Origin of the sequence: Streptomyces sp. WAC 06738, assembly GCF_003945505.1 — a bacterium.
In the GTDB taxonomy this organism is placed as follows: Bacteria; Actinomycetota; Actinomycetes; order Streptomycetales; family Streptomycetaceae; genus Streptomyces.
In genome coordinates this window covers 6,717,086-6,832,428 of sequence record NZ_CP029618.1, presented here as the reverse complement: position 1 = coordinate 6,832,428, position 115,343 = coordinate 6,717,086, and the positions used below count along the sequence as shown (strand labels likewise).

General features: G+C 73.0%; 93 protein-coding genes and 4 pseudogenes (2 of these 97 running past the window's edge). 49 read left to right on the top strand and 48 right to left on the bottom strand.

Annotated features, from left to right (window positions below; translation table 11 throughout):
- Positions 1-816, bottom strand: partial view of a Gfo/Idh/MocA family oxidoreductase gene (locus DMB38_RS29835; RefSeq protein WP_125937744.1) — the 5' portion only. The gene continues 276 nt to the left of window position 1, outside the view; the window shows 816 of its 1,092 coding nt (coding positions 1-816); the start codon lies at positions 814-816; its stop codon lies beyond the left edge, outside the window.
- Positions 817-893: 77 nt separating this feature from the next.
- The gene (locus DMB38_RS29830) at positions 894-1,865 is read right to left on the bottom strand and encodes an aldo/keto reductase (RefSeq protein ID WP_125937743.1); all 972 of its coding nucleotides are present in this window, start codon (positions 1,863-1,865) and stop codon (positions 894-896) included.
- A 110-nt stretch (positions 1,866-1,975) separates the two neighbouring features.
- On the opposite strand from DMB38_RS29830, the gene DMB38_RS29825 reads away from it, so the two are divergent.
- From DMB38_RS29825 to DMB38_RS29810, 4 genes and pseudogenes are all read left to right on the top strand, one after another.
- Complete coding sequence (locus tag DMB38_RS29825) at positions 1,976-2,665, top strand: MarR family winged helix-turn-helix transcriptional regulator (protein WP_125937742.1); 690 nt, start codon at positions 1,976-1,978, stop codon at positions 2,663-2,665.
- Positions 2,605-3,440 (top strand): annotated as a pseudogene (locus DMB38_RS29820) (IS5 family transposase); the annotation flags it as partial. The gene DMB38_RS29825 and the pseudogene DMB38_RS29820, both read left to right, overlap by 61 nt.
- Positions 3,441-3,778: 338 nt before the next feature.
- Positions 3,779-5,125 carry a helix-turn-helix domain-containing protein gene (locus DMB38_RS29815; protein WP_240662541.1) on the top strand — a complete coding sequence of 449 codons (1,347 nt, stop codon included), beginning with the start codon at positions 3,779-3,781 and terminating at the stop codon, positions 5,123-5,125.
- Between the two features lie 54 nt (positions 5,126-5,179).
- A complete protein-coding gene (locus DMB38_RS29810; protein ID WP_125937741.1) occupies positions 5,180-6,211 on the top strand; it encodes a peptidylglycine alpha-amidating monooxygenase in 1,032 nt (343 codons plus the stop codon).
- 16 nt (positions 6,212-6,227) lie between these two features.
- Here DMB38_RS29810 and DMB38_RS29805 read toward each other — a convergent pair whose 3' ends face one another.
- The 6 genes from DMB38_RS29805 to DMB38_RS29780 form a co-directional block, all read right to left on the bottom strand.
- Complete coding sequence (locus tag DMB38_RS29805; protein WP_125937740.1) at positions 6,228-6,614, bottom strand: hypothetical protein; 387 nt, start codon at positions 6,612-6,614, stop codon at positions 6,228-6,230.
- A gap of 115 nt (positions 6,615-6,729) precedes the next feature.
- A complete protein-coding gene (locus DMB38_RS29800; RefSeq protein WP_125937739.1) occupies positions 6,730-7,485 on the bottom strand; it encodes a sirohydrochlorin chelatase in 756 nt (251 codons plus the stop codon).
- A 52-nt stretch (positions 7,486-7,537) separates the two neighbouring features.
- Positions 7,538-8,251 (bottom strand): phosphoadenylyl-sulfate reductase, encoded by a 714-nt coding sequence (locus DMB38_RS29795; RefSeq protein WP_125937738.1) that lies wholly within the window; start codon positions 8,249-8,251, stop codon positions 7,538-7,540.
- Positions 8,248-8,430 carry a hypothetical protein gene (locus DMB38_RS37255; protein WP_125937737.1) on the bottom strand — a complete coding sequence of 61 codons (183 nt, stop codon included), beginning with the start codon at positions 8,428-8,430 and terminating at the stop codon, positions 8,248-8,250. The genes DMB38_RS29795 and DMB38_RS37255 overlap by 4 nt, the downstream gene beginning before the upstream one ends.
- Positions 8,427-10,121 carry a nitrite/sulfite reductase gene (locus tag DMB38_RS29785; protein ID WP_125937736.1) on the bottom strand — a complete coding sequence of 565 codons (1,695 nt, stop codon included), beginning with the start codon at positions 10,119-10,121 and terminating at the stop codon, positions 8,427-8,429. The genes DMB38_RS37255 and DMB38_RS29785 overlap by 4 nt, the downstream gene beginning before the upstream one ends.
- A 345-nt stretch (positions 10,122-10,466) precedes the next feature.
- Positions 10,467-11,027 carry a GNAT family N-acetyltransferase gene (locus DMB38_RS29780; RefSeq protein WP_125937735.1) on the bottom strand — a complete coding sequence of 187 codons (561 nt, stop codon included), beginning with the start codon at positions 11,025-11,027 and terminating at the stop codon, positions 10,467-10,469.
- Positions 11,028-11,355: 328 nt separating this feature from the next.
- On the opposite strand from DMB38_RS29780, the gene DMB38_RS29775 reads away from it, so the two are divergent.
- The 10 genes from DMB38_RS29775 (at position 11,356) to DMB38_RS29730 (ending at position 22,183) form a co-directional block, all read left to right on the top strand.
- The gene (locus DMB38_RS29775) at positions 11,356-12,237 is read left to right on the top strand and encodes an ABC transporter permease (RefSeq protein ID WP_047018695.1); all 882 of its coding nucleotides are present in this window, start codon (positions 11,356-11,358) and stop codon (positions 12,235-12,237) included.
- A gap of 79 nt (positions 12,238-12,316) precedes the next feature.
- Positions 12,317-13,333: an ABC transporter substrate-binding protein gene (locus DMB38_RS29770; protein WP_125937734.1), complete on the top strand. Its 1,017-nt coding sequence runs from the start codon at positions 12,317-12,319 to the stop codon at positions 13,331-13,333.
- 3 nt (positions 13,334-13,336) lie between these two features.
- Complete coding sequence (locus DMB38_RS29765; RefSeq protein WP_047018693.1) at positions 13,337-14,146, top strand: ABC transporter ATP-binding protein; 810 nt, start codon at positions 13,337-13,339, stop codon at positions 14,144-14,146.
- Between the two features lie 365 nt (positions 14,147-14,511).
- On the top strand, positions 14,512-15,024 hold the full coding sequence (locus DMB38_RS29760) for a cysteine dioxygenase family protein (RefSeq protein ID WP_125937733.1): 513 nt from the start codon (positions 14,512-14,514) through the stop codon (positions 15,022-15,024).
- Entirely contained in the window at positions 15,024-15,416 is a 393-nt protein-coding gene (locus DMB38_RS29755) for a rhodanese-like domain-containing protein (protein ID WP_125937732.1), read from the top strand. Before DMB38_RS29760 ends, DMB38_RS29755 begins: the two co-directional genes overlap by 1 nt.
- Before the next feature lie 184 nt (positions 15,417-15,600).
- Positions 15,601-16,719, top strand: coding sequence for an ABC transporter substrate-binding protein (locus tag DMB38_RS29750; RefSeq protein ID WP_125937731.1), 1,119 nt, complete (start codon positions 15,601-15,603; stop codon positions 16,717-16,719).
- A 33-nt stretch (positions 16,720-16,752) separates the two neighbouring features.
- The gene (locus DMB38_RS29745) at positions 16,753-17,556 is read left to right on the top strand and encodes an ABC transporter ATP-binding protein (RefSeq protein WP_125937730.1); all 804 of its coding nucleotides are present in this window, start codon (positions 16,753-16,755) and stop codon (positions 17,554-17,556) included.
- Positions 17,543-18,475, top strand: coding sequence for an ABC transporter permease (locus DMB38_RS29740; protein WP_125937729.1), 933 nt, complete (start codon positions 17,543-17,545; stop codon positions 18,473-18,475). Before DMB38_RS29745 ends, DMB38_RS29740 begins: the two co-directional genes overlap by 14 nt.
- A gap of 247 nt (positions 18,476-18,722) precedes the next feature.
- Positions 18,723-21,017: an MMPL family transporter gene (locus DMB38_RS29735; RefSeq protein ID WP_125937728.1), complete on the top strand. Its 2,295-nt coding sequence runs from the start codon at positions 18,723-18,725 to the stop codon at positions 21,015-21,017.
- Entirely contained in the window at positions 21,014-22,183 is a 1,170-nt protein-coding gene (locus DMB38_RS29730) for an alpha-hydroxy-acid oxidizing protein (protein WP_125937727.1), read from the top strand. Before DMB38_RS29735 ends, DMB38_RS29730 begins: the two co-directional genes overlap by 4 nt.
- On the opposite strand, the gene DMB38_RS29725 is transcribed toward DMB38_RS29730, so the two are convergent.
- Positions 22,110-23,033 (bottom strand): bile acid:sodium symporter family protein, encoded by a 924-nt coding sequence (locus tag DMB38_RS29725; protein WP_240662540.1) that lies wholly within the window; start codon positions 23,031-23,033, stop codon positions 22,110-22,112. The two genes, DMB38_RS29730 and DMB38_RS29725, sit on opposite strands and share 74 nt — an antisense overlap.
- A 97-nt stretch (positions 23,034-23,130) precedes the next feature.
- On the opposite strand from DMB38_RS29725, the gene DMB38_RS29720 reads away from it, so the two are divergent.
- Positions 23,131-23,751 carry a LysE family translocator gene (locus DMB38_RS29720; RefSeq protein ID WP_125937726.1) on the top strand — a complete coding sequence of 207 codons (621 nt, stop codon included), beginning with the start codon at positions 23,131-23,133 and terminating at the stop codon, positions 23,749-23,751.
- A 121-nt stretch (positions 23,752-23,872) separates the two neighbouring features.
- Positions 23,873-25,333: a VCBS repeat-containing protein gene (locus tag DMB38_RS29715; RefSeq protein WP_125937725.1), complete on the top strand. Its 1,461-nt coding sequence runs from the start codon at positions 23,873-23,875 to the stop codon at positions 25,331-25,333.
- 13 nt (positions 25,334-25,346) lie between these two features.
- Here the strand turns inward: DMB38_RS29715 and DMB38_RS29710 are convergent, their stop codons facing one another.
- Positions 25,347-25,829, bottom strand: a complete 483-nt coding sequence (locus tag DMB38_RS29710; protein WP_125937724.1) for an NUDIX domain-containing protein — start codon at positions 25,827-25,829, stop codon at positions 25,347-25,349.
- 147 nt (positions 25,830-25,976) lie between these two features.
- On the opposite strand from DMB38_RS29710, the gene DMB38_RS29705 reads away from it, so the two are divergent.
- Positions 25,977-26,513, top strand: coding sequence for a DUF1707 and FHA domain-containing protein (locus DMB38_RS29705; RefSeq protein ID WP_047018684.1), 537 nt, complete (start codon positions 25,977-25,979; stop codon positions 26,511-26,513).
- 123 nt (positions 26,514-26,636) lie between these two features.
- Here DMB38_RS29705 and DMB38_RS29700 read toward each other — a convergent pair whose 3' ends face one another.
- Positions 26,637-28,193, bottom strand: coding sequence for a penicillin-binding transpeptidase domain-containing protein (locus DMB38_RS29700; RefSeq protein ID WP_240662538.1), 1,557 nt, complete (start codon positions 28,191-28,193; stop codon positions 26,637-26,639).
- Between the two features lie 201 nt (positions 28,194-28,394).
- Between DMB38_RS29700 and DMB38_RS29695 the strand changes: the two genes are divergently transcribed.
- On the top strand, positions 28,395-30,290 hold the full coding sequence (locus tag DMB38_RS29695; protein WP_047018682.1) for an ABC transporter ATP-binding protein: 1,896 nt from the start codon (positions 28,395-28,397) through the stop codon (positions 30,288-30,290).
- 111 nt (positions 30,291-30,401) lie between these two features.
- On the opposite strand, the gene DMB38_RS29690 is transcribed toward DMB38_RS29695, so the two are convergent.
- Both DMB38_RS29690 and DMB38_RS29685 read right to left on the bottom strand, forming a co-directional pair.
- On the bottom strand, positions 30,402-31,667 hold the full coding sequence (locus DMB38_RS29690; protein WP_125937722.1) for an MFS transporter: 1,266 nt from the start codon (positions 31,665-31,667) through the stop codon (positions 30,402-30,404).
- 69 nt (positions 31,668-31,736) lie between these two features.
- On the bottom strand, positions 31,737-32,498 hold the full coding sequence (locus DMB38_RS29685) for a nucleotidyltransferase domain-containing protein (protein WP_125937721.1): 762 nt from the start codon (positions 32,496-32,498) through the stop codon (positions 31,737-31,739).
- A 450-nt stretch (positions 32,499-32,948) separates the two neighbouring features.
- On the opposite strand from DMB38_RS29685, the gene erm reads away from it, so the two are divergent.
- Positions 32,949-33,848 carry an ErmE/ErmH/ErmO/ErmR family 23S rRNA (adenine(2058)-N(6))-methyltransferase gene (gene erm / locus DMB38_RS29680; RefSeq protein WP_125937720.1) on the top strand — a complete coding sequence of 300 codons (900 nt, stop codon included), beginning with the start codon at positions 32,949-32,951 and terminating at the stop codon, positions 33,846-33,848.
- Between the two features lie 205 nt (positions 33,849-34,053).
- On the opposite strand, the gene DMB38_RS29675 is transcribed toward erm, so the two are convergent.
- The 3 genes from DMB38_RS29675 to DMB38_RS29665 all read right to left on the bottom strand — a co-directional run bounded on the left by DMB38_RS29675 (position 34,054) and on the right by DMB38_RS29665 (position 37,042).
- Positions 34,054-34,803: an exonuclease domain-containing protein gene (locus tag DMB38_RS29675; protein ID WP_125937719.1), complete on the bottom strand. Its 750-nt coding sequence runs from the start codon at positions 34,801-34,803 to the stop codon at positions 34,054-34,056.
- A 157-nt stretch (positions 34,804-34,960) separates the two neighbouring features.
- On the bottom strand, positions 34,961-36,262 hold the full coding sequence (locus DMB38_RS29670) for an SAV2148 family HEPN domain-containing protein (RefSeq protein WP_240662772.1): 1,302 nt from the start codon (positions 36,260-36,262) through the stop codon (positions 34,961-34,963).
- A gap of 189 nt (positions 36,263-36,451) precedes the next feature.
- A complete protein-coding gene (locus DMB38_RS29665; protein WP_125937718.1) occupies positions 36,452-37,042 on the bottom strand; it encodes a 3'-5' exonuclease in 591 nt (196 codons plus the stop codon).
- Positions 37,043-37,258: 216 nt separating this feature from the next.
- Between DMB38_RS29665 and DMB38_RS29660 the strand changes: the two genes are divergently transcribed.
- From DMB38_RS29660 to DMB38_RS29650, 3 genes are all read left to right on the top strand, one after another.
- Positions 37,259-38,020, top strand: coding sequence for a trypsin-like serine protease (locus tag DMB38_RS29660; RefSeq protein ID WP_240662537.1), 762 nt, complete (start codon positions 37,259-37,261; stop codon positions 38,018-38,020).
- Between the two features lie 286 nt (positions 38,021-38,306).
- Positions 38,307-38,531, top strand: a complete 225-nt coding sequence (locus tag DMB38_RS29655) for a DUF397 domain-containing protein (protein WP_125937717.1) — start codon at positions 38,307-38,309, stop codon at positions 38,529-38,531.
- A 31-nt stretch (positions 38,532-38,562) separates the two neighbouring features.
- A complete protein-coding gene (locus DMB38_RS29650; protein ID WP_240662536.1) occupies positions 38,563-39,537 on the top strand; it encodes an aminoglycoside phosphotransferase family protein in 975 nt (324 codons plus the stop codon).
- Between the two features lie 105 nt (positions 39,538-39,642).
- On the opposite strand, the gene prcB is transcribed toward DMB38_RS29650, so the two are convergent.
- A complete protein-coding gene (prcB, locus tag DMB38_RS29645) occupies positions 39,643-40,512 on the bottom strand; it encodes a proteasome subunit beta (RefSeq protein ID WP_164716224.1) in 870 nt (289 codons plus the stop codon).
- A 242-nt stretch (positions 40,513-40,754) separates the two neighbouring features.
- Between prcB and DMB38_RS29640 the strand changes: the two genes are divergently transcribed.
- The 5 genes and pseudogenes from DMB38_RS29640 to DMB38_RS29620 all read left to right on the top strand — a co-directional run bounded on the left by DMB38_RS29640 (position 40,755) and on the right by DMB38_RS29620 (position 48,371).
- Complete coding sequence (locus tag DMB38_RS29640) at positions 40,755-42,068, top strand: hypothetical protein (RefSeq protein WP_240662535.1); 1,314 nt, start codon at positions 40,755-40,757, stop codon at positions 42,066-42,068.
- A pseudogene (locus DMB38_RS29635) lies at positions 42,065-44,136 on the top strand (polysaccharide pyruvyl transferase family protein). Before DMB38_RS29640 ends, DMB38_RS29635 begins: the two are co-directional and overlap by 4 nt.
- A gap of 192 nt (positions 44,137-44,328) precedes the next feature.
- Positions 44,329-44,784 (top strand): GNAT family N-acetyltransferase, encoded by a 456-nt coding sequence (locus tag DMB38_RS29630; RefSeq protein WP_125939365.1) that lies wholly within the window; start codon positions 44,329-44,331, stop codon positions 44,782-44,784.
- 84 nt (positions 44,785-44,868) lie between these two features.
- Positions 44,869-46,095, top strand: coding sequence for a globin domain-containing protein (locus tag DMB38_RS29625; protein WP_346429526.1), 1,227 nt, complete (start codon positions 44,869-44,871; stop codon positions 46,093-46,095).
- A gap of 1,730 nt (positions 46,096-47,825) precedes the next feature.
- Positions 47,826-48,371, top strand: a complete 546-nt coding sequence (locus tag DMB38_RS29620; protein ID WP_240662533.1) for a DUF5709 domain-containing protein — start codon at positions 47,826-47,828, stop codon at positions 48,369-48,371.
- A gap of 34 nt (positions 48,372-48,405) precedes the next feature.
- Here DMB38_RS29620 and DMB38_RS29615 read toward each other — a convergent pair whose 3' ends face one another.
- Positions 48,406-49,182 (bottom strand): DeoR/GlpR family DNA-binding transcription regulator, encoded by a 777-nt coding sequence (locus DMB38_RS29615; RefSeq protein WP_125939363.1) that lies wholly within the window; start codon positions 49,180-49,182, stop codon positions 48,406-48,408.
- Between the two features lie 440 nt (positions 49,183-49,622).
- Between DMB38_RS29615 and DMB38_RS29610 the strand changes: the two genes are divergently transcribed.
- The 8 genes from DMB38_RS29610 (at position 49,623) to DMB38_RS29575 (ending at position 58,891) form a co-directional block, all read left to right on the top strand.
- Positions 49,623-50,699 carry a sugar ABC transporter substrate-binding protein gene (locus DMB38_RS29610; RefSeq protein ID WP_125937715.1) on the top strand — a complete coding sequence of 359 codons (1,077 nt, stop codon included), beginning with the start codon at positions 49,623-49,625 and terminating at the stop codon, positions 50,697-50,699.
- Positions 50,700-50,810: 111 nt separating this feature from the next.
- Positions 50,811-51,656 carry an ATP-binding cassette domain-containing protein gene (locus DMB38_RS29605; RefSeq protein WP_125937714.1) on the top strand — a complete coding sequence of 282 codons (846 nt, stop codon included), beginning with the start codon at positions 50,811-50,813 and terminating at the stop codon, positions 51,654-51,656.
- The gene (locus DMB38_RS29600) at positions 51,653-52,903 is read left to right on the top strand and encodes a sugar ABC transporter permease (protein WP_125937713.1); all 1,251 of its coding nucleotides are present in this window, start codon (positions 51,653-51,655) and stop codon (positions 52,901-52,903) included. Before DMB38_RS29605 ends, DMB38_RS29600 begins: the two co-directional genes overlap by 4 nt.
- Before the next feature lie 4 nt (positions 52,904-52,907).
- Complete coding sequence (locus DMB38_RS29595) at positions 52,908-54,449, top strand: FGGY-family carbohydrate kinase (protein WP_125937712.1); 1,542 nt, start codon at positions 52,908-52,910, stop codon at positions 54,447-54,449.
- On the top strand, positions 54,446-55,990 hold the full coding sequence (locus tag DMB38_RS29590; RefSeq protein WP_125937711.1) for an FGGY family carbohydrate kinase: 1,545 nt from the start codon (positions 54,446-54,448) through the stop codon (positions 55,988-55,990). Before DMB38_RS29595 ends, DMB38_RS29590 begins: the two co-directional genes overlap by 4 nt.
- Complete coding sequence (locus DMB38_RS29585) at positions 55,987-56,655, top strand: histidine phosphatase family protein (protein WP_125937710.1); 669 nt, start codon at positions 55,987-55,989, stop codon at positions 56,653-56,655. The genes DMB38_RS29590 and DMB38_RS29585 overlap by 4 nt, the downstream gene beginning before the upstream one ends.
- On the top strand, positions 56,652-57,680 hold the full coding sequence (locus DMB38_RS29580) for a 2-hydroxyacid dehydrogenase (protein WP_125937709.1): 1,029 nt from the start codon (positions 56,652-56,654) through the stop codon (positions 57,678-57,680). The genes DMB38_RS29585 and DMB38_RS29580 overlap by 4 nt, the downstream gene beginning before the upstream one ends.
- A 20-nt stretch (positions 57,681-57,700) precedes the next feature.
- Positions 57,701-58,891, top strand: a complete 1,191-nt coding sequence (locus tag DMB38_RS29575; RefSeq protein WP_125937708.1) for a hypothetical protein — start codon at positions 57,701-57,703, stop codon at positions 58,889-58,891.
- 66 nt (positions 58,892-58,957) lie between these two features.
- On the opposite strand, the gene msrB is transcribed toward DMB38_RS29575, so the two are convergent.
- The 4 genes from msrB to DMB38_RS29555 form a co-directional block, all read right to left on the bottom strand.
- Complete coding sequence (gene msrB / locus DMB38_RS29570) at positions 58,958-59,377, bottom strand: peptide-methionine (R)-S-oxide reductase MsrB (RefSeq protein ID WP_125937707.1); 420 nt, start codon at positions 59,375-59,377, stop codon at positions 58,958-58,960.
- Position 59,378: 1 nt separating this feature from the next.
- A complete protein-coding gene (gene murC / locus DMB38_RS29565) occupies positions 59,379-60,788 on the bottom strand; it encodes a UDP-N-acetylmuramate--L-alanine ligase (RefSeq protein WP_125937706.1) in 1,410 nt (469 codons plus the stop codon).
- A gap of 116 nt (positions 60,789-60,904) precedes the next feature.
- Positions 60,905-61,372 carry an indole-3-glycerol phosphate synthase gene (locus DMB38_RS29560; RefSeq protein ID WP_125937705.1) on the bottom strand — a complete coding sequence of 156 codons (468 nt, stop codon included), beginning with the start codon at positions 61,370-61,372 and terminating at the stop codon, positions 60,905-60,907.
- A gap of 106 nt (positions 61,373-61,478) precedes the next feature.
- Positions 61,479-62,246, bottom strand: a complete 768-nt coding sequence (locus tag DMB38_RS29555) for a pyrimidine reductase family protein (RefSeq protein WP_125937704.1) — start codon at positions 62,244-62,246, stop codon at positions 61,479-61,481.
- Positions 62,247-62,311: 65 nt separating this feature from the next.
- Between DMB38_RS29555 and zapE the strand changes: the two genes are divergently transcribed.
- The 3 genes from zapE to DMB38_RS29540 all read left to right on the top strand — a co-directional run bounded on the left by zapE (position 62,312) and on the right by DMB38_RS29540 (position 66,064).
- Complete coding sequence (gene zapE / locus DMB38_RS29550) at positions 62,312-63,466, top strand: cell division protein ZapE (protein ID WP_125937703.1); 1,155 nt, start codon at positions 62,312-62,314, stop codon at positions 63,464-63,466.
- Between the two features lie 103 nt (positions 63,467-63,569).
- Positions 63,570-64,931, top strand: coding sequence for an alkaline phosphatase PhoX (locus DMB38_RS29545; RefSeq protein ID WP_164716138.1), 1,362 nt, complete (start codon positions 63,570-63,572; stop codon positions 64,929-64,931).
- A 179-nt stretch (positions 64,932-65,110) separates the two neighbouring features.
- Positions 65,111-66,064 carry a polysaccharide deacetylase family protein gene (locus DMB38_RS29540; protein ID WP_125937702.1) on the top strand — a complete coding sequence of 318 codons (954 nt, stop codon included), beginning with the start codon at positions 65,111-65,113 and terminating at the stop codon, positions 66,062-66,064.
- 55 nt (positions 66,065-66,119) lie between these two features.
- Here DMB38_RS29540 and DMB38_RS29535 read toward each other — a convergent pair whose 3' ends face one another.
- Positions 66,120-66,797: an AIM24 family protein gene (locus tag DMB38_RS29535; protein WP_125937701.1), complete on the bottom strand. Its 678-nt coding sequence runs from the start codon at positions 66,795-66,797 to the stop codon at positions 66,120-66,122.
- Positions 66,798-66,863: 66 nt separating this feature from the next.
- On the opposite strand from DMB38_RS29535, the gene DMB38_RS29530 reads away from it, so the two are divergent.
- The gene (locus tag DMB38_RS29530; RefSeq protein ID WP_125937700.1) at positions 66,864-67,616 is read left to right on the top strand and encodes a peptidyl-tRNA hydrolase; all 753 of its coding nucleotides are present in this window, start codon (positions 66,864-66,866) and stop codon (positions 67,614-67,616) included.
- A gap of 192 nt (positions 67,617-67,808) precedes the next feature.
- Here DMB38_RS29530 and DMB38_RS29525 read toward each other — a convergent pair whose 3' ends face one another.
- Positions 67,809-69,215, bottom strand: a complete 1,407-nt coding sequence (locus DMB38_RS29525; RefSeq protein WP_125937699.1) for an FAD-dependent oxidoreductase — start codon at positions 69,213-69,215, stop codon at positions 67,809-67,811.
- A gap of 41 nt (positions 69,216-69,256) precedes the next feature.
- The gene (locus DMB38_RS29520; RefSeq protein WP_125937698.1) at positions 69,257-70,225 is read right to left on the bottom strand and encodes a DUF4349 domain-containing protein; all 969 of its coding nucleotides are present in this window, start codon (positions 70,223-70,225) and stop codon (positions 69,257-69,259) included.
- A gap of 266 nt (positions 70,226-70,491) precedes the next feature.
- On the opposite strand from DMB38_RS29520, the gene hemG reads away from it, so the two are divergent.
- Positions 70,492-71,949, top strand: a complete 1,458-nt coding sequence (gene hemG / locus DMB38_RS29515; RefSeq protein ID WP_125937697.1) for a protoporphyrinogen oxidase — start codon at positions 70,492-70,494, stop codon at positions 71,947-71,949.
- A 40-nt stretch (positions 71,950-71,989) separates the two neighbouring features.
- Positions 71,990-72,691, top strand: a pseudogene (hemQ, locus tag DMB38_RS29510) (hydrogen peroxide-dependent heme synthase); the annotation flags it as partial.
- 36 nt (positions 72,692-72,727) lie between these two features.
- Here hemQ and DMB38_RS29505 read toward each other — a convergent pair.
- From DMB38_RS29505 to hemE, 3 genes are all read right to left on the bottom strand, one after another.
- The gene (locus DMB38_RS29505; protein WP_240662531.1) at positions 72,728-74,353 is read right to left on the bottom strand and encodes an alpha/beta hydrolase; all 1,626 of its coding nucleotides are present in this window, start codon (positions 74,351-74,353) and stop codon (positions 72,728-72,730) included.
- A gap of 177 nt (positions 74,354-74,530) precedes the next feature.
- Positions 74,531-75,265, bottom strand: coding sequence for a TIGR04222 domain-containing membrane protein (locus DMB38_RS29500; protein WP_125937696.1), 735 nt, complete (start codon positions 75,263-75,265; stop codon positions 74,531-74,533).
- A 136-nt stretch (positions 75,266-75,401) separates the two neighbouring features.
- A complete protein-coding gene (hemE, locus tag DMB38_RS29495) occupies positions 75,402-76,409 on the bottom strand; it encodes a uroporphyrinogen decarboxylase (RefSeq protein WP_240662770.1) in 1,008 nt (335 codons plus the stop codon).
- Positions 76,410-76,600: 191 nt separating this feature from the next.
- Here hemE and DMB38_RS29490 point away from each other — a divergent pair, with 191 nt between their 5' ends.
- The 6 genes from DMB38_RS29490 to DMB38_RS29465 all read left to right on the top strand — a co-directional run bounded on the left by DMB38_RS29490 (position 76,601) and on the right by DMB38_RS29465 (position 84,018).
- Positions 76,601-77,296, top strand: coding sequence for a DUF3000 domain-containing protein (locus DMB38_RS29490; protein ID WP_125937694.1), 696 nt, complete (start codon positions 76,601-76,603; stop codon positions 77,294-77,296).
- Between the two features lie 270 nt (positions 77,297-77,566).
- Positions 77,567-78,259 carry a response regulator transcription factor gene (locus tag DMB38_RS29485; RefSeq protein WP_026276315.1) on the top strand — a complete coding sequence of 231 codons (693 nt, stop codon included), beginning with the start codon at positions 77,567-77,569 and terminating at the stop codon, positions 78,257-78,259.
- Positions 78,260-78,364: 105 nt separating this feature from the next.
- The gene (locus tag DMB38_RS29480) at positions 78,365-79,624 is read left to right on the top strand and encodes a ribonuclease D (protein ID WP_206337764.1); all 1,260 of its coding nucleotides are present in this window, start codon (positions 78,365-78,367) and stop codon (positions 79,622-79,624) included.
- A 572-nt stretch (positions 79,625-80,196) separates the two neighbouring features.
- Positions 80,197-81,417 carry an acetyl-CoA C-acyltransferase gene (locus DMB38_RS29475; protein WP_125937693.1) on the top strand — a complete coding sequence of 407 codons (1,221 nt, stop codon included), beginning with the start codon at positions 80,197-80,199 and terminating at the stop codon, positions 81,415-81,417.
- Positions 81,414-83,546, top strand: a complete 2,133-nt coding sequence (locus DMB38_RS29470) for a 3-hydroxyacyl-CoA dehydrogenase NAD-binding domain-containing protein (RefSeq protein ID WP_125937692.1) — start codon at positions 81,414-81,416, stop codon at positions 83,544-83,546. Before DMB38_RS29475 ends, DMB38_RS29470 begins: the two co-directional genes overlap by 4 nt.
- 79 nt (positions 83,547-83,625) lie before the next feature.
- Complete coding sequence (locus tag DMB38_RS29465; RefSeq protein ID WP_125937691.1) at positions 83,626-84,018, top strand: NTP pyrophosphohydrolase; 393 nt, start codon at positions 83,626-83,628, stop codon at positions 84,016-84,018.
- A 119-nt stretch (positions 84,019-84,137) separates the two neighbouring features.
- Here the strand turns inward: DMB38_RS29465 and dxs are convergent, their stop codons facing one another.
- The 13 genes from dxs to DMB38_RS37250 all read right to left on the bottom strand — a co-directional run bounded on the left by dxs (position 84,138) and on the right by DMB38_RS37250 (position 102,842).
- A complete protein-coding gene (gene dxs, locus DMB38_RS29460) occupies positions 84,138-86,105 on the bottom strand; it encodes a 1-deoxy-D-xylulose-5-phosphate synthase (RefSeq protein WP_125937690.1) in 1,968 nt (655 codons plus the stop codon).
- 218 nt (positions 86,106-86,323) lie between these two features.
- Positions 86,324-87,658, bottom strand: coding sequence for a sugar ABC transporter permease (locus DMB38_RS29455; protein ID WP_125937689.1), 1,335 nt, complete (start codon positions 87,656-87,658; stop codon positions 86,324-86,326).
- The gene (locus tag DMB38_RS29450) at positions 87,655-88,446 is read right to left on the bottom strand and encodes an ATP-binding cassette domain-containing protein (RefSeq protein WP_047018641.1); all 792 of its coding nucleotides are present in this window, start codon (positions 88,444-88,446) and stop codon (positions 87,655-87,657) included. Before DMB38_RS29450 ends, DMB38_RS29455 begins: the two co-directional genes overlap by 4 nt.
- 121 nt (positions 88,447-88,567) lie before the next feature.
- Positions 88,568-89,677: a sugar ABC transporter substrate-binding protein gene (locus tag DMB38_RS29445; RefSeq protein ID WP_125937688.1), complete on the bottom strand. Its 1,110-nt coding sequence runs from the start codon at positions 89,675-89,677 to the stop codon at positions 88,568-88,570.
- A 130-nt stretch (positions 89,678-89,807) separates the two neighbouring features.
- On the bottom strand, positions 89,808-91,013 hold the full coding sequence (locus DMB38_RS29440) for an ROK family transcriptional regulator (protein ID WP_125939359.1): 1,206 nt from the start codon (positions 91,011-91,013) through the stop codon (positions 89,808-89,810).
- Positions 91,014-91,231: 218 nt separating this feature from the next.
- Positions 91,232-92,170, bottom strand: a complete 939-nt coding sequence (locus DMB38_RS29435) for a carbohydrate ABC transporter permease (RefSeq protein WP_125937687.1) — start codon at positions 92,168-92,170, stop codon at positions 91,232-91,234.
- Positions 92,171-92,192: 22 nt separating this feature from the next.
- Positions 92,193-93,188, bottom strand: coding sequence for a sugar ABC transporter permease (locus DMB38_RS29430; RefSeq protein ID WP_125939358.1), 996 nt, complete (start codon positions 93,186-93,188; stop codon positions 92,193-92,195).
- A gap of 64 nt (positions 93,189-93,252) precedes the next feature.
- Positions 93,253-94,671 carry an N-acetylglucosamine/diacetylchitobiose ABC transporter substrate-binding protein gene (gene ngcE / locus DMB38_RS29425; RefSeq protein ID WP_125937686.1) on the bottom strand — a complete coding sequence of 473 codons (1,419 nt, stop codon included), beginning with the start codon at positions 94,669-94,671 and terminating at the stop codon, positions 93,253-93,255.
- Positions 94,672-94,994: 323 nt separating this feature from the next.
- Complete coding sequence (locus DMB38_RS29420) at positions 94,995-95,954, bottom strand: hypothetical protein (protein ID WP_240662530.1); 960 nt, start codon at positions 95,952-95,954, stop codon at positions 94,995-94,997.
- Positions 95,942-96,589: a hypothetical protein gene (locus DMB38_RS29415; protein ID WP_125937685.1), complete on the bottom strand. Its 648-nt coding sequence runs from the start codon at positions 96,587-96,589 to the stop codon at positions 95,942-95,944. Before DMB38_RS29415 ends, DMB38_RS29420 begins: the two co-directional genes overlap by 13 nt.
- A gap of 216 nt (positions 96,590-96,805) precedes the next feature.
- Positions 96,806-97,195 (bottom strand): hypothetical protein, encoded by a 390-nt coding sequence (locus tag DMB38_RS29410; RefSeq protein ID WP_125937684.1) that lies wholly within the window; start codon positions 97,193-97,195, stop codon positions 96,806-96,808.
- Positions 97,192-101,616 (bottom strand): RHS repeat-associated core domain-containing protein, encoded by a 4,425-nt coding sequence (locus DMB38_RS29405; RefSeq protein ID WP_240662529.1) that lies wholly within the window; start codon positions 101,614-101,616, stop codon positions 97,192-97,194. Before DMB38_RS29405 ends, DMB38_RS29410 begins: the two co-directional genes overlap by 4 nt.
- Complete coding sequence (locus tag DMB38_RS37250; protein ID WP_164716137.1) at positions 101,499-102,842, bottom strand: histidine phosphatase family protein; 1,344 nt, start codon at positions 102,840-102,842, stop codon at positions 101,499-101,501. Before DMB38_RS37250 ends, DMB38_RS29405 begins: the two co-directional genes overlap by 118 nt.
- Before the next feature lie 971 nt (positions 102,843-103,813).
- On the opposite strand from DMB38_RS37250, the gene DMB38_RS29395 reads away from it, so the two are divergent.
- A complete protein-coding gene (locus DMB38_RS29395; protein WP_125937681.1) occupies positions 103,814-105,382 on the top strand; it encodes a DUF6851 domain-containing protein in 1,569 nt (522 codons plus the stop codon).
- A gap of 22 nt (positions 105,383-105,404) precedes the next feature.
- Positions 105,405-105,509, top strand: a pseudogene (locus DMB38_RS29390) (IS5/IS1182 family transposase); the annotation flags it as partial.
- Positions 105,510-105,668: 159 nt separating this feature from the next.
- On the opposite strand, the gene acnA reads toward DMB38_RS29390, so the two are convergent.
- The 7 genes from acnA to DMB38_RS29355 form a co-directional block, all read right to left on the bottom strand.
- Positions 105,669-108,383, bottom strand: a complete 2,715-nt coding sequence (acnA, locus tag DMB38_RS29385; protein ID WP_125939356.1) for an aconitate hydratase AcnA — start codon at positions 108,381-108,383, stop codon at positions 105,669-105,671.
- A 219-nt stretch (positions 108,384-108,602) separates the two neighbouring features.
- Complete coding sequence (locus DMB38_RS29380; protein ID WP_125937680.1) at positions 108,603-109,427, bottom strand: SAM-dependent methyltransferase; 825 nt, start codon at positions 109,425-109,427, stop codon at positions 108,603-108,605.
- A 74-nt stretch (positions 109,428-109,501) separates the two neighbouring features.
- Positions 109,502-111,118 carry a hypothetical protein gene (locus DMB38_RS29375; RefSeq protein ID WP_240662528.1) on the bottom strand — a complete coding sequence of 539 codons (1,617 nt, stop codon included), beginning with the start codon at positions 111,116-111,118 and terminating at the stop codon, positions 109,502-109,504.
- Positions 111,105-113,165, bottom strand: a complete 2,061-nt coding sequence (locus DMB38_RS29370) for an ATP-binding protein (protein ID WP_240662527.1) — start codon at positions 113,163-113,165, stop codon at positions 111,105-111,107. The genes DMB38_RS29375 and DMB38_RS29370 overlap by 14 nt, the downstream gene beginning before the upstream one ends.
- A gap of 36 nt (positions 113,166-113,201) precedes the next feature.
- Positions 113,202-114,095 (bottom strand): hypothetical protein, encoded by an 894-nt coding sequence (locus DMB38_RS29365; protein WP_125937679.1) that lies wholly within the window; start codon positions 114,093-114,095, stop codon positions 113,202-113,204.
- 164 nt (positions 114,096-114,259) lie between these two features.
- Positions 114,260-114,658, bottom strand: a complete 399-nt coding sequence (locus tag DMB38_RS29360) for a RidA family protein (RefSeq protein WP_047018631.1) — start codon at positions 114,656-114,658, stop codon at positions 114,260-114,262.
- A gap of 94 nt (positions 114,659-114,752) precedes the next feature.
- A protein-coding gene (locus tag DMB38_RS29355; protein WP_125937678.1) for an acyl-CoA dehydrogenase family protein crosses the window boundary here: on the bottom strand, positions 114,753-115,343 show its end. It continues 594 nt past the right edge of the window; only the last 591 of its 1,185 coding nucleotides appear in the window; its start codon lies beyond the right edge, outside the window; its stop codon occupies positions 114,753-114,755.

The window sequence follows — 115,343 nt, the reverse complement described above, 5'->3', positions numbered from 1 at the left end:
CAGCTTCAGCCAGCCCTCCGATCCGCGTACCTCCAGACTGAAGTGGGCGTCGGAGGCGGGCACGCCCGCCAGGATCTGCACCCCGACCGGCGCCCCCGAGGAGGTCTTGGCGATGGCGTCGAGGTGATCCGGGACCTCGCGGACAGATATCGCGCCGGTGTCGACCAACTTCACCTGGGGCCAAAGGAGTTCGGTGCGGGCGTCGATCTCGGTGATGTCGCCGAGAACGGCCTCGACCACATCCAGGACGTGGCCCGCGGCAATGGTGAGGAAACCGGCTCCGGACGCTGCCTTGTCGAAGTACTCGTATGCGCTCACCGACTCCGGGCCGTTGCCAAAGGTCGTCGCGGCGACTCGCGCCGAGAGCAGCCGCCCGAGCCGGCCCTGAGCGATGATCTCCGCCGCGCGGCGTACCGAGGGGTTGAGCCGGCCCTGCAGGCCGATCGCGGTGTGCAGTGAGCCGGCCGCGTCAGCCATCTCTTCCGTCTGCGCGACGGTCGTGCCCAGCGGCGACTCCGCGTACACGGCCTTGTTCGCCGCGAGGGCCGCCAGGACGAGCTCGCGGTGAGCCGGGACCTTCACCGCAACGGTGACGACGTCGATCGAAGGGTCACCGATGAGCGCGTAGGGGTCCGCGAACCAACGCTCGGCGCCGAACGCCTCGGCAGCGCCGCGCGCGCTCTCCTCGTGCCGCGTCGCCACACCGGCCAGGTGGAAGTCGGGCTGTGCCGCCAGCGCGGGTATGTGCGATGCGCCCGCCCAGCTCGCCTTCGTGTCCGCGCCGATGATGCCGACCCGAATGAAAGTGCTTGACATGATGTGGTGTTCCATTTCTTTCGCTGAAGCAAGACGTGGTGTGGTGCGCGGGGCGAATCGGCGCGTTCGCGCTTCTCTCACTGGTCGACGGCGGCCATGTCGGGCTCGGCATGGCGTTCGCCGGACGCCGGTGTGAGGTTGTTCAGACGGGCGATCTGGCCCGGGGTGAGTCGGATGCCGTCGGCGGCGCTGTTCTCCTTGAGGCGGTCGATGCGTTTCGTCCCCGGAATGGGCGCGATGCCGTCCCCTTGCGCGAGCAGCCAGGCCAGAGCGACCTGCGCGGGCGTGGCCCCGACCTCGTCGGCGACCTCGCGTACCTGGTCGACGATGCGCAGGTTGCGCGTGAGGTTGTCGCCGGTGAACCGGGGATTGGAGCGACGCCAGTCGGCGGCGTCCAAGCCGTCCAGGGTGCGGATGTCACCGGTGAGAAAGCCGTGTCCCAGCGGTGCATAGGGAACCAGTCCGATGCCGAGCTCACGCAGCGTAGGCAGCACCTCGGCCTCCGGGTCCCGCGTCCAGAGCGAGTACTCGCTCTGGACAGCGGCCACGGGATGAACCGCATGGGCCCGGCGGACGGTCGCCGCTGCCGCCTCCGACAGTCCGATGTGGAGGACCTTGCCCGCCTCCACCAGCTCGCTCAGCGCCCCCATCGTCTCCTCGATGGGAGTGTTGGGGTCGACCCGGTGCTGGTAGTAGAGGTCGATGCGGTCGGTTCCGAGCCGTCGCAGTGAGCCGTCGACAGCCGTGTGAATGCTGGCGGGGGTGCTGTCCGGGCCCGGCCGGCCGGTGTGGGAGACGAGGCCGAACTTGGTGGCGAGAACGACTTCGTCCCGGCGGCCTTTGATCGCGCGGCCCACCAGTTCCTCGTTGACGTAGGGCCCGTACACCTCGGCGGTGTCCAGATGGGTGACACCGAGGTCGACGGCGCGATGAATGGTGCGGATCGACTCGGCTCCGTCCCGGCCGGCGCCGGTGTAGTACGCCGACATCCCCATGACACCCAGGCCGATGCGCGGGACATCGAGCCTGCCGAGCGACGTGGACTGCATCTGTTGTCCATTCCGTGTGGGGCGGGCCTCAGCACCGCAGAGTGAACTTGATGCGTCAAGTTCTACTCCTTCGAACTTGACGCGTCAATAAGTGGGTCTAGGATGTCCTCATGGCGAGCACGGCAGATGACACGAACGGCCGGCGCCGTCGGCGTCCACGGAACGGGCCGACATCCGAGGCGACGGCTCGCGCCGACGAAGGCTCCGGCTCGGGGGCGTCCACCGGTCCGGTTGCCGAGACGCGATGGCTGAACGGCGACGAGCTGGCGGCGTGGCTGGCCAACTCCGCGATCATGATCAGCCTGCCGGCCGCGCTGGATGCGCGCATGCAGCGCGAGGCTCAGCTGACCTTCTTCGAATACATGGTGCTCTCGGTCCTCTCCGAGCAGCCGGACCGCACCATGCAGATGAGCGCCCTGGCCGCGCGAACGGCGGCATCGCTGTCGAGGCTGTCCCATGTCGCCGGTCGGCTCGAGAAGCGCGGACTGCTCGTACGGAAGCGGATCCCCGGTTCCGGAAGGCGCACCACCGCGACGCTGACCGAGGCCGGTTACGACGTAGTGGTGGCGGCGGCGCCGGGACACGTCGCCGCAGTCCGCGAGTACCTGATCGATGATCTCGGTCCTCAGGAGCTGGCGGCACTGCGCCGCATCGGTGCCGCAGTGGACGCGGCCATCAAGCGCGAGCAACCCGATGCGAGCTCTGCGGCTTCGCCTCCGCCCGAAGCGCCGACGATAACTGGTCCACGGTCTACGACCGGTTCCGCCAGTGGCGCGACGCGGGCGTCTTCCAGGCCCTGATGGAGGCGGTGATCGCTGAGGCCGCACGGCGGGACCAGGTGGACCTTTCCCTGGTCAGCGTCGACTCCACCACAGCGAGAGCGCATCACGACGCGGCCGGCATGAGGGTGGACGCCAAGACGCTGGCAGCGCTGGAGAGAGCACTGACGGAGGAAAGGGGGGCCGCGGCAAGGAACAAAAGGATCAATGTGCCGCAGAACCTGGTGATGCGGCCGAAACCGCCCGCCGGGACGAGCGCCGACGCCTGCACCAACGACGCCGGGCACGGCTGAAAACAGCCGCCCTGGGCCGCTCACACGGCGGGCTGACCAGCAAGGTCCACGTGGCAGCCGACCGCCGCTGCCGCCCACTGGCCTTCACCCTCGCCCCGGGGCAGGCCGCCGACAGTCCCCAGTTCGTCCCGGTCCTGTCCAAGTTCCGGGTCCGCGGTCGGGCCGGCCACCCCCGCACCCGCCCCGGCGCGGTGGCTGGCGACAAGGCATACTCCTCCCTCGCCAACCGCGCCCACCTGCGCGAACGCGGCATCAAAGCCGTCATCCCGGAGAAGAAGGACCAGGCGGCCCACCGGAAGAAGAGGGGACGGCGCGGCGGACGGCCGGTCACCCACGATGCGGACCTGTACAAGGACCGCAACACCGTCGAACGCCTGATCAACAAGCTCAAAGCGTGGCGCGGGATCGCCGCCCGGTACGACAAGACGCCGGACAGCTACCTCGCCGCCCTCCACCTCCGCGGCACCGTCATCTGGCTTCACAGCCTCCAACCGACACCTTGATCGCGACTCCCCACAGGACCCAGTGCTCCGGTCGGAAAGCGCCGCCTGAGCGAGTGCGGCAGGGCACGCGACAGCGGAAGGTCCCTCCCGCAGGGTGGGGAGGTGACCTTCCGCTGTGTCAGGGCGTCGGAAAGCGGTGCCGCGCCGACTCGGCACCCCCTCCGCTCGTCAACCCGGCCCTCACTCAACTCCTCGCGCACGCGCGCACGCAAAGGTTGCACACCGTTGCAGCTTGCTGTGGCGACGTGATCGGTTTGGTCCAAGAGGTGGGCGGAGGGGCGGTGGCGCGTGCACCATTGACCCGGACCGGCTGAACGGACGGGCCAGCGGGGAGTGTTGTGCCGGAAAGTGCGGATGCGGGCGGCAGCGGGCGGGGGCACCGGCAGCGGAGCCGGGCGCGTGGCCCGCGGGCCGCCTGGGGACGGGCGCTGACGGCCGGCGCCGCGGGCGGCCGTACGGGCGGCGCGCGGGCCGCCGGGGCGTACGCGGTCCCCCTGCCGGAACTGCCGCCGGCCGCCCACGTGCCCCGCGAGCTGATCGGCGACTCGTGGCGCCGCGCGGAGGAGCGCGGCCTGGACCGCGAGGTCGGCCGTCCCCGGCGGGTGGGCGTCGCGGAGCTGGAGTGGCGGCGGCGTACGGCGGGCGTCGGCGTCCTGCGCGAGGTGCTGCGCGACGGGCTGATCCCGGCCGAGGAGAGCGTGCCCGAGCACGTCGTCGTGGTCACCGACGCCGACGGCGTGGTGCTGTGGCGGGAGGGCGAGCGCGCGATGCTCAAGGCGGTGAGCCGCATCGGCCTCGCGGAGGGCGCGAGTTGGAGCGAGGACTCCGCGGGCACCAACGGCATCGGCACCGCGCTGGCGACCGGCCGCCCCGTCGGCGTCTACGGCGACGAGCACTTCCTCCGCAACTGCCACCGGTGGAGCTGCGCCGCCGCGCCGCTCACCGACCCGCGCGACGGGCGGCTGCTCGGCGTGGTCAACGTCACGGGACCCGCGCGCACGATGCCGACGATCTCGCTGGCGTTCGTCACCGCGGTCGGCCGGGTCGCGGAGGGCGAGTTGCGCGACCGGCACTGGACGGCGATGGGGCGGCTGCGAGCCGTCGCGGCGCCGGTGCTCGCCGGCATCGGCGGCCGGGCGCTGGCCGTCGACGAGCACGGCTGGGCGGCGGCGGCCACCGGGATGGCGCCGCCGGAGCGGGTGGCGCTGCCGAAGTCGCCGGCGGCGGGCGAGTGCGTGCTGCCGGGGCTCGGGCGGTGTGCGCTGGAACCGCTGCCGGGTGGCGGATGGCTGGTACGGGTGGAGCCGGAGGGGTCCGCGGCCGCGCCGACGCGGGTGGTGCTGGACCTGACCCGGCCGGCGTCGCCGAGCCTGATGGTGCTGGGCGGCGCGGGACGGTGGTCGCAGCAGGTGAGCCCGCGGCACGCGGAGTTGCTGTATCTGCTGGCGGTGCACCGCGACGGGTTCAGCTCCACGGCGCTGGCCGACGCGCTCTTCGGCGACCCAGGGCGCACCGTGACCGTACGGGCGGAGCTCTCCCGGCTGCGCCGGAAGCTGGGCGGGCTGCTGGCGCACCGGCCGTATCGTTTCTCCGACGAACTCGACGTCCAGCTCCTGCTCCCCAGTCGCCCCGACGACCTGCTCCCCCGGTCCACGGCCCCCGCGGTGCTGGCCGCGCGCGGCTGAGTTCGCCCGCGCGGGCTATGATCGCCCGCCCACGCGTCTGCAGGGGAGGAAGCGATGCCCGTCGGGCCCGCGACCAGTGACACCGTCTACGAACCCGTCCCCCTCTGGGCGAAGATCCCGCACGGGATCTGGCTCAGGGAAGCGACCTCGGTGGCCGTCGACTCGGCCGACCGCGTCTACGTCTTCAACCGCGGCAACATGCCGGTGCTCGTCTTCGACCCGGATGGCAACGTTGTCGACATGTGGGGCAACGACACCCCGTACCTCGGCACCGAGCTGTACGAGGACCCGTACGGCAACGTCCAGCCGCGCTGGCGCGGCTGCCGCTTCACCCGGCCGCACGCGGTCACCGTCGACCACGAGGACCACCTCTGGCTCGTCGACGACGTCGGCAACACGATCACCAAGACCGACCGCACCGGCACCACCCTGCTGACCCTCGGCACCGGCGAGCCCAGCGGCTTCCAGAGCGGCGAGCCCTTCAACCGCCCCACGGACGTGGCGATATGCCCGCGCACCGGCGACATCTTCGTCACCGACGGCTACGGCAACTCCCGCGTCCACCACTACGACGCCACCGGCCGCCACCTCGCCTCCTGGGGCACCCCGGGCACCGACCCGGGCAGCTTCAGCCTCCCGCACGCGCTGACGCTCGCGGACGCCGCCGACGGCGACGGCACCGTGGTCGTCTGCGACCGCGAGAACCACCGCGTCCAGGTCTTCTCCCGCACCGGCGACTTCCGCACCACCTGGCACGCCCACAAGGCGGTCGCGGTCTGCGCCACGGGAACGGGCCCCGGCACCCGCCTCTACGTGGCGGAACAGGGCCCGCCCCCGATCCAGCACGGCGTCCCCGGCATCGGCCACAAGATCCGCGTCTTCGACACCGCGGGCCACGAGATCACCCGCTTCGGCGCGGACCTCCCCGGGGAGTCCCCGGCGAGCTTCAACTGGCTGCACAGCATCGCGGTCGACTCGGCGGGCGACGTCTACGCGGCGGAGGTCTCGTACGTCGAGGTCGGCAGCAAACTGACCCCGCCCCGCGAGCTGATCAGCCTCCGCAAGTGGCGCCGGGCGTCGGGCTGACCGGGCGCACCGGCTCCTAGCGCGCGGCCTTGAGCTTCTCCGCGACCCGGTCGCGGAGAAGCTCGTACTCCTCGCGCAGGCGGACTATCTGCGGCGGGCGGGCGACGACCATGCCCTCCGTGACCGTCTCCTCCGGGCCGAACTGCTCGCGGGTGAGGTCTATCTCCACGCCCAGGCCCAGGCGGTTCCACCAGTGGTAGTCCGTGCGCTGCCCGTCCACCAGCACCTCGCCGCGCAGCAGCTCGCCCCCCAGCAGGTCGTTCACGACCATCGCGGTCACCCCGCACTGGTCACGGGCGGGATTCCGGGGCGTCCAGTACTCCCGGAACTCGGGGGTGCACGTGTCCGGGCCCCAACTGCTGCGCACGGCACGCTCGATGTCGGTGAGAAGCAACGGCGTCATACCGGCATCCTCACACCCGCCACCGACAACGCCGCCCCGAAGAGGCACGGCGTACCTCCGGGGCCGGTCGCGACGCCCGCCTTGCGGCCCCGTACCGGCGGGCGGTTCTTCGGCCTTACGCGGAGAGCGGCAGGGGCTCCGTCGTGCACGCCTCGTCGTAGCGTCGTGCCAGCAGCAGCGCCAGTTCCGGCGCCGCCCCCAGCACCGGCGCGAGCACGTCCGCCCGCGCCTCGGTGGCGCCCCGCACGATGCGGTCCGGCAGGAAGCCCGGGGCGATGACGTACGGCGCCACCGCCACCCGCTCGGCGCCGTCCGCGCGCAGCGCGCGGACGGCGTCGGCCGTACGGGGTGGTGCCGCGGAGGCGAACGCGGGCCGCACGGCGCACCATCCGGCGGTACGCCGCCACTCCCGCGCGGTCTCGGCGACGCTCGCGATCGCCTCCGGGTCGGAGGAGCCCGCCGCGGCCAGCACGACGCCCGTGCGGGCCCGCTCCGCGGGCAGGTGCAGCCCCGCCGCCGCCATCCGGCGGTCCAGCGCCGCCGTCAGCAGCGCGTCCGGGCCGAGCACGCCGCCCTGCACGACGCGCAGCCGCGGCAGCGCGGCCCGTACCTCGTCCAGGACGGCGGGGATGTCGGACTTGGCGTGGAAGGCGCGGGCCAGCAGCAGCGGCAGCGCCACGACGTCCCGTACGCCCTGGTCGTACAGCCGCCGCAGCGCCCGCGGCACCCGCGGGGCGCAGTGGTCCAGGTAGCAGGTCTCCACCCGCGCGTGCGGCCGCGCCGCCGCCACCCGCGCCGCGAGCGCGGCGACGGTGGCGGCGTGCCGCGGGTCGCGGCTGCCGTGGGCGACGATCAGCAGTACGGGATGCATGGCTCGCAACGCTAGGACGGTCCGGTTGGGGCTCGGTTGGGTCGCGGCGGAATCAGACGTTGATGCCGCACTCGGTCTTGGCGAAGCCCGCCCAGCGGCCGGCGCGGGCGTCCTCGCCGGGGGCGACGCGGCGGGTGCAGGGCGCGCAGCCGATGGAGGGGTAGCCGTCGGCCAGCAGCGGGTTGGTCAGCACGCCGTGCTCGGCGACGTACGCCTGCACGTCCTCCTCGGTCCAGCGGGCGATCGGCGAGACCTTCACCTTGCGCCGCTTGGCGTCCCAGCCGACGACCGGGGTGTTCGCGCGCGTCGGCGACTCGTCGCGGCGCAGGCCCGTGGCCCAGGCGTCGTACGCGGCCAGGCCGTCCTCCAGCGGCCGCATCTTGCGCAGCGCGCAGCACAGGTCGGGGTTGCGCTCGTACAGCCGCGGGCCGTACTCGGCGTCCTGCTCCGCGACCGTCAGCCGGGGCGTGAGCGAGACGACGTTCACGTCCATGACGGCGGCGACCGCGTCGCGGGTGCCGATGGTCTCGGGGAAGTGGTAGCCGGTGTCGAGGAAGAGGACGTCCACGCCCGGCATCGCACGGGACGCCAGATGGGCGACGACCATGTCCTGCATGGACGAGGTGACACAGAAGCGCTTGCCGAACGTGTCCGCGGCCCAGCGCAGGATCTCCAGCGCCGGGGCGTCCTCCAGTTCGCGGCCGGCCTGCTCGGCAAGCGCCGCGGTATCGGCGGTATCGGTGTCCGCGTCTTCGATGACCGTCATCGGTTGTGGTTCCCTCCATCGCTGTCGGGACGCAGGCCGTCGGCCAGCAGCCCGAGGAACGAGAGCTTGAAAGCGCGATTGCAGGACCTGCACTCCCACGTGCCGTGGCCCTCTTCCGACGGGCGCAGGTCCTCGTCGCCGCAGTACGGGCAGTAGAACGGCGCCGCCCGCCCGCTCACTTGAGGTCCTCCTCGCCGGCCCGCGCGGCCCACTGGGCGAACCGCTCGCCCTCCTCGCGCCCGGCGGTGTAGCGGGTGAGCACGCGCTCGACGTACTCGGGGAGCTGCGCGGCGGTGACCTTCAGGCCGCGTACCTTGCGGCCGAAGCCCGGGTCCATGCCGAGGCTGCCGCCGAGGTGGACCTGGTAGCCCTCGACCTGCCGGCCGTCCTCGTCGGTGACGAGCTGCCCCTTGAGACCGATGTCCGCCACCTGGATACGGGCGCAGGAGTTGGGGCAGCCGTTGAGGTTGATGGTGATCGGCTCGTCGAAATCGGGCAGCCGCCGCTCCAGCTCGTCGACGAGCGAGGCGCCGCGGGCCTTGGTCTCGACGATCGCCAGCTTGCAGAACTCGATGCCGGTGCAGGCCATCGTGCCGCGCCGGAACGGCGACGGTTCGACCTGGAGGTCCAGCGCCGCCAGCGCCTCGCGCAGCGGCTCGACCTGGTCCTCCTCGACGTCGAGGATGAGCATCTTCTGTTCCACGGTGGTACGCAGCCGGTCGGAGCCGTGTTCCGCCGCCAGCTCGGCGATCTTCGTCAGGGTGCCGCCGTCGACGCGGCCGACCCGGGCGGCGAAGCCCAGGTAGTAGCGGCCGTCGTGCTGCCGGTGCACCCCGATGTGGTCGCGCCAGCGCTCGGCGGGCGCCGCGGGCGGCGGGCCGTCGGGGAGCGTGCGCAGCAGGTACTCGTCCTGGAGCACCTGGCGGAACCTCGCAGCGCCCCAGTCCGCGAGCAGGTACTTCAGCCGGGCCCGGTTGCGCAGGCGACGGTAGCCGTAGTCGCGGAAGATGGCGACGACGCCCTCGAAGACGTCCGGTACGTCCTCCAGCGACGCCCAGGCGCCGATCCGTACCCCCAGCTTGGGGTTGGTCGACAGGCCGCCGCCGACCCAGACGTCGAAGCCGGGGCCCAGCTCCGGGTGTTCGACGCCGACGAAGGCGACGTCGTTGATCTCGTGCACGATGTCGAGCTGCCGCGAGCCGGAGATCGCGCCCTTGAACTTCCGGGGCAGGTTCGAGTACGCGGGATTGCCCACCACGCGCCGCTGGATCTCCTCCAGCGCCGGGGTGCCGTCGATGATCTCGTCCGCCGCGATGCCGGCGACCGGGGAGCCGAGGACGACGCGCGGGACGTCGCCGCACGCCTCGGTGGTGGAGAGCCCCACGGACTCCAGCCGGCGCCAGATCTCGGGGACGTCCTCGATCCGGATCCAGTGGAGCTGGATGTTCTGCCGGTCGGTGAGGTCCGCGGTGCCGCGGGCGAACTCCTGCGAGATCTCGCCGATCGTCCGCAACTGGGTGACCGTCAGCCGGCCGCCGTCGACGCGGACGCGGAGCATGAAGTGCTCGTCGTCCAGCTCGTGAGGCTCCAGGACCGCCGTCTTGCCGCCGTCGATACCGGGCTTGCGCTGGGTGTACAGCCCCCACCACCGCATCCGGCCGCGCAGGTCCGCGGGGTCGATGGAGTCGAAGCCGCGCTTGGAGTAGATCGTCTCAATGCGTGTCCGCACATTGAGACCGTCGTCGTCCTTCTTGATCTGCTCGTTGCCGTTGAGAGGCGTGAAGTGGCCGGCGGCCCACTGGCCTTCGCCGCGGTGGCGGCCCGCCTTGCGGCGACCGGCCGCCGTGGGGCGCGAGGAGGAGTTAGCCATGACAGGGGTGTCCTTAAGGCAAGCGGAGGAGCCGGCCCTGGGCGCGTACGACCCTGATGACCTGCGCAAACGGTTCTCCGGCAGGGCGGCTGTACAGGGGCGCGCGCGGGCGTCCGCGACGGTGGGGACGGCTGGGCGGCGGCGGGAGGTCGGCGGTGCTGTGACTTTCAGCCCGCCGGACAGATGGCGCTGGACATACGGCCGAGATCGACGTGACGCCGACTCACCAGGGCGACTCCAGCTCGATCCATGGAGAGAGCGTGGCATGGGGTGCCGCCGATCGTCCACAGTAATCCGCTATGTGGACAGTCCGGTCTTGCTATTTGGACACCAGGGTGTGAGCGCCTATTCCTGCGGTCCGCCGGCCGCTCCGCCCTCGGTGCGCACGTCGAAGACCCGGAAGCCCCGGCGCCGGTAGTTGTCCAGGGCGTACGGGCCGTCATCGCTGCAGGTGTGCACCCACACCCGGCGCGTGGGCGGCCGCCCGGGCCACCGCTCCGCCAGGTCCCAGGCGCGGGCCGTGCCGACGGAGAGCAGGTGCCCGCCGACGCGCCGGCCGCGGAACGCGGGCAGCAGGCCGAAGTACGTGATCTCGACCACCCCGTCGGACTGCCCCTCCAACTCCAGGTAGCCGGCGGGCGTCCCGCGCTCGTACGCCACCCACGTCTCGGTCCCCGGCTGCTCGACGAAGGCGCGCCAGCGCTCCTCGTCCCACACCAGCCGGTCCGTCCACGACACGTCGGCGCCGACGGCCCCGTAGAGATAACGGTTGAAACCCGGGGAAGGGATAGCGGCGCGTACGACGGTCAGCTCGCCGGCCGCGACGGTCGCCGGCGCGGCCGCGGGGGTGAGATCGTCCGCGGCGGTCTGCTCCAGTGACCAGGTGGTGAGGGCGCTGCTCTCCATGGAGGAATCAGACCACGGCGCACGGTGCCTTGCGGAGCCGGGTGCGGTGCAGGAATCTGCCTCACGACCCCTTGCCCGCGGGTGGGCGCCGCCCGTAGCTTATGGCAAGCGCTTTCTGTGGCCTTGGCCACTGTCGTAGCACCGCACCAGGCACCACTCGGCACCACCCGGCACCACCCTCACTGCACGACCGCAGGACGACCTTCGGAACAGGCCGCCACGGTCACCGCCCGGAAGCCACCCGGGCCGGTGCCGGGAGCCGTTCCACCGTCCGCAAGAACCGCACCGGCGACGGCCACGTGTTCAACCTCGATTGGATGCATCTCGAGTGACAACGGCACAGGACGACATCAAGGCGCCCGCCGCCGTCCCGACCGCTCCCGAGCGGACGGGGCGGCGCGGAGCGCGCTTCGGCAACCAGCTCGCCGCCTTCGGCTCCGCCGTGTGGCGGCCCCTCATCGTGCTCGCCGTGATCGGCCTCGTCTGGTGGTTCGTCACCGCGCGGGAGATGGTCGAGCGCTACCTCGTCCCCACCCCCGGCTCGGTCTTCGAGGTCATGTGGGAAGACCGCTCGATGCTGGCGGAGCACACCTACGTGACGCTGTACGAGACGGTCATCGGCTTCCTGCTGGCGGCGCTCATCGGCATCGCCTCGGCCGTGCTCATCGTCTACTCCAAGACCGCCGAGCGCTCCCTCTACCCGATCATCCTCTTCGCCCAGGTCATCCCGAAGATCGCCATCGCGCCGATCCTCATCGTGTGGTTCGGGACCGGGCTCTCCCCGAAGATCATCCTGGCGGTGCTCATCGCCTTCTTCCCCGTCGTCGTCTCCGGCGTCGCCGGGCTGCGCGACACCGACCCGGAACTGCTGGACCTCTCCGCGACGATGGGCGCCAGCCGGTGGAGCGTCTTCGTCAAGGTGCGCTTCCCCGGTGCGCTGCCGCAGCTCATGGCGGGGCTGAAGGTCGCGGTGACCCTCGCCGTGGTCGGCGCCGTCGTCGGCGAGTTCGTCGGCGCCAGCGAAGGGCTCGGCTACATCCTGCTGCTCGCCAGCGGCAACCTGAACTCCGCGCTGCTCTTCGCGGACCTGATCCTCATGTCGGCGATCGGCGTGGTGCTCTTCGTCGTCATCGAGGTGGCCGAGTCCCTCCTCATCCCGTGGCACGCCAGCCGCCGCGAGGGCTCCAGCGTGACCATGGCGACGACCTGAGCGGGGCCCTGCCCGCCCGTGCGCGTCCATGGCACCGCAGCCCGTATCCCGCAGTAGGACCACCCAGGAAGGCAACGACATGAAACGCACCGCGGCGACACTCACCCTGCTGAGCGCGCTGCTCGCCGCCGCCGGCTGCGCCCCCGACACGTCGGACGACGACGGCGGCGACTCAGGCGGCGACGGCAACGGCAAGAAGGTCACGCTGACGCTCAACTGGGTGCCGTACGGGGAGCACGCCGCCTTCTACTACGGCGTGGAGAAGGGCTTCTACGCCGACGAGGGCATCGACCTGGAGATCAAGCCCGGCAACGGCTCCGCGGCCACCATCCAGCAGGTCGCGCAGAACAAGACCGACTTCGGCTGGGCCGACACCCCGCCGCTGATGGCCGGCATCGGCGAGGGCATGGGGGTCAAGAGCCTCGGGGTCTACCTCCAGAAGGGCCCCTCCTCCGTGCAGTTCGTCTCCGACGAGAACATCAAGGAGCCGGCCGACCTGGAGGGCAAGACCGTCGCGGGCACGCCGGGCGACGCGATGTACGCCACCTTCCCCGGCTGGCTGGAGGCCAACGACGTCGACCCGTCGAAGGTCAAGGTCGTCAACGTCCAGCCCGCGGACAAGATCTCGCAGCTCGCCGCCGGCAAGGTCGACGCCATCATGGGCTTCTTCCACGACCAGGGCCCGACGATCGAGAACACCACCGGCGAGACCGTCGACTACATCCTCTTCTCCGACTTCGGCATGAACGTCCTCGGCACCGGCATCGTCGCCTCCGACAAGATGCTGGCCGACGACCCCGAGCTGGCCAAGGCGTTCGTCCGGGCCACGACGAAGTCCTGGCAGGAGGTCGAGGCCAACCAGGAAGAGGCCGTGAAGATCATGTCCGAGGCCGCGACCGAGCCGCCGCCGGACAACGTGCTCGCCAACCAGCTCAAGGACACCCTGCCGCTGCTGCAGGGCGACGGCGGCGGTATCGGCGTCAACTCCGAGGAGTCGTGGCAGGAGACTATCGACCTGCTGTCGGACGGCGGGATGCTGAAGGAGGCCAAGAAGCCCGCCGACTACTGGGACGCGTCGTACGCCGCTAAGGGGTGAGCAGTGCCGCAGCTCGAAGAGAAGAAGACCGCCGCGACCGACGCGGCGGCGTCCGCAAGCATCGACATCCGCGAGGTGACGTGCACCTTCACGACGAAGCGCAGTCGCACCACGGCGGTCGACGGGGTCTCGATGCGGATCGAGCCCGGTGAGTTCGTCTCCATCCTCGGCCCTTCGGGCTGCGGCAAGTCGACCCTGCTGAAGATGATCGCCGGCCTGGTGCTGCCGACGACGGGCCAGGTCAGCCTCCTGGGCCGGCAGGTGACCGGACCGCAGCGCAACATCGGCTTCGCCTTCCAGCGGGCCGCGCTGCTGCAGTGGCGCGGGGCGCGGAAGAACATCCTGCTCCAGGCCGAGATGCGCGGCATGGACAAGCAGACCGCGGCCCGCCGGGCCGACGAGCTCATCGAGCTGACGGGCCTGAAGGGCTTCGAGGAGGCCCTGCCGCACGAGCTGTCCGGCGGCATGCAGCAGCGCGTCGCCCTGTGCCGCGCGCTGCTGCACGAGCCGCCGGTGCTGCTGCTCGACGAGCCGTTCGGCGCGCTGGACGCGCTGACGCGGGAGCACCTGAACGTCGAGCTGAACCGCATCTGGCGGGAGACGGGCACGACCATCGTGCTGGTCACCCACTCCATCTCGGAGGCCGTCTACCTCGGCACCCGGGTCGAGGTGATGAGCGCCCGCCCGGGCCGGATCATCGAGACCATGCCGGTGGACCTGCCGCCGGCCCGGGACTACGGGAAGGTGATGTCGGCGCCGGAGTTCGAGACCCTGGCGGCCCGCATCCGCGGCCTCCTGGGCGGCGCCCACTAGGCCACCACCGGTACGCCGCCGCCCGGGGCCCGCGCATCACGGAGCCCCGGGCGGCGGCGTATGCGCGCCCGCGGCAGATTTAACAAACGCTTCATATTGTTTCGGAATTACGTCGGCAATTCCGTTTCCGGGCAAGGGAATTGCGCGCGCGACCGGATCTCTGCGATCGTGCGTGCATGCCCACCGACCAGCGCTTCTTCGCCCGCCACCACGTGGACTTGGTGCGCGTGGCGAGCGCGCTGTGTCCCCGCGGCCGTCCGTAGACGGCCGCACCCGGGTGTACGCCGCGGGTGCTCGATCCCGAACGGGCCCTTTCCGCCCGCTCACTCAGCCCGCCCCCGTACGAACCCCGGAACGAGGTCTCCATGTCCACCCCGCCGACGCTCTCCCCCGCCCCGCCCGCCGTCGCGCCCGGCGCACCCGCCGCCCCGGCGCCCGCCGTGCTCGCCGAGCTGGTCCGCGCCTTCGCCGGCCGGCCCGACCGCTGGCGTGCCGCGGTCCGCTTCGACGCCGCGGCCCGCTTCCACACCCGGCTGGAGGTGACCGGCGGCCACGAGGTCTGGCTGCTCACCTGGCTGCCGGGGCAGGGCACCGAGATCCACGACCACGGCGGCGCCGCGGGCGCGTTCACGGTCGTCTCCGGGGTGCTCACCGAGCGCAGCTTCCCCGCACCGCCGGCCGCGCCGCGGGCGCGGGAGCTGGCCGTGGGCGGGCTGCGCTCGTTCGGGCCGCGGTACGTCCACGAGGTGGTCAACGACGGGACGGCACCGGCCGTCAGCATCCACGCCTACGCGCCGGCGCTGTCGGCGATGTCCTACTACGCCGAGCTGCCCGGCGGCGGCCTGCGCCCGGTCCGTACCGACCCGGTGACCGACTGATGGCCGCCGGGACCCCGGGGATCGACGCCGCGCTCGCCGCCGTACGCGCCACGCTGGACCGCCTCACCCCCCGGCAGGCGTACGCCGCCCTCACCGAAGGCGCCGTCCTCGTGGACACCCGGCCCGAGTTCCAGCGGCGCGCCTCCGGCACCGTGCCGGGGGCCCTGCTGGTGGAGCGCAACCACCTGGAGTGGCGCTGCGATCCGGCCAGCGGCGCTTCGGTGGCCGAGGCCACCGGCACGGGGGTGCACTGGATCGTCATGTGTGACGAGGGATACGCCTCGTCGCTGGCCGCCGCCTCGCTCAGGTCCCTCGGACTGACCCGGGCGACCGATCTGATCGGCGGCTTCCAGGCGTGGCGGGCGGCCGGGCTGCCGGTCACGCTCCCGTAACGCCTCACCTGCACAAAGGCGTGCAAAGGCGTACGAAACCCCGGCCCGTATGCCGGGCGATTCGTCCACGCCTCAAGAACCCCCTTGACCGAGCTGCCCCGATGGGCTTATCCCTACTAAGTCAATAGGGATACTCGGAAAGACGATGTTGAATCCCGGATCACCCCGAGAGGATGACCCTCCCGTGTCTGCACCACGCCGCCGCCGCGCGGCCATACGCCTGCTCGCCGGTACCGCCGCCCTTCCCCTGCTCGCCCTGACCGCCTGCGGTTACGGCTCCGACAACGACGACAAGGGCGACGACGCGGCCCCCGCCGCCCAGGGCGAGAAGATCGGCGGTCTCGACGAGATCAACATCGGCTTCTTCGGCAACGTGACCCACGCGACCCCCCTGGTCGGCCTCGGCGACGACGGCCTGATCACCAAGGAGCTGGGCGGCACCGCCGTCAAGCCGCAGATATTCAACGCAGGACCGTCCGCCATCGAGGCGCTCAACGCCGGCTCCGTCGACATGACCTGGATCGGCCCCTCCCCCGCCATCAACGGCTACACCCAGGCGGACGGCCGCAACCTGCGCATCGTCGCGGGCGCCACCTCCGGCGGCGCCTCGCTGGTCGTCAACCCCGACAAGATCAAGACCCTGGACGACCTGGAGGGCAAGCGGATCGCCACGCCGCAGATCGGCAACACCCAGGACGTGGCCCTCCTCAACTACCTCGCCGGCGAGGGCCTGGAGGTCGACCCGGAGTCCGGCAAGGGCGACGTGCTCGTCATCCGCCAGGACAACAAGGAGATCCCGACCACCTTCCAGCAGGGCGGCCTCGACGGCGCCTGGGTGCCGGAGCCCACCGCCTCCAACCTGGTCGCCAAGGGCGGCGAGGTGCTGCTGAACGAGAAGGAGCTGTGGGACGACGGCAAGTTCGTCACCACCCACCTGATCGTCTCGCAGACGTTCCTCAAGGACCACCCCGACGTGGTCGAGGCCGTCGTGCGCGGTTCGGTGAAGACCAACGCCTGGATCAAGGACAACCCGGACGAGGCCAAGACCCTGGTCAACGAGGGGATCGAGGAGTACTCGGGCAAGCCGCTGCCCGACGACGTGCTCGACCGCGCCTTCGGCGACATCGAGGTCACCGACGACCCGCTCGCCTCCACCCTCGGCGACCAGGCCGACCACAGCGTGAAGTCGGGCCTCCTCGACGAGGCGAAGACCGACGGCATCTACGACCTGTCCATCCTCAACAAGGTGCTCAAGAGCGAGGGCCGGCCCGCCGTCGACGACGCCGGCCTCGGCGTCGAGTAGCTCTGCCCGCCTCACCTCCGGGAGGTGCAAGAGATGTCCACCGCCATCACCGACGACGCCCCGGCCGGCTCCGCGCAGGCCGGGGACGGGCCCGCGGCCCGCATCACGCACGTGTCCAAGACGTTCGGGCGACCGGGGGCTCAGCTCCTGGTGCTCGACGACGTCACCGTCGACGTCGCGCCGGGCGAGTTCGTCACGCTGCTCGGCGCGTCCGGATGCGGCAAGTCCACCCTGCTCAACCTGGTCGCCGGCCTGGACGCGCCGACCGCCGGGACCATCGAGATACCCGGCGGCCAGCGCCCGGCGCTGATGTTCCAGGAGCACGCCCTCTTCCCGTGGCTGACCGCGGGCAAGAACGTCGAGCTGGCGCTGAAGATGCGCGGGCTCGGCAAGGCCGAGCGCCGCACCGAGGCGGAGCGCCTGCTCGAACTCGTCCGGCTGGGCGGAGCGTACGGCAAGCGGGTGCACGAGCTGTCCGGCGGCATGCGCCAGCGCGTCGCGCTGGCCCGCTCGCTCGCGCAGGACAGCAAGCTGCTGCTGATGGACGAGCCGTTCGCCGCGCTCGACGCCATCACCCGCGACGTCCTGCACGACGAGCTGACCCGCATCTGGGCGGAGACGAAGGTCTCCGTGCTCTTCGTCACCCACAACGTGCGCGAGGCCGTCAAGCTCGCCGAGCGCGTGATCCTCATGTCCTCCCGCCCCGGGCGCATCGCCCGGGAGTGGACCATCGACATCCCGCAGCCGCGCCGGATCGAGGACACCGAGGTGGCCAACCTCTCGCTGGAGATCACGGAAGAGCTGCGAGAGGAGATCCGCCGCCATGGCAAGCACTGACACCACCGGCAGCACCGGCACCTCCGGCGCGAAGTCCGGGGCGAAGGCCGGTGAGGACTCCGCCGCCCGCCTCGCCGGGCTCGAAGCGGGCCTCGACGCCCTCGACACCAGGACCGCTTCGCGGACCCCGCTGCGCCAGGTACTGCTGCAGAAGGTGCTGCCGCCGATCATCGCGGTCGCCCTCGTCGTGGCCGTCTGGCAGTTGCTGTACGTCCTGGAGGTCAAGCCCGACTACCAGCTTCCGGGCCCCGGCCAGGTCTGGGACGCGCTCGCCGACCAGTGGTACGAGGGCACGCTCTTCGACGTCATCTGGACGAGCCTCTCCCGCGGCGTGCTCGGCTTCCTCATCGCCATCGCCATCGGCACCCCGCTCGGCCTGATCGTCGCCAAGGTGCCGTTCGTCCGCGCCGCGATCGGCCCGATCCTCACCGGGCTGCAGTCGCTGCCGTCGGTGGCCTGGGTGCCGGCCGCGATCATCTGGTTCGGCCTCACCCCGTCGATGATCTACGCGGTGGTGCTGCTCGGCGCCGTCCCGTCGATCGCCAACGGGCTGGTCGCCGGCATCGGCCAGATCCCGCCGCTGTATCTCCGCGCCGGCCAGGTCATCGGCGCCACCGGGCTGCACGGCGTACGGCACGTGCTGCTGCCGGCGGCGCTGCCCGGCTATCTGGCCGGGCTCAAGCAGGGCTGGGCGTTCTCCTGGCGGTCGCTGATGGCCGCCGAGATCATCGCCACCTCCCCCGATCTCGGGGTGGGCCTGGGTCAGTTGCTGGAGACCGGCCGCGGCTACCAGGACATGGCGATCGTGCTCAACGCGATCCTGCTCATCCTCATCGTCGGCGTCGCCATCGAGCTGCTGGTCTTCGGCCCGCTGGAGCGCCGGGTGCTGCGCAACAGGGGGCTGCTCGTGGCGCGCTGACCGCTAGGCCCCCTGAGAACCCGCCGGGGGCCGTTCCGGGCCTGAACTCCGGGCCCGGAACGGCCCCCGGCGTGATGCGTGTAAGGGACATGACTCCTCCGAGGTGGGGTTATCCCCCCTTCTTTCGGTGGAGCTGAGCACCATCGGGTTCACCAGCCAGCACGATGGGGTCCGTACCCGGCCTTCTCTAGCGTCGTATCGGCAGGTGGGGGCAGTGTGCCGCCGCCGCGCACGAGGGAGAGGGACGATGGGGGCACCGAGGGCGCCGAGGCACACGAAGCGGCGCCAGGGCGTCGCCGCGGCCGTCGGCGGCTGGAGCGTCACCCACCGCTGGGCCGCGGTGGGGATCTGGGTGTTGTTCGTGGTGCTGGCGACGGTCGCCGGCTCCGCGGCGGGGCGGGCGGAGGTCAGCGACAGCGAGGAGGTCCCGGGCGAGACCGGGCGGTCCGCGAAGATCCTGGAAGACGCGGGCGTGGACGAGCCGGTCGGGGAGAGCGTGCTCGTCCAGTCGCGGCAGGGCGGGCCGAAGGCGTCGGCGAGCGAGTTCCGCACCGCCGTCGAGGACGTCGTACGGGCCGTCGAGGGCACCGGCGAGGTGACGGACGTCGTCTCGCCGTACGAGAGCGACACGATCTCCGCGGACGGGCGTTCGGCGCTGGTCCAGTTCCGGATGAAGGGCGACCCGGAGACCGCGGCGGACCGGGTGGAGCCGGTGACCGACGCGGTCGCGGAGGTCCAGGACGCGCACGGGCCGCGGGGCCTGCTGATCGAGGAGATCGGCGGCGCCAGCATGGAGAAGACCTTCGACGACGCCTTCGGCGAGGACTTCAAGAAGGCGGAGTACTCGGCGGTGCCGATCGCGTTCGGCATCCTGCTCATCGTCTTCGGCGCCTTCGTGGCCGCGCTGCTGCCGATGATCCTGGCGATCACCGCGATCGTGGCCACGATGGGCCTGATGGGCGTGGTCAGCCACGTGCAGCCGATGAGCGACGTCGCCGACTCGGTGATGCTGCTGGTGGGGCTCGCCGTCGGCGTCGACTACTGCCTCTTCTACCTGCGCCGCGAGCGCGAGGAGCGGGCCAAGGGCCGGGACGCGCGGACCGCGCTGGAGATCGCCGCCGCCACCTCCGGGCGTGCGGTGCTGGTCTCCGGCATCACGGTCATCGTCGCGATGTGCGGCATGCTCTTCACCGGCCTCGCCGACTTCGCGGCGATGGGCGTCGCCTCGCTGATGGTGGTCGCGGTGGCCATGGTCGGCTCGGTGACCGTGCTGCCGGCGATGCTGTCGCTGCTCGGCGAGCGGGTCGAGAAGGGCCGGGTGCCGTTCCTGGCACGGCTCAAGCGCGGCAGGACCAACGCCGGCGGCGAGAGCCGGGTGTGGCGGGCCGTGCTGACGCGCGTGCTGCGCCGGCCGAAGGCCGCGGTGATCGTGGCCACCGGCGCGCTCGCGGCGATCGCCCTGCCGGCGGTGGGCATGAACACCGCGAACCTCACGCTGGACCAGGAGTTCGGCGACTCGCTGCCGATCGTGCGGACCTACGACCGGATCAACGAGGCGTTCCCCGGCGGCTCCGACCCCGCCGAGGTGGTCGTCAAGGCCGACGACATCAACGCGCCCGAGGTCCGCGAGGCCATCGTCGACTTCGAGGAGCAGGCGCTGGACACGGGCGCGTCCAAGGGCCCGATCGACATCCAGGTCTACGACGAGAAGAACGTCGCCATCATCGAGGTGCCCCTCGTCGGCGGCTCCGACCAGGACAAGGCGGAGAAGAGCCTCGCGCTGCTGCGCGACGAGATCCGGCCGGTGACGCTGGAGGCGGTGGACGGCGTGGAGGCGCCGGTCGGCGGCCAGGTCGCGGGGAGCAAGGACTTCAACGACCAGCTTGTCGGCGCGGTGGTGCCGGTCTTCCTCTTCGTGGTGGCCTTCGCCTTCCTGCTGATGCTGATGGCCTTCAGGTCGCTGACGATCGCCGTCACCTCGATCCTGCTCAACCTGCTGTCGGTGGGCGCCGCGTACGGCGTGCTGACGATGGTCTTCCAGCACGGCTGGGGCGCGGGCCTGGTCGGCGCCGAGGGCGTCGGGGCGATCGTCGCCTGGCTGCCGCTCTTCCTCTTCGTCATCCTCTTCGGGCTGAGCATGGACTACCACGTGTTCGTGGTCTCGCGGATCAAGGAGGCGCGGGCGCAGGGGCGGAGCACCGCGGACGCCATCTCGCACGGGGTGATCACCACCGCGGGCGTGGTGACCAGCGCGGCCGTCATCATGGTCGCGGTGTTCTCGATCTTCGGCACGCTGTCGATGCAGTCCATGAAGCAGATGGGCGTCGGCCTGGCGACCGCCGTGCTGATCGACGCGACGATCATCCGCGGCGTGCTGCTGCCCGCGGTGATGGCGCTGCTCGGCGAGCGCAACTGGTACTTCCCGAAGGCGCTGCGCCGGCTGCCCGACCTGGAGCACGCCGAGCCGCAGCCGGTACCGATGGGTAGCGTTCCGCCGCCGGTTCCCGCAGACTCTCCGTTGGCCGAAGGGAGCCGCCGATGAACCTGCCGTTCGGCAACTACCAGAACGAGATCTATCTGAACGGGCTGGCGGACGAGCTGCCGCCGTTCACCACCGACCTCACCGCGCTGGAGCAGTCCGCACGCGAGCGGCTGGCGGACGGTCCGTTCTGGTACGTCGCGGGCGCGGCCGGCTCGGGCGCCACCGCCCGGGCCAACCGGTCGGCGTTCGACCGGGTCCGCCTCGTTCCGCGCATGCTGACCGGCGCCACCGAGCGGAGCCCGGCCACCACCGTGCTGGGCACCGCGCTCCCCGCGCCCGTACTGCTGGCGCCCGTCGGGGTGCAGTCGATCGTGCACCCCGACGGCGAACTGGCCACGGCCCGTGCCGCCGCCGCCCTCGGCATCCCGATGGTGATGTCCACGGCCTCCTCGTACACCATCGAGGAGGTCGCGGAGGCGAGCGGCGCGGGCCCGCGCTGGTACCAGCTCTACTGGCCGAACGACGACGAGGTGTGCGCGAGCATCCTGGCGCGCGCCCGCGCCGCGGGCTTCACCGCGCTCGTCGTCACCCTCGACACCTGGACGCTGGCCTGGCGCCCGCGCGATCTCGACGCCGCCTACCTGCCGTTCATCCGCGGCGTCGGCACCGCCGTCGCCTTCTCCGACCCGGCGTTCCGCGCGGGGCTCGAGAAGCCGCCGGAGGAGGACCTGGGCGCGGCGGTGCTGCGCTGGGTGCCGATGTTCACCGGGAGGGACCGGACGTGGGACCGGCTGCCCTTCCTGCGGGAGCACTGGGACGGGCCGATCCTGCTGAAGGGCGTCCAGCACCCGGACGACGCCCGCCGGGCCGCGGACGCGGGCATGGACGGCGTCGTCGTCTCCAACCACGGCGGCCGGCAGGTCGACGGCGCGGTCGCGTCGCTCGACGTGCTGCCGGAGGTCGCCGCGGCGGTCGGCGACCGGGTCGAGGTGCTCTTCGACTCGGGCGTACGGACCGGGGCCGACGTGCTCAAGGCCCTGGCGCTGGGCGCGCGTGCGGTGCTCTACGGCAGGCCGTACGCGTACGGCCTCGCGCACGGCGGCGAGGCGGGCGTCACGCACGTGCTGCGCAGCTTCCTCGCCGACCTCGACCTCACCCTGGGGCTGTCCGGTCACCGCTCGGTGCGGGAGCTGGGCCCCGGCGACGTGCGGTGGCTTCCGGGCTGATGGCCCGCAGCGCGTAGCCCACGGCGGTGGCGGCGACGTAGCTGAGGACGGCGTACACGGCGCCCGGCATGGCCATCGCGGTGCTGTCCAGCAGGGTGGGGCTGATCGCGATGGTCATGGCCAGGCCCACGTTGTGCATGCCGATCTCGAAGCAGCACGCCACGGCCTGCGGGTGCGCGGCGCGCACCAGCCGGGTGGCGCCGTAGCCGACGGCCAGCGAGACCAGCGTGAAGAGGAACGTGATCGGCCCGAGGTCCACGAACGAGTCGGTGATGCGGTCCCGTTCCGCCCAGGCCACGCCGACGATCACCAGGAAGAGACCGAAGAGCGACGCCACCCGCACCGGCCGGTCGATGCGCTCCCTCACCCGCGGGGCGCGGGTCCTGGTGAGCATGCCGAGCCCGACGGGGATCAGCACGATCGCGAAGACCTGGAGGATCTTGTCGTAGTTGAGTCCGAGGGAGTCGCGGCCGACGTCGAAGTACTCCAGCGAGAAGTTGACGATCAGCGGCAGGGAGAAGAGCGAGAGCGCCGAATTGACGGCGGTGAGCGTGATGTTGAGGGCCACGTCGCCGCCGAAGAGCCGGCTGTAGTAGTTGGCGACGGCCCCGCCGGGTGACGCGGCGAGCAGCATCATCCCCACCGCGTACGCGGGCGCCAGGTCGAAGGCCAGCACCAGCCCGAAGCAGGCGGCGGGCAGGAGCAGGACCTGGCAGAGCAGCGCGACGGCGACGGCCCGGGGGTGGTGCTTCACCCGCCGGAAGTCGGCGAGCGTGAGGCCCAGCCCGAGGCCGTACATGATGACGGCGAGGACGACGGGCATCATGACGGTCGTTACCGGGGAGTTCACGCGCACCAGCCTGCCGGGGCGCGCGGCGCGCTGTCCATGCCGGAGAGGTCTCGTTAATTCGATGGCGCCTCCGCTTGCGCCCGGCCCAGGATGGCGCATGCTCACGACACTCCTCGCCTTCCTGGGGGCCTGCTCGCTGATCGCCGCGACGCCGGGACCCAGCACGGTCCTGATCATCCGCAACTCGATGCACAGCCGCCGCGCCGGGATGATGACCGTCCTGGGCAACGAGACGGGGGTCTTCCTCTGGGGCACGGTCGCCGCGTTCGGGCTCACCGCGCTGCTGGCTGCCTCGCAGATGGCGTACGACGTGATGCGCTGGGTCGGCGCGGCGGTGCTGATCTGGTTCGGGGTGCAGGCGCTGCGCGCTGCGCGGCGGGGGACGGTGGCGGAGTTCGCGGACCGGGCGGGGCCCGAGGTCACGTCGTGGCGGGCGTACCGCTCGGGGCTGCTGCTGAACCTGGCGAATCCGAAGGTGGGCATCTTCGCGATGTCGTTCCTGCCGCAGTTCGTGCCCGCGTCGGCGCCGCAGTTGGCGACGACGGTCGCGTTCGCGGCGCTCTGGGCGGTGTACGAGGTCGGCTGGTACGCGGTGTACGTGTGGTTCGTGGGGCGGCTGAAGGGGCTGCTGTCGCGGGCGGGCGTGCGCAAGCGGCTGGAGCAGGTGTCCGGCACGGTGCTGGTGGCGCTGGGGATCCGGCTGGCCGTGGAGCACTGAGCGGCGCGCGGGGGCGCGTGGGCGGGCGGGCGCACGGGTGCGCGGGAGGCGTACGGGACGGAACGCGACCCTGACCGGAACGTGACGCGCCCGTGCGCCGGAGGCCGCAGACTGGTCCGCCATGTACGTGCGCTCAGGCGGCGCCATCGCCGCATCGGGACGGATACTCGCGGCCGTCGTGCTCCCGGCCGCCCTGCTGGCGGCGGGCTGCGGAGGCGGGGACGGGGAGGAGGACGAGGCGGCCGCCTGCACGTTCGCCTCCGAGCGGGACGGCGGCGCCTCCGGCCGGGCCGGCGGTCCTGCTCACCGGGACGACGTGGACGGCGACGGGCACGCCGACGTCGTGGCCAACGGCTGGTACAAGGTCCCGGCGAAGCCGGGCGCGGAGTGGCGGAACAACCGCTTCGTGCTCCGCGCCGCGGCCGGGGGCCCGGACCCGTCGGCCGCCTTCCCGCTCACCGGCTGCTACCCGCCGCACGGCCCGCAGTCGCAGTATCCCGTGGGCCACGACTTCTCCGTCCAGCTCACCGGGGACCTCGACGACGACGGGTACGCCGACGTCCTCGTCCGCGGGGTACGGGGCCCGGACGGCTCCCAGTCCCGCCGGCAGCGCATCCTCTGGGGCGGCCCCGACGGCCCGGTGGCCGCCACCGACCTCCCCCGGGACGCCGACCCGGCCGCCGCCGTGGGCGACTTCGACGGCGACGGCACCCTCGACCTGCTCACGCTCGCCGTCTCGGGGGGCGAGTACGACATGCGCGCCCAGCCCGCCACCGTGCTGCGCGGCCCCCTCGACCGCGCCGGCGGGAAGCCGCGCGGTGAGACGGGGACCGACGTGGGCTTCGGCGGCTGGGCGTCCGTCACCGACGTGGCCGTCGGCGACTTCGACGGCGACGGCCGCGACGACCTGGTCACCAAGGCCACGTACGACGAGGAGGACGTGCGCTTCGAGGAGGACATGCCGGAAGAGGTCGTCGACGCCGCGCTCTACCGGGGCACGCCGGAAGGGCTGCGGCTCGCCGGCGCCGTGCCGGGCGTCACCTCCGGGTCGCGCGACGGAGCAACTCCCCTCGTGGCCGGCGACTTCGACGGCGACGGGACGGACGACCTCGTCGCCCGGGGGTGGCTCGGGGACGCCGTCGTCGTCTACGGCAGCCCGGAGGGTCCGGGGGGCGGCCGCAGGGCCGTCGAGCTGGGCCGGCGGGTCGGCCTGGCCGGCGTCGCCGGCGACGTGAACGGCGACGGAACGGACGACCTCGCCACGTCCTACTCCCCGAGCGGCGGCGAGGGCGAGGTCGCGGTGGTCCTGGGCGGCCCCGGCGGTCTCGCCGTGGCCGGCACGCAGGTCGTCGTGCCACAGGACGTGGGGGCGGAGCCGGGGCTGCGCCGGAACGCGGACCACCTCTTCGGCTGGCAGCTCCACCTCGCCGACCTCGACACGGACGGGGACGACGACCTGGTCGTCGGCACGTTCCGCGCGGGCGACCCGCCGGGGAAGTCCGGCTACTGGATCTTTCAGGGCACGCCGGAGGGCACGTCCGTGGCGGACCGCGAGTTCGTCACGACCGAGGACGCCGGATAGCCCGTATCCGGTGCTACGCGCGGTGCGAAGGAGCGACGGGCAGGTAGCCGAGGTCGACGGGAGCGCCGCGGGGCGCGGCGAGGAGGCGGGGCAGCGGCGGCGGCCACAGCGGCTCGTACGGCTCCGCCGCCTCCGCCGGAGACCACCACTTCCAGCCGAGGATGCGGTCCTCCGGGTGCCGCGCGACCGCCTCGGCGGTGGGCTCGCGGCGCGGCCCGGCGGCCAGGTAGATGTGCTCGTGCTGGCGCACCGGCACGCCCTGCCGGGTGAAGTCGTGCTCCCAGGTGCACAGCAGCTCGCCGGCCACGATGTCCGTCCAGCCGGTCTCCTCGTGCAGCTCGCGCACCGCGCCCGCGCGCGGGCTCTCGCCGGGGTCGAGGCCGCCGCCCGGGGTGGCCCAGTGGATGCCGGCCTCCACGTCGTCGTAGCGGAACATGAAGACCGCGCCGTCCGGGTCGAGGATGGCGAGGCGGGCGGCGCGGCGGGGTGTGCGCATGCGGCCGAGCCTAACCGCTGTGGCCGGTGCGTCGATCATTTGTCACGGGTACGTACGGGAACGGAAGCGTACTGGACACCCGCCGTCGCCCAGCCCGACAATTCGAAGGTGTCAGGCTCCGACCACCCCACGTCTTCCTCGTTCCCCCTGTACCCGGCGGGGACCCCGCGCGTCTCCGACGAAGAGCGGGACAGGGCGATCGAGTTGCTGCGCGACGGCGCGGCCGAGGGCCGGCTGTCCCAGGACACGTTCCTGGCCCGCGTGGACCTGGCGTTCGCCGCCCACTCCCACGAGCAGTTGGCCGCGCTCACCGCCGATCTGCCGCCGCGCGAGGGGCGGTTGACGCGGGCGATCCTCGGCACGGTCGCCAAGGCGTCGTCGCTCGGGGTGCGGGTGAAGCAGGCGTGGCAGGCGGAGCGGCTGCCGCCGCTGATGCTCCCGGCGCCGGGCACGCTCCCGCTGCGCATAGGGCGCGATCCGCGCAACGGGCTGCGGCTGATGGAGGAGACCGTCTCGCGGATGCACGCGGAGCTGCGGTGCGCGAGCGGGGTGTGGCTGCTGCGGGACCTCGGTTCGACGAACGGGACGTTCATCAACGGCCGCCGGCTGACGGGCGAGGCGCCGGTGCGGCCGGGCGACCAGTTGGGCTTCGGCCACACCCGGTACCTGCTGACGGCCCGCTGACCCCGGCGCCCGGGCGGGACGACCGCGGGGGCCGGACGCGTCGCGCCGTTGCCCGTGCCGTGCGGGCCGGGCGTCCCCGTGCCCACCCCGCTGCCGATGCCGTAGGGGCCGCGCGCCCCGTGCTCACCCCGCCGCCAGCACCGCGCTCACCACCGGGCCCGCCGCCTCGCTGCCGTGGCCGCCCTCCGGCACCACCGCCGCCGCGGCCACGTCGCCGCGGTACGCCGTGAACCAACTGTCCGGCCGCTCCTGCCCGTCCACCTCCGCCGAGCCGGTCTTCGCGCCCGCCCCCGCGCCCAGGCCCAGGCCCGCGGCCGTGCCCTCGGCCGCGGTCAGCTCCATCATCCGCCGCAGGTCCGCCGCCACCGGCGGGGGCAGCGGCTCGGCCGTGGCGACCTCGCGGTCGTGGAACGAGGGCGGAAGCAGCACCGGCTGCCGGAAGCCGCCCGAGGCGACGGTGGCGGCGACGGACGCCATGGTGAGGGGGTTCATCTGCACCTGGCCCTGGCCGATGAGCGCGGCGGACTTCTCGTCGCCCGTGGCCACGGGTACGGCGCCGTCGAAGGTCGCCACCCCCGTCTGCCAGTCGTCCTCGCCCAGGCCGAACCAGCGGCGGGCGGTCGCGGCCGGCTCGCCGTCGGCCAGTTCGTCGCTGAGCGAGACGAACGCCGTGTTGCAGGACTCCGCGAAGTCCTGCGCGAACGTGGCGTCCTCGATCTCGCCGCCCTCCACGTTGTGGAAGGTCATGCCCTGGTCGTGGGCGTAGGTGCGGGGGCAGCCCACCGGCGTCTCCGGCGTGACGCCCGCGGCGAGCAGCGCCGCCGCCGTAATGATCTTGAACGTGGAACCGGGTGCCGTGGCGCCCTGGAGCGCGTTGTTGAACTCCCCGCCGCCCTGGGCGTTGGCGATCGCGAGGATCTCTCCGGTGGAGGGCCTGACGGCCACCACGGAGGCCCGGCGGTGGTCCCGTACCGCCTCCTCCGCCGCCTGCTGCACCCCGGCGTCCAGCGTCGTCGGCAGCTTCGCGGGCCTGCCCTTCGAGATGCCCAGCAGCGGCGTGGTGCGCTGGGCACCGTCGGTCTCCTCGACGAGCACCTCGATGCCGGGCTCACCGCGCAGCTTCCCCGCGTACCTCTCGCGCAGTTGGGCGAAGACCGGCCCGAGCGACGGGTACTTCTCCGCGCTCAGCGTCCTGCCGTCCGCGTCGACCGCGACCACCTGCGGGGTCTCGCCCTCCCGGGTCACCAGCCGCCGGTTGCCGGCCAGCGCCGGGTGCACGACGGAGGGGTCCCAGTCGACCAGCGGCTTGCCGGTCGTCCGGCCGCGTACGACCGTCAGCTCGGAGTCGTACGTCCACGTCTTCGCGTGCCCCTCGGCCACGACCCGCGCCGTCACCGAGAACGGCACCGTGGCGCCCCGGGCCGCGCCCGGCTCCAGCGTGACCTTCCGCACCAGGGCGTCGGTGAAGTACGCCCCGAGCACCGGCCTGGCCTTAGCGGCGTAGTCCGTCAGCCGGGCGGCGGCGCCGGGGCGCCGGCCGGCCCAGGCGGCGAGGAAGTCGTGGGCGGTGGTGCGCACTTCCGCGGCGCTCGGCGGTCCCGTCGGCACGTCGGGGCCGTCGTCGCCGCCGGCGAGCGTCTGGTAGATGCTGGTGACGCCGAACACGGCCAGTGCGGCCATCCCGGCGAGCACCAGGCATAAAACTGCTTTGGCTCCGGTTCGCATGCGCGTCCCCCTGCCGTCGAGGCCCCTCCCCCGGGCCGCCCACGACTCTACCCGCGGCCTCCGACACTCCGCGGTTGCACTGAACCAAGGTTGAAGTTCTAGCTTTACGGGGCGGGCCGCCGCACCCGGCCGCGCACCACGAGACGGGAGAACCCGATGGACATGCAGGCCACCGCCTGGCAGTCGCTGCACAGTACGGTCACCGCGCAGCGGGACAAGCGCCCGCTGTCGCGGGCCGGGCTCGGCCGGATCTGGCGGTTCGCCCAGCCGCACCGGCGCCTGCTGAACTGGTTCCTGCTGCTCAGCGTGGTGACCGCGGCACTGGCCGTGGCCACGCCACTGCTCGCCGGCCGGGTCGTGGACGCCATCGTCAGCGACGCCGACCGCGGCCGGGTCGTCTCCCTGGCGCTGCTGATCGCCGCCATCGCGGTCGCCGAGGCGGGGTTCGGGCTGGTGGCGCGGTGGCTGTCGGCCCGTATCGGCGAAGGGCTCATCCTCCAACTGCGCACCGCGGTCTACGACCACGTGCAGCGCATGCCCGTCGCGTTCTTCACCCGCACCCGCACCGGCGCCCTCGTCAGCCGGCTCAACAACGACGTCCTCGGCGCCCAGCGCGCGTTCAGCAACACCCTCTCCGGCGTCGTCGGCAACCTGGTGACGCTGCTGCTCACGCTCGCCGTCATGCTGCGGCTCTCCTGGCAGATCACCCTCCTCGCGCTCGTGCTGCTGCCCGTCTTCGTGCTGCCCGCCCGCCGCATGGGCGCCCGGCTCGCCCGGCTGCAGCGCGAGGCCGCGGGCCACAACGCCGCCATGGGCACCCAGATGACCGAGCGGTTCTCGGCGGCCGGCGCCACGCTCGTCAAGCTGTACGGGCGGCCGGAGCGGGAGTCGGCGGAGTTCCGCGAGCGGGCGGCGCGCGTACGGGACATCGGCATCCGCACGGCGATGGTGCAGACCCTCTTCATCACCGCCCTCACCCTGGTCTCCGCGCTCGCCCTCGCCCTCGTCTACGGCCTCGGCGGCTGGTTCGCGCTGCGCGGCACCCTGGATGCGGGCTCCGTCGTCGCCCTCGCCCTGCTCATCACCCGTCTGTACGCGCCGCTGACCTCGCTTGCCGGGGCGCGGGTGGAGGTGATGAGCGCGCTCGTCAGCTTCGAGCGGGTCTTCGAGGTGCTGGACCTCAAGCCGCTGGTCGCCGAGAAGCCGGACGCGCGGGAGGTGCCGGAGGGCCCGGTGGCGGTGGAGTTCGACGGCGTGGACTTCGGCTACCCCGCCGCCGACAAGGTGTCGCTGGCCTCGCTGGAGGAGGTCGCCGTGCTGGACACCAAGGCCGGCGCGCAGGTGCTGCACGGGGTGTCGTTCCGCGCGGAGCCCGGCCGGATGGTCGCCCTCGTCGGCTCCTCCGGCGCGGGCAAGTCGACCATCGCGCAGCTCATCCCGCGGCTGTACGACACGGACGGCGGCACGGTCCGCCTCGGCGGCGTGGACGTCCGCGACCTGTCGGCCGCCTCGGTGCGGGCGACGCTGGGCATGGTCACCCAGGACGGGCACCTCTTCCACGAGTCGGTCCGCGAGAACCTGCTGCTGGCGCGGCCGGACGCGAGCGACGCCGACCTGTGGGACGCGCTGCGCAAGGCGCGGCTGGACGAGCTGATGGCCGCGCTGCCCGAGGGCCTGGACACCGTCGTCGGCGAGCGGGGCTACCGGCTGTCGGGGGGCGAGCGGCAGCGGCTGACGATCGCCCGGCTGCTGCTCGCGGAGCCGCGCGTGGTGGTGCTGGACGAGGCCACGGCGCACCTGGACTCCACGTCGGAGGCGGCGGTGCAGGAGGCGCTGGCGGAGGCGCTGGCCGGGCGCACGGCGGTGGTCATCGCGCACCGGCTGTCCACGGTGCGGGCCGCGGACCAGATCCTGGTGGTGGAGGAGGGCCGGATCGTGGAGCGGGGCACGCACGCGGAGCTGCTGGCGGCCGGCGGGCGGTACGAGGAGCTGTACCGCACGCAGTTCGCGGAGGACGGCGGGGCCGGGGAGCTGGTGGCGCAGGAGGCGTAGGACGGCGGCGTACGGGGCGGGGCGCGGGCCCCGTACCGGCGCGGCGCGCGGCGTACGGGACCCGCGGGCTCCGCGGCGACAGGCGGCGGACGGCAGGCGGTGGCGAGGGCGTCAGGCGACCGGGTCCGGCTCCGGGACGGGTGCGCCCGGGAGGTGGCGGCGGGTGCGTACCGGCGAGAAGTACAGCGGCAGCGCCGCCACCACGAGGATCACCGCCCCCGTCCACAGCGCCGCCCGTACGCCCGCGAACTCCCCGATCACCCCGGACAGCGCCGAGCCCAGCGCGACGGAACCCATCAGCAGGAAGCGAAAGGTGGCGTTCATGCGGCCGAGCAGCGCGTCGGGCGTCAGCCCCTGCCGCAGGCTCAGCCCCAGCACGTTGTCGATGCCGATCTTCACCGACACCAGCGCCATCCCCGCGGCCCCCGCCACGCACAGCCACGGCGGCCGGCTCAGCAGCGGCACGAGCAGGGCCGCCGGCGCCACGCACAGCCCCGCGGTGGCCAGCGTCCACCCGCACCCCCGGCGGGCGGCGAGCGGCCGGGCGAGCCGGGCGCCGACGAAGGTGGCGGCGCCGCAGAGCACCCAGTAGCCGCCCAGCAGCCAGGCGGGCAGCCCGAGCTGGCGGACGAAGAGCACCGGGACCATCGTGTTGACGGTCTGCGCCCCGAGGTTGGCGAGCGCGGCGCCGAGCGCGAGCGGGCGCAGCTCGCGGCTGCCCAGCACGTGCCGCAGCCCGTCGCGCATCTCGGCGGCCAGCCGGCGCGAGACGGCCGACGCCGGGCGGATGCGGCGCGGGGTGCCGCCGCGGATGCCGGTGAGCGATACGGCCGTGGCGAGGTGACTGACGGCCTGCGCCGCGACCGCGACCGGCGCCGTCAGCACCTCCACGAGCAGCCCGCCCACCCCGCGCCCGGCGACGCTGCCGACCGCGTACAGGCTGACGACGCCGGCGTTCGCCCGCACCAGCGCCTCGCGCCCGACCACCGCGGGCAGGCAACTGTGCGAGGCGACGTCGAAGAAGACCGTGGCGCAGCCCGCCAGCAGCACGGCCGCGTACAGGTGCGGCAGCGTGAGCGCGCCGAACCACCAGGCCAGCGGCACGGCGGTGAGCAGCACGACCCGCGCCAGGGCGGCGGTCACCAGCACCGGCACGCAGCCGAGCCGGTCGACCCACACCCCGGAGGGGAGCCCGATGAGCAGGTACGCGGAGGTGCCGAGCGCGGCCAGCAGGCCGATCTGACCGGGGCTCGCGCCGAGACCGAGCGCCACCAGCGGCAGGGCCAGATGGCCGACCTGGATGCCGATCTGATCGGCGGCGGTGGCGGCGTACAGCCGTCGGAAGGCGGGCACGCGCCAGGGGGATGCGTATGCCATGGAGGGAGCTTGCCGTGCCACCGGGGCGGGGGAAAAACGGAGCGCGTTCGTCCCGCCCCGGGCACCCCGCTAGCGGTATGCTCCGCCCTTCGCGCCCGGCGGCGGAGGTGCGGCGTCGCGCGCGGCCAGCAGCGGCAGGACGTCCGCGACCAGCTCCAACTGCAGCCGCAGCGCGTCCCGCGGGGCGGCGCGCAGCACGGCGCGCATCAGGTCGGTGGCGCCGGCGGGGGCCTTGAGGTCGTCCAGGTGGCGCTGGCAGGTGCCCAGGTCGAGCGAGGGGTTGGGCAGGTCGTTGGCCGCCCAGAGGGTACGGAGCAGTTCGCTGGTCATCACGGCCGCCGCCCAGCCCGTCTCCACCGGGTCGCCGCGCTGGCGGACGGCCTGCATCTTGGGCACGACGTGCGTCCAGAGCTCGGCGTAGTGCGCCTTGACGGGCGCGGGGGTGCGGTAGCCGGCGTGGATCGCCGCGGCGTCGGCGATGAGTTCGGCCACGGCACCGTCGGGGTCGTGCAGCGGGACGCCGTCGAGGAAGGCGTAGCCCCACGACTCGTCGCCGACGCGGTGCGGGGCGAAGCGGGAGCGCCACTGCTCGGCGGTGCGGGGCACGAGGTCGACGGGCAGCGGGCGGCGGCGGGACCGCCAGGGGGCGCGGCGTACCGGGTCGAGGGCGGTGACCACGAGCACGTCGAGATCGGAGTCGGGGCGTCCGGTGCCGCGGGCGAGGGATCCGGACAGCAGGACGCCGCGGACGTCGGGGTCCGCGCGCAGTTCCGTCAGCACCACCTCGAGCACCGTGCGGTGCAGGGAGGTGGGAAAGGCAGCGGTGGTCATCTCGCTCCCGGGTCCGGCCCAGGCGGGAGCGTAGCAGCCCCTGCACCGAGCGTGCGGGGCCGGGGCCGCGAAACGGAGGTGCACGGGCGGCGGGCGAGTGGTTAGGGTGGTCGCGGAAGTGCATCCGAGGCAGGGAGACGCCGTGGGCACGCTGGCCGTGTGCGCCGGGGACCATGCAGGTTCGTGGCGCGCGTTCTTCTCCCTCGTGCCGTATCGCCACCGCGTGGTCCCGGCGCCCTGACCGGCAGCCCGGGACGGCATTCCCGCTGAGCGACCCCGTCGCAGGCCCCGCGATCCGCGCGCGCTGAGCGCGCCCGCCGGGCTCTTCCCACCACGTTCACGTGCCCCGCCGAGGGCCGACGTCGCGCTGCCCGGCCAGGGCCATCCGCCAGTCCAGGAACGCACTTCTTCCCGGAAGGACGGCAGGCTGTGGCCCGCTCTCACCGACGCATGTCCGCACGCACGGACTCCGATAAGAACCGTCGCGCCGACGCCCGCGCGACCACGGGCGGCAACGCCCGGACGAACCGCCGCCGCGGCTCCCCGGAGGGGGGCCGGGACACCGGCTCTGGGGGCGGCGGCTCCCGGTCCCGGTCACTCTCCCTCTCCCAGAACTTCCTGGCAGGACCCGCCGTCGCGCGGCGCGTGGTGCGGCTCGCGGCGCCGGAGGCGGGCGCCGGGCTCGTCATCGAGGTCGGCGCCGGCACCGGAACGCTCACCGAGGCCCTGGCACCGCACTGCCGGGAGCTGATCGCCTACGAGATCGACCGCCGGCTGCTCCCGGGCCTGCGCACCCGGCTGGCCGCCCACCCCCATGTCCGCGTCGTGGGGCAGGACTTCCTCACCGCCCGGCCGCCGCGGGAGCCGTTCGCGGTGGTGGGCAACGTCCCGTACGCGCGGACCTCCGCGATCGTCGACTGGTGCCTGCGCGCACCGCGGCTGGAGTCGGCGACGTTCGTCACCCAGCTCGAGTACGCCCGCAAGCGCACCGGGGACTACGGGCGTTGGAGCCTGCTGACCGTGCGCACCTGGCCCTGGCACGAGTGGCGGCTGCGCGGGCGGGTGCCGCGGGAGTCCTTCCGGCCGGTGCCGCGGGTCGACTCGGCGGTGCTGCGGATCGACCGCCGCGGGGAGCCGCTGCTGCCGCGGGGCGAGGAGGCGGCGTACCGCCGCCTGGTCGAGACGGGCTTCGGCGGCGCGGGCGGCACCCTGTACGCGTCCCTGCGCCGCGCGGGCTACCCGACGGCCCGCCTGACGACGGCCTTCCGCAAGGCGGACCTCCCGAAGACCACCGTGGTGGCCTACGCCACCCCGGCCCAGTGGCTGACGCTCCACGAAACGCTGCGCTGAGCCGGGGGCCGGGCGGGCCCGGGTTACCGGGCAACGCGCGGCAGCGCGGCAACGCGCGGCAGCCGGCCCCCGCCCGCGAGGCGGGCGGGGGCCGTTGCCCGGTGTCCTCCGGGGAGCACGCCGCTGTCACGCCCCATCCCGGGCGAAGGCCGGGCCGCAACGCCCGTGCCGTGCCCGGGAATCGGTGCCGGCCGCTCCCCCTCCGCTACGCCACCGCCCCGTCCGGGCCGTAGCCCCTCTCCGGCACCGGCTCCGCCGTCGCCGCGCCCGGCATCGGGGCCGTGGCCGCGTCGCGGGTCTGGCGGGCGAGCCACTGGCGGTAGCCCTCCGCCCGCTCCGCGTGCCAGCCCGCCTGGCCGCGGTGCAGATCCCACGCGCCGGCCGACGCCACGTCCCCGTACCGCTCGGCTATCGCCACCGCCAGCCGGACCGCCGCCAGCGCGTCCTCCGCGGCGTCGTGCGCGCGGCCGAGCACCACCCCGTACTCCACACAGACCGCCTCCAGCGTCCTCTTGCCCTCCCGGAACGGATCCACCGTCCGGTCCATCGCGTACGGATCGATCACCGGGCCCTCCTCCCCGCCGCCCAGCCGCTCGCGCATCGACGCGAGCCCGTGGCGGCGCAACTCCGCTGCCAGCAGCGTCAGATCGAACGTGGCGTTGTACGCCACGACCGGCACGCCGCGCGTCCAGTGCGCCGCCAGCGCCTCGGCCACCTCGTCCGCGACCTCCGCCGCAGGACGGCCGTGGGCCGTCGCCCGCTCGTCGGTGATCCCGTGGATCGCGGTCGTCTCCGGCGGCACCGGAACACCCGGGTCGGCCAGCCACTCCCGCCTGCGCGCCGGGACGCCGCGAACGGCCTCCACGACGGCGGCGGAGACGATCCGCGCCTCCCCCGGGTCCGTCCCGGTCGTTTCCAGGTCGAAGCCGACCAGCAGCTCCCCGTACCACCCCATGGGCGCCCTCCCTGCTCCGTGGCCAGTGACTCCACACTCTCACCCGCCACTGACATACCGGACCTTCAGATTCCGGATGCCGGGGAGCACTCAAGGCGCGTAGACAAGGGGTGTGGAGAAGGGCGCGGAGGAGGTGTGAACGAGCGCGCGGCGGGCGTCAGGAGACCGGGCGCGCGTCCGTCCAGAAGCTCTCGAACTCCTCGCGGTACACCTCGAAGAGCCCCGGCTCGCCGCCGCCCTCCCCGTGCACCAGCTCCCGCCGCGCCGCCCGCAGCACCAGCGCCGGCGCCTCCGCGCCGCGCGCCCGCCGCAGGTACGTCTGCACCACGCCGAGCCCGTCCGGCCGGTCGCCGTCGATGAGGTATGCCGTGAACCGCGGCGTCTCGTCGAAGACCCGGATCTCGAACGACCCCGCCGCGTCCCCGCCGCCCTGCGGGCGCAGCCGGGAGCGGACGCGGCGCATGTGGATGATGTTCGTCTCCACCGCCCGGGCCAGCTCGCCCCGCTTCATGCCCAGTTCGCGCTCCCGCCGCCGCACCGTGCTGCTCGCCGGGTTGAGGAAGAGCAGCCGGATCCGGCAGCCGCCCTCGGCGAGCCGGCCCAGCCGGCGGCCCGAGTAGTTCTGCACCAAGAGGTTGAGCCCGATGCCGATCGCGTCCAGCCGCCGGGCGCCGCCGAAGAGGTCCTCCGCGGGCAGCGCGCGCTGCAGCCCGACCCGGTCGGGGTGGACGCCGACCACGTCCGCGTACCGGTCGCCGACCAGGTCCTCCACCGCGTCCACCGGCAGCCGGTCCGCCGACGGCGGCTGGTCGTCGGCGCCGAGGAGGCGCAGCAGCCGGCTCGCCGCGCGCTCGGCCTGCGCCAGCACGGTGCCGGAGAGTGCGCGGTTGCGGGAGACGACGTTGCGGGCGACCTCCAGTTCGTCGAGCGCCAGCTCCAGGTCGCGGCGGTCGTCGAGGTACGGCTCGAAGCACGGCCAGTGCTGCACCATCAGCTCGCGCAACTGCGGCAGCGTCAGGAAGCTGATGACGTTGTCGTCGGCGGGGTCCAGCAGGTAGCCCTTGCGCCGGCTGACCTCCCGCACCGCGACCGCCCGCTGCACCCACTCCTGGCCCGCGGGCCCCGCCGCGGCGACGACCCAGTCCTCGCCGTGCACCGGCTCGTAGACGGGGCGCAGCACCGAGGCGACGACGGAGCGCAGGCGCTGCTCGACGACGTTCAGCCAGATGTACGCCCGGCCCGCGCGCGCCGCGCGGGTGCGTACCTCGTCCCAGTCGTCCTGGCCCCAGCCGATCTCCGCACCGATCTCCATCGGCCGGGCCAGCGACACCGTCCCGGGCGGCGGTGGCGGCTCGGCCGAGCCGCCGTCCCCGCGGCCCTCATCCTCGGGACCGCCTGCCGGGGGCAGCTCAAGACCGCCCGCACCCACGCCCGTACCGCCTTCCGCGCCCAGCTCCACGATCACGGCAGCGTACTGCCACGATCCCCGGGGCGCATCCTGATCGAGCCAGGGGTAACCCAACTGCCGTGCCGGGTTCCGCGGTTGTCACCCGGGCGGGCGGCGAACGACCCGCCAACGGCCCGCGGACGACCGCCAAGTGCCCCCCGGACGGCTCGCGGACGACCTTCCGGCGGCCCTTCGCGACTCCTACGCCCCGCCGCCGGGCGGCTCTTGGGCGGTCGCGGTACGCCCGCCCCACAGGACGCCGGCGAGCAGCCCGGCGATGTTCCAGGCGTCGTCCACGCCGCGGTGGTGGGTGCCCTCCAGCTCCTGTCCCGCGTGGGCCAGCGCCTCGGCCATGCCCAGCTCGCGGCCGAGCCCGTGGGCGAGCGCGTAGAGCGTCTTGGCGTTCACGTGCCGCCTGCCGAAGGGGTACGCGACCTCCGCCGCCGCGCACTGCCGCTCGAACTGCCGCCGGTCGTAGTCCCCCCAGCTCGCCCAGACCCGCTGCCGCGCGCCGTGCTCGCGCCGCAGCAGCGCGCACGCCTCGGCGAACGGGACGCCGGCCGCGACCTGTTCGGGGGTGAGGGTGGTGAGCCGGGTGCAGAAGTCGCCGACCTCCGAGTGCTCAGGACGTACCAGCACCGACCGCCGCGAGAGCCGCTGCCCGGTCCGCACGTCCAGCTCGCAGAGCCCGATCTCGATGATCTCCGGGCTCATCCCGGCCGGCGGCGGGCCCTCCCAGCAGGTGGCTTCGACGTCGACGACGAGGACGCGGTCGAGCAGGTGCGTGGTCATGCGGACCAGCCAAGCACGCGGCGCCCGCCCGCCGCGCGGCGATTTCCGGCGGCGGGTCCCGCGCGGAGAGCGCCGCCGCCGCTTTCCATCGCGGCGCGTTATGGGAAGTTGTGATTACCGCGAACTCCCGGTTTCCGGAATCCTGACGGCTGGTACTTCCCTGGCCCTCCACGCGCGGGCCCACCCGAACCCGCGTGCCTTCGGAAACGAGGAACCTTGCGAATAACCAGAACACTCCCCACACTCGTCGCCGCGCTGCTGGCCGCCCTCGCCTTCGGCACCACCGCAGTCGCCGCCGACCACACGTCCGCCCGCGGCGCCGCCGACGTCACCGCGGCCGCCCAGGCCCGTACGCCCGAAGGGCCGCCGTCCACGAAGATCATCGGCGGCGGCTACGCCCAGAGCGGCCCCTGGGCCGCGCGGCTCTTCTCCAACGGCCGCCAGACGTGCAGCGCGTCAATCATCGCGCCCACCTGGATCCTCACCGCCAAGCACTGCGTCAGCGGCGGCGGGCTGTCCTTCCGCATCGGCAGCCTCGACCAGACCAGCGGCGGCACCCTCGCCAACGGCGTGCAGACCTACACCCACTCCTCCGACCTGGCGCTGGTCCGGCTCGACCGGTCCGTCTCCACCACGTACGCCACGCTCGGCCAGCCCGGTTCCGTGACGGTCGGGCAGAACGTCCAGGTCTACGGCTGGGGCGCCACCTCGCAGTGCGGCTCCGAGATCAACTGCCAGTCCCAGTACCTGAAGGTCGCCAACGTCACCGTCACCGGCGGCTGCACCGACGCCTACGGCGGCAACGCCATCTGCGCCCGGCGTGGCGACGGCATCACGGCCGGCGGCGACTCCGGCGGTCCGATGATGGCGAACGGCGTCCAGGTCGGCGTCGCGTCCACCAGCGACCGGCAGACCACCACCGCGTACACGAACGTCACGCGGTACCGCTCCTGGATCCAGTCCATCGCCGGTGTCTGAGGCCCACCCGCCGCACGGCACCTGAAGCCGGGCGGATGCACCCGGTCCGTACGCCGGCACGCCCGGACCGGGCGCATCCGTCCACTCTCCGCCCGCCCGCCCCGCCTGTCCCGCCTGACTGCGCGCGGGGCGGGTGGGCGGACTCCTTCGTGGGGACGGCCACCTCCTCCCCCGGCCACCCCCACCGCGGTGCTCCGCCGCGGACATCCCGGCCGCGGCGGGGTGCCGCTTTGTCCAACCGGCGATCCCTTGCCGCCTTCCGGTCACGGACGGAAGACTGGGCGGCATGACCGCATGGAACGACCGGTTCGACCTGAGTGACGCCAGGTGGCGCAAGACCAGCTACAGCGACCGTACGGGGACCGCCTGCCTGGAGGTCGCGGACGGCTTCCACCCCGCGCTGGTCCCGGTGCGCGACAGCAAGGACCCGCACGGCCCGGCGCTGGTCTTCACCGCGACCGCCTGGGAGGCGTTCGTGGACGGCGTGAAGTCGGGGGACTTCGGGGCGTAGCGCACGGCGGGCGGCAGGTAGCGTGCGTACGGTGAACGACCCCGCGCACTCCCCCGGACCTTCCCGCGATCTCCCGCCGGCCCTCTTCCCGCCCGGCCTGCCGGTCCTCAGCGAGATGCGCGTGCACGCCTCCGGACGCGCCTGGCTGGCGGAACTGCCGGACCTGGTGGAGAAGTTGCGTGCGCGCTGGTCGCTGCGGCTCGGCGCGCCCTTCACGGGCGGAAGCTGCTCCTGGGTGGCCCCGGCGCGGCTGCCGGACGGCACGGACGCGGTCTTCAAGGTGACGTGGCCGCACCGCGAGGCCGCCGGGGAGGCCGAGGGCCTGCGGATCTGGGACGGCCGCGGCGCCGTCCGCCTCCTGGCCCACGACCCCGGTCACTACGCCCTGCTCCTGGAGCGCTGCAAGCCGGGCACCGAACTCGGCACGGCCGGCGAACTGGGCGCCGAACACCGGCTAAGGCTCGGCGCGGAGGTGCTGCGCGAGCTGTGGAGCGCCCCGGTGCCGCAGGACTGCGGTCTCGAGCGGGTCGCGGACGTCTGCGCCGAGTGGGCCGACCTCCTTCAGGAGCGGATGGAGCGGCTGCGCCCCGGCTACGACGCGGGGCTCGTCGCCCACGGCGCCCGGCTGCTGCGCGAACTGCCCGGCGGCGCCCGCCGCGAGGTGGTCGTCCACGGCGACTTCAACCCCGGCAACATCCTCGCCGCGGGCCGCCGCCCCTGGCTGGCCATCGACGCCAAGCCGATGACCGGCGACCCGGGCTACGACCCCTTCCCCCTGCTGGAGCAGATCGACGACCCCTTCGCCACCGCCGACCCGGCGCGCACGGTCGCCGCCCGGCTGGCGCTGCTCGCCGGCGAGTTGGGCGAGGACACCGGGCGGCTGGCGGCGTGGGCCGTGGCCCGGCGGGTGGAGGCGGCGCTGTGGAGCGCGGAGCACGGGGACGTGCCGGGCGGCGCCGGGGTGCTGGGCGAGGCGCGACTGCTGGCGGAGGTCGCCGGGGTGTAGGGGCTACGGGCCCGGGTGCGCCTGCGCGTACGGCGGGCCCGGTGGCGGCGGCCCCCGATCGGCGGGGCGCCGCGGCCCCGTCGGGCCCGCGGCGCCGTGACCGGCCTACGCCAGCGGTGCGTTCGGCCCGTCCGGGCGGCCGCGGCGGCCCTCCAGCACGGCGAGCGACAGCTCGGAGACCCGGTCGTCGTCCAGCCGCCGGCAGCCCTCCGCGGTGACGGTGTAGACGAGGGGGTAGATCCGGCGGGTGGCGTCGGGGCCGCCGGTGGCGCTGTCGTCCTCGGCCGCGTCGTAGAGCGCCTGCACGGCCATCGTCACGGCGTCGTCCCGGCTCATGCCCTCGCGGTACAGCTTCTTCAGCGCCCCGCGCGCGAACACGGAACCCGAGCCCGTCCCCCCGAAGCCCTTCTCCTCCGCGCGCCCGCCGGTGATGTCGTACGAGTAGATCCGCGCGGCCCCGCTGCGCGGGTCGTACCCGGCGAAGAGGGGCACGACGGCGAGGCCCTGCATGGCGGGGCCGAGGTTGTCGCGGATGAGGGTGCCGAGGCGGTTGGCCTTGCCCTCCAGGGAGAGCGGCACGGTCTCGATCTTCTCGTAGTGCTCCAGCTCCAGGCGGAGCAGCCGGACCATCTCCTCGGCCATGCCGGTGGAGCCCGCGATGCCGACCGCGGAGAACTCGTCGGCCGGGAAGACCTTCTCGAAGTCCCGGTGCGCGATCATGCCGTTGCCCAGGGTGACGCGGCGGTCGGCGGCGAGGAGGACGCCGTCGGCGTAGGAGGCGGCGACGATGGTGGTGCCGTGGGGGATGTCCACCGCGGCCGCCCCGGTGCCGGTGGCGGTGCCGGGAAGCGGGCGGTTGGCGGGGAGCTGATCCGGGGCGTGGGCGGCGAGGAAGTCCACGAACGACGACGAGCCGGGGGTGAGGAATTCGGGCGGCAGTTGCTCCACGGCGGTTCCCTTCGTCGACTCTTCGATCCGTCCGGCCGTGCGGGCCCGTTCGCCCGCGACGGCCGCGGGCCACGGCCGGGCGCGTACCGCCCGGGCACCGTCCGACCCTACCCGCACCCCCGCGGGGGCCGCCGGGGGCCGCCGGGCGCCGCATTCTGCGCCCGCGACCTGAGCTTCGCGCAGTGTTCATCTCACGTCTGCCACGTGGCCAAACCGGGCGTCGGCGGCTGCGGAACAGTCGCACCCTGTTCGCACGAACCAGGAGCACGATGAAGAGTCCGCGATCCAGACCGTCCCGCCGGGCGCGGGCAGAACAGGCGCTCGCGCTCGCGGAGTGCGCCCGCGTCTGCACCGGATACCTGGCCGGGCTGACGGCCGAGGAGGACCCCGCGGCCCCGCCGCCGCCCGGCGTGGGCCCGGGGCCCGCCCGTACGGCCCTGGTGGCGGCGATCGGCGAGCTGCTCGGCACCGCGCCGCCGCCGCGCCGCGAGCCGGTCGGCGCGGAGCTGTTCGACACCCTGCTGCGGGCCGGCGACCGGGCGGTGGAGACGGGCGGCGAGCGGGAGTTGCTGCTGGCGGTGGCGCTGGCGGACACGGGCGTCTCGCTGCGCGCGAAGTCCCGCGCCGCGTGGCGGCTGCGCGCGCGGGCGCTGGACGCGCTGGGGCACGCGGCCGCGGCGACGGAGGCGTACGAACGGACGCTGGCGCTGGGCAGCACGCACCCGGAGACGCCCGTGCTGCTGTCGATGGCCCGGGAGAAGCGCGCGTGCCTGGCGACGGCGGTGGGGCTGTTCCCTGCGGACACGGCCGGGGGCCGGGAGACCGGCGCGGGGGAGGAGGGCGGCGGGGCGGAAGCCGGAGCCGCATCGGCCGCCTCCGCCACCGGGCCGGCGTTCGCGGCGGCCGTCCGGGCCGAGGCGATGCCCGGGGTCGTGCGGGAGGCGTTCACCGCGTACGTCACGGAGCAGATGAGCCGGTACGGGGCCGGGGACGCGCGGGTGCGCGAGCTGGCCGGGGCGTACGGGACGTACTGCCGGATCCTCGACCAGGGCCGCATGGCCGATCCGCTGCTCGCGGGCGCCCGCCCGGTCGGCGTCGCCGACTTCCGCGGCCTCGTCGCCGGGAAGACGGCCTGCGTCGTCGTCGGGCCCGGCCGGTTCGAGGAGGCGGGCGACTACGAACTCGTCGTCCGCTGCGACGACTTCCGCGGCGGCGAGCGCGCCGACGTGCACGCCGTCGCCGATCCGGCCTGCGCGTCGTGGCACCGGCCGGCCGGCGTCCGGCTGCTCTTCGCCGACCCCGGCGAGACCTGGCGGGAGACGGTCAGGCGCGCGGTGCCCGGCGCGCAGGACGGGCTCGGCGACGCCTCGCTGCGCCGCCCCCTCCAGGACCCGGCGCTGCTCGGCGACGGCGGCTGGGGGCCGGAGACCAGCGCCGCGTTCACCGTGCTGCGGCTCCTGGACCACCTCGACGTCAGCCCGCGGCTCGACGTCCACGGCGCCGGCCGGCTGCGGCCGGAGGAGCGCCGCTGGATCACGTCCCGGGCCAAGGACCGTACGAAGACGAGGACCGCCCTGCGATGATCCCTTCCGCCCCCCGCTCCCCCGCCGCCGCCCCAGCGTCCCTCGCCCCCCGCGCGCTCCCCGGCCCGGTCCCGCCCCTGCCCTCCGGGACCGGCCGCCCCGCACCGGCCGCGGCGGCGGCCGCCCGCCGCGCGCCCCGCGTCGCCTTCGTCTGCCGGGCCGACGCCGCCGACCCCGGGCACGCCGCCGGGCTGCCCGCCCTGCTCCGCAGCCTCGCGCTGGCCAACCCCGGCGTCTGCGAGGACTTCCTGCTCCGCCACGACGGCCTGCCGGACGACGTCCTGGCCGCGGCCCGCCGGCTGCACCCCCGGATCGTCGAACTCCCCGCCGGGGGCGGCGAGGCGGGGGCCGCCCCGGACCCGTACGACGACCTCGCGGGCGCGTACTACGACCTCATAGAGCTGCACCCCCGCTGGCTCGTGGCCGCCGACCTCGCCGTCCTGCGCGACCCGTCCGACGAGACCCGCGCCCGCTACGAGTTGACCGACGAGCGGTTCTGGCGCGCGTACTGCACCCTGCCCGCGCACCGCCAGCACCCCGACCTGCTCCTCCACTACGGCCCGCCCCTCCTGCGGCTGCGGCCCACCACCGACCTCGCCCGCCGCACCGCCCTCGGGCTGCGCACGATCGGCGCGTACGAGGAGGCCGTGGAGGCCCTGTCCGCCGCCCGCTCGCAGGCCAACCAGCCGCGCTTCCACGACGCGATGGGCACCGCGCTCATGGCCGTCTCCCGCTACGACGAGGCCGAGACACATCTGCTGCTCGCCGCCGCGGCCCCCGAGCTGGCGCCGAAGGCGTTCAGCCAGCTCGCCCGGCTGGCCTGGCTGCGCGGCGATGAGGAGCGGTCGAAGGCGTACGCGCGCGAGGGCCTGGACGCCGAACCGACCAACCGCACCTGCAAGGCGCTGCTCCAGGGCGGCTACGGGCTGCCGGAGTTCGCGGCGCACCACGGGGAGGCGTCGGTCGTCTCCACGCAGCTCGCGCACGCCGCCGCGTACGCCACAGGGCAGGAGAACGCAGGCGACAAGATCCTCCCGAGGCCGTCCGGCTCTGCTTCGGCCAGGACGCCTCCGCGCGCCGGTGGCACCCGGTCCCCGTGCACCGGCTCTTCGACGAGGAGGCGCTGGCGGAGGTCAACGCGCGCCGTGGTCTGGTCGTCGGCGGCGGCGGGCTGTTCCTGCCCGATACCTGGCCGAACGGCAACAGCGCGTGGCAGTGGAACGTGCCGGACGAGCTGCTGGCGCGTATCGATGTGCCGCTGGCGGTCTTCGCCGTCGGCTACAACGTCTTTCCCGGCCAGTCCTACCGCCGCAGCCGCTTCCGGGAGAGCCTCGCGGCGCTGGTGGAGCGGTCGGCGTTCTTCGGGCTGCGCAACCGCGGCTCGGTGGAGCGGGTGCGCGAGCTGCTGCCGGAGCGGCTGCGGGAGAAGGTCGCGTACCAGCCCTGCCCCACCACCCTCACCCGGCTGCTCCAGCCGGGCTGGGACGACGGCGAGGTGGAGCGCGCCGACACGGTGCTGGTCAACTGCGCGTACGACAGGGCGGGGATGCGCTTCGGCGACGGCTACCCGCGGTTCCTGGACGCGATGGCGCGGGCGGTGCGGGCGCTGCGCGAGCGGGTGGACGTGCGGGTGGCGGCGCACATGACGGCGGACGAGCAGTTCGCGCACGACCTGCGCCGGGAGCACGGGATCGCGCTGCCCGTGGACGCGCTGTACGACCTCGGGAACGACGCGATCCGCGCCGCGTACCGGCGGACGCGGCTGGTGATCGGGATGCGCGGGCACGCGGGGATGATCCCGTTCGGCTGCGGCACGCCGGTGCTGAGCCTGGTGTCGCACCCGAAGCTGGCGTACTTCCTGGACGACATCGACCGCCCGGAGTGGGGTGTGCGGGTGGACGACGAGCGGCTGGCGGAGGTGCTGGTGGAGCGGGCGGAGGCGGTGCTGGACGACCACGGCGCGGCGGTGGCGGACGTGCTGGACCGGCAGCGGATGCTGTGGAAGGTGACGCGGGAGAACCTGGCGGGGCTGCGGCCGGCGCTGGGGCTGCAGGGGGAGACGCCGTAGGCGGGGCGTGGGCGGGCCGTGGGGCGGGGAACGCCCCGGGGGCGTACCCCTGGTCCGGAGTGCCTCACACCTCGTACGGCGTGGGAAACGCCGTGGTCGCGCGGGGCCGGGCCCGGTTAGATTCCGGGCATGAGGATACGTACAGGAGGCCCGGCCGACGTCCCCGCCATGCTCGCGCTGCTCGACGGGGCGGTGGCGTGGCTGACGGGGCAGGGACGGACCGACCAGTGGGGCACGGAGCCGTTCTCCGGCCTGCCCGAGCGGGTGGCGCAGATGGAGGAGTACGCGCGCGACTTCCTGGTGCGGGTGGCGGAGACGCCGGAGGGCGGAGTCGCGGGGGTGTGCGTGCTCGCGGACGAGCCGCAGTCGTTCGTACCGGCGGCCGGGGAGCCGGAGTTGTACGTCCGGCTGCTGGTGACGGACCGGGCGCTCCGCGGCGCCGGGGTGGGCGCGGCGCTGGTGGCGGACGCGCGGGCGGAAGCGGTGCGGCGGGGCGTGGGGCTGCTGCGGGTGGACTGCTTCGGGGGCGGCGACGGGGCGCTGGCGCGGCAGTACGAGCGGCTGGGGTTCACGCCGAGCGGGACGTTCACGGTGGAGCGGCCGGGGCGGCCGGTGTGGCCGGGGCGGCTGCTGGAGATCCGCCTGTGAGGCGTACGTTCTCCTTGGTGGGGCCCGGGCGGAAGAGACATTCGGTGGCGACTTGGGAAACTTGTTCGAGGCCGTGTTGAAGAAGTGACCCATGGGTCAGTACCGTCCGTGTGCGTGGATGCAAACGAGCGAATCCGGGCGAGTTTTGCCCGAGTTGAACGCAGAGCCGACCATGTCGCCAAGTACTTCTATTCGCATCTGTTTGCCCGCAATCCGGGGGTCCGCGAGCTGTTTCCCGCGGACATGTCCGAGCAGCGTGACCGCCTCTTCGCCGCCCTCACCCACGTCGTGCAGCGCCTCGACGACCCCGACCTGCCCCGCTACCTCGCGACGCTGGGACGCGACCACCGCAAGTTCGACGCCCGCCCGGAGCACTACGCGGCGGTCGGCGAGAGCCTGATCGCGGCGCTGCGCTTCGGGCTGCCGAACACCTGGGACGAGGAGACCGAGCAGGCGTGGCTCGGCGCGTACAAGATCCTCTCCGAGGCGATGATCGGCGGCAGCGAGGAGGCCGACAAGCGGCAGGCGCCGCGCTGGTGGGACTGCCGGGTCGTGGCCCGGCACGCGGCCGCGCCGGGCGTCACGGTCCTCACCCTGCTGCCGGACCGGACCCTGCCGTACGCGGCGGGGCAGTTCGTCAGCGTCTCCACGCCGAAGGTGCCGCGGGTGTGGCGCCCGTACTCCATAGGCTGCGCCCCGCGCGCCGACCGCACGATCGACCTGCACGTCAGCCGGGTCGACGGCGGCCTGCTGAGCCCGGTGTTAGTGGATCGGACGGCGCCCGACGACACCCTCCGCCTGGGCTCCCCGGCGGGCACGGCGGTGCTGCCGAAGCGCGCGGGCCGGCCGGTGACGTTCATCGCGGCGGGCACGGGCTGGGCCCCGATCCGGGCGCTGCTGGAGGAGATGGTGCGCCGCTGGACGCCGACCACGGCCCGGCTGTTCCTGGTCGCCCGCAGCCCCGCGCACGTGTACGACCCGGAGGCGGTGGACGCTCTGCGGAAGCATCACTCGTGGGTGGACGTCACGGTGATCACCCCGGAGGGCGTGGAGCGCCAGGGGGCGACGGCCCACCGCCTGGAGGCGGCTCTGTCGGCCCACAGGGACTGGGCGAAGCACCGGGTGTACGTGTCGGGCCCCGCGCAGTTCATCGCGGAGGTACGGGAGTTGGTGCGGGGGTACGGAACGCCACCGGAGCAGATCGCCCACGACCACGTACCGTCGCCGGAGCGGGCCCCCCGGGAGCCGGGCCACTCGGCGTGGTTCTTGCACCCGTCGCAACCGCAATGGATCAACCCGGCGGACCGCTGAGGAGGGGCGGATAGTCCGGGGGCACATGCGACTTCGCGAGTGCCAAGAACGGGTTGGGACGCCTGGGACGGCTGCGGCGCGTGGGGCGGCCGGAGGCCGGGCGTGCGGCGGGTGCGGGGCGACGGGCGACTCCCATCCGCGGGCGGCAGGCAGGCGCCGCTGCTCGCGGAGGCCGGGAGCTACGGGGGCGGAAGCCGGCGCCGTGCGAGGCACGTCCGCGCGCCCGCACGGCGCCGGGGGCGGTGACGCGGCAGCCGTCGGCTCTTCGTCGCCGGACCGCCCGGCGTCGCGGGGAGGGCGGGCGTCAGGGTGGGCGATCTCGTATACGAATCGCCCAACGTGGGTTTTTGAGCATCGGGGCCCCCACCTCGGCTGGCAGCCGCCTCCCCGAAGTGCGCGGCTGCGGCCCCAGCGGCGATCACACGCAACACCCGGCGCCCGCCAACACCCAGAACCGAGCCACCCGGGGAAGCAGCGCCCAACTCCCCGCCGCACGACGCTGCATCCGCCCGGCGATCGCCGACCGGAACCCTGCCAGCACGGGCCGGAGCGGAGAAAATGGGCCGTAACTCGCGGTAACACCCCTGGATCCGGGCCGGATCGGGTCCCGGAATTCGAGTTTCGCCCGGCGACACGCACGCACCGCCCGGTCGGCGCCGCACAGACACCCGGACGCAGGCCCCCGAAGAGGCCCACCCCGCGGAGGTGGGTCACGCCAGCCCCCGTAGGCGCCTGCACCTACGCATGACCGTGCCCGCCCCCGTGCGATGCTCCCCTCCTTCAGCCCCGCCACCGGCCCACCCCACGAACGCCCCGGGTGCGCCGGCCCCACGCCGCCGGGGCCACCCGCGATCGGTCCTACCCCGAAACGGTCTTCGCCCCCGCCCACCAAGGGCGCCGCGATCGGATCGGGCCCGGCGCCGCCCTGGCGCCCCCGACCACCGGGGGCATCGGCAACCAGACTGAGCCCGGATCCGTGGGGTCCGCCCACCGCCCGGGGGCATCCGTGATGGAGTGCAGCCGTCCCCAGCTTCCGCCCTCGTCCAGCGGGGCATCCGCGATCGGGCCCGCCCCGCCTCCGGGCTCTTCCTTCCGGCCGCCGGGGCACCGGCGATCGGGGAGACCCCGGCGCCCGGCGGCCCGCTGCCCCGTCCACCGGGCACGGCATCCGTAGTCCCAGTCGGACGGCGCCCGCTCCCTCCGGGCCACCCTTAGCTGCCGGTCTTTTACGGGCCGGAGTCCGGTGTCAAGGGTGGGGCGAAGCCCCATCGCGCAGCGACGCTCCTCGCAGCGAAGCGGAGAGGAGCGCCCTTGACACCGGACGCAGGCCCGCACACTCACAAGCGGGGTGGCCCGGGGGGAGCCCCAACGACACGGCCACTCCCCTCGCCGCTCCCCCGCACACCGGCCCACTCCACGCACCACAGCCACCCCGACGCCGTACCCCCGCACCCGGCCCACACAAACACGACGTACCAGCTCAGCGCCCTGACACCCCCCGCACTGTCAGACCAGGCGCATACCCTTGGGTGGGTGTGAGGGGACGTACGGGAAGGGGCGCATCAGACCCGGCGCATACCTTGGGTGGGTGTGAGGGGAGATGCGGGCGCGCCCCGCCACCCATTCGCCTCACCCCCCACCCCGCCACCCGATCGCCCCGCCCAGGTATCCCCGTCCCCCACGCCCCGCCGAGGATGACCCCAGCGGGATTTTCTCCACAGGAGGCGCGTGTGACGGGCAGCGACGGCGAAGAAGACAGCGCCGCTGGCGACGAGGTCTACCAGCCCTACGCCTCCGGCGCGCCCGGTGACGGTTCTCAGGACGACGAAGGGCTGCTGCCGCCCGAGGACACCCTCGACGGGTTCATCGACCCCCTCGACGAGGGCTACTCCCCGCCCGAGAAGCCCCGCGGGGTCGAGCACACCGGCGTCACCGCCGCCGAGCAGCGCCGCGGTGAGTCCCTGGACGAGCGGCTCGCCGAGGAGATCCCCGATCCGCCCCTCCTCCCCGACGACGACGGCATCGGCGACGCCGCCGACACCGACGGCGAGCCGATCGACGACGAAGTCGGCGATCGCCGCGCCGGCCGCCTCGTCGCCCCCGACGAAGGCGCCCACGACGACGAAGAGAAAGACATGATCGCCTCAGACGCGGGCATCAACGGCGCCGCCGCCTCCGCCGAGGAAGCCGCCGTCCACGTCGTCGACGAAGAATACGAATACGAATACGAGGACGAGGACGAGGACGAGGACGAGACCCCCGACGACCGCCCCTGAAACCGACCACCACCCCACCCCGCGATTCCGCCCCTCACTCCGGGTGCGCCACCAGCACCTCCACCCCGTCCGCCTGCAACGCGTCCAGATCCCCCGGCGGGATCCCCGAGTCGACGATGACCAGGTCGAAGGCCGTCACCGGAGCGAGCTGGTACAAGCCGTGGCGGCGGAACTTCGTGTGGTCGACCAGGAGGATCTTGCGGGCGCACGCCTCCATCAGCGCACGCTTGACCGCCACCGTCTCCTGCGACTGGTGGTAGCAGTGGCCCCGGGTGATCGCCGTCGTGGAGGCGAAGAGGGTGTCCGCGTACAGGCTCGTGACCGCGTCGACCGTGCGCAGGCCCAGGAAGGCGTCGTACGCGGGGTAGTACGTACCGCCCAGCGATATCAGCTCGATACCCGGGCTGCCGGCGAGGACCTGCGTGACCGGCACGAAATTGGTGATGACCGTCAGCGGCGCCTGCTGGGTGAGCAGCCGGGTCAGGGCCAGGGCCGTGGTGCTGTCGTCGATGATGACCGACTGGCCGGACTTCACCAGCGGCAGCGCCGCGCGGGCCAGGGCGTTCTTCTCCGCCGTCATCGCCTGGGTGCGGTGGCGTACGTCGCCGTGGAAGGCGGTCGAAGGCTGGGCGGTGGCGCCGCCGCGGACCTTGCGGAGCCAGCCCCTGCTCTGCAGGTGGTCGAGGTCCCGGCGGATGGTCATGGGGGTCACGCCGAGTTCGTCCGCCAACTGCTCGATGCGGACGAACCCTTCGTCCACGACGCGGCCTTTGATGCGGTCTCTTCGCTCCCGGGGCTTTCGCCCGCTCATGTCGGCCGGCTGCCGGGTCTCTGCCCCCATGGAAACTCCTGTTCTCTTTCTGTGAAGTGAACATTCCCGTATCCGGACGACGCGCACCGCTCAAGGCTGCGTACGCGACGGATGGCGACGCGACTGCCTGCGCCGTCACAGCCCCCCACCGCATCGGCCATCGCCCCGATGTTAACCGCCCCTGATCGAGCGAACACTCAAAGGGGTGCATGAGCGGGGTCAATTGTTCATTTTCTGAGGCCCGTTGACACGAATGAAACATCCGAGTTTCGTGTGCGTCGCCTTCCAAGCGCCCGCCGGGCACCCGGCAACCGCCGGGCAAGCGCCCGGCCGGCGCCCACCGAGGCCACCACGCCAAGGGCACGACACCGAGGGCACAGCGCCCCCGCGCCCCACCGCAGCCAGCGCCCACGAGCAAGGACACGAGCAAGGAGTGGAACATGAGACGACTGGCCAGTTTTGCTCTCGCCGGCATCCTCGCCACCGGCGCACTGACCGCCTGCGCCGAGGAGCCCGGCAGTTCGGGTGACGACGGCGAGGGCGGCGGCACCGGGGCCGGGAAGGTCGCGTTCCTCATGCCCGACCTGGCCTCCACGCGCTACGAGCAGTACGACGCCCCGCTCTTCAAGAAGCGGATGGGCGAGCTCTGCGACGAGTGCAAGGTCATCTACCAGAACGCCGACAGCGACGCCGCCCTCCAGCAGCAGCAGGCCAACTCCGCCATGGCGCAGGGCGCCAAGGTCATCGTCCTGGACCCGGTGGACTCCGAGTCCGCGGCGACCATCGTGCAGACCGCCCAGTCGCAGGGCGTCAAGGTCATCGCCTACGACCGGCCGATCCCGACCAAGCCCGCCGACTTCTACGTCTCGTTCGACAACGAGGCCATCGGCGAGTCCATCGGCCAGTCGCTCGTCGACCACCTCGACAAGGAGTCCGCCGAGGGCGGCATCCTCCAGGTCAACGGCTCGCCGACGGACGCCGCCGCCGGGCTGATCAAGAAGGGCATCCACAACGCCGTCGACGACAGCGGCTACAAGCTGCTCGCCGAGTACGACACCCCCGACTGGTCGCCGGAGAAGGCCCAGCAGTGGGTGAGCGGCCAGATCTCGCAGTACTCGGGACGCATCGCCGGGGTGGTCGCCGCCAACGACGGCACCGGCGGCGGGTCGATCGCCGCGTTCAAGGCGGCCGAGGCCCAGGTCCCGCCGGTCACCGGCAACGACGCCGAGCTTGCGGCCGTTCAGCGGATCATCGCGGGCGACCAGTACAACACCATCTCCAAGCCGATCAAGACCGTCGCCGAGGCCGCCGCCGAGGTCACGTACGCCTTCATGCAGGGCGAGAAGCCCAAGGCCGACACCGAACTCTTCGACACGCCGTCCCAGCTCTTCGAGCCGACCGTCGTGACGCAGGAGAACCTCAAGGAGGTCATCTTCGGCCCCGACGGCGTGCTGAAGGCCGAGGACGTCTGCACCCGCGCGTACGCCAAGGACTGCAAGAGCCTCGGGATCGGCTGACCGCACGCGGCCTCCGCACCAGGCGGCCCGCACACCCGGAAGCCGCCGCACCGAGCGGCTTTTGCACCCGGCAGCCTCCGCACCCGGCGAAACGAAAGGAAAAGGGTCACGATGACAGCCCCCGCCGCCCCGGCCGCGCCCACCGTGCTGTCCCTGCGCGGCGTCAGCAAGCAGTTCGGCGCCGTCGCCGCGCTCACCGGCATCGACCTCGACGTGGCCGCCGGCGAGGTGGTGGCCGTCGTCGGGGACAACGGCGCCGGCAAGTCCACGCTGGTGAAGATCCTGTCGGGGGTCTACACCCCCGACGGGGGCACCATCACCTTCCACGACCGGGAGGTGTCGCTCGGCTCCCCGGCCGACGCGCAGGCCATCGGCATCGCCACCGTCTTCCAGGACCTGGCGCTCTGCGAGAACCTCGACGTCAAGGCGAACCTCTTCCTCGGCCAGGAGCTACGCCCCTGGATGCTGGACGACGTCAGGATGGAGACCCGCTCCTGGGAACTGCTGCGGGAGCTGTCGGCCCGTATCCCCACCCTCGACGTGCCGGTGGCCGCCCTCTCCGGCGGCCAACGGCAGACGGTGGCGATCACCCGGGCGCTGCTGGGCAAGCCCGAGGTGATCCTCCTCGACGAGCCGACCGCCGCGCTCGGCGTGGCGCAGACGGCCGAGGTGCTGAACCTCATCGAGCGGCTGAAGGGCAACGGCCTCGGCGTCGTCATGATCAGCCACAACATGGACGACGTCCGCGCCGTGGCCGACCGGGTGGCGGTGCTCCGCCTCGGCCGCAACAACGGCGTCTTCGACGCCCGCGCCGTCACCTCGGAGCAGGTCGTCGCCGCGATCACCGGCGCGGTGGACAACGTGGTCGCGCAGCGCGCGGCCAGGAGAGCCGCGGCCGGCGAACCGCGGCCGGACGCGGCGACGCGGAATGAGCGGAAAGAGAAGGAACTGCCGTGACATCCCTGGACACTCCGCCGAGCAAGACCACCGACCTGATGGACGAGCGGCTGACGACGCCCCAGGGCATCGGCGACAGCGTCCGCGCCGCCGTCCGCCGCACCCGCGACGGCGACCTGGGCATGCTGCCCGTCGTCGCCGGCATCGTGGTCATCTGGACCATCTTCCAGTCGCTGAACCAGACCTTCCTGTCCAGCACCAACCTGGTGAACCTGGCCTTCGAGATGGTGCCGCTGGGCGTCATCGCGCTGGGCATCGTGTGCGTGCTGCTCGTCGGCCAGATCGACCTGTCGGTCGGCTCGGTCAGCGGCGTCTCGGCCGCGGCCACCGCCGTCGTCATGGTCAAGCACGAGCAGCCGATGGTGCTGGCCCTGACCGTCGCGATCGCCGGCGGCTGTGTGATCGGCTGGCTCTACGGCCAGATACTGAACCGCTTCGGCGTGCCGAGCTTCGTCGTCACCCTGGGCGGGCTGCTGGCCTTCCTGGGCCTGCAGTTGTGGCTGCTGCGCGACCAGAACGCGATCAACATCCCGTACGACTCGCCGCTGGTGAAGTTCGCACAGGTGTGGTTCGTGCCCGAGGCGCTGGCCTACGTCTTCGCGGTCGCGGCGGCCGGCGGCTTCCTCGCCGTGGGCTGGGTACGGGCCCGCAGCCGGCGCCGCGCCGGGCTGTCGTCCGCGTCGATGCAGTGGCTCGGGCTCCAGGCCGGGCTGCTGGCGGCGGCGCTGCTGTTCACGGTCTTCTACCTGAACCGCACCCGTGGCGTCCCCTGGATGTTCATGCTCTTCGTCAGCCTGGTGCTGATGGTGCACTACGTCCTCACCAAGACGAAGTTCGGGCGGTCCCTGTACGCGGTCGGCGGCAACGCGGAGGCGGCCCGCCGGGCCGGCATCGACGTCCGCGCCGTCTACACCTCCGCGTTCGTCATGTGCTCCGCGCTGGCGGCGACCGGCGGCGTGCTGGCCGCGGCGCGGCTGGCGGCGGCGAACCAGTCGACCGGCACCGCGGACGTCAACCTCAACGCCATCGCCGCCGCGGTCATCGGCGGCACCAGCCTCTTCGGCGGCCGCGGTTCCGCGTTCGCGGCGCTGCTGGGCGTGCTGGTCATCCAGTCGATCTCCAGCGGTCTGACGCTGCTGAACCTCGACTCCTCGTACCGCTTCATCATCACGGGCCTGGTGCTGCTCGTCGCCGTCGCCCTGGACTCCGCGGCCCGCCGGTCGCGGCAGGCACACGGAAGGGGCTGACGACATGGGTGAAGCGGACCTGACCGCCCTCGCGATCGACGCCGGCACCACCGTCGTCAAGGTCGTCGGCTACGGCCCGGACGGCGCGGAGCTGACGGTCGGCCGGCGCCCGACGCGGGTGACGCGGCCCCGGCCGGGCTGGGCCGAGCAGGACATGACCGACGTGTGGGACGCCGTGGCCTCCGCCGTACGGGAAGTGGTCGCCGCGCTGCCCGCGCCGCCCGCGTTCGTCGCGGTGACCGGGCAGGGCGACGGGGCCTGGCTGATCGACGGCGCGGGCCGGCCCACCGGTCCCGCGGTGCTCTGGAACGACGGCCGCGCCGCCGGCATCGTCGGCGACTGGGAGCGGGACGGGACCGTGGACGAGGCGTTCCGCATCTGCGGCTCGCGGCTGTCGACCGGCATGCCGAACGCGGTTCTGGCGTGGCTGCGCGCGCACGACCCGGACCGCGCCGCCCGCTCCCGGCACCTGCTGACCTGCGGCGGCTGGCTCTTCTACAAGCTGACCGGGCTGCCCGCCGTGGACGAGTCGGAGGCCGCGGCGCCGTTCCTGGACATCTCCGGGCGCACCTGGTCGGACCGGCTGTTCGAGCTGTACGGGGTGGAGTGGGCCCGCGAGCTGCTGCCGCCGCTGCGCGACGACGACCACCGCGTCACCCCCCTCGGCGCCGCCGCCGGCGCCGAGACCGGGCTGCCGGAGGGCATCCCCGTGGTGCTCGCCCCGTACGACATCTGCGCCACCGCGATCGGCTCGGGCGCGGTCAGCGCGGGCCGCGCGTGCACCATCCTCGGCACCACGCTCTCCACCGAGATCGTCACCGACGCGCCCCCCGCCCCCGGCCCCGCGGACACCCCGGTGGGCATCACCGTCCCGCTCGGCGTGCCCGGCCACTACCTGCGCGCCTTCCCCACGATGAGCGGCGGCGACATGCTCGACTGGGGCGCCAGGCTCCTCGGTCTTTCCTCGGCCGCCGAGCTGATGGAGCTGGCCGAGCGCGGCTCCGCGGGCACCGCGGGGGTGCGGTTCATGCCGTACCTCTCCCCCGCCGGCGAGCGCGCGCCGTTCTTCGACCCGGCCGCCCGCGGCTCGCTCACCGGACTGTCCCTGGACAGCGGCCGCGAGGACGTGGCGCGCGCGGTGGTGGAGGGGGTCACCCTGGCGATCCGCGACTGCCTCGCCGCGTCCCCCGCGGAGCCCGGCCTGCTGACGCTCAGCGGCGGCGGCACCCGCAGCGGGTTCTGGATGCGGCTGATCTCCGACGTGACGGGCGTGCCGGTGGCGGTCCCCGCCGACACCGAGATCGGTGCCCGGGGCGCGTGGCTGACCGGCGCCGTCGCGACCGGCAGGGAGCCGGACTTCGCGACGGCGGCGGCGCACCAGGTGCGTATCGCCGCGTCGTACGAGCCGGACCCCGCCCGCGCCGCGGACGGCCGCTACGCCGAGTTCCTGGAACTGCGCGAGCTGCACCGGCCGGTGTGGGCGCTGGGCCGGGAGCGTACGGCCGGCGGGACCGGATCCGCGCACGCGGGCGGAGCCGGCGCATGACCCACCCGGCTCCGGACGCCTGGCTCGGCATCGACCTGGGCACACAGGGCGTCCGCGCGGTGGCCGCCGACTCCGCCGGGCACCTGCTCGGCACGGGCACGGCCCCGCTGACCAGCGACCGGCGCGACGGCCGCCACGAGCAGGACCCGGACGAGTGGTGGCGCGCGGTCTGCGCCGCGGTCGGGGAGGCCCGCGCGGCGGGCGCGGACCCGCGCCGGATCCGCGCCGTGGCCGTCGACGCCACCTCCGGCACCGTCACCCTCACCGACCGCCGCGGGTGCGCCGTCACGCCCGCGCTGATGTACGACGACGGGCGCGCCGCCGCCGAGGCCGAGAAGGTCAACGAGGCCGGCGAGGCGCAGTGGACCCGGGCCGGCTACCGGCGGATGCAGCGCTCCTGGGGGCTGCCGAAGCTGCGCTGGCTGCTCGACCGGCATCCGCGGGCCGCCGCGGACGGCTGGCGGCTCGCCCATCAGAACGACGTGGTCAACCGCCGGCTCGTCGGCCACGACGTACCGGCCGACACCAGCAACGCGCTCAAGACCGGCGCCGACGCCGCCACCGTGACCTGGCCCGATGAGGTCTTCGCGGACCTCGGCATCCCCGCCGAGGTACTGCCGGGGCTGGTGTCGCCGGGGACCGTGCTCGGGGAGGTCTCCGCCGCCGCGGCGGCGGAGACCGGCCTGCTCGCGGGCACCCCGGTGGTCGCCGGGATGACCGACGGCTGCGCCGCCCAACTGGGCTCCGGGGCCACGGCGGTGGGGAGCTGGAACTCCGTCATGGGCACCACGCTGGTGCTCAAGGGCGTGACCGCGGACCTGGTCCACGACCCGGCGGGCGTCATGTACTCGCACCGCTCGCCCGCGGGCACCTGGCTGCCGGGCGGCGCGTCCAGCGTCGGGGCCGGGCTGGTGGCGCGGGAGTTCGCGGGCGCCGACCTGGACCGGCTGACGGCCGGGGCGGCGGAGCTGCTGCCGACCGGGCTGCTGCGCTATCCGCTGGTCTCGCCCGGGGAGCGGTTCCCGTTCGTCGCGCCCGAGGCGACGGCGTTCCGCAGCCGCGAGGCGGCGGGCCCGGCCGAGGACTTCGCTGCGCTGCTCCAGGGGGCCGCGTACGTCGAGCGTCTCTGCTTCGACTACGCCGACCTGCTCGGCGCGCCCGCCACCGGGGCCGTCGTCCTCACCGGCGGCGCGACCCGCAACCCGGTGTGGAACCAGCTCCGCGCCGACGTCCTGCGCCGCCCGGTGACGCTGCCGCGCCACGCGCAGCCGGCGCTGGGGATGGCCGTCCTGGCCGCCGCCGCCCTCGACGGCACCGGCACCGCTACCGGCTCCGGCGGCGCCGCCGGCAGCCCCGCCGCGGGCGGCGCCCTGGACCGCGCCGCCGCCGCGATGGTCCGGGCCGACCGCACCGTCGAGCCCCGCGACCCGTACCGATCCGCCCACGACGAGGGCTATGTCCGGCTCGTCGACCTGCTGGCCCGGCGCGGCTGGCTGCCCGAGGTCGTCGCGGCCCACGCACGAGAGAGGACCGCGTCATGAGCCTCAACGTCATCTTCGTCCGGCACGGGGAGAGCGTCTGGCACGGCGAGAACCGCTACGCGGGCGCCACCGACATCGACCTCACGGACCACGGCCGCGACCAGGCCGCCGCCCTCGCCGACTGGGCGGCGCAGGCGGGGCTTACGGCCGTGTGGTCCTCGCCGATGCTGCGCTGCCGGCAGACGGCGGCGGGCAGCGCGGCGGCAGCCGGGCTGCCGCTGCACCTCGACCCGCGCCTGCGCGAGCTGGACTTCGGCGTCGCCGAGGGGCTGACCCGCGCCGAGATGCGCGAGCGGATGCCCGAGGCGGTGGCGTCCTTCGAGGCCGACCCCGTGGCCGGCCACTTCCCCGAGGGGGAGGATCCGGCGGCGGTCGTCGAGCGGTACGCGGCCTTCCTCGCCGACCTGCGCGCGGAGCACGACACCGGTGCGCAGGGCGACGGCAAGCAGGCGGGCGGCAAGGAGAGCGACGGGCGGATACTCGTCGTCGCCCACTCCACCGCCATCCGGCTCACCCTCTGCCGGCTGCTCGGCCTGCCGCTGCGCGACTACCGCCGCCGCTTCCCCTACCTGGCCAACTGCGCCCTCAACGAGCTGGTCCTCAGCGACGGCACGCCTTCGCTGCTGACGCTGAACCGCCCCGTGACCCCCGGAGTCCCCGCGTGACCACCATCCTCGCCGCCGGCGACCACTTCGTCCGCAACGACCTGCTCCGCGACCGGCTCCGCCCGGTCGCCCCCGACGCCGACGTCCGCGAACTCACCCTGCCCTGGCCCGTCGAGCCGTTCGGACCGGTGGCCGAGGTGAAGGAGGCGTCGGGCACGGAGGACCAGCTCATCGAGGCCCTGGACGGCGTCGAGATCTGTGTGACGCAGATGGCGCCGCTCACCGAGCGGATCCTCGCCGCGAGCCCGGCCCTGCGGCTGTTCTGCGTCAGCCGCGGCGGCCCCGTCAACGCCAACCTGGACGCCGCCACCCGCCACGGCGTCGCCGTCACCTACGCCCCCGGCCGCAACGCCACCGCCACCGCCGAGCACACCGTGGCCCTGATGCTGGCCGCCGCCCGCCGGGTCCCCGCCACCCACGCGGACCTGGCGGCCGGCGTCTGGCGCGGCGACTACTACCGCTACGAGGCCGTCGGCCCGGAGCTGGAGGGCAGCACGGTCGGCATCGTCGGCTACGGCGCCATCGGCTCCCGCGTGGCCCGTATCGCCCGCGGCTTCGGCGCCCGCGTGCTCGTCGCCGACCCGTTCGCCGACGCGGCGGCCGTCGCGCCGGACGAACTGGTCGAGCTGCCCGAGCTGATGAACCGTTCCGCCTTCGTCACCGTGCACGCCCGCGCCACCCCGCAGACCGAAGGGCTGATCTCCCGCGAGCTGATCGGCCTCATGCCCGCCGGCGGCGTCCTCGTCAACTGCGCCCGCGGCTCCCTCGTCGACTACGACGCGGTCTGCGACGCCCTCGACGAAGGCCGGCTCTTCGGCGCCGCGTTCGACGTGTTCCCCGTCGAACCGCTGCCCGCTGACTCGCGACTGCCCCGTACCCCGGGCGTCGTGATGACCCCCCACCTGGCCGGCGCCAGCCGCCAGACCGCCCACAACGCGGCCGGCATGGTCGCCACCGAGGTCGGCCACCACCTGGCCGGCCGGCCCCTGATCCACTGCGCGAATCCGGAAGTGCGTAACCGATGAACCCGTGGAAAGGAACCCGCATGCGCGGCAAGTACCGTACGGCCAGAGCGGCCGTCGTCGCCGGCATAGCCGTCCCCGCCCTCCTCCTCACCGCCGCCCCGGCAGGCTTCGCGGCCGCCACCGCACCCGCCGCCGCCCCCGCGGCCAAGCCGCTCCCGTCCGACCTGCCCACCCACATCGAAGGCGGCGCGTGGCCGACGAGCCACGTCCAGGGCGTCACCGTCGACACCGAACGCGGCTTCGTCTACTGGTCGTTCACGCAGATGCTGGTGAAGACCGACCTCGACGGCAACGTGATCGGCACCGTCGAGGGCCTCACCGGGCACCTCGGCGACATCGACCTCAACAACCGCGACGGCCGCGTCTACGGCTCGCTCGAGTACAAGGCGGAAGAGGCGTTCTACATCGCCGTCTTCGACGTGGACAAGATCGACCGGGTCGGCATGAACGCCGAGACCGACGGCGTGATGACCGCCGTGCACCTCGACGAGGTCGTCGAGGACTTCACCGCCGACATGAACGGCGACGGCGTCTTCGACGGCGACACCGCGAACACCCCCGACCACCGCTACGGCTGCTCCGGCATCGACGGCGTCTCCTTCGGCCCGGAGTTCGGCAAGCGCGGCGGGGTGCAGAAGCTGATGGTCGCGTACGGCGTGTACTCCAACACCACGCGCGCGGACAACGACCACCAGGTGATCCTGGAGTACGACGTGCGCGACTGGCGCCGCTACGAGCGCCCGCTCTCGCAGGCGGAACCGCACCGCAGCGGCCCGAAGCGGACCGACGGCAAGTACTTCGCGTACACCGGCAACACCACCTACGGCGTGCAGAACCTCCAGTACGACCCGTACACCCGCAACTGGATCATGGCGGTCTACGACGGGGTGAAGGAGGGCTTCCCGAACTACTCGTTCTTCACCGTCGACGGCTCGAAGAAGCCGGTGCGCGGCGAGATCAAGGGCCAGGCGAAGCCCGAGGAGGGCAAGCTCCTCACGCTGCGCGACGCGGGCCTGAACGACCCCGCGACAGGCGTGCGCGGCTGGGAGTTCCACGGCAACTACGGCATCGACGCGCTGGGCGACGGCCGCTACTACGTCGCCGAGGGCCGTGCGGTGACCGAGGACGGCGTGCGCAAGCAGGAGGGCGAGGTCTACCTCTACCGCTGGACGGGCGAGACCCCGACCCCGTTCGCACGCGTCGAGGACTGACGCGGGGCGCTCTCGCGCCTCCCGGGCCCGCGTGTATCGGGGGCGGGCCCGGGGGGTTCCCGGCCGTTACCGCCCGGTGGACTCACCGGCGGGCAGCAGCCGCAGGGAGACGGAGTTGATGCAGTAGCGCTGGTCGGTCGGCGTCGGGTAGCCCTCGCCGCTGAAGACGTGGCCCAGGTGGGAGCCGCAGCGGGCGCAGCGCACCTCGGTACGGGCCATGCCCAGCGAGCGGTCCTCCAGCAGCTCGACGGCCTCGCTCTGCGCGGGGTCGTAGAAGCTCGGCCAGCCGCAGTGGCTCTCGAACTTCTCCGTGGAGCGGAAGAGCTCCGCGCCGCAGGCCCGGCACTCGTAGACGCCCTCGGTCTTGGTGTCGGTGTACTCGCCGGTAAAGGCGGGCTCCGTGCCCGCCCGCCGGAGCACGCGGTACTCCTCGGGCGACAGCTCCGCGCGCCACTGCTCGTCCGGCTTGTCGACCTCGTATGTCATCTCAGCCCTCCAGTCGGGACAGGATCCGGGGTCCCAGCTCGGTGACGTCCCCTGCCCCCATGGTGAGAACGAGATCACCGGGCTTCGCCATTCCGGCGACGAGGCCGGGGACGGCGGCCATGTCGGGCGCGAAGGTGACGTCCGCGCCCTGCGCGCGGGCGGCGTCGATGATGATGTCGCTGGTCACGCCGGGGATGGGGTCTTCGCGGGCGGGATAGATGCCGAGCACCAGGGAGGCGTCGGCGAGCGCGAGGGCCTGGCCCATCTCGGTGCCCAGCTCGCGGGTGCGCGAGAACAGGTGCGGCTGGAAGACGACGAGGATGCGGCCGGAGCGGCCCCCGTGGCCGTCGTCCGCGGCGGCCCGTACGGCCTCGAGGTCCGCGCTCATCTCGGTGGGGTGGTGCGCGTACGTGTCCACGACCCGGACGCCCCCCGCCGTGCCCTTGGGCTGCAGCCGCCGGCCGACGCCCGTGAAGGACGCCAGCGCGGGCGCCAGCTCCGCGGCGGGCACGCCGGCCGCGGCGCCTGCGGCCAGGGCCGCGACGGCGTTGTGGGCGTAGTGGCGGCCGGGGACGGAGACACCGAAGGTGAGCTTCGCGCCGTCGAGCACCACGGTGACCTCGCTGGCCAGGCCCTTGGGGGTGACGGAGAGCACGCGCGCGTCGGCGTCGGGCGACTCGCCGTAGGTCACCGTACGCACGCCGCTCGCGGCCAGCCGCCGGGTCAGCTCGCGGGCGCCGGGGTGGTCGGCGGAGACGACGAGGGTGCCGCCGGGGACGATGCGGGCGGCGAAGGTCTCGAAGGAGGCGTAGATCTCCTCCAGCGAGGCGTAGTTGGCGTGGTGGTCCAGCTCGACGTTGAGGACGATGGCGACCTCGGGCGCGTACTTGTGGAAGCTGCGGTCGCTCTCGTCCGCCTCGGCGACGAAGAGGTCGCCGGTGCCGTGGTGCGCATTGGAGCCGGGGGCGTCGATGTCGCCACCGATGGCATACGACGGGTCGCGGCCGAGGCTGCGCAGGGCGACGGCGAGCATCGAGGTGGTCGTCGTCTTGCCGTGGGTGCCGGCGACGGCGATGGGGCGCAGCCCGTCCATGACGGCGGCGAGGGCGTCGGAGCGGTGCACGACGGGCAGCCCGCGCGCGCGGGCGGCGGCCAGCTCGGGATTGTCCTCGCGGATGGCGGAGGAGACGACGACGGCGCTGGCGCCGGGGTCCAGGTGCCCAGCGGCGTGGCCGAGGTGCACGACGGCGCCCAGCTCGCGGAGCGCGGCGACCGTGCCGGACTCGCGGGCGTCGCTGCCGGCGACGGCGGCGCCGCGCTGGGCGAGGATCTTCGCGATGCCCGACATACCGGCGCCGCCGATGCCGACGAAGTGCGGACTCTCCAGCGTGGGCGGGATCCCCGGGGTCATGTGGTGCGCTCCTTGGGCTCGGGTGGGACGCGACGATTCTCGCACCCCGCACCGACAATCCGGTGCCACCGCCGGGCGCGGGCGGCGCGTGGCCCCGTCCCGGCGCGCGGCCGGGTTCAGCCTTCGTGCGCGAAGAGCTTCAGCACCGGCACGCCGACCTTGTGCCGGGCCCGGGAGGCCCAGTCGCGGTGGAAGAACTCCTCCACCAGGTGCGGCGCGGTGAGGACGATGACCTCGTCGGCCCGCGTCTGCTCCACGACGGACTGCAGCAGGTCGAGCGGGTGCCGGTCGACGATCTCGCCGACGGCCTCCGCTCCCTTCTCGCGCAGCGCCTTCAGGGAGTGCTCCAGCGCCAGCTTGGCGGTGGGCAGCGCCTCGTGCCCCTCCGGCTCGTCCGTCTCGCGGACCGCGTCCTCCAGCTCTCCGAGGGCTACGTCGTCGAGCGCCCGCAACAGCACTCCCTGGTCTCCGCGGGGTTGCAGCAGCACGACGAAGCTGACGGGCTCCTGACCGTGGAGCGTGGTGACCATCTCCACATCCACGGGTGCGAGCGGCTTCTCGATCATCAGGACGGTGGTGAACACGATGAACGCCCTTCTTCCGCACAGGCACACAGACCACGTCAGAAACGATCCTGCCGACTTAGTCTGCCCCAGCACGGCTAAGCGGAACTTGATATTCCGCAGATTGTCAGAACCGACGGTAACGCGTGAACAGGAAGCCGGCCTCCTCCATGACCGACTCCAGGCCGAGGCCCAGCGGCTCCGCCGCCGAGGCGGTGCCGTGCATGATCCGGGGCCCGTCTCCCAGCGCCACCCGGGGCGCCAGGGTCAGGCACAGCTCGTCGAGCACCCCCGCCCGGGCGAAGCGGCCCAGCGCCGAGGGGCCGCCCTCCGTCAGCAGCCGCCGGTGCCCGCGCTCCGCGAGCGCGGCGACGGCCGCCGCCGGGTCTGCGCCCGGGCCCTCCCCCGCGACCACGACCTCCGCCCCCGCCGCCCGGGCCGCGGCGACCCGCTCCGCGGGCGCCTGCGCGCCCGTGAGCAGCAGCGTCGGCACGGCCGGCGCGGTGAAGAGCGGCAGCGAGAAGTCCAGGTCGAAGGAGGCGGTGAGGACCGCGACGGGCGGCGCGGGGGTCTGGCCCGCCACGGCCCTGCGGGCGGCGAACGCCTCGCGGACGCGGGCCGGCCGGTACCCCTCCAGGCGTACCGTTTCTGCACCCACGACCACCACGTCGGCAAGCGCCCGCAGCACGCCGAAGAGGCGCATGTCCGCCGGGGACGACAGCGGCTGGGAGCGCCCGTCGAAGGCCGCGGCGCCGTCGACGGAGCTGACCATGTTGGCCCGTAGCCAGACGTCTTCCCCCGGGGGGTATGCGTAGGCGTCCGCGAGCTCGTCCAGGGACCACTCGCGGTCGGCGAGGGCGGACGGATCTGCGGGTACGGGCAGCAGGCGGCGCATATGCGGCAGTGTGGCATGACGTACTGGTGTACGGCTTGCCGAGGCATCGACCGTACAGTGAGAACGTGTCCCCTTCCGCCTCCGCCTCCACCGCCGACACGCCCGGCGGCATAGCCCCCGGGGCGCTCACCGGCCGCGAGCCGCGCGTGCCCGCCGAACGGCTGGTCGCCGAGCTGGTGCCGCCACCGCGCTTCGACGCGGTGCGCTTCTCGACGTACGTGCCGGACCCGGCCCGCCCCAGCCAGGCGGAGGCCGTACGCGCCCTCGCCGCCTTCGCCGCCGGGCTCGGCGGCGGCGCCACCGCGGTGGGCGGCCGGCGGCCCTGGTGGCGGCGGGCGCCGAAGGAGCCCGCCGGGCCGCGCGGGGTGTATCTGGACGGCGGCTTCGGCGTCGGCAAGACGCACCTGCTGGCCTCGCTCTGGCACGCCACCGAGGCGGCGCCCGAGCTGAAGGGCTTCTGCACCTTCGTCGAGCTGACGAACCTGGTGGGCGCGCTGGGCTTCCAGCAGACGGTGCGCACCCTCGGGGACCACCGGCTGCTGTGCATCGACGAATTCGAGCTGGACGACCCCGGCGACACCGTGCTGGTCTCCAGCCTCCTCGGCAAGCTCGTCGACTCCGGCGTCGCGCTGGCCGCCACCTCCAACACCCTGCCGGGCAAGCTGGGCGAGGGCCGCTTCGCCGCGGCCGACTTCCTCCGCGAGATACAGGGCCTGGCGGACCGCTTCCGCCCGCTGCGCATCGACGGCGACGACTACCGCCACCGCGGGCTGCCGGCAGCCCCCGCCCCGCTGACCGACGAAGCCGTCGGCCGCGCCGCCCACACCGTCCCCGGGGCCACGCTCGACGCCTTCCCCGACCTCATCGGCCATCTCGCACGGGTCCACCCCAGCCGCTACGGCGCGCTCACCGACGGTGTACGCACCGTCTGCCTGACCGGCGTGCGGCCGGTGGCCGACGAGGCGACGGCGCTGCGGCTCGTGGTGCTCGCGGACCGGTTGTACGACCGGGAGATACCCGTGCTCGCCTCCGGCGTGCCGTTCGACCGGCTCTTCGGCGACGACATGCTCGCCGGCGGGTACCGCAAGAAGTACTTTCGCGCGATATCCCGGCTCACCGCGCTGGCCCGCGACGCCCGCTCTGACGTGGAAAAACGGGACACCCCGGACGACTCCGCGGCGGCCGGCGGCAGCGGCGGCACACCGCCGCCACAGGAGTAGACCCTTCACACACCTCTCACCTGGTTCACTTTCAGTTCACCGAGTGGTACACACGGTCGGGTCACCGTTTTCCTGTCCGTCAGCAGGGAGTTGGTCTTTCCGCATGGCTGCAACACGACGTCAGGTCCTCGCCCGTACCGGCGCGCTGGGCGCCGGCATCGCCTTCACCGGAAGCGTCTCCGAGCTGTACGCCGGCACCGCCGCCGCGCACGCCCCGCAGGACGCCGGCTACGGCCCGCTCGTCCCCGACCCCAACGGCCTCCTCGACCTCCCCAAGGGCTTCGAGTACCGGGTGCTCTCCCGCGAGGGCGACCAACTGCTCTCCGGCGAGGGCGCCGTGCCCAGCAATCACGACGGCATGGCCGCCTTCCGCGCCCGCGGCGGAGACGTCCGGCTCGTCCGCAACCACGAGAACCGCCCCACCGCGACCCACCGCGTCCCCGCCATCGACGGCCTCACCTACGACCCGATGGGCATGGGCGGCTGCACCGTGCTGGAGGTCGGCAAGGACGGCGAACTCGAGGGCGAGCGCGTCGGCATCGCCGGCACCGCGGTCAACTGCGCCGGCGGGCCCAGCCTCTGGGGCACCTGGCTGACCTGCGAGGAGACCGAGGACAAGGCCGGCACCAACGGGTACACCAAGGACCACGGCTTCATCTTCGAGGTCGACCCCGTCGACCCGCACGAGAGCGGCGCCGAGCCGCTCACCGCGATGGGCCGCTTCCAGCACGAGGCCGTCGCCTTCGACCCGTCCAACGGCGTCGTCTACGAGACGGAGGACGCCTTCCAGCACCCGTTCGGGCTGTTCTACCGCTTCCTGCCGAAGAAGCCCAAGGGCGGCCTCGGCTCCCTGCGGGCCGGCGGCGAACTTCAGGCCATGCGGGTGCCGGACGTGCCGGACCTGTCGGTGGTCGAGGAGATCGGCACCACGTTCGACAACGTCGAGTGGATCGAGGTCCCCGACCCGCTGGCGGCCGGGACCCCGATCCGCCACCAGGACTTCGGGCGCCCCATGTCGCACGCGCAGAAGCTGGAGGGCTGCTACTGGGGCGGCACGTCGGTCTACTTCGTCTCCAGCTTCGCCAAGTCCTCCGAGGGCTCGGGCGGCGACCACTTCGGCCAGGTGTGGCGCTACACCCCGCGGACCAACGAGCTGAAGCTCGTCATCCGCTTCGGCCCCGACCACGGCGTCGACACCCCCGGCGAGTCCCCCGACAACATCGCCCTGTCGCCGTCGGGCGGCCTCTTCCTCTGCGAGGACGGCGGCGGCGAGCAGCACGTGTACGGGGTCTCGCGGCGCGGCGAGGTCTTCGCGGTGGCGCGCAACCGGCAGAACACGGGCAGCGCGGAGGACCCGGAGTACGGCGAGTTCGCCGGCGTCACCTTCTCGCCGAACGGCCGGACGATGTATGTGAACTGCTACGCGCCCGGCACCACGTTCGCCATCACCGGCCCCTGGCGGTAGCCCGCCCGGCAGATACGCGCCGCACGAGGCGGCATCGGCACGGCGCCCGGCGCCGGCCCGGCGGAGGACCGGTTCAGACCCGTCCGCCGCCCGGGCCGGCGCCGCGGCGGGTCGTAGCCCGTTCACCCGGGCGCTCGCTCCGGCGCGCGCGCCCCCGGAAGCGCTCTTACGCTCCCCGCATGATCGACTTCCGGCGCCCGCGCCCCGCCCGCGCGGCCCTCGTCGCGCTGCTCGCCCTCTTCCTCCCGGCGTGCGCCCAGCCGTCCGCGCCCTCCGCCCCCTCGGCACCGGCCGGCGCGCCCGCGGCCCGGGAGCACAGCGACCACCCGGCCGCGTACGGGACGGCACGACCGCCGAAGGAGCCCGAGGGCGGGACCCGGAGCGGGACCCTGCGCGAGGCGCGCGGCGAGGCGCGCGAGAAGGCGCACGGGGAGGCCAAGGCGGCCCGCGCGGGGCTCGCGCCGGTGTGGCGGCACGGCGCGCGCGGGGGCGCGGGCGGCAAGCGCGTCGCGCTCACCTTCGACGCCGACATGATGGCCGACCAGCACGACCGCGCCGACGCCGGCGAGCGGTTCGACAATCCCGGTCTCATCGCCGCGCTACGGCAACTGAAGGTGCCCGCGACCGTCTTCATGACCGGCACCTGGGCCGCCCGCTACCCCGGCCAGGCCCGCGCCATCGGCCGCGACCCCCTCTTCGAGGTGGCCAACCACTCCTACAGCCACCGCGCCTTCGCCACCCCCTGCTACGGCCTGCCCCAGGTCGACCCCGGCACCATGCGCGCCGAGGTCGAGCGGACCTTCGCCGAGCTGCGCCGCGCGGGCGTGCCCGCGCCCGTCCCGTACTTCCGCTTCCCCGGCGGCTGTTACGACGACGCGGCGCTGCGCGCCCTCGCCCCGACGGGCGTGACCGCCGTGCAGTGGGACGTCCCCAGCGGCGACGCGTTCGCCACCGACCCGGGCGCGGTGGCGGAGGAGGTGCTGACACGGGTGCGGCCGGGTTCCGTGGTGGTCCTGCACGTCACGCGCAGCGCGGCGCCGGTCACCGAGCAGGCGGTGCGCGAGATCGTGCCCGAGCTGCGCCGGCGCGGCTACGGCTTCGCCAAGGTCTCCGAGCTGATGGCGGCGCGCTGAGGCCCGTACGGGACGGGCCGCGGCGGCACCCTCGCCCCCGCCGCGGCGTCCCGGGTCACCCGGTGGGCGCCCCCGTGCCGGTCTCGCTCGGCCGCACCACGACGAAGCCCTCGCCGTCCAGCCGGAGCTGCATGACCTCGCCGGAGCCGCCGCGGATCATCGACCCGAAGCTCTGCGAGCGGTGCAGCCCCGTCTGGAGCTGGGTGCTCCAGCCGACGACCGCGTCGGTGTCGACGAAGACCGGATAGCCCGGCGAGACGGGGATGACGATCGGGGTGCCGTCGCAGACCACGCCCAGCCGGCCCTGGCCGGTGAAGACGCTGTTGAACAGCCCGCCGCCCGCCATGCCCGCGCCCTTGACCACCTTGATGTCGTACGACAGCGTCGAGTCGAAGCACAGCACGTTGCGCCCGTTGAGCGTGAGGCTGTCGTTCGGCTGGTCGAAGTCCAGGATGAAGCAGTTGGCCGCGCTCAGCGCGAACCAGCACTCTCCCTGCCCCTTCACCGACATGAGCGCCAGGCCCTCGCCGGTGACCGCGCGCTTGAGGAACTGCCCCGCCCCCTGGCCCTTCTTCTCGAACTGCAGATTGCCCCGGTAGGCGATCATCGCGCCCTGCCGGGCCAGGCACTCGCCGTTGACGGCGTACTTGATCGACTTGGCATTCTGCAGAGTCATGCCGACCTGCGTGGCAGGCTCGGCCATGTTTTCCTTAGCGAACAAATCACTGCGCATACGGGCATGATCCGCCGGAATCCCTCGCTCCGCCAAGCGGGCTGCGCCCCTGGCACACTTGATCGTGTGACCGGCACCGAGACCAGCCCCTTCCAGCACGAGGCGGTGAGCCGCGACGACCTGCCGCAGTTCGTCCTCCCCCTCGTCGTACGCATCGAGCGCACCGGCCCGCCCACGCGCACCGACGCCCTCCAGACGGCGGCGCGGGCGGTGCTGGTCCTGCTGGCGGACGAGCGCAGCACGGGCGAGGGCCCGTGGGCCCGGGCGGTACGGGACTGGCAGGACGCCCGGATCCGCAAGGTGGTGCGGCGGGCGCGGGGCGCGGAGTGGCGCCGGGCGGAGGCGCTGCCGGGGATCACGGTGACGTCGGCGGCCGGCGGGGGCGCCGGGGACGGCCCGGCCCCCGGGTCCGGCGCCGCCGAGGTGCGGGTCTTCCCGCCCGTACCGCTCGACGGCTGGCCCAAGGACCTCGCCCGGCTCCAGGTCTCCGGCACCGACCTCGACGACCCCGAGTCCCCGCCCCCGCCCCCGGCCGGCGTCCCGGTGCTGTGGCTGGCGCCCGGGCTCGGCATGACCGCCGGCAAGGCCATGGCCCAGGCGGGCCACGGCGCCCAGCTCGCCTGGTGGGAGCTGGGCGACGAGGAGCGCGCGGCCTGGCGCGCCGCCGGCTTCCCCCTCGCCGTCCGCACGGCCGCGCCGGAGCACTGGGCGGAGCTGGTCGCGAGCGGGCTGCCGGTGGTGAGGGACGCCGGGTACACGGAGATCGCGGCGGGCAGTTGCACGGTCGTCGCCGACCACCCCGCGCTGCGTACCGGCTGACCCGCGGCCGTACGGGCACGCGCGCGGAAGACACACGTCGCGGTGCACGCGCGCGTACGGGCACGGGCACGGCCGGCGCCGCTTCTCCGCCGCCACCCGCACGCCCCGCGCCACCGGCGTGCCGCCGAGCGGCGTCTCCTGGATCCGGCTCACCCGGCCCGTACAGGCCGGGTGAGCCGGGCCGCCGTCCCGTCAGCCGCCGTCTGTCCCGCGTGCGTCCTCCGTGACGGCCGCCGCCGCCTTGCGCGCCGCGACCAGCACCGGGTCCCACACCGGCGAGAACGGCGGCGCGTACCCCAGGTCCAGGGCCGTCATCTGCTCCACCGTCATACCCGCCGTCAGCGCCACCGCCGCGATGTCCACGCGCTTGCCCGCGCCCTCGCGGCCGACGATCTGCACCCCGAGCAACCGCCCCGTGCGCCGCTCCGCGAGCATCTTCACGTGCATCAGCGCGGCCCGCGGGTAGTAACCGGCGCGGCTGGTCGACCGGATGGTCACCGTCACGTACTGCAGGCCCACCTCGCGCGCCTGCGCCTCCAGCAGACCCGTACGGGCGATCTCCAGATCGCACACCTTGCTGACGGCCGTGCCGACCACGCCGGGGAACGTGCCGAAGCCGCCGCCGACGTTGCGGCCGATGACCTGCCCGTGCTTGTTGGCGTGCGTGCCCAGCGGGATGTACCGCTCGCGGCCCGAGACCAGGTCGAGCACCTCCACGCAGTCGCCGCCCGCCCACACGTTCTCCTGCCCCCGCACCCGCATCGCCAGGTCCATCAGCAGCCCGCCGGACTCGCCCAGCGGCAGCCCCGCCTCCCGCGCGAGCCCGGTCTCCGGGCGCACCCCGAGGCCCAGGACGACGACGTCCGCCGGATACTCGCCGTTGGCCGTGGCCACGCCGCGCACCTCGCCGTCGGTGCCGGTGAGGATCTCGGTGACCTCGGCGCCGGTGACGATCCCGATGCCGTTGCCGTTCATCGCCTCGTGCACCAGGGCGCCCATGTCCGGGTCGAGGGTGCTCATGGGCTGTTCTGCGCGCTCCAGCACGGTGACGTGGATCCCGCGGTGGCAGAACGCCTCCGCCATCTCCACCCCGATGTAACCGGCGCCCACCACGACCGCGTGCCGCACCTGCTGCTTCTCCAGCCGGTCCAGCAGCTCCTGGCCGTCGTCCAGGCTCTGCACCCCGTGCACCCCGGGAGCGTCGATGCCGGGCAGCGGCGGGCGCAGCGGCCGGGCGCCGGTGGCGATGACGAGGTGGTCGAAGCCGTGCCAGCGCTCCTGCGCGCCGGCCTCCTCGTCGAGGGCACGGGTGCGGACGCACTGCCGGTCGAGGTCGATCTCCGTGACCTCGGTGCGCATCCGCAGGTCGATGCCGCGCGCACGGTGCTCCTCCGGGCTACGGGCGATGAGCTGGTCCCGCTCGGGGACCTCGCCGCCGACCCAGTACGGAATCCCGCAGGCGGAGTACGACGTGAACCGGCCGCGCTCGAACGCGGTGATCTCCAGCTCGTCCGGCGTCCGCATCCGGCGCGCCTGCGACGCCGCGGACATGCCCGCCGCATCGCCGCCGATGACCACCATCCGCTGCTTGGCCCCCATGACGCTCCCTTTCGTCGCCGTGCAGGACACGCTACGACGGGTTACTCCGGCTCGCCGCCCTGGGGTGTCGGCTGCCCGGGGAACGGACTGGGCGGCGGGGCGATGTGCCGGCGCGGCAGCCGGCCGCGCAGCCACCGCCAGGCCAGAGCGAGCAGGACGAGGAGCGCGGCGAAGGGCAGCGACGCGGAAACGGCGATCAGCACCCCGCGCAGGCCCGTGACGAAGGCGTCCCAGCCGCCGGCCAGCGCGTCGGCGACGCCGGTGCCGTCGTCCTCGTCCGCCGGGGGCGCGGCGGCGGTCCTGCGCAGCTCCAGGGTGATCGTGCCGAGTTCGGTGCGCTCCTTGAGCGAGGACTGCTGGGCGAGGAGGGCTTCCAGGTCGGCCTGGCGGGTGCCGAGTTCCCCCTCCAGGGTGACGACGTCAGCGAGTTTCGTGGCGTCGTCCATCAGGTCCCTGATGCGGGCGACGCTCGCGCGCTGGGACCGTACCCGGCTGTCGACGTCCACGACCTCGTCGGTGACGTCCTTCACCTCCACGTCGCGGTCGACGACGCGGCCCAGCTCCGTGAGGTCGCCGAGGACGGCGTCGTACTCCCCCGCGGGGACCCGCAGGGTGAGCCTGGCGCGCGCGGGGGCGCCGGGCTCCTGGCTGGTCGACTCGTCGCCGACGTAGCCGCCGGCGCCTTCGGCGAGCGTGCGGGCGGAGTCGGCGGCTCCGGCCAGGTCCTTGGTTCGGATGGTGATCGCGGCGGTGCGGACGAGGGCCTGCGGCGCGAGGGTGACGCCCTCGGCGGCGGTGGCGCCGCCGCGGGGTGCGGACGAGTCGGCGGAGTCACCGCCGGCGTCGGCGCCGCCGCCTTCGCGCGGTGCCGCCCCCTGCGCCTTGGCGTCGTCACGGGCGGAGCCGCCGTCGGCGGAGTCCGCCCCGCTGCCGGAGCAGCCGCCGACGGCGAGCGCGGCGGCGAGCAGCGCGGCGGCGAGCGCGGATCTGGTCTTGATACGTGCGGGCATCGTCGAACCCCCCAGGTGTCGGGTCTGTGCTGCTTCGACGGGGCGGCGGGGGCGGAGGTTCGGGACGGCGGGTCCCGGAAGGGTCACGATCGGACTACGCGGAGGGCGCGGTGCGCCGGGCGCGGGTGCGGGCGGGTGCGTGCGAGGGCTTCGGTGGCGCGCGGCGGGCTCGTTCGCGGTCGCCTCCGGGGTCGTACGCGGGGCGTCGGCGCGGGATGTCCACAGGCTCGCAGGGCGTGTCCGCGGGGTCTGAGACAGTGGCTTGCATGAGCAGCGCACAGCCCGCGGAGCCCGGGCCGCCCAGGGTCGTCGTCATCGGCGGCGGCATCGCAGGACTCGCCGCAGCGCACCGGCTGCTCGCCGGCGGCGCGCGGGTCACGTTGCTGGAGGCAGGCACCCGGCTCGGCGGCAAGCTGCACGCGGGCGAGCTGGCCGGCGTGCCGGCCGACCTCGGCGCGGAGGCCCTGCTGGCGCGCCGCCCGGAGGCCGTCGGCCTCGCCCGCGCGGTGGGGCTCGCCGACGCGCTGCAGCCGGTGGCGGCGGGCGGCGCGGCGGTCTGGACCCGCGGCAGGCTGCGGCCGCTGCCCGGCGGCCAGGTGATGGGCGTCCCCGGCGACCTGGACCGGCTGGCGGCTGCGGAAGTGCTGTCGCCCGAGGGCCTGTCGCGGGTGGCCCGCGAGGCGGAGCTGCCGCCGGCGGAGCCGGGCGAGGACGTGGCGATCGGCGCGTTCGTCGCCGAACGGCTGGGCGCGGAGGTCACGGACCGGCTGGTGGAGCCGCTGCTGGGCGGGGTGTACGCGGGCGACGCGTACCGGCTGTCGATGCGCGCCGCGGTCCCGCAGTTGTTCGCGGCGCTGCGCGAGGAGCGGACGCTGCTGGGCGCGGCGCGGGCGGTCCAGTCCCGCGGCGCCGCCGCGGGTCCGTCGCAGGCGCCGGTGTTCATGGGCATCGAGGGCGGCATCGGCCGCCTGCCGGCGGCGGTGGCGGAGGCGGTGCGGGAGGCGGGCGGCGAGATCGTCCTCGGCACGGAGGTCGCGTCACTGGAGCGCAGGAAGGGTTTCCCCGACCCCGACCCCGACCCCGACTCCGCTCCTGCCCGGTGGCGGGTTCTCGCCGGGGGGCGGGCCTACGACGCCGATGCCGTCGTGCTCGCCGTGCCGGCCGCCGCTGCCGCGCGGCTGGTGCGGGGGGTCGCGCCGCGGGCCGCCGCGGAGTTCGACGGGGTGCGGTACGCCTCCATGGCACTGATCACCCTCGCCCTCCCCCGCCGGGAGGCCGAGGCCGAATTGCCCGCCGGGACCGGCTTCCTCGTGCCGCCGGTCGACGGGCGGACCATCAAGGCGTCGACGTTCTCCTCCGCCAAGTGGCACTGGGCCGGCGACGACGACGTCTTCCTCCTGCGCACCTCCGTCGGCCGCATCGACGACGACAAGACCCTCGAACGGGACGACGCCGACCTCGTCACCGCCTCTCTCGACGACCTCCGCGCCGCCACCGGGCTCACCGCCCGCCCGGTCGCGAGCCGCGTCAGCCGGTGGCGCGGCGCCCTGCCGCAGTACGAGGTCGGGCACGACGCCCGCGTGGCCCGCATCCGCGGCGCGCTGCCCGCCGGGCTCGCGGTGTGCGGCGCGCTCTACGACGGCGTGGGCATCCCCGCCTGCATCGCGAGCGCGCACCGGGCCGCCGACGAGCTGCTGGGGCGCCCTGGGACAATGACCGCATGAGTGACGCAACCCCCCGCCGGCCGACGCGCCCGCGGCTCCGTCCCGCTCCGCGAACGCCGGCAAGAAGGCCAAGGACCTCAACGAGGTCATCCGCTACACCCTCTGGTCCGTCTTCCGGCTCCGCGACGCCCTCCCCGAGGACCGCGCGGGCTACGCGGACGAGGTGACCGAGCTGTTCGAGCAGCTCGCCGCGGAGGACGTCGTCGTGCGCGGCACGTACGACGTGTCCGGGCTGCGCGCCGACGCGGACGTCATGATCTGGTGGCACGCGGAGAGCTCCGACGCGCTGCAGGAGGCGTACAACCTCTTCCGCCGCACCCGCCTCGGCCGCGCCCTCGCACCGGTCTGGTCGAACATGGCGCTGCACCGCCCCGCCGAGTTCAACAAGTCGCACATCCCGGCGTTCCTCGCGGACGAGTCCCCGCGCGCGTACGTGAGCGTGTACCCGTTCGTCCGCTCCTACGACTGGTACCTGCTGCCGGACGAGGACCGCCGCCGCATGCTCGCCGATCACGGCAAGATGGCCCGAGGCTTCCCGGACGTGCGCGCCAACACGGTGCCCTCGTTCTCCCTCGGCGACTACGAGTGGATCCTCGCCTTCGAGGCCGACGAACTGCACCGCATCGTGGACCTGATGCGCCACCTGCGCGGGTCCGAGGCGCGGCTGCACGTCCGCGAGGAGGTGCCGTTCTACACCGGCCGCCGCAAGCCGGTCGCGGAGCTGGTCGCCTCCCTCGCCTGACCGCGGCGCCGGCGGTCCCGGTCCGGCGCGCCGGCCTCAGCCGACCGCCGGGCCGCCCGTTCCCGGCGCCGCCGACCGCTTCCCGTCCCGCTCCGCCTTCGGCTCCGGGTGCGGTGCGCAGCTCACGTCGCCGGGCGTGCGGCCGGTCAGCAGGTACGTGTCGACGTGCTTGTTGACGCAGCCGTTCTCGCCCCCGGCGAGCCCGTGCGACCCGGCGTCCTTCTCCGTCACCAGGTCCGCCGAGCCGCCCAGCCGCCGCGCGAGCTCCCGCGCGCCGTCGTACGGCGTGGCCGCGTCGCGCTCGGCGGCGAGGAGGAGCACCGGCGGCAGCTCGCCGGCGTCGGTGCGCACGTCGAGGGGCTGCTGCCGCGGGCCGGTCCAGAACGCGCACGGCAGGTTCATCCAGGCGTTCGCCCACGTCTCGAACGGCGCCATGCGCGCGAGCCGGCTGTTGTCGCGGTCCCAGGTCTCCCAGTCCGTGGGCCAGGGCGCGTCGTTGCACTCGACGGCGGTGTAGACGGCGTTGCCGTTCTCCTCCGCCGCGTTGTCCGACGGGTCGTCGGCCGCGAACTCCACCAGCGTCTTCTGCTTGCCGTCCAGGAAGTCCGCGAGCGCGGTGGCGGCCTGCGCCCAGTACCCGTCGGCGTACGCCGCCCGCAGGAAGCCCGCCTGCAACTGGGCCGTGCCGACCCGCCCGCCGGCGGGCTCCTTCTCCATCGTCTCGCGGGCCCGCTCGTACGCCGCCGCCACCTCCCACCGGGTGCGCCCGAGGTGGTAGACGTCGTCGTGCTTGGCGACCCACCGCTGCCAGTCGGCCCAGCGCTCCTCGAACGCGGCGGACTGGCGCAGGTTGTTGCCGTACCAGATCTGCCGCGGGTCGGGGTCGACCGGGCTGTCGAAGACCATGCGGCGCACGTGGTCCGGGTAGAGGGCGGCGTACAGGCTGCCGAAGTAGGTGCCGTAGGAGGCGCCGAGGTAGGTGAGCTTGCGCTCGCCGAGCGCGGCGCGCAGCACGTCGAGGTCGCGGGCGTTGTTGAGGGACGTGTAGTGCCGCAGGCCCGCGATCTTCGCGCAGCCGTCGGCGTACGCACGCGCCTTCTCGACCCGGGCGCGCTTCTCGCGCTCCGAGGGGCGCTCGGAGGTGTTCGACGGCGCCTTCATGAACTCCCCGGGGTTCTGGCAGGACAGCGCGCCGGAGCGCTGGACGCCGCGCGGGGCGTAGCCGACGAAGTCGTACGCCTCGGCCAGCCGCCGCCACTCCGGCGACCGGCTCAGCAGCGGGAAGTACGTGCCGGAGCCGCCGGGTCCGCCGGGGTTGAAGACGAGCTTGCCCTGGCGCTCGGCGCGCGGTCCCGTGGCCCCGATGTGGCTGACGGTGAGCTTGAGCTGCCGGCCGCCGGGGTCCGCGTAGTCCAGCGGGACGGCGACGGTGCCGCACTCGATGGGCGCAGGCAGCCCCTCCGCCTTCGGGCAGGGGCCGTAGTCGACGCCGGCCTTCGCGGCGCGGGCGGCGGCGACGGCGACGCCGCGGGCCTCGGGCCCTTCGGCCGCCCGGGAGACGGGGGCGGGGGTCCCCGAGCGCGCGGCGTCGGCGGCGGGGGCCGCGGCGAGGCCGGTGAGAGCGAGCGAACCGAGGATTCCGTACAGCACTGCTGCTCTCACGAAGGGCCCTTCCGGCGTGACGAGGCGTGGCGAGGGGCGATGAGGCGTGGCGAACGGCCGCGGGGAGCGGCGTGCACCAGGGGAGTAAAAGAGGGTAAAAGTGATAATTCTTGGCGGAGTTGCTGATGTAAAGGACCCGGGCGGGGGTGTCGCGGTGCGCGTCGGCCCGGACGGGGCCTAGCGCGCGAGCGCGGCGCGCATCTCCGGGTCGGGCAGCGTGGCGGGCCCGTGGACGGCGAGTCCGGTGAGCAGCGAGTCCGCCTCGTCGAGGGTGGCGAGCAGCCCGCGGCCGTCGGGCGTGGCCCAGCGCGTGTACTCGCCGACCTCCAGCCGGGCTATCGCCAGACAGCCGCAGACCAGTATCAGCGGCAGCACGAACCAGCCCGCGATCGGCTCCTGCTCCGGTGGCCGCAGCGCCAGCGCGGCGGTCCCGGCGCCGAGCACCACCACCCCCGCGATCCGTACCTGCCGCACCGCGGCGCGTACGGCGGACCGGATCGGCGCGGGCACCGCGAGCCCGGCCGCGGCGAGGCCGTCGTCCAGGTCGCGGAGCGCGTCGGCGGCGGAGGCGGCGGCGCGGATGGCCGGAATCGTGTTCTGCCCGCCGCTCCCGGCGGCGGCGATCACCGCGCGCTCGACGGGGTCGCGTCCCTCGGGCGCCACGACGGTCGCCCAGCCGGTGTGCGCGAGGAGGAGCCGCCGCTCCCGCGCCAGCGCGACCAGGGTGACATCGACGACCCGCCGCGGCCCGCCGGCGAGGAAGGCGGCCTCGTAGAGGGTCAGCTCACGCGCCCCGCGGACCCGCGCCGGCTCGGGCTCCGGCTGTGCCGCGGCGACGGAACCGACGAGGACCAGCCGCCCGCACGTCAGCAGCGCGGCCGCCCAGGCGACGAGCGCGAAGCACACCCACATGGCGGTGTTCTACGCGATCGGGGGCACAGGGCGCCAGCCCTATCTTTCCGAACGCGGCCGTGATAGCGGGGTGTTGCGGAGCCGTAGCCGACAGCAAGCCGTACGGACGGAGCGGCCGGCCGGAGGCCGGCGGGAGTCAGCGGGCCGAGGACTCGTGCACGTACTCCACGAGCCGCGTGAGCGCGTCCGGGTCGGTCGTCGGCAGCACCCCGTGGCCGAGGTTGAACACGTGCCCCTCCAGCCCCGCCGCCGCCTGAAGCACCTCGCCGGCCTTGGCCTCCATCGCCTCGCGGGGCGCGAAGAGCACCGCCGGGTCGAGGTTGCCCTGCAGCGCCTTGCCGGGGCCGACGCGGCGTGCCGCCTCGTCCAGCGGCACCCGCCAGTCGACGCCGACGACGTCGGCGCCGGCCTCGCCCATCGCGGTCAGCAGCTCGCCGGTGCCGACGCCGAAGTGGATACGCGGCACGCCGTACCCGGCGACGGCCGCGAAGACCTCGGCGGACGCGGGCAGCACCGCGCGCCGGTAGTCGGCGGGGGCCAGCGCGCCCGCCCAGGAGTCGAAGAGCTGCACGGCGGAGGCGCCGGCCTCGATCTGCACCCGCAGGAACGCGGCCGTGATGCCCGCGAGCCGGCCGACCAGCTCGGCCCAGAGCTCCGGGGCGCCGTACATCATCGCCTTGGTGTGCTCGTGGTTGCGCGAAGGGCCGCCCTCGACCAGGTAGCTGGCCAGCGTGAACGGCGCCCCGGCGAAGCCGATGAGCGGCGTCGCGCCCAGCTCCTCCGTCAGCCGGCCCACGGCCTCGGTCACGTACGGCACGTCGTCGGGCTCCAGCGGGCGGAGCTGCGCGAGGTCCGCGCGGCTGCGGACCGGCTGGGCGACGACGGGCCCGACGCCCGGTTTGATGTCGAGGTCGACGCCGATGGCCTTGAGCGGCACGACGATGTCGCTGAAGAGGATCGCGGCGTCCACGCCGTGCCGCCGTACGGGCTGCAGCGTGATCTCCGTGACGAGGTCGGGCCGCCGGCACGAGTCGAGCATGGCGATGCCCTCGCGCAGCCGCCGGTACTCGGGCAGCGACCGGCCCGCCTGCCGCATGAACCACACGGGTGTGTGCGGCACGGGTTCGCGCCGGCACGCGCGCAGGAACGCGGAGTCGGCGGCCGGGCCCGCGGGGGCGGTGGCCGTGGAAGCGGCACCGGCGGTGGACGTGGCGGAGGGGCGGGGGGCGCTGTCGGCACTCACCCCAGCATCTTCGCACGGGCGTGGGAGTCGAGATCCGGCCACCCGGGTGTCCCACAGCGCTTCTGCACGCCGCGCCCCCTAGTCTTCCGGGCATGGTTGCGGCTCCTGGACACCTCGTCGACGAACCCGATGGCCCCCCGGAAGGACGGCCGGGGGGCGGAGCGCTGCCGCCCCCGTTCCGGCGGGCCGTCGAGGCGCTCGACTCCGCTGCGGTACGGCCCGAAGTGACCCTGCGGGCGACGCGTGCGCCGCGGGGCATCGCCCCGTTCGCGTACGCCCTGGAGGCGGACGTCGAGGAGGGCGCGGAGGGGGACGCCGAGCCCGCCGACGGCCGGCTGGTGCTGCTGCACGACCCGGACGGGCAGGACACCTGGCGCGGTACGTTCCGCTTCGTCACGCTGCTCCGCGCGGAGCTGGAGCCGGAGATGGCCGCGGACCCGCTGCTGCCGGAGGTGTGCTGGTCCTGGCTGACCGGCGCGCTGGACACCCGCGGGCTGGGCTACGGCGAGCCCAGCGGCACGGTCACGCGCGCGTCCTCGCACCACTTCGGCGGGCTGGCGGAGCGCGGCACGACGACGAAGGTCGAGATCCGGGCGTCCTGGACGCCGCAGCCGTCGCGCGCGGCCGGGGACGGCGCGCCGGACGCGGCGGCGCACCTGGCGGCGTGGGTGGAGATGCTGTGCCAGTGCGCGGGCCTGCCGCCGTCGGCCGCGCCGCCGGCGGCGCCGGAGCCGGACGCCGCGCCGATCGTGCCGCTGCCGCAGCGCCGCGGCTCGCGCCGGCGCTGAGCGCGCGGCGGGGCGGTCGGGCGTACGGGCTCAGCAGGGTTGCGGGCCTGCCCGCACCCGCCCGGAGAGCGGTGACCGGCCGCGTGCGCCGCAGTCGATCGCCCATCCGAATTGTCCGTTTTTTCCTCACTAATTCGTGATCATTGCCTAAAGCCCCTCCGGGCTCCTGCCGAAGACGTGAGAGACCTTCCGTACGCGGCCCGTACGCGACACGGAACGTCCCGGCTCTCCCAGCCGGCCCCGTCCCCGCACACCGTCTGGAGGGACCTGGTGTCTGTTCTCCTCGAGCAACCCACAAGCCTGGTCGCCTACCGCCCCAACAAGCCGACGGCCATGGTCGTCGTGGCCGACCCCCGCGTGCGCTCGACCGTCACCCGCCACCTGTGGGCGCTGGGCGTGCGCGACGTGATCGAGGCGTCGTCCATCGCGGAGGCCCGCCCCCGGATCGCCAACCCCCGCGACATCTGCGTCGCCGACGTCCACCTGCCCGACGGCTCCGGCCTCACGCTGCTCTCCGAGGCGCGCTCCGCGGGCTGGCCCAACGGCCTCGCGCTCTCCGCAGCCGACGACATCGGCGCCGTACGCAACGCCCTCGCGGGCGGCGTCCGGGGCTACGTCGTCACCGGCACCCGCACCAGCATGGGCCTGCCCACCCGCCCCAACGCCGCGCACATCGGCGCCGCCGCGGGCCGGCTCCACCACCGCCGCCCACCGGGCTCCCCCGGCGCCGGCGGCAACTCCGGTCCGCCCGGACACCCCGGCGGTTACCGCGAGCTGTCCGGCCGCGAGGTCGAGGTGCTGCGGCTGGTGGCGGAGGGCCAGTCGAACAAGGCCATCGGCGTCTCGATGGGACTGTCCGCGCTCACCGTCAAAAGCCACCTCGCCCGCATCGCGCGCAAGCTCGGCACGGGCGACCGCGCCGGCATGGTGGCGGTGGCACTGCGCACCGGGATCATCCACTGACCGGGGCCCGGTGACGGGCCCTCTCCAGGCAGTCGCGCGGCGCCCGTCGACGTAACGTTCCGTCGACGGGCGCTGTCGTGCACGACTCACAGATACCCTTGACACGTGACCGACGCCCAAGAGACCGCAGCAGAGGACAGACTCCCCGCCCCCGGAGCACCGACTTCCGGATCGGCGCCGGTCCCCCTTCTCGATCCCCGCGAGGGCATTCCCCCCGTCACCGCGGACCCCGGGGCGCTCGCCGAGGTCGTCCGCGCGTTCGCCGCGGGCAGCGGTCCCGTGGCCATCGACGCGGAGCGCGCCAGCGGCTACCGCTACGGGCAGCGGGCGTACCTCGTGCAGTTGCGCCGGGAGGGCGCGGGCACGGCGCTGATCGACCCGGTGGCCTGTCCCGACCTCTCCGGGCTCGCGGCGGCGATCGGCGATGCGGAATGGGTTCTGCACGCGGCGACCCAGGACCTGCCGTGTCTCGCCGAGATAGGCATGCGTCCTGGCGCGCTGTTCGACACGGAGCTGGCGGGGCGGCTGGCCGGCTTCCCCCGGGTCGGGCTCGGCGCGATGGTCGAGAACGTCCTCGGGTACGCGCTGGAGAAGGGCCACTCCGCCGTCGACTGGTCCACCCGGCCGCTGCCCGAGCCGTGGCTGCGCTACGCCGCGCTCGACGTCGAGCTGCTGGTGGACCTGCGGGACGCGCTGGTCGAGGAGCTGACGGCGCAGGGGAAGCTGCGGTGGGCGGAGGAGGAGTTCGCGGCGATCGCCGCGGCACCGCCGCCGGAGCCGCGCCGGGACCCCTGGCGGCGTACGTCGGGCATGCACAAGGTACGGCGCAGGCGCCAGCTCGGCACCGTACGGGAGCTGTGGACGGCCCGGGACCGCATCGCGCAGCGGCGGGACATCTCGCCGGGCAAGGTACTCGCGGACACCGCCATCGTGGAGGCGGCGCTGGCGATGCCGACGTCCACGCGGGCGCTGGCCGCGCTGCCGGGCTTCGGGCACCGCATGGGCCGGCGGCAGCTGGAGCAGTGGCTCGCCGCGGTGGAGCGCGCCCGCGCGCTGCCGGAGTCCGAGCTGCCGCAGCCGGGCCTGCCGCTGAACGGCCCGCCGCCGCCGCGCGCGTGGGCGGACAAGGACCCGGCCGCGGCGGCACGCCTGTCGGCCGCGCGGGCGGCGGTGACGGCACGCGCGGAGGAGCTGGGCCTGCCGCAGGAGAACCTGATCGCACCGGACACGGTGCGCCGCATCTGCTGGGAGCCCCCGAAGGACCCCACGGAGGAGTCGGTGGCAGCAGCCCTGGCCAACCTCGGCGCCCGCCCCTGGCAAATCACCCAGGTCACCCCCCTCCTGACAGCAGCGGTCAGCAACTGACCCCATCACCGCGGCCGCGACACGGCCGCGACCGGGGCGGCGGCCCCGGCCCCGGGCCGGCGCCCCGGCCACGGCGTGAGCCCGGGTCCACTTACGTGAGCGGGATGCGGCTGCGGGCGTGAGGCCCGGCCGGGCCATGGGGCCCGCCGCCGGCCGGAGCACACCTCGGGACCCGGTCCGCGGCCCGCCCACGGTACGTGACCGGTCAGCGGGCGTGAGCGGCGATGCCGCGCGGACCCGAAACCCGGCGGGCCAACGCCCCCGGCGCCGCGACAGCGTGAGACGCAGCCGCCCGCCCCGCGAAGCCGCGGCGCGGCGGTCCGCCCGGCATCCGCCGGCGCCGGCAGGCGCCCAGAAACGTGCACCCGGCGAAGCCGTGCCGTACGGCACCCATCCCACCCGTCCACCAGTCCCCCACCCCGGTATCGTCCCCCCGGCGAGGGGACTGTGAGGCAGAACTCCGGCAGGCCCCTGGGCAGCTTCTGTTACCCGTGAGTAGCATGGGGGCGAGCCGTGCCCGTCCCCCGCGGGCCGGTGCCGCGTGAACCCGCATCCCCTCCGGAGGAGAGCCCGTGCCTCGTACCGCAAGGGACGTCGTCTTCGTCGACGGCGTCCGGACCCCGTTCGGCAAGGCGGGCCCGAAGGGCATCTACCACGAGACCCGCGCCGACGACCTCGTCGTCAAGTGCATCCGCGAGCTGCTGCGCCGCAACCCCGCCCTCGACCCCGCCACCGTCGACGACGTCGCCATCGCCGCCACCACCCAGATCGGCGACCAGGGACTGACCATCGGCCGCACCGCCGGCATCCTCGCCGGGCTGCCGCCGACCGTGCCCGGGTACTCCATCGACCGGATGTGCGCCGGCGCCATGACCGCCGTGACGACGACCGCCGCCTCCACCGCCTTCGGCGCGTACGACATCGCCCTGGCCGGCGGCGTCGAGCACATGGGCCGGCACCCGATGGGCGAGGCCGTGGATCCCCACCCGCGGTTCGTCTCCGAGAAGCTCGTCGACGAGTCCGCCCTCTTCATGGGCATGACCGCGGAGAACCTGCACGACCGCTTCCCGCACCTCACCAAGGCCCGCGCCGACGAGTACGCGGTGCACTCCCAGGAGAAGGCCGCCAAGGCGTACGCGAACGGGCGGATCCAGGCCGACCTGGTGCCCATCTCCGTCCGCCGCACCAACGCCGAGGCCGGCGAGACCGGCTGGGGCCTGGCCACGCAGGACGAGCCGATGCGCCCCGGCACCACGCTGGCGAACCTCGCGACGCTGAAGACCCCCTTCCGCGCCCACGGCCGGGTCACCGCCGGCAACGCCGCCGGGCTCAACGACGGCGCCACCGCCTCCCTCATCGCCGCCGAGGACGTGGCGCGCGCCGCCGGGCTGCCGGTGAAGATGCGGCTGGTGTCGTTCGCCTTCGCCGGGGTGGAGCCCGAGGTGATGGGCGTCGGCCCGATCCCGTCCACCGAGAAGGCGCTCGCCAAGGCGGGCCTCGGCATCGGCGACATCGGCCTGTTCGAGATCAACGAGGCGTTCGCCGTGCAGGTGCTGGCGTTCCTCGACCACTTCGGCATCGCCGACGACGACCCCCGCGTCAACCAGTACGGCGGCGCCATCGCCTTCGGCCACCCCCTCGCCTCCTCCGGCGTACGGCTGATGACGCAACTGGCCCGGCAGTTCGAGGAGCAGCCGCAGGTGCGGTACGGCATCACCACCATGTGCGTCGGCTTCGGCATGGGCGGCACGGTCATCTGGGAGAACCCGCACTTCGAGGGGGCAGGCAAGTGAGCAGCAGCACCGTGGAACTTCTCAAGGGCGCGGCCGAGCGCTTCCCGGACGAGGTCGTGACGCAGGCGCACGTACGCCACCTCGACCTGCCCGGCGGCGCGGGCCGGTTCGCGCTCATCACCCTCGACAACGGCTTCGACCACACCAAGCCGACCACCTTCGGCCCGCAGTCGCTCGCCGGCCTCGACGCCGCGCTCGACCAGGTCGAGAAGGAGGCCGCGGAGGGCGCGATCGTCGGCGTCGGCATCACCGGCAAGCCGTTCATCTTCGCCGTCGGCGCCGATCTCAAGGGCGTCGAGGTGCTCGGGCGGCGCGACGAGGCGCTGGCCATCGGGCGCGGCGGGCACGAGGTGTTCAAGCGCCTGGCCGATCTGGGCGTGCCGACGTTCGCGTACTACAACGGTGCCGCGATGGGCGGCGGCGTCGAGATCGGGCTGCACTGCACGTACCGCACCGTCTCCACCGCCGTGCCGGCGTTCTCGCTGCCGGAGGTCTTCCTCGGGCTGGTGCCCGGCTGGGGCGGCTGCACGCTGCTGCCGAACCTCATCGGCGCGGACCGCGCGGTCACCGTCGTGATCGAGAACAGCCTCAACCAGAACCGGCAGCTCAAGGGCAAGCAGGTCTACGACCTGGGCATCGCCGACGCGATCTTCGAGGGCGCCGACTTCCTGGAGCAGTCCCTCGCCTGGACCGCCGCCGTCCTCGGCGGCGAACTGGAGGTCGTACGCCCGGACATCGACCGCGGCGAGGCGTGGGACGCGGCGATCGAGCGCGGTCGCGCCGTCGCCGACGACAAGGTGCACGGCGCCGCCCCGGCGGCGTACCGCGCGCTGGACATCATGGCCGGGGCGAAGAACGGCGACCTGCGGCAGGGCTTCGCGGCCGAGGACGAGGCGCTGGCCGACCTGATCATGGGCGGCGAACTGCGGGCCGGGATCTACGCCTTCAACCTCGTGCAGCGGCGCGCCAAGCGGCCCGCCGGGGCACCGGACAAGGGCCTCGCCCGGCCGGTCACGAAGGTCGGCGTGGTCGGCGCGGGGCTGATGGCCTCGCAGTTGGCGCTGCTCTTCGTCCGCCGTCTCGACGTACCCGTCGTCCTCACGGACATCGACCAGGAGCGGATCGACAAGGGCGTGGCGTGGGTCCACGAGCAGATCGACATGCTGCTGCTGAAGGGCCGGGTGAACCAGGACGCGGCGAACCGGCTCAAGGCGCTGGTCACCGGGTCGCTGGACAAGGCCGGGGCGTTCGCCGACGCCGACTTCGTGATCGAGGCGGTCTTCGAGGAACTCTCCCTCAAGCAGCGGATCTTCGCCGAGCTGGAGGAGGTCGTCCCGCCGACCGCGATCCTCGCGACGAACACCTCGTCCCTGTCGGTGACGGAGATGGCCGCCGGGCTCCGGCACCCCGAGCGGGTCGTGGGCTTCCACTTCTTCAACCCGGTGGCGGTCCTGCCGCTGCTGGAGATCGTACGGGCCGCGGAGACCGACGACGCCTCGCTGGCCACGGCGTTCGCCGTCGCCAAGAAGCTGAAGAAGTCGGCCGTGCTGGTCAAGGACGCCCCGGCGTTCGTCGTCAACCGCATCCTCACCCGCTTCATGGGCGAGGTGCTGGGCGCCGTGGACGAGGGCACGCCGGTGGAGGTCGCGGACGGTGCGCTGGCGCCGCTGGGGCTGCCGATGTCGCCGATCGTGCTGCTCGACCTGGTCGGCCCCGCGGTCGCCCACCACGTCGCGGGCACCCTCGCCGCGGCGTTCCCCGACCGCTTCGCGCAGTCGGCGAACCTGGGCCGGGTCGTGGAGGCGGGCAAGCGGACGCTCTACGTCCATGACTCGGGCAAGCCGGAGCTGGACCCGGAGGTGGCGGCGCTCTTCCAGGTCGGAGACACGGTGCTCACGGAGGAGCAGGTACGCGACCGGGCGCTGGACGCCATCGCGCAGGAGATCCGGCTGATGCTGGACGAGGGCGTCGTGGCCGAGGCGCAGGACATCGACCTGTGCCTGATCACCGGCGCGGGCTGGCCGTTCCATCTGGGCGGCATCACGCCGTACCTGGACCGGGAGGGCGTCAGCGAGCGCGTCACGGGTCGCCGGTTCCTGCCGCCGGGCGTGGCGAGCGTCCCGGAGTAGCGGTACGTCACCCGTGCCCCGGCCGCCTGCGTGCGGCCGGGGCACGGCCGTGTCGTACGGGCGTGGGAGGGTGGGCGGCATGGACGCTCCCCTCCCGCTGCTCGTCGTGGACGCCGCCAACGTCGTCGGGTCGGTGCCCGACGGCTGGTGGCGCGACCGGCACGGGGCGGCGGAGCGGCTGCGCGACGGCCTCGTGCCGTACGCCTCGGCGGGCGTGGCGGGGCTGCCGGGTCCGGTGGAGGTGGTGCTCGTGGTCGAGGGCGCGGCCCGCGGGGTGGCGGCGGTGCCGGGGGTACGGGTGGTGGCGGCGGACGGCAGCGGGGACGACCGGATCGTGGAGGTCGTCGCCGAGGCGGCCGAGCGGGATCCGGAGCGCCGCGTGCTGGTGGTCACGGCGGACCGCGCACTGCGCGACCGCGTCCACCGCCACGGCGCGGCCACGGCGGGCCCGCGCGCGGTCCGGCCCGGCTGACGCCCGCGGCACGGGCGGGCACGGGCCGGCGGACGCGGGGCCGGGCGGAGGCGGGGCCGGTGCCGAGACACGGCGAAGGGGCGGCCCGTACGAGCCGCCCCCGTCCGCCGTCGCGGCGCTCAGTCCCCGGCGACCTTCGACACCGTGCCCTCCCCGGTGCCCTGGGCCGCGAGGTCATCGGCCCGGTCGTCCGCGCGCCGGTCGAGCCGGGCGACCAGGCCGGTGACCTGCCGGGCGATGTCCGGGGCCGTCAGGCCGATGTCCGCCAGGACCTCCTGGCGGGAGGCGTGGTCCAAGAAGCGCTCCGGGATGCCGAAGTCGCGCAGCGGCATGTCGACGCCCGCGTCGCGCAGCGCCTGCGCGACGGCGGAGCCGACGCCGCCGGTGCGGATGTTGTCCTCGACGGTGACGACCACGCGGTGCCGCTCGGCGAGCGGCGGCAGCGCCGCGTCGACGGGCTTGACCCAGCGCGGGTCGACGACCGTCGTCGTGATGCCCTGCTTGTCGAGGAGCCCGGCGACCTCCAGGCACATCGGCGCCAGCGCGCCGACGGAGACCAGCAGCACGTCGGGGCGCTCCGCGCCCTCGGTGCCGGCCGCCGGCTCGTGGAGCACGTCCATGCCGCCGATCCGGCCGATCGCGGGGACCGCGGGGCCGACGGCGCCCTTGGAGTAGCGCACGACGGTCGGGGCGTCGTCGACGTCGACGGCCTCGCGCAACTGGGCGCGTACCTGGTCGGCGTCGCGCGGGGCGGCGATCCGCAGTCCGGGGACGACCTGGAGGATCGACATGTCCCACATGCCGTTGTGGGAGGCGCCGTCGCTGCCGGTGACCCCGGCCCGGTCCAGGACGAACGTCACCCCGCAGCGGTGCAGCGCGACGTCCATCAGCACCTGGTCGAACGCCCGGTTGAGGAAGGTGGCGTAGACGGCGAAGACCGGGTGCAGGCCGCCGGTGGCCAGGCCGGCGGCGGAGACCGCGGCGTGCTGCTCGGCGATGCCCACGTCGTAGACCCGGTCGGGGAAGGTCTCGGCGAACTTCTGCAGGCCCACCGGGCGCATCATCGCGGCGGTGATCCCGACGACGTCGGGGCGCTCGCGGCCGATCCGTACCATCTCGTCGGCGAAGACGGAGGTCCAGTCGGCGCCGCCCGCGGCGACCGGCAGGCCGGTGTCCGGGTGGATGACGCCGACCTGGTGGAACTGGTCGGCCTCGTCCTGGCGCGCGGGCAGGTAGCCGCGGCCCTTCTCGGTCAGGCAGTGCACGATGACGGGGCCGCCGAAGCGGCGGGCGCGCTGGAGGGCGGACTCGACGGCGGCGATGTCGTGGCCGTCGATGGGGCCGACGTACTTCAGCCCCAGGTCCTCGAACATGCCCTGCGGCGCGATGAAGTCCTTCAGGCCCTTCTTGGCGCCGTGCAGGGTCTCGTACAGCGGCTTGCCGACGACGGGCGTACGGTCCAGCAGTTCCTTGCCGCGGGCGAGGAAGCGCTCGTAGCCGTCGGTGGTGCGCAGGGTGGCGAGGTGGTCGGCGAGGCCGCCGATGGTCGGGGCGTACGAGCGTTCGTTGTCGTTGACGACGATGACGAGCGGGCGGTCCTGCGCGGCGGCGATGTTGTTCAGCGCCTCCCAGGCCATGCCGCCGGTGAGCGCGCCGTCGCCGATGACCGCGACGACCGCGGCGTCGCGGCCGAGAACCTCGTTGGCCTTGGCCAGGCCGTCGGCCCAGCCGAGGACCGTGGAGGCGTGGCTGTTCTCGATGACGTCGTGGTCGGACTCGGCCCGCGACGGATAGCCGGAGAGGCCGCCCTTCTTCTTCAGCTTGCCGAAGTCCTGGCGGCCGGTGAGCAGCTTGTGCACGTACGACTGGTGGCCGGTGTCCCACAGCACCCGGTCGCGGGGCGATTCGAAGACCCGGTGCAGCGCGATGCTCAGCTCCACCACGCCGAGGTTGGGGCCGAGGTGGCCGCCGGTGCGGGCGACGGATTCCACCAGGAAGGTGCGGATCTCCGCGGCCAGCCGGTCGAGCTGCTCGGGACCGAGCCGGTCCAGGTCGCGCGGTCCCTTGATACGGGCCAGCAGTGCCACCCGTGCCTCCTTGCTGTCGCAGCCTGCCTTCGGGCCGTACGGCCCCGGGCCCCGCCGTCCGTGCGGACGTGCCGGGCCCGAAACGTCCGGTCGAGTCTAATGTTCCCGATGTCCGGTCGCTGATCCGACAGTGCGATGTATGCCACAGGTGCGCAACGGCTACACCCCCGTACCGGGATCGGTACGGGGGTGCAGGCGGCCTGCGGGCGGGGCGCCGGTCAGGCGCGTCCGGCCGTTTTCTGGGTGCGGCGGGAGACGGAGTCGATGACGACCGCCGCCAGCAGCACCGAGCCGGTGATCATGTACTGCACCGGCGCGTCGATGCCCTTGAGCGCCAGGCCCGACTGGATGGACATGATGACCAGCACGCCGAGCAGCGCGGACCAGCTACTGCCCCGGCCGCCGTAGAGGCTGGTGCCGCCGATGACGGCCGCCGCGATCGCGTTCATCAGCAGCGTGCCGCCGCCCGCGCCCTGGTTCGCCGCGGCGATGGTCGACGTCATGAAGAGGCCGCCGACCGCCGCCAGCGTGCCGGAGACGGCGAAGACGGCGATGCGCATCAGGTCGACGTCGATGCCCGCCCGGCGGCTGGCCTCGACGCTGCCGCCGAGGGCGAAGATCCGCCGGCCGAAGCCGGTGCGGCGCAGCGTGAAGTCCGCGCCGACGACCACGATGAGGAAGATGAGCAGCGCCAGCGGCAGGCCCTTGTACTGGTTCAGCACGTACGCCGGGACGTACGCGAGCACCGCGAGCACGGCCGTACGCAGGATGATCTCGCTCAGCGGCCGCGACGGCACCCCGGCCGCCTCGCGCCGCCTCGCCCCGAAGTACGCGGCGGCGAAGTAGCCGCCGACGGCGATCGTGGCCAGGCCGTAGGCGGCGGCGACGTCGGTGAAGTAGTACGTGGTGAGCTTGCCGACCACGCCGTCGGAGTCGATGTTGATGGTGCCGGAGCTGCCCAGGATGTAGAGCATCAGGCCCTGCCAGCCGAGGAGCCCCGCGAGGGTCACGACGAGCGGCGGGACGCCGATCCGGGCGAAGAAGAAGCCGTGGAAGGTGCCGGTCGCGGTGCCGACGAGGATCGCGAGGATGATCGCCGGGACTTCCGGCATCCCCTCCTGGACGGCCAGCACGGCGAACACCGCGCCCGCGAGCCCGCTGACCGACCCGATCGACAGGTCGATCTCGCCGAGCAGCAGGACGAAGATGATGCCGACGGCTATCAGCCCGGGACCGGCGATGTCGATGGAGATGTTCGACAGGTTCTGCGCGGACAGGAAGGCGTCGTCCAGGCCCTGGAAGATCGCCATGATGAGGATCAGGCCGACGATGACCGGGACGGAGCCCAGCTCGCCCCCGCGCATGCGGCGCTTGAACTCGGTGAGATAGCCGGCGAAGCCCTGCTCGCGGACGACCAGCCGGGGGTCGACGGCGGTGACGGCGCCCTTGGCGACGCCGGGCGAGGACTCGACCGGCGGGGTGTCGGCGGGTGCGGCGGACTTCGCGAGGTCGGGCTTCGCGGAGTCCTCTTTCTTGGTCCCCTCGGTGCTCACTTGGCTGCCTCCGCACTTCCGCGCGCCGAGCGGCGCGTCACGGCGTTGTCCGTGGCGCCCGTGATGGCGGCGACGATCTCTTCCTGCGTCGTGGTCGCGACGTCGAAGACGCCGTTGTTGCGGCCGAGCCGCAGGACGGCGACCCGGTCGGCGACGGCCTTGACGTCCTCCATGTTGTGGCTGATCAGCAGCACGGCGTGGTCGCGCTCGCGCAGCCGCTCGACGAGGTCGAGCACCTGGGCGGTCTGCTCGACGCCGAGGGCGGCCGTGGGCTCGTCGAGGATGACGAGCTTGGGGTCGCCGAGGAGCGAACGGGCGATGGCCACGGTCTGCCGCTGGCCGCCGGAGAGGGAGGCGGTGGGGATGCGGACGCTGGGGATGCGGATGGACAGGGTGGTGAGCAACTCGCGGGCGCGGCGCTCCATCTCGACCTCGTCCAGGACACCCGCGCGGCGGATCTCGCGGCCGAGGAAGAGGTTGCCGACGACGTCGAGGTTGTCGCAGAGCGACAGGTCCTGGTAGACGGTTGCGATGCCCAGGTCCTGGGCGTCGTGCGGCTTGTGGATACGAACGGGGCGGCCGCCCCACTCGATGCGGCCGTCGTCGATGGCGTGGACGCCGGCGACGGTCTTGACGAGAGTGGACTTTCCGGCGCCGTTGTCGCCGACCAGGGCGACCACTTCACCGGCGCGGACCTCGAGATCGACGTCGGTGAGTGCCTGCACGGCACCGAACCGCTTCGAGATCCCGCGCAACGCCAGCACGGGCGTAGCGGACACGTGAACCATCTCCTACAGGGGGATAGGGCGTGGACAAGAGGAGGGCCCGGGTGCCCGGGGACCCGCCGGCAGCGGGAGTTGGGGTGGCGGGTCCCCGGGCACGCGGGTGGCTGGCGGCCGGCTCAGCGGCTCACTGCAGGCCGGCGTCCTTGCAGGCGGACGCGAACTTGCCCGCGCAGATCTCCTCGATCGTCCACAGGCCGTCCTTGACGACCGTCTCCTCGATGTTGTCCGTGGTCAGCGCGATCGGGTCGATGAGCACGGCGGGCACGCCCTGCTCGGACTCGCTGTCCACCGTGCCGGTCGCGACGGAGTCGACCTTCTCGCCGCGGGCCAGCTTGACGGCCATCTCGGCGGCGGCGTCGGCCTCGGGCTTGTACGGCTTGTAAACGCTCATGTACTGCTCGCCGGTGACGATGCGCTGCACGCCCGCCAGCTCCGCGTCCTGGCCGGTGACCGGCGGCAGCGGGTCGAAGTCGGCGGCCTTCAGCGCGGTGATGGCGCCGCCCGCCATGCCGTCGTTGGCGGCGTAGACACCGATGATCTTGTCCTTGCCGACCGAGGAGATGGCGCCCTTCATGTCGGAGTTGGCGTTCTCCGCCTTCCACTCCTTGACGTCGTACTCCTTGCCGATGTTCACCTTGCCGTCGAGGACGGAGTGCGCGCCCTCCTTGAACATCGCGGCGTTCGGGTCGGTGACGGAGCCGTTGAGCATGACGACTTCGCCGTCCTTGGCCTTGTCGCCCAGCGCCTCCAGCAGGGACTCGGCCTGGACCTGGCCGACCTTGTTGTTGTCGAAGGAGGTGTACCCGCTGATCGGGCCCTCGGCCAGGCGGTCGTACGCGACGACGGGGATGCCGGCGTCGTCGGCCTCCTTGACGCTGGAGGCGACCGACTTGTAGTCGACGGCATCCAGGATCAGCGCGTCGACCTTCTGCGTGATCATGGTGTCGACCTGCTGCTTCTGCGTGGTCGCGTCCTGCTTGGCATTGTTGTAGATGACCTTCGTGCCCGGGGCCAGCTCCTCGATCTTCTTCTCGATCAGCGGCCGGTCGAAGTCCTCGTAGCGCGCGGTCTGGTCCTCCGGCAGGAGGAGACCTATCGTCAACGGCCCGTCGTTCTTCTTGTCGCCGCTGTCGGAGTCGTTGTCGGCCTCATCGGCGCTGCCACAGGCCGCGATGCCGACGGTCATGGTTACGGCGGCCAGTGCGACTGCCGCACGGCGCAGATAGGTGTGCACGGTCGAACCTCCCTGACGTGGCCGCGCCTTCGCGGCCGAGGTGTGAGGTAGTCAACTCGCCCGTAACCATGCCGTCAAGAAGTAAATGCTTAACGAGAAGGATACGATCGCCTGGTTTCTCTACGTGAACTCATCCGTCCGTGAGAGCGGGGGCGAGGACCGGTACGGCGCCGTCAAGGATCGAACGGTCGCCCATCTCGCTCAGCACCAGGGCGAGCGCCCCGAGCACCTCCGCGCGGCTGCCCAGCGCCCCGGAGGCCAGGTCGAGCTGGCGGGCGGCGCTGGGGATCGCGTAGCGGGCGACGGACTCCCCTATGGGCTGCAGGATCAGCTCCCCGGCCTCGGCGAGATCGCCGCCGAGGACGACCCGGCTAGGGTTGAGCAGGTTGCACAGGCTGGCCACGCCGCTGCCGATGTGCCGGCCGACGTCGGCGATCACCCGGCGGCAGCCCGGGTCGCCGTCCCGCGCGAGCTGCACCATGCGCTCCACGGTCAGCCCGGGGCCGTGGCTGGCCTCCAGCAGGCCCAGGATGTAGCGCCCGGCGGTGAAGGTCTCCAGGCAGCCCCGGTTGCCGCAGCGGCAGACGGGACCGGACTCGTCCAGCGTGATGTGCCCTATCTCGCCGGCCGTGCCGCCGGGGCCGCGGTAGAGCTGGCCGTTGATCACCAGGCCGGCGCCGACGCCGCTGGCGACCTTGATGTACGCCAGGTCCTTGGCGCCCCGGCCGCTGCCCCAGACCAGCTCGCCGAGGGCGCCGAGGTTCGCGTCGTTGTCGACGTAGACCGGGACGCCGAGGCGGGACTGCAGGTCGTCGCGCGGGTTCGTGCCGGTCCAGCCCGGCAGGATGCTGGTGGAGCCGAGCACGCCGGTCTCGGTGTCTATCGGCCCCGGCACCCCGAGGCCGACGCCGACGACCTTGTCCGCGGGCACGTCGGTGGCCCCCACCAGGCGGCTCACCAGCGCCTCCGCGCGGTCCAGGCCCTGGGTCGCGGACGCGTCCACGTCGATCGGCTCGGACTCCTCGGCGAGCACCTGGTGCGCCAGGTTGCCCACGGCCACCCGCAGGTGCGTGTGGCCGAAGTCGACCCCGACGACGATCCCGGCGTCCCCGCTGAGGGACACGGCCCGCGCCCGCCGCCCGCCCGCGGAGGTGGGCGTGACGCTGACCGTGCCGCTCTCCTGGAGCTCCCGGACGATGTTGGAGACCGTCGCGGCCGACAGCCCGGTGCTCCGCGCGATCTGCGCCTGCGTGAGCGAACCGGACAGTCGCACGGCGCGCACGACGCGCTCAAGGTTTGCCCGGTGCAGCGAGGACTGCGAGCCCGGAGTCTCCACGGCCATCCACTCCTGGTTCGGCGGGCGACACGACGGCCCCCCACCTCCCGGGCCACGCCGATGGGACCCGGATCGCCTACAACTTGTGAAGTCTAGGCTCGACGGCCATGGTTACCGCCGTCAAGACCTTGACGACGTGACTATTCCGTAACCCACACAGATCCGCGGTACCGGGGCTCACCGGCCGGGCGCCCGAACCGGGGCCCGGCCAGGGGCGATCACTTCACCGCGCCGGCGGTGAGGCCCGCCTGGACCTGGCGTTGGAAGATGGCGTAGACGATCAGGATCGGCAGGGCGGCCATCATCAGACCCGCGAACAGGCGGCCGTAGTCCGCGCGGTAGCCCGCCTGCGCGAAGAGGAAGCCGATGCCCTGGGTGAGGACGTAGTCGTCCTCGTCGCCCTGGTTGAGGGCGAAGGGCAGGACGTACTGGTTCCAGTGGCCGAGGAAGTTGAAGATGCCGACGCTGATCAGGCCCGGCTTGGCCATGGGCAGCATCACCTGGAAGAAGATCCGCGAGTGTGAGGCGCCGTCGATCTCGGCGGCCTCGGCGACCGACGAGGGCAGCGTGCGGAAGAAGGTGGTCATGAAGAAGATCGTGAAGGGCATCGAGTAGGCGATGTAGACCATGATCAGGCCGTGCCGGGTGTCCAGCAGCGCCAGGTTCTTCATGACGAAGAACAGCGGCACGAGCGCCATCACCACGGGGAAGGCCATGCCGCCGACGAAGGTGAAGTAGACGATGCGGCTGCCGCGGAAGTCGAAGCGGGCCAGCACGTAGGCCGCCATCGAGCCGAACAGCATGGTGAGCGGCACGGAGAAGATCACGATGACGAACGAGTTCAGCGTGTAGCGGCCGATGTTCGCCTTCGACCAGGCGTTGGACCAGTTCTCCCAGTGCAGGCCGTCCGGCAGCCCCCACGGGCTCTCCAGGATGCTCGCGGACGGCTTGAAGGCCGTCATCAGCGCCCAGAGCAGCGGCCCGGCGGCCAGGACCGCCCACAGGATGAGGAAGCCGTGTGAGAAGACGTTGAGTACGGTGCCCTCGATGCTCCGCTCCGGCTTGAGCAGGGGCGAGCTCGGCTTCTTCGCCTTCGGGTCCCCGGCCGTGGGTGCCTCGGCGGCCCGGGGGGTGTCCGTGGGTTCCGCAGTGGTCATGGAGTGCTCTCCCGGGTCGCGCTCAGTATTCGATGCGGTCGCGGCGGCGGCCGAGGGACAAGGCGGCCACGGCAAGGAGCATGGTGAGGATGAAGAGGCACACACCCATGGCGGCGCCCCGGCCCGCCTGTGCCTGGGTGAAGCCGGTCTGCCAGAGGTAGACGCCGAGCACCTGGGTGGAGTCGTCGGGACCACCGGGCCCGATGGTGATGATGTTGACCACGGCGAAGGACTCCGCGCCCAGCGCCATGATGCCCATGTAGACCCAGCCGGTCTGCACCGTGTCGCGGATCAGCGGCAGGGTGATGCTGAAGAATGTCCTGGCCCGGCTCGCGCCGTCCAGCAGAGCCGACTCGTTGATCTCCTTGGGGATCTGCCCGATGGCGGCCGAGAAGAGCACGACGAAGAAGCCGACCATCGCCCAGCACATGACGATCATCACGGCGAAGAGCGCGAAGCGCCGCTCCCCCAGCCAGCCGTTCTCCGGCGACAGCGAGGACGGAAGGATGGCTTCGAGCACACCGATACCGGGCGTGAAGATGTAGCCCCAGAGCGCGGCGATGACTGCGATGGAGAGGGCCTGCGGGAAGAAGTAGAGGATCTTGTACGCCTTGGCGCCCGCGACCCCCGTCACCGCCTCACCCCGCCGGCTACGACCACCGATGTTGATCATGAAGGCGAAGAACAGGCCCAGGCTCAGCGTGACCAAGGGAACGGCGAGGGCCAGGATGAGGTTGTTCCGGACGGCGGCCCAGAAGCGCTCGTCGTCCATGAGCCGGGTGAAGTTGTCGAACCCGACCATATTGAAGTCGCTGCTGAGGCCGGACCAGTCGGTGAACGAGTAGTAAAAGGTCTGGACGAAGGGCGAGATGACGAACACCGCGTAGAGGCCGAACGGGACCACCAGGAACCCGAAGACGAACCGGTACTTGACGTAGGTCCGGTAGCGCGGTGAGGACCGGAAGCCCCCCGCGCCCGCCTTGGGCGATCCGGCGGATCGCCGTACTGTCTTGGTCACGGCAGGGTCGTCGACCGTCATCCCGCCCGCTCCGTCTCGCTCGTTCACCGACTGGACTCGCCGCTCAGTGCTTGTACTTCTTGATGCTGTCGTCCTTGGCGGCGTCGTCGGCGATCTGCTGGATCTTGTTGACCGCCTCTCCCGGGCTCGCGTCGCCCTTCATCATGTCGCCGAGGACGAAGACGACGTGCTCGCGCCAGGTCGTCGGGTACCAGTCGGGGAACCGGGGGTTGAGGAAGTTCTCGCCGGCGGCGTCCATGAGCCCGATCGCGCTCGTCAGGCCGGTGCCGAGTTCAAGTCCTTCCTCCGAGCCCTGGACGGACGCCAGCGAGGAGACCAGCTTGGTGAAGCCCGCGGCGGACTCCTTCGTGAGCATGTGGCGCAGGAATTCAAGGCCGCCGTTGACGTTCTTCGCCTTCGCCGGAACGATGTACGGCTCGCCGGCCTGGGCCCAGATCGTCTCGAACGGCATCGCGTCGGAGCTGTCCAGGTTGGGTGACGGGGAAACGGTCATCTGGAAGTCGTCGGGTGTGGTGTCCTTGGCCTCGTTCTCCACCCAGGAGCCGTTGGGGATGAACAGGGCTTTGCCCTCGGTCCACTTGGTCTGCGACTCGGTGTGCTTCCAGCCGCCGGAGCCCTTGAGGACGTAACCCTTGGCGTAGAGCTCGTAGTGTGCTTCCAGGACGCTCTTGACCGAGTCGTGCTTCCAGGCGTTGGGCTCGAAGTTGTCGATCGCGTCGAGCACTTCGGCGCCGCCGACCTTGCCGATCATCGGCAGCATGCTGAAGCCGAGGTACTGGGGGTAGACGCCGGTGTACGTCCAGCCCGCGATGCCCGCCTTCTTCGCCTCCGCGCAGACCGCGAGCATGTCGTCCCAGGTCTTGGGGTACTCCCAGCCGTTGTCGTCGAGCATCTTCTGCGAATACCAGATGCCGAACACGGAGTAGGCGATGTTCATGCGGTAGCACTTCTCGTCCCCGTACTGACCCATCTCGACCGTGCCGGGGCGCAAGGTCTCCGCGACGGTCTTCGACGGGGCATCGATCGACGGTGCGTTCAGCAGCGGCGTCATATCCGCCAGTTGCCCCTGGCCGATCAGCGCGGGCACGTCCATGGCCTCGTCGCCCGAGTTGTTGATCACGTCCGGCGGGTCGCCCGCGGCCATCCGGCCCTGCACCTTGGACTGGATCTTGACCGTCGAACCCGTCGTCACCTTGGCGTACTTCTTCTGGTAGGCCGCGGCATCGTCCTCGACGTACTGCGTACCGAAGCCGCCGTCGAAGATCAGCAGTTCCAGCGGGGCGTTCTTGTCGACGCCCAGCGGGTTCTTCTCCGTCTTCTCGCCCTTGGCGCCCCCGCCGTTGTCGTCGTCACCACCACTCGCACACGCCGTCAGCGCACCGATGGTGGGTACAGAGATCAAACCGAGCGCCATGGCCTGCTTGACGAGATCGCGGCGACCGACTTCCGAGGTGGATCCCATGCTCAAGTCCTCACTTTCTCCAGGACTCAGGCGGTTCACCGGGTCCCCGCCACCACATGCCGGCAGTTGAAGGGGGCCGATTACCGCGGTCGGTGATACGTGAGTGGTTCTGGGTCGTGCCCCGGAGGGCCAGGGGGAGCCGCCGGGTGCCGACAGGTATAGTCCACTCGCCGCCGTCCGAGCAAGATCAAATACAAGGTTCGTCGACAGTCTTTCCCGAGTTGAGACCTGGGTGAAACGGCACCACCGAGGGCCGCGCCACCCGAGTCGCGGGGATGGGGCGGCCCTCAGTGGTATACCCAGAGGTCTAGGCCAATGGTCTACTAGCGGACGACGGTCTGGATCTCCTTCACGGTCACCGGGATGTCGTCGCTCGACTGCCCGTCAGGCAGCGCCGTCGTCGGGGTACCGGCCGGGTCGGCCGAGGGATTCCATGCGACCTCCCACGTGAGTGACGCCTGGAGATCGTAGGTGCCGTCGCCGCTCGACTTCCGGTACGTGACGTTGCAGGCGGCGTCCTCGGTGTCCACCGTGTAGCCGCCGCCACTGGCCACCAGGTCGTACGAGCATTCCGCGGGGTCTGCATGGGCCGAATCCGCCGACAGCGTCAGCCTGCTCGGGGTGGCCACGGTGGTCGCGGCGAGCTGGACCCCCAAGTGGTCGATCTGCGCGGTCACCCACGCGGGCTCCAGGTCCTGGCCGAAGGTCGCGAGCGTCTCCAGGTTCACGATCTGCCGGTCCGCGCCGGGCTTCAGGTCGACCGGCGGCGTCGGCAGCTTGATCCGCTCGTAGGCGAGCATGGCCAGCATCTCGGGGTCGAGGACCTCGACGCCCGGCGGCGGCGGGAAGTCCGGGCCGATGAACTCGTACGCGTCGTATTCCTGCGCGCAGCTCAGGTCTTCCTTGTCGAGGTCGACCACCAGCTCCCACCAGGCGCCCTCGTCCCCCTGGTGGTACTTCCCGTCCGTCTCGTTGAAGTACTGCTCGTACAAGTCGGCGCCTGCGCTGCCCTGATAGTTGTGCTTGCGCAGGTACTCCTCGAACTCTTTCGGCTTGTACGCCGGCTCGTACCAGCACGTGGGCGGTGACCAGTCGACGTCGGTGGAAGTCATGGGCGTACCCGAGGAGCCGGGGTGGCTGTACTCGTAGCTGACGTACGCGCTGGCCCCGCCGCCACTGCTGCCACCACCGTAATCCGCCGCCGCGGGCGCGGCGCCGAGCCCCGTCGCCACCACGAGGCCGGCGGCGATGACACCCGCCCTCCGCAGGCTCAGAGCCGACACTCGGGGGCTCCTCTCTCGGACTGGTCGAAGGTCATCTGCCAGACTCCTTCATCCGTCTTCTCCATCAGCGCCGTGTAGCGCACGAAGCTCTCGTTGCTGGGCTCGGTCCGCTCGACCTCACCGCTGTCGACGTCCTTGTTGAATGCCTTGCGCTGGTCCTCGCAGTACGTCACCGAGGCCAGGCCCTTGTTCCGCAGCTCGACCTCGCGGTCGTAGAAGTGGGTCGCGCCCGTCACGGTCCGGCCCTCGGCCTTGAAGGACTCGACGTTCTCGGCGGAGCTGATGAACGCGTCGCCGGTGACATAGTCGGCCAGCACAGGCAGTTCGGGGTCGAGTTTGGCGAGGGCCAGCATGTTCGCCCGTACCGCGTAGCCGTGGTCGCGCAGGACGGCGTCCTTGGTGCCGTCCCCGGTGGTGTCGGCGTCGACCTCGACCTTCAGGTCGGCGGGGAAGTCGAACTCCGGTGCGTCCCGGGCCGGTTCCTCGTCCGCCGGCGTCGAGGACTGCTGCGTGGGGTCCCGGTCCGCGCCCACGATCTCGTCCGGGCCCTCGTCCCCCGAGTCCCCGCAGGACGTCAGCAGCAGGGCCGCGCCCAGCACCGCGGCGGCGCCCCCGCCCCAGCGTGAGGTGGTCATCGTGCGGCAACCCCCAATGTCGTGCACACAACGTAGTCAAGTGCACTGAGCCTAGCGAGGCGTGAACGCCGGAAGAAAGCGGTCCCAGGGCATTCTCACGGGCCTGTTACCTGACGGCGGTGCCCATGTACTCGGCACCGGAGGAGTCGTGGCGTGCTCCGGAGTCCGTCCCGGGCCGGCCCCCCTGCGCGTCCGCGCCCGTCTCGGACCGCCCCGTCAGCGCCAGGGCCGTACGTCCGTGAGCGTGCCGGCGTCGAGGTCGATCCGGCCCCACACGTCCCCCACCTGGGTAGCCACCACCACGACGGGACCGGCGCCGTCGAGGTAGGCGGTGTAGTACCCGATGACCCAGTGCGGCTCGCCCCCGGTCCGCGGCGCTTTCAGCCTCACCCGTTCGGTCCCGTCCGCGTCGAAGACGACCGCATTGTCCTTCCTCGCCTCCGCGGACGGCATCGCCTCGACCACGAGGACGTGGCCGTCCCAGGCCACGACGGACTGCGGGGGCTCCGCGAAGCGCTTCTCCACTATCGCGGAACCGCACGTCCAGCGGACGAACCGGTCGCCCTCCGCCCACCGGACCTCGATCGTCTCGGGCTGCTGGCTCACGTGGGCAACTCCACCGGGTCACCGACCGGGATGAGTCGCGCCCGGTCATCGAAGTTCAGGATCTCAAGCTGGCTCCCGCCGCCGGGCAGGTGCCCGAGCACGGGGTCGGTCTGCGGCCCGACGATACTCTCCTGGATCCGGATGGGGTCGCCGTCTGGGATCCGGTAACGCTGCACCATCGACACGTCCGGCTTCCAGTCGCTGCGGATCGCCAGTTGCTCCCGCGCGTACTGCTGGTTGGGGATGTCGTCGAAGGTGCCGAAGCCGCCGGGACGCGAGGGAGGCTGGCCCCGGGAAAGCACCATGTTGAACTCCTCACCCGGGCGGGCCAGGCGGGAGACGATGTTCGTGCCCTCCAGATTGGGTGGCTCGCGGCCCGCGGGCGGCAGCGCCGCCCTGCTCCCGGCCGACGTACACGGGCTGAGGCCGAGCGGGTCGCTCCAGGTGAACGGGTTGCGGACGTACGTCCCGGGGTTCGGGGCCGGGGTCAGCCCCAGCGGGTCCGGGCTGGCATAGCGGGCGGTCTCCGGGTCGTAGTAGCGGTGCACGTTGTAGTGCAGCCCGCTCTCCGCGTCGAAGTACTGGCCCGGGAAGCGCAGCGGCGTGTACGCGGTGGCGTCCGCGGACCAGGCGGTACAGCCCCACACGGTGCGCCGCGTGCGCCACACGATGCCGCCGTCCGGGTCCACCAGTTCGGTGGGCGTGCCGACGAGGTCGGTGACGATCGCAAAGAACCGCCGGTCGACCTCCTCCTGCGGCAGGTCGGCCGAGCCGAGCCGCTCGCTCTGCACCACGGGGTGCAGCCCGTCGTGGTCCCATGTCAGCGTGACCGGCCGGGCCTCATCCACCCCGTACGCGGTCTGCTCGACCAGCGTGAAGCCGTCCCAGCAGAATTCCACCCGCTCCTCGGGCGTACCATCACCGCCGAGGCGGTGCTTGGCGATGCGCCGGCCCAGCGGGTCGTACAGGTAGCGCCAGACGACGCCGTCCGGGGTGGTGACACGCGTCAGGCGATCCTCGGCATCCCACTCGTAGCGCCAGGTGTCGGGCTTGCGGGAGAGCCGGACCTTCTGCCGCTCGACGGTACGGCCCGCGGCGTCGTGGCGGTAGCGGACGGCGCCTGCGCTGACGAGCGCGGTCCCCGCGAAGGCGCGCGACCCGGTCGCGTCGGCGTCGTGGGGGCCCGCCGGCCAGTGCGCCTCGGTCTGGTTTCCTGCCTGGTCGTAGGCGTACGACTCCGTCCAGCCAGCCGCGGTGACGGCGGTGACCCGGCCCGTTGGATCCAGCTCGAAGGTGCGCGGGCCGTCGATGAGGTCGTCGATCCCGGTGAGCTGGCCGCCGGCGCGGTAGTGGTAGCCGTGCTCCTGCAGCCGGCGGCCGTGCCCGGTGAGGGTCTGCCCGGCCAGCCGCCCGCTCGGCTCCCACACCCGGTCCAGCACCAGGGCGTCGCCGATGCTGCGGGCGATCTCGTGGCCGGCGGCATCGTAGGCAGAGCCCAACTCGACTCCCCCTGTGGTGAGCAGGGTTCGACGGCCGGTGGCGTCGTACGCGTACGTCGTCGCGGAGCCGGCGGGGGTCGTACGGCAAGTGCGCCGGCCGCGTGCGTCGTAGGCAGCGGTGAGGGTGCGGCCGTTGCAGGTCTCGGCGGTGACCCGGCCGACGGCGTCACGCTCCCAGCCGAGCACGGCGTCCGGCCCGGCGGCCGCGACCAGCTCGTCGTCCGGGCTGTACACGAACGTCGACTCGGCTCCGGCGGCGTTCTGTCCGACGACGCGGCCGAGGGCGTCGTAGCGGTAGGCGATCTCCTGGCCCAGGGCGTTGGTGCGGGAGACAAGCCTTCCGGCGGCGTCGTGCGCGTAGTCCAGCCGCCGCCGGTCGAAGTCGGTCTCGGCGACCAGCCGGCCGGCTGGGTCGAAGACGTATGTCCAGGTGAGCCGGTTCGGGTCGGTCACCCCGGTGAGCCGCAGCTCGGTGTCGTGCGTGAATTCGTATCGGGTGCCGTCGGGCTCCGTGCGGGCGACGAGGACGTCGAAGGCCCCGTACTCGTGGCGCACGGTATTCCCAGCGGCGTCCGCATGCGCGGTGCAGTTGCCCTCCGCGTCGTATGTCCACCGCTGCTCGCCGCCGTCCGGCGCGCGGTGCCGGGACGGCTTGCCCTCGGTCGTCCACTCCAGCTCGGTCCGGGCGCCGAGCGCATCGACGGCGGCGGCGATGCGCCCGAAGGCGTCTCGCTCCCAGCGCGTGGTCGCCCCCGAGGGCTCCGTCACGGCGATGGGCAGCCCGGCGGGGTCGGTCACTACGTCGTGGCCGTGCCCGAGCGGATCGGTGACGCGCAGCGGGTGGCCGGCCGCGGTGTAGGAGTAGGTCGTGGCGGCACCGGACGGGTCGGTCACCGAGGTGCGGTTGCCGCGGGCGTCGAACGTCTGCCGCCAGCTCCGGCCGCCGGCCAGGGTGATGGTCTCGGCAAGCCCGGGGGCAGCGTACGAGGCGGTGACGGCTGAGCCGTCCGGGCGGGTCACGCGGACCAGGTCGCCGTCGTCGTCGTAGGCGTAGCGGGTGGTGCGCTCCGTGGGGTCGGTGATCGAGGTGAGGCGGTCGTAGCGATCCCAGGTACGGCAGGTGGTGTGGCCGAGCGGGTCAGTCTCGGCGACGAGCTGGTAGGCGTCGTCAAAGAGGTAGCGGGTGGTGTGGCCGAGGGAGTCGGTGGCCGTGGTGGTGTGGGACTCGTCGTCATAGGTGTACGAGTACGCCAGAGTCCCCTCGGCGCCGCCGGCCGCTACACAGCGGCCGGCGGCGTCGTATTCGTAGCGGTAGGAGGCACCGATACGATCCGCCCAGCCGGTGACGCGGTGCTCGTCGTCGTAGTCGAAACGCTGGGGCAGGCCGGAGGAGTTGTAGACCTCGGCGAGGTCGCCCCGCTCGTCGTAGGCGAATCGGCGCAGCTCGTGCCGGGTGTCACCGTCGATGAGGTGGAGGGCGACTACGCGGCCGAGAGCGGTGGTGACGGCGACGCGGTAGCCGGCGTCGTGGACGATCTCGCTCGGCAGGCCCTCCGTGTCGTACACGACCGAGATCGTGGTGCCGTTGCGGTCGGTGAGCGCGACGAGCCGCGCCTCGCCCGCCCCGGCCGAGAGTGCCCGGAATTGCAGGGTCCGGTCCTCGTCCGGGCGGTGCACGCCGAGGGTGCCGTCGTCGTCGGCGGGGTGCAGCGGCCAGCGCGGGCCCTCGACCGGCATGACCGGCGTCCCCGGCTCGGGCAGGGGGTACCGCAGCACCATGCCGTCGGCGGTGACGAGACGGTAGCCGTACTCGTCGGCTATCAGCCGCTGGTCGAGGAAGGAGGACCACGAGAGGCCAAAGAGCTCCCCTGAGGCGAAGCCGGTACGGTAGTGGCGGTCGAGAACCAGGGGCAGGATTCCTGGGAGGCTGACGTCGTAGGCCGACATCACCATCTCGCCGGTGGCCATGTCGATGGGGTCGCCGCAGGTGAAGAGCTTCTTCATGGAACGGGCTCCGGAGCGCGCGGCCTTGGCGACACCCTTGACGGCGAGGGACATGCCTCTGAGACCGGTCTTGGCCATGCTCAGCCCGCCCTTGAGGCCCTTCGCCAGGCCACCCAGGGTGGTCAGCCCCCTCATGCCGGGGATGCAGTCGAGCGCGGCGAAGGCGACATCCCACAGGGAGGCTTCGCCATTCATGTACTTCATCAGGGTGTCCGCGAGGACGACCAGAGCCGCGGCGAGAACCACCCACGCCAGCGGTCCGCCGATGATCAGGACGACGATGCCCAGGACCGCGACGATGACCTTGCAGACACTGACGATGGTGTCCCAGTTGTCCTTGACCCAGTCGACCGCCTTCTCCCACCACTTCCGGTTCTGAATACCGGCGTCCGAGGCATCCTCCAACTTGTCCTTCGCCTCGGACGCCGCGTCCTCACGCATCTTCTTTGCGTCGGCGGCCATCTTCTTCGCCGCCTCAAGACCGGACTCGGCGTTGTCGACAGCCGTCTGCGCGCTGGACTGGGCGGACTTGGCATCGGTCGCATTGCGGGTCGCTGCCCGCACCTCGGACTCGTCGGGCTTCTCCTTGCCCTCCTTCTTGTCGTATTCCTTTGTCTTGGCGGTTGCACGCTCGACCCAGGAGTTGGCCGAGTCCAGCCGGCCGGTCGCGGACGACAACTCGTTGCGAGCCTCACGGCCCCTGGCTAACGCCTTGTCGGCCAGGGACTGAGCACGCTCCAGCTTCGGCCAGTACGCCGCGAGCGCGTCACCCGCCAGATCGTACGAGCGCTGGAGCTTCTTCAGGTTCTTCGGAACGTCCTCGAACTCGTCCTGGAACGCCTTCGCCGTCTTCCCCGCCCAGCGAAGAAGCGCATCCTCGCCGGCCATGCCCTTGATCTGCCGCAACGCGTCAGCCACGTCATCTGCGAAATCGTGCAGCTCACGTGCCAACTGCTTGACCCGATCCGGATCACCCGGCGTCGGATCGTCATCCAGGTCGAGTACGTGCCAGTCGGTCGGCCGATTCCCCACCGGTCCCCCCCGGGTCTCACCGGTACCTGTAGTGGTCGCAGAACACCGTAGCGGCGGGGTACGCCCCGCGGGAGGCTGACAGGAAAACCCCGCGTCCTCCCGGTGGGAGGGCGCGGGGTTTTCGTGTGGCGGTGAGGGTCAGTCGTGGATGAGGGAGCGGAGGACGTACTGGAGGATGCCGCCGTTGCCCGGCAGTCCTGCAGGATAGTGTCGCCAAGGCTGACGACCTGGCAGTTGTGGAAGAAGTCGTCCTCGCGCAGCGTCGTGATGCTTCCGGAAGAGGCCCGGAAACCGGCGTAACCGGCCGACTCGATGGGCATCTTGATCCAGGACGCCACGACGAACGTCAGTGAGCCGCCATGCATCGCGATGACCTGGTGTTCGCGCCGACGCTGCAGGATCTCGTCCATGGCCGCGTAGATGCGCTGCCCCCCATGCGCCTTCGTCTCGGCAGCTGCCACGCCCTCGTCATGGTCCATCCGTTCCCCGACAGCCGGCGGTGGGACGAAACGCCGGTCCAGCCACTCCTGTGGCCGTCCCTCTGCCTCACCGTAGGACTTCTCCCGCAGCCTGTGGTCAAGGATCGGCTTCACGCCGAGGAGTTCGGCTACCTTCTGGGCGGTTTGCCGGGTGCGCCGCAGATCCGAGGAGAACAGGTCGACCTCGGCACCGTCCGGGATCTGGGCCCGAAGTCTCTGGGCGATGGAGGCCGCTGCGCGGACGCCGGTGGGCGTCAGGCGGGAGTCGTGCCATCCGCCGGCGACTCCCTCGACGTGGTGCGTCGCCTCTGGGTGGGTGACGACGTAAAGCGTGCGCACGAGAGCCTGCCCTTCGTGGGTCTGTCGTACTGTCCTGCGGCCGCGGCCCGCTACGTCAACCAACACGAGCTGGACGAAGACTCCAGCCTGCTGCCGGCGGTCCAGCCGCCGCCAGCAGGTCTGATCGGAGCCGAACCCCAGCTCCGGCGGCAGGAGTTGCCAGGCGATGTCCTGGTGCAGGACGTACAGGGTGCCCTGCAGGCACAGCAGGTCGTCCACCGGTTTCGCCCCCGGAGACCGCTCGGGCCAGGGCGGCAGCAGCGGTTCGATCCGTGCCCACAAGTCGTCGTCCACGATCCACGGTCGAGTCGTCACACGACGCGAACGCCCGGATCGTCACATTGTCACACCTGGCCAGGCCCTCCCGACAAGATCCTGTTATGAGCTCCCAAGAGTTATTCCGTTAGGGGTTCTCTCACGGATCCTGCTGCTAAAGTGCTCAACGCCCCCCGCGAACTCGCCGGTCGAATTCGGAAAGTGAGCCTCCGCACTCGTCCGAATCACAGATTCCGCCCGCTCACCGGGGCTTTTCCGCCACACCTGCAAAGCCTGGCCGGCTGCCCCGGGCCACGAAGCTTGTCGATGAACCCCGTTCATCGACAAAACGGGGAGACAGACCATGGCTGCACGCAAGGCGGGCGCCGCGCTCACCGCGGCAATCATGCTCTCGGCCGGCCCCACGCTGACCGGCACCACCACCGCGAACGCCGCGAACTGCTACGACGGCTCGAAGAGCCCAACCAAGGCCGGGCGCCGTACTGCTACCCGACCAACCGGGACGCGTACCGCCAGAGCAAATGGAAGATCATGCCCAAGGATAAGTGGAGGTCATCGCCACGAACGTCAAGGATGGCACCAAGTTCCGGTTCGGAATCAAGGGGAGCACCATAGCCCGTGGCATCCGAGCCGCCTGAGCCCACCCACGTCCGGAGCTCCGGCGGGGCCGGCCGGCGGCGTGCGGCGGAGCGCGAACGCAGTGGACGCGATCGGTGATCCGACCCGCGATGGTTGCCGGACACGGCAGCGAACATCGTGGCGGCCTGCAACCACACCCGCTGGGCCCGCTGCTTCGCGGTCAGGCCGCCTCCATCGGGATACCGCATGACGCCGGGACACACCGTCGCGGACCACAGCGTCACCCCGAACCGAAAACCTCAGAAGACCCTTCGTGGGTGGCCCTCCCATGACACCGATCACATTGATCCAGTGGACACGTGCCTTGCCACTTCCTCAAGCCCAGTTCCTCAAAGAAAGGGACGCACTCTATGACGGCCTCCAGACGTTCACCAATCTCAGGTTTCGCAACGCGGCGAAGGACGCTTCTGCTCGGTGGGACCGGTGGTGCCGCGGCGCTGGCTCTGGGGTTTGGCGGCATAGCCGCGGCCCGCCAGCGCGACGAGTCGCTCCAGGTCGATTTCGACCTTGAGAACGGCAATTACATCGAGTTCACCCGGCCCACCGATGAGTCGGACGCCGCAAATTCCGACTTAGCGGATGTTTTCGGCCCCATGGACGTGACCGTGATCCTCTGGGTCGCCCAGTTGATCCTGTTCTCGTGGTTCGACGCGTTGGCGCCTTACCACCCGACCGCGGTAGGCGTGCATTCGCGGACCGGCCGCCGTCCCTCCAGCGAGTCTGCCACCAACCGGAATATGAACATCGCCTGCATCTACGCACAGCACCAGGTGGTGAAGAGCGTGCTGCCGACGCAGGCGCAGCGCGTCCGGGGTCTGATGACCGCGCTCGGCTTGGATCCCGACGACGAGTCGGTGGACCCGACCAGCCCGGTCGGCATCGGCAACATCGCCGGCAAGGCCACCGTCAGGGCCCGCGAGCGGGACGGCATGAACTTCCTCGGTGACGAGGGCCGCACGTACAATGGTCATCCCTTTGAGGACTACACCGGCTACCGGCCCGTGAACACCTCCTACGACCTGGTCAACCCCTCGCGCTGGCAGCCGGCGTCGGGCCCGCACGCCGGCCGCCGCGTCGGCGGAGGGCATGGCGACATAGGCGTATTCGTCGACCAGCGGTTCATCACCCCGCATCTGCGGCGTGTCAAGCCCTACAGCTTCGACGACCCGAGCCGGTTCCGTATCCCCCCGCCCCAACACATCGACCACACCCGGCCCACAGATTTCAAGCGCTCGGTGGACGAGATCCTGGAGGCGTCGGCTGCGCTCACGGACAAGCAGAAGATGCTCGCGGAGGTCATGGACAACAAGTTGTGGGGCCTCGGCTACTCGGGGGTGGTCATAGCTCGGCACCACAGCGCCGAGCTGGACATGCACGGCTGGCTTCACTTCACACTCACGCACACCTTGGCGATGTTCGATGCGCTGATGCCCGCCTGGGACCAGAAGGTCAAGTACGACTCCGCCCGGCCGTTCAGCGCGGTCCGGCACGTGTACGGCAGCACCCCGGTTACCGCCTGGGGCGGAGTCGGCAAGGGGACGGTCAACGACATACCCGCCGATGAGTGGTCCAGCTATGTGCGCGTAGGGGACCATGCGGAGTACCCGTCCGGCTCCACGACGCTCGGCGCCGCCGCGGCGCAGGCGTCACGGCGCTACTTCGGCTCCGACACCCTGGACTGGCGGTTCACCGTGCCTGCCGGCCGGGGGATGACAGAGCCGGGGATCGCCCCCGCCAACGACGTCGAGCTGGACTTTCCCACCTGGACGGACTTCATGAAGATCTGTGGTACGAGCCGGGTGTGGGCCGGGGTGCACTTCAAGAAGACGGTCGAGCGGTCCCTCGCATTCGGTGAGCAGTTCGGCGACCTGGCCTACGAATTCGTGCAGCGCCACATCAACGGCGACGTCAGGGACTGACCCCGCCGCCGCGACGCCGGCGGACCGCCTGGAGCCGCTGTTGCCGCAGCGCGAGCGGCGCTTCCGGTATCCGGGCCGCAGGCCGTTGCCGGAGCAGGCGGTGCTTTGCGGGATCCTGGGACTGCTGCAGGGTCAGTTGGACCGTGTACCGACCACTACGCAATCAGCATGAAACAGCAAGCGCCCCGCCAGGCCGAAGCCTGACGGGGCGCTTGTGCGAGACCCTGGTGTGACCGCCGGTAGAGCGAGACAGCGACCAGATCCTCTGGCATCCGAGCCGATCAGCTCAAGAACCGATAAGTTGGCGAAGCACGTAGTGGAGGATGCCGCCGTTGCGGTAGTAGTCCGCCTCGCCGGGGGTGTCGATCCGTACCACCGCGTCGAACTCCACGCCGGTGTCCGTCGTCACCTTGACCGTCTCCGGGATCGCGCCGTCGTTGAGGGCCGTGACGCCGGTGAAGGCGAAGGTCTCCTCGCCCGTCAGGCCCAGGGACTGCGCCGTGGCGCCCGCCGGGAACTGCAGCGGCAGGACGCCCATGCCGATGAGGTTCGAGCGGTGGATGCGCTCGTACGACTCGGCGATCACCGCGCGGACGCCGAGCAGCGCCGTGCCCTTGGCCGCCCAGTCGCGCGACGAGCCGGAGCCGTACTCCTTGCCCGCCAGCACCACCAGCGGGGTGCCGGCCGCGGCGTAGTTCTGGGCCGCGTCGTAGATGAAGGAGACCGGTGCGTCCGCACGGGTGAAGTCGCGGGTGTAGCCGCCCTCCGTGCCCGGGGCGATCTGGTTGCGCAGCCGGATGTTGGCGAAGGTGCCGCGGATCATGACCTCGTGGTTGCCGCGGCGGGAGCCGTAGCTGTTGAAGTCGCGGCGGGTCACGCCGTGCTCGGTGAGGTACTTGCCCGCCGGGGTGTCCGCCTTGATGGCGCCGGCCGGCGAGATGTGGTCGGTGGTGACCGAGTCGCCGAGCAGGGCCAGCACGCGGGCGCCCGCGATGTCCTCGACCGGCGCCGGGTCCATGCCCATGCCCTCGAAGTACGGGGGCTTGCGCACGTAGGTGGACTCGGGGTCCCAGGCGAAGGTGTCGCCGGTCGGGATCGGCAGGGCCTGCCACTGCTCGTCGCCGGCGAAGACGTCCTGGTACGACTCGGTGAACATCTCCTCGCCGATCGCGGCGGCGACGACCTGCTCGACCTCCTGCTCGCTGGGCCAGATGTCCTTCAGGTAGACCGGCTTGCCCTCCTTGTCCGTGCCCAGCGGCTCGCGGGTGATGTCGGTCTTCATGGTGCCCGCGAGCGCGTACGCGACGACCAGCGGCGGCGAGGCCAGGTAGTTCATCTTCACGTCGGGGTTGATCCGGCCCTCGAAGTTCCGGTTGCCGGAGAGCACCGAGGTGACGGCCAGGTCGTGCTCGTTGACGGCCTTCGAGATCTCCTCCGGCAGCGGGCCCGAGTTGCCGATGCAGGTGGTGCAGCCGTAGCCGACGAGGTTGAAGCCGAGCTTGTCGAGGTACGGGGTGAGCCCGGCCCGGTCGTAGTAGTCCATGACGACCTTGGAACCCGGCGCGAGCGTGGTCTTCACCCACGGCTTGCGGGTCAGGCCCTTCTCCACCGCCTTCTTCGCCAGCAGCGCCGCGCCGACCATGACGGACGGGTTGGAGGTGTTGGTGCAGGAGGTGATGGCGGCGACGGTGACGGCGCCGTGGTCGATCTCGTACGTCGTGCCGTCGGGCGCGGTCACCGGGATGACGCGGGTCGGTACGCCGTTGGAGGAGGCGGGGGCGTCGGAGGCGGGGAAGGACTCCTTGCCGGGCTCGTCGGCGTCCTCGACGTAGTTGCGCACGTCGAGGCGGAACTGCTCGGCGGCCTTCGACAGCTCGATGCGGTCCTGCGGGCGCTTCGGCCCGGCGAGCGACGGCACCACCGTGGCGAGGTCCAGCTCCAGGTACTCGGAGTACTCCGGCTCGTGCGCCGGGTCGTGCCACAGGCCCTGGGTCCTGGCGTACTCCTCGACCAGGGCGAGCTGCTGCGCGTCGCGGCCGGTGAGCTTCAGGTACGTGATCGTCTCGGCGTCGATCGGGAAGATCGCGGCGGTGGAGCCGAACTCCGGCGACATGTTGCCGATCGTCGCCCGGTTGGCCAGCGGGATCTGGCCGACGCCCGCGCCGTAGAACTCGACGAACTTGCCGACGACGCCGTGCTTGCGCAGCATCTCGGTGATGGTCAGCACCAGGTCGGTGGCGGTGGTGCCGGTGGGCAGCTCGCCGGTGAGCTTGAAGCCGACGACCCGCGGGATGAGCATCGAGACGGGCTGGCCGAGCATCGCCGCCTCGGCCTCGATGCCGCCGACGCCCCAGCCGAGCACGCCGAGGCCGTTGACCATGGTGGTGTGGCTGTCGGTGCCGACGAGGGTGTCGGGGTACGCCTTGCCGCCGCGGACCATGACGACGCGGGCCAGGTGCTCGATGTTCACCTGGTGCACGATGCCGGTGCCGGGCGGGACGACCTTGAACTCGTCGAACGCGGTCTGGCCCCAGCGCAGGAACTGGTAGCGCTCGCGGTTGCGCCCGTACTCCAGCTCCACGTTGACCTGGAAGGAGTCCGGGGTGCCGAACTTGTCGGCGATCACGGAGTGGTCGATGACCAGCTCGGCCGGGGCCAGCGGGTTGATCCGGGCGGGGTCGCCGCCCAAGTCCTTGACGGCCTCGCGCATGGTGGCGAGGTCGACGACGCAGGGGACGCCCGTGAAGTCCTGCATGATCACGCGGGCCGGCGTGAACTGGATCTCCTGGCTCGGCTGCGCCTGGGAGTCCCAGCCGCCCAGGGCCCGGATGTGGTCGGCGGTGATGTTCGCGCCGTCCTCGGTGCGGAGCAGGTTCTCCAGCAGCACCTTCAGGCTGTACGGGAGCCGGGCGGCACCGGGCACCTTGTCCAGCCGGAAGATCTCGTACGACTCGCCGCCCACCTGCAGCGTGCTGCGGGCGTCGAAGCTGTTCGCCGACACGACAGTCTCCTTCGTCATTCGCGTTCCACCGCAATCCTGCCGCTACGTCCGGAGCGGGGCGACTTGAGGGTGGCACCTTCGGCAGATATCTCGATGTCGAGATAAACCTTACTCCATGGCTCCGCCGGGGTGCCCACCCGTGTCGGGTACGAAACGGGGGCCGGCCCGCAGGACCGGCCCGCCGCGCCGCCCGGTGCCGCGCAGGTTGCCCCGGTCGGGTCAGCCCGGCTTGCGCGCCACGCCGCCGTACATCGCGATGTGCGAGTTCGGCACCGACTCGCCGATGCCGTCCGGCCGCCAGTGGTGGACCAGCGTCACGCCCGGGTCGATCGGCTCCAGGCCCGCGAAGAACCGCTCCGCCTCGGCCCGGTCGCGGATCTGCAGCGGGATGCCGCGCTCGTTGTACTCGCGGCCGACGCCCGCGACGCGCTCCGGGTCGGTGTCGCCGGTGAAGACGGTCAGCGCCAGGAAGCTGCCCGGCGCCAGCGCGTCCAGCAGCCGGGCGACGATGCCCTGCGGGTCGTCCTCGTCGAGGATGAAGTGGACGATGGCGATGAGCGACAGCGCGACCGGCTTGTCGAGGTCGAGCACCGTGCGCAGTTGGGGGTCGCCGAGGATCGACTCGGGATCGCGCAGGTCGGCCTGGATGTAGCCGGTCCTGCCCTCCTTGCTGCTCTGCAGCAGCGCGCGGGCGTGGGCGAGGACGATGGGGTCGTTGTCCACGTACACCACCCGGCACTCCGGGGCGACCTCCTGGGCCACCTCGTGGAGGTTCGGCGGTGTCGGTATGCCGGTGCCGACGTCCAGGAACTGCCGTACGCCGTAGTCGCGGGCCAGCGTCCTGGTGACCCGGTGCATGAAGACGCGGGTCTGCTTCATGGAGGTCGGCAGGCTGGGCCAGGCGCGTACCGAGGCGTCGCCCGCGGCGCGGTCGGGGGCGAAGTTGTCCTTGCCGCCGAGGAGGTAGTCGTAGACCCGCGCGGAGTGCGGGCGGTCGGTGTGCAGGTCGATCTCGGGCTCGCCGTCGCCGGATAAAGGTTTCATGACGTGCGGTGCACCTTTCTCGTCGTATGCGGTCGTCCTACGCGGTCGTCGGGCCGGATCGCCGGGGCGGGCCGTCAGGCAGGGCACGTGCCGTCCGTGCCCTGGAACGTCCGGTACAGCCGCGGCCGGTCCGCGTCCTCCGGGCGCGGGTACTCGATCACCGGGACCGGCTTGCAGACCGGCCAGTTGTCCTTCTCCACGTCGAAGCCGAACTGCCCGCTGGCACCGTGCACGCAGTCCTGGCACGGGTCGCCGCCCGCGACCACCTTCATGTTGGTGATGGTGTTGTACACGTCCAGCTTGGACGGCAGCCGGTCGGACTCGCCCCCGTCCGGCCGGTTCAGGTCGTCGAGCGCGGTGCCGACGGCCTGGGCGAGGACGGTGAAGGCGTCGTGGTGCATGATCGCGTACCCGTCGTCGAGCGCCTCCCCCGGCAGCCCGCTCACCTTCGCGAACCCGGTGGCGAAGGTGGTGAAGCGCTCGTCGGCCCCGTCCCCGGCCCGCCACGAGGGCGCGTCCGTCGCCGAGGCGCCGACGGTGACGACCCGGGCCTCGGCCATGTCGGTGCGTACCTGCTCGCCCGTCAGCCCCTCGGGCAGGCCGGTCGCCACCCGCAGGATGCGGATCTCGGCGTCGAAGTCGTCGCACTCCGGCTCGTCGGACAACTGGGTGATGAGGTACGGCAGATCGGAGTCGCGGCCGGCGTAGAAGACCGTGTCGGCCTCCAGCCTGCATATCCCCCGCGCGGCCGGGGAGAAGCGGCGCGGCGCGCCCTTGTAGTCGCCCATGATGCCGACGAAGGAGGAGCTGCGGTTCTCCAGTTGGTACTCCTCGCCGAACGCGTCGCGCATGTTGTCGCGGGTGTTGGCGACGTAGTCGTCCTCCTTGCGCGAGTCCCACACGAGGTAGCCGGAGGGCTTGCCTGGCCTGGCGCCCGGGTGCCCTTCGAGGTAGTCGGCGAGCGCGGCGACCGATTCGGTGTTGGACGGCGCGGACTTGAACAGGGTGTCGGCGCTGATCTCCGGCGAGCTGAGCACCCCGCTGACGGCCGGTATGTCGGCCCTGGAGAGCGCCACGGCCGCGTCCTCGGTGTCCTGCTCGCTGTTGGGCAGGCCGACAACGCCGACGAGCGGGGAGTCCCCCTTGGTCGGCGCCTTGCCGGTGGTGAGGGCGGCGAGCGCGTCGACGGCCGGCCGCCACTGCGAGAGGTCCGTGCCGACGTTGGCCAGCAGGAGCTGGTAGTTGACGCCGTGATCGCGGTTGGCCGCGAGCTGGGCGGTGAGCACACCGGCGAGGGTGTTCTGGACGACCTCGGGGGTCATGGCGCTGGACTCGGTGGCGTTGAACGGCATCATGAGCCCGACGCGCACGTACGGCTCGCGGGCGGAGCTGTCGTCGTCCTCCCAGCCGGCGCGGACCCGCTCGTTCTCCGCACCGATCTGCCGTACGAGGTCCGCGATCCGCTCGTCGGGACCGTCCGCGCCCGGCGCGAAGGCCGGCGACTCGGCGGTGGCGTCGGCGACGCCGACGCACTCCTCGCCGTTCGCCGACTCCACGAGCCCGTCGCCGCACGCCCCTTCGCCGCCGAGGCCGAGGACCACCAGCACGGTGGCCGCGGTGATCGCCGCGACGGTCAGCACCCCCAGGATCGCCTTCTCGGCGCGGCCCAGCGGCCGGCTAAGGAATGGCATGGCCCCTCCCCTCTTCGCCGCCCTCGCGGCGTTCCACGGCCGAGTCCGGTGTGCGCGGTTCCTTGAGCGCCGCCGGCCAGTCCTGCGACGCGGCGTACAGCGCCCTGCCGCCGGTGGGGTGCTCGAACGACAGGAAGTCCAGCTCCCGCCCGATCCGGCCGCGCAGGTGCGCGTCGGGTACGGACAAGGGGTCGGCGGCGTACCAGACCGCGTGCAGCAGCCGGTTGACCGACCGCGCGACGGAGTCGGCGCCCGCCAGCGTGCCGTCCCGCTCTCCCGACGCCGTCGCCCGGCACACGTCGGCCCAGGCGGGGTCGGGCGGGTGCGGCGCGCGGGCGATGTGCCACAGGTCGGTGAGCCAGCGGTCGGTGGCCGGGCCGTGGAGGGTCTCCGCGAGCCAGCGCGCGGGCTCGGCGGGGCGGCCCGCGGCCAGTTCGTGGTGGTGGGCGGCGGCGTGCTCGCCGCGGTCCTCGTGGTGCCGGCGCAGCAGCTCGTGCAGCTCCGGCCAGGGCTGCGGCGGGTCGGTGGCGTCCGCCGGGCGGCGGCGCAGCTCGTCGACGAGGACGGCGCGCAGGAAGTCGTCGCCGACGAAGGGCCGTCCGGGCTGCGGCCACCGCTCGTCGCGCAGGTGGCTGCGTGCCTCCTCGACGGCGCCGGCCTGGTGGTCCCTGGTCAGGTACGCGCCGGCCAGTGCGCGGGCCGCGGCGGCGTCCTGCGCGACGGACAGCAGCACGAGGTACGAGCTGAGCCCCGCGTCGGGGACGAGCGCGGCGAGCATCAGCTCGGTCACGTGCTCCCCGGCGAGCCGCAGCCGCGTCAGCTCGTGCGGCTCGACGGCCGCGGGCTCCGGCGCGGCGTCGAGGGCGTCGTAGAAGATCCGGCAGCCCAGCGGGCTGCCGCCGGTGAACCGGTGTACGGCGCGGGCCACTTCCTGGCGCACCGCCCGCTCCTCGCCGACGTGCATCATCGACAGCAGCTCGTCGGCGTCGAGCGGCGGCAGCGGCAGGGTGACGAGTCCGGCGGCCGGGTCGCCCGGCTCGCCGCCGCGGCGCCACTCGCGCAGCCCGGGGACGTTCGCGGCGGTCCAGCGGGCCGCGCCGGCGTACCGGTCGCCGTGCGGCTCGCCGAGCGTGGCGGCGACGACGACCAGCGGGTCGGGCCTTTCGGCGGCGGTGACGCGCCGGGCGAGCAGCAGGTCGAGCAGCTCGGTGCCGGCGGCGGTGTGGACGTTGTCCAGGAGGGCCAGCGGCCGGGGCGCGGCGTTGAGGTGGCGCCATCCGGTGTAGGCGGCCCGCAGGTCCTCCAGCAGCGCCTCGACCAGGTGGACCTCGATGCGCCGCCGCATGCCCTCGCCGAGGTGGAAGGCGCGGCACAGCGCGGTGAGCACGTGGTTGTCGTCCTGCTGCGAGGTGGGTACGTCCGCCAGCCCTCCGTACCACTGGCGCACCGCCCGGTTCTCCCGGAAACCGAGGTACCGGTCGGTGAAGAGCTGGACGCTCGCGGCGGCGACCGGGCCCAGCTCGTCGGTGCCCCAGCCGCCGATGCGGTCCAGGACGTCACCGGGCCAGTTGCGGGCCCGCTCCGGGTTCTTCTCCAGCCCGCAGTCGGTGAGCAGCGCCTCGACGCGCTCACGCGCGCACGCCTGCTCGTCCAGCTCGCCGCGGTGCCAGGCGCTGACGGCCACCAGTCCGGTGAGCAGCCGGGGCAGCCGCAGCCGGCCGAAGCCGGGGCAGTGCGCGCTCAGGCCGCGGGCCAGGCCGGTCAGCAGCTCGGCGACGGGCGAGGTGTTGGAGACGGCTGCGCCGTCGACCGCGTCGTCGTCGCGGACGCCGGCGCAGTCGACGGCGGCGACGGGGACGCGGTCGGCGTACGCCTCGCGCAGCGCGTCCAGCACGGCGGTGCGGCCGCTGCCGTGCCCGCCGTGGAGGAGCACGGCGGGCACCTCGTCGCGCGGCTCCTGCCGTACGGCCTTCCGCTTCGTGTGGTGCAGCCCCACCATGCGGGGCACCAGTTCGCGCAGCACGGCATCACGTCCGTACAGGGTCAAGCTCCGCTTCCCTCCCGTTGCGCGACGGCGTCCCGGCTACCCGAGCATGCCGCCGACCTGTCGTGCCATGTCGAGCAGCAGTTGGCGCCCGGTGGTGTCAGGGGCGCTGGTCAGTTCCTCGCGGATCCGGTCGACGAGCGCCCGCAGCCGTCCCGGCCTGCCCTCCTCGGCCGCGCGGCGCAGCTCGTCCCCCTGCCGCAGCAGGTGCCGCAGCCGCTCCTCGTCGAGGCCGAGTCCGGGGCCCAGGCCGGCGAGTTCGTCGGCGAGCGTGCCGACGTAGGTGACGGTGCTGTTGCTGATGAAGGTGACCGGGCCCTGGATGGTGTCGATGCGGTACGTGGACTGCCGCTCGCGCTCCTGGCGCAGGAACTCGGCGAGGCCGGTGCCCGCGTGGCCGCAGTCCAGCCCGCGCTCGGTCAGCTCGGCCCGCCCGGTGACCACGTCCCCGTCGATGCCGTCGCCGGTGAGGCCCAGCAGCCCCGCGGCTCGTAACGAGCGGGCCGCGGCGAGGACTTCGCCGGCCCGGAGGGCGTCGCCGTGGAAGAAGACGTGGTCGGCCACGAAGAAGTCGCGCAGCAGCAGGGCCTCGTCGCCGCGGTGCTCGAACGCCCAGCGCAGCACCGCGTTCTCGGCGTACACCTGGCGCGCCTCCGGGTCGCGGCGCTCGCGCTCCAGGCGCAGCGCGCGCCGGTGGCCCTCCGGGCGCAGGGAGGTGTCGGCGGGGGTGTGCTCGGGCCAGCGGTGGACGTCCACCAGGCCGCGGTCCGCCAGCGCGGCGATGACGGCGGAGACGCCGAGGGGCGGCTTGTTCTGCTCCAGGCCGAAGGCGGCGGTGCGCACGGGCACGTCGGGGCGGTGGCCGGACTCACGCAGCAGCCAGAGGAGCAGGCGCGCCTCGTAGCGGCCGAGCTCCGTCCTGCCGTGTGCCATCGAAGCGCAACCTCTGTTCTGCGTGCGGCGGTTGGGGGTGCGCACGAATCTACCTACGATGCCGCCCGGTCACCAGTTCGTAGCGGTGTGCGGTCGCCGCACTGCGGCCGTCTCGTAGCAGGACCGCGACCTGCGCGGCGGTTTCCGCCGGTATCAGGCGGGGGTCAGGGCAGTACCGCGATGCCGTCCAGCTCGACCAGCGCCTCGGCGTCCCAGAGCCGGGTGACGCCGATGAGGGCCATCGCCGGGTACGTGTCGCCGGCCAGCCGGCGCCAGATGCGGCCCAGTTCCGCGGCGTGGGCGCGGTAGTCCTCGGGGTCGGTGGCGTAGACGGTGACGCGGGTGAGGTGGGCGGGCTCCCCCGCGCAGGCGCCGAGCGCGGTGAGGAGGTTGCCGAGGGCCTGCTCGAACTGGGCGGGGAGGGTGTCGCCGACGACCCGGCCGGCGCCGTCGAGGGCGGTCTGGCCGGCGAGGAAGACGAGGGACGAGCCGGTCGCGGTGACGGCGTGGCTGAAGCCGGAGGGGCGGGCGAGGGAGGCGGGGTTGACGCGGTGGACGGACACGGCGGCGGGGTCCCTTCGGTGGTTCTGCGATGGTTCCTGCGGGGCGGCCGGGAGGGCGTACGGCGCCGTGGGCCCGCGACCGTACGCCCGCCGGTCAACTGCGGTACAGCTCCTTGGCGATGATGCTCCGCTGCACCTCCGTCGCCCCCTCGTAGATGCGCGGCGCGCGCACCTCGCGGTACAGGTGCTCCAGCAGATGCCCGGCCTGGAGCGCGCGGGCGCCGTGGATCTGCACCGCCGCGTCGACGGCCGCCTGCGCCGTCTCGGTGGCCAGCAGCTTCGCCATCGCCGACCGCCGGGCGACGTCCGGCGCGCCCGCGTCGTACGCCGAGGCCGCCGCGTACACCAGCAGCCGGGCCGCCTCGACGCGGGTGGCCGTCTCGGCGAGGGTGTGCGCGACGGACTGCAGGTCCTTCAGCGGCCCGCCGAACGCCTCCCGCCGCCCGGCGTGGTCCAGCGCCGCGTCGAGCGCCGCCTGCGCCATGCCGACGGCGAACGCACCGACGGAGGGGCGGAAGAGGTTGAGCGTCGCCAACGCGGTACGGAAGCCGCCGTCGACCTCCCCGAGGACGTCGGCCGCGGTGACGGGGACGCCGTCGAAGCGCAGGGTGCCGATGGGGTGCGGGCTGAGCATGGTGAGCGGCTCGCCGGTGAGCCCGGGGCGGCCGGCGGGCACGAGGAAGGC

Excerpts from the sequence above, each read along its gene's own strand:
- DMB38_RS29830 (WP_125937743.1), bottom strand. The coding sequence starts at position 1,865 with ATGCAGTCCACGTCGCTCGGCAGGCTCGATGTCCCGCGCATCGGCCTG.
- DMB38_RS29825 (WP_125937742.1), top strand. The coding sequence starts at position 1,976 with ATGGCGAGCACGGCAGATGACACGAACGGCCGGCGCCGTCGGCGTCCA.
- DMB38_RS29810 (WP_125937741.1), top strand. The coding sequence starts at position 5,180 with ATGCCCGTCGGGCCCGCGACCAGTGACACCGTCTACGAACCCGTCCCC.
- DMB38_RS29805 (WP_125937740.1), bottom strand. The coding sequence starts at position 6,614 with ATGACGCCGTTGCTTCTCACCGACATCGAGCGTGCCGTGCGCAGCAGT.
- DMB38_RS29800 (WP_125937739.1), bottom strand. The coding sequence starts at position 7,485 with ATGCATCCCGTACTGCTGATCGTCGCCCACGGCAGCCGCGACCCGCGG.
- DMB38_RS29795 (WP_125937738.1), bottom strand. The coding sequence starts at position 8,251 with ATGACGGTCATCGAAGACGCGGACACCGATACCGCCGATACCGCGGCG.
- DMB38_RS29785 (WP_125937736.1), bottom strand. The coding sequence starts at position 10,121 with ATGGCTAACTCCTCCTCGCGCCCCACGGCGGCCGGTCGCCGCAAGGCG.
- DMB38_RS29780 (WP_125937735.1), bottom strand. The coding sequence starts at position 11,027 with ATGGAGAGCAGCGCCCTCACCACCTGGTCACTGGAGCAGACCGCCGCG.
- DMB38_RS29770 (WP_125937734.1), top strand. The coding sequence starts at position 12,317 with ATGAAACGCACCGCGGCGACACTCACCCTGCTGAGCGCGCTGCTCGCC.
- DMB38_RS29760 (WP_125937733.1), top strand. The coding sequence starts at position 14,512 with ATGTCCACCCCGCCGACGCTCTCCCCCGCCCCGCCCGCCGTCGCGCCC.
- DMB38_RS29755 (WP_125937732.1), top strand. The coding sequence starts at position 15,024 with ATGGCCGCCGGGACCCCGGGGATCGACGCCGCGCTCGCCGCCGTACGC.
- DMB38_RS29745 (WP_125937730.1), top strand. The coding sequence starts at position 16,753 with ATGTCCACCGCCATCACCGACGACGCCCCGGCCGGCTCCGCGCAGGCC.
- DMB38_RS29740 (WP_125937729.1), top strand. The coding sequence starts at position 17,543 with ATGGCAAGCACTGACACCACCGGCAGCACCGGCACCTCCGGCGCGAAG.
- DMB38_RS29735 (WP_125937728.1), top strand. The coding sequence starts at position 18,723 with ATGGGGGCACCGAGGGCGCCGAGGCACACGAAGCGGCGCCAGGGCGTC.
- DMB38_RS29730 (WP_125937727.1), top strand. The coding sequence starts at position 21,014 with ATGAACCTGCCGTTCGGCAACTACCAGAACGAGATCTATCTGAACGGG.
- DMB38_RS29720 (WP_125937726.1), top strand. The coding sequence starts at position 23,131 with ATGCTCACGACACTCCTCGCCTTCCTGGGGGCCTGCTCGCTGATCGCC.
- DMB38_RS29715 (WP_125937725.1), top strand. The coding sequence starts at position 23,873 with ATGTACGTGCGCTCAGGCGGCGCCATCGCCGCATCGGGACGGATACTC.
- DMB38_RS29710 (WP_125937724.1), bottom strand. The coding sequence starts at position 25,829 with ATGCGCACACCCCGCCGCGCCGCCCGCCTCGCCATCCTCGACCCGGAC.
- DMB38_RS29700 (WP_240662538.1), bottom strand. The coding sequence starts at position 28,193 with ATGGCCGCACTGGCCGTGTTCGGCGTCACCAGCATCTACCAGACGCTC.
- DMB38_RS29695 (WP_047018682.1), top strand. The coding sequence starts at position 28,395 with ATGGACATGCAGGCCACCGCCTGGCAGTCGCTGCACAGTACGGTCACC.
- DMB38_RS29690 (WP_125937722.1), bottom strand. The coding sequence starts at position 31,667 with ATGGCATACGCATCCCCCTGGCGCGTGCCCGCCTTCCGACGGCTGTAC.
- DMB38_RS29685 (WP_125937721.1), bottom strand. The coding sequence starts at position 32,498 with ATGACCACCGCTGCCTTTCCCACCTCCCTGCACCGCACGGTGCTCGAG.
- erm (WP_125937720.1), top strand. The coding sequence starts at position 32,949 with ATGTCCGCACGCACGGACTCCGATAAGAACCGTCGCGCCGACGCCCGC.
- DMB38_RS29675 (WP_125937719.1), bottom strand. The coding sequence starts at position 34,803 with ATGGGGTGGTACGGGGAGCTGCTGGTCGGCTTCGACCTGGAAACGACC.
- DMB38_RS29665 (WP_125937718.1), bottom strand. The coding sequence starts at position 37,042 with ATGACCACGCACCTGCTCGACCGCGTCCTCGTCGTCGACGTCGAAGCC.
- DMB38_RS29655 (WP_125937717.1), top strand. The coding sequence starts at position 38,307 with ATGACCGCATGGAACGACCGGTTCGACCTGAGTGACGCCAGGTGGCGC.
- DMB38_RS29640 (WP_240662535.1), top strand. The coding sequence starts at position 40,755 with ATGAAGAGTCCGCGATCCAGACCGTCCCGCCGGGCGCGGGCAGAACAG.
- DMB38_RS29615 (WP_125939363.1), bottom strand. The coding sequence starts at position 49,182 with ATGAGCGGGCGAAAGCCCCGGGAGCGAAGAGACCGCATCAAAGGCCGC.
- DMB38_RS29610 (WP_125937715.1), top strand. The coding sequence starts at position 49,623 with ATGAGACGACTGGCCAGTTTTGCTCTCGCCGGCATCCTCGCCACCGGC.
- DMB38_RS29605 (WP_125937714.1), top strand. The coding sequence starts at position 50,811 with ATGACAGCCCCCGCCGCCCCGGCCGCGCCCACCGTGCTGTCCCTGCGC.
- DMB38_RS29595 (WP_125937712.1), top strand. The coding sequence starts at position 52,908 with ATGGGTGAAGCGGACCTGACCGCCCTCGCGATCGACGCCGGCACCACC.
- DMB38_RS29590 (WP_125937711.1), top strand. The coding sequence starts at position 54,446 with ATGACCCACCCGGCTCCGGACGCCTGGCTCGGCATCGACCTGGGCACA.
- DMB38_RS29585 (WP_125937710.1), top strand. The coding sequence starts at position 55,987 with ATGAGCCTCAACGTCATCTTCGTCCGGCACGGGGAGAGCGTCTGGCAC.
- DMB38_RS29575 (WP_125937708.1), top strand. The coding sequence starts at position 57,701 with ATGCGCGGCAAGTACCGTACGGCCAGAGCGGCCGTCGTCGCCGGCATA.
- msrB (WP_125937707.1), bottom strand. The coding sequence starts at position 59,377 with ATGACATACGAGGTCGACAAGCCGGACGAGCAGTGGCGCGCGGAGCTG.
- murC (WP_125937706.1), bottom strand. The coding sequence starts at position 60,788 with ATGACCCCGGGGATCCCGCCCACGCTGGAGAGTCCGCACTTCGTCGGC.
- DMB38_RS29555 (WP_125937704.1), bottom strand. The coding sequence starts at position 62,246 with ATGCGCCGCCTGCTGCCCGTACCCGCAGATCCGTCCGCCCTCGCCGAC.
- DMB38_RS29545 (WP_164716138.1), top strand. The coding sequence starts at position 63,570 with ATGGCTGCAACACGACGTCAGGTCCTCGCCCGTACCGGCGCGCTGGGC.
- DMB38_RS29540 (WP_125937702.1), top strand. The coding sequence starts at position 65,111 with ATGATCGACTTCCGGCGCCCGCGCCCCGCCCGCGCGGCCCTCGTCGCG.
- DMB38_RS29535 (WP_125937701.1), bottom strand. The coding sequence starts at position 66,797 with ATGCGCAGTGATTTGTTCGCTAAGGAAAACATGGCCGAGCCTGCCACG.
- DMB38_RS29525 (WP_125937699.1), bottom strand. The coding sequence starts at position 69,215 with ATGGGGGCCAAGCAGCGGATGGTGGTCATCGGCGGCGATGCGGCGGGC.
- DMB38_RS29520 (WP_125937698.1), bottom strand. The coding sequence starts at position 70,225 with ATGCCCGCACGTATCAAGACCAGATCCGCGCTCGCCGCCGCGCTGCTC.
- hemG (WP_125937697.1), top strand. The coding sequence starts at position 70,492 with ATGAGCAGCGCACAGCCCGCGGAGCCCGGGCCGCCCAGGGTCGTCGTC.
- DMB38_RS29500 (WP_125937696.1), bottom strand. The coding sequence starts at position 75,265 with ATGTGGGTGTGCTTCGCGCTCGTCGCCTGGGCGGCCGCGCTGCTGACG.
- DMB38_RS29490 (WP_125937694.1), top strand. The coding sequence starts at position 76,601 with ATGGTTGCGGCTCCTGGACACCTCGTCGACGAACCCGATGGCCCCCCG.
- DMB38_RS29465 (WP_125937691.1), top strand. The coding sequence starts at position 83,626 with ATGGACGCTCCCCTCCCGCTGCTCGTCGTGGACGCCGCCAACGTCGTC.
- DMB38_RS29450 (WP_047018641.1), bottom strand. The coding sequence starts at position 88,446 with ATGGTTCACGTGTCCGCTACGCCCGTGCTGGCGTTGCGCGGGATCTCG.
- DMB38_RS29435 (WP_125937687.1), bottom strand. The coding sequence starts at position 92,170 with ATGACCACTGCGGAACCCACGGACACCCCCCGGGCCGCCGAGGCACCC.
- ngcE (WP_125937686.1), bottom strand. The coding sequence starts at position 94,671 with ATGGGATCCACCTCGGAAGTCGGTCGCCGCGATCTCGTCAAGCAGGCC.
- DMB38_RS29415 (WP_125937685.1), bottom strand. The coding sequence starts at position 96,589 with ATGACCACCTCACGCTGGGGCGGGGGCGCCGCCGCGGTGCTGGGCGCG.
- DMB38_RS29395 (WP_125937681.1), top strand. The coding sequence starts at position 103,814 with ATGACGGCCTCCAGACGTTCACCAATCTCAGGTTTCGCAACGCGGCGA.
- DMB38_RS29380 (WP_125937680.1), bottom strand. The coding sequence starts at position 109,427 with ATGAAACCTTTATCCGGCGACGGCGAGCCCGAGATCGACCTGCACACC.
- DMB38_RS29375 (WP_240662528.1), bottom strand. The coding sequence starts at position 111,118 with ATGCCATTCCTTAGCCGGCCGCTGGGCCGCGCCGAGAAGGCGATCCTG.
- DMB38_RS29365 (WP_125937679.1), bottom strand. The coding sequence starts at position 114,095 with ATGGCACACGGCAGGACGGAGCTCGGCCGCTACGAGGCGCGCCTGCTC.